The following is a 114,262-nucleotide window of genomic DNA, read 5'->3' as shown; positions in this document are numbered from 1 at the left end:
GAGTCCATATCGACGGGATGGTTTGGCACCTCGATGTCGGCTCGTCGCATCCTGGGGCTGGAGTAGGTCCCAAGGGTTGGGCTGTTCGCCCATTAAAGCGGCACGCGAGCTGGGTTTAGAACGTCGTGAGACAGTTCGGTCTCTATCCGCCGCGCGCGTTAGAAACTTGAGGAAGGCTGTCCCTAGTACGAGAGGACCGGGACGGACGAACCTCTGGTGTGCCAGTTGTTCCGCCAGGAGCACTGCTGGTTAGCTACGTTCGGAAGGGATAACCGCTGAAAGCATCTAAGCGGGAAGCCTGTTCCAAGATGAGGTTTCTCACCCCCTCGAGGGGGTAAGGCCCCCGGCAGACCACCGGGTTGATAGGCCAGAACTGGAAGTCCGGTAACGGATGGAGGTGACTGGTACTAATAGGCCGAGGACTTACCACAAAGAAGCTACGCGTCCACTGTGCGGTATCTGAAACAACACACAGATACCATTCACCCCCAACACCCCAGAGCCCTCGTGGCCGGCGGGTGGTTCGGGCGGGGGAATTGAATGTGTGACAGTTTCATAGAGTTACGGCGGCCATAGCGGAGGGGAAACGCCCGGTCCCATTCCGAACCCGGAAGCTAAGCCCTCCAGCGCCGATGGTACTGCACTCGACAGGGTGTGGGAGAGTAGGACACCGCCGAACATCCTTTCCCGAAGGCCCCCACCATTACTGGTGGGGGCCTTCGGCGTTTCCGCATATATACATGTATTCGGCTCCCTCCGGGCAGCCGGCGACCGGAAAGCCGGCCCTGAGCGACGATCTGTGCCGGGCCACTGAACGGTCAGAAGTCCCGCACCCCCGCGTTTACGACTGTTCATCATCCGGCTTGACCTGGCGATTTGGTGTTCTGCGCAAGGTTCGCGTAACTTATTCCAGGTCAGAGCGACACGGACACCGACCCGGCCGCGATCTTCACAGGTCAGCGAGGGAAAACGAGGTTGTACGGGGAGCGCCTGGCGAATCTGCTGAAACTCCTGCGGGGGCCGGATTTGCATCCGGTGCCGGTGCGGGTTAGGCTGGAACGGTTGCCCCGGAACGAGGAACTGCAAAGTTTCGAGTGATGGTGTGCGCGTGTTCTTTGAGAACTCAACAGTGTGTCGATGAATGTCAGTGCCAAATTTTGGTACTCCACCACTTTTGTGGTGGGTATTTGCTGATCGTCTCATTCTTCCGTCTGGGATGGTCAGCGCAAACAGCTAGTTTGAGTTTATTTTGCTAGTGATTTGACTCGATGTCTATGACTGATTAGTGGCTTCGGCTGCGAAATCTAGAGTCTTCAACGGAGAGTTTGATCCTGGCTCAGGACGAACGCTGGCGGCGTGCTTAACACATGCAAGTCGAGCGGTAAGGCCCTTTCGGGGGTACACGAGCGGCGAACGGGTGAGTAACACGTGGGTGATCTGCCCTGCACTCTGGGATAAGCCTGGGAAACTGGGTCTAATACCGGATATGAGCTCCTGTCGCATGGCGGGGGTTGGAAAGGTTTACTGGTGCAGGATGGGCCCGCGGCCTATCAGCTTGTTGGTGGGGTAATGGCCTACCAAGGCGACGACGGGTAGCCGGCCTGAGAGGGCGACCGGCCACACTGGGACTGAGACACGGCCCAGACTCCTACGGGAGGCAGCAGTGGGGAATATTGCACAATGGGCGAAAGCCTGATGCAGCGACGCCGCGTGAGGGATGACGGCCTTCGGGTTGTAAACCTCTTTCAGCAGGGACGAAGCGAAAGTGACGGTACCTGCAGAAGAAGCACCGGCCAACTACGTGCCAGCAGCCGCGGTAATACGTAGGGTGCGAGCGTTGTCCGGAATTACTGGGCGTAAAGAGCTCGTAGGCGGTTTGTCGCGTCGTCCGTGAAAACTTGGGGCTCAACCCCAAGCTTGCGGGCGATACGGGCAGACTTGAGTACTGCAGGGGAGACTGGAATTCCTGGTGTAGCGGTGAAATGCGCAGATATCAGGAGGAACACCGGTGGCGAAGGCGGGTCTCTGGGCAGTAACTGACGCTGAGGAGCGAAAGCGTGGGTAGCGAACAGGATTAGATACCCTGGTAGTCCACGCCGTAAACGGTGGGCGCTAGGTGTGGGTTTCCTTCCACGGGATCCGTGCCGTAGCTAACGCATTAAGCGCCCCGCCTGGGGAGTACGGCCGCAAGGCTAAAACTCAAAGGAATTGACGGGGGCCCGCACAAGCGGCGGAGCATGTGGATTAATTCGATGCAACGCGAAGAACCTTACCTGGGTTTGACATATACCGGAAACACCTAGAGATAGGTGCCCCCTTGTGGTCGGTATACAGGTGGTGCATGGCTGTCGTCAGCTCGTGTCGTGAGATGTTGGGTTAAGTCCCGCAACGAGCGCAACCCTTGTCCTGTGTTGCCAGCGCGTAATGGCGGGGACTCGCAGGAGACTGCCGGGGTCAACTCGGAGGAAGGTGGGGACGACGTCAAGTCATCATGCCCCTTATGTCCAGGGCTTCACACATGCTACAATGGCCGGTACAGAGGGCTGCGATACCGTGAGGTGGAGCGAATCCCTTAAAGCCGGTCTCAGTTCGGATCGGGGTCTGCAACTCGACCCCGTGAAGTCGGAGTCGCTAGTAATCGCAGATCAGCAACGCTGCGGTGAATACGTTCCCGGGCCTTGTACACACCGCCCGTCACGTCATGAAAGTCGGTAACACCCGAAGCCGGTGGCCTAACCCTTGTGGAGGGAGCCGTCGAAGGTGGGATCGGCGATTGGGACGAAGTCGTAACAAGGTAGCCGTACCGGAAGGTGCGGCTGGATCACCTCCTTTCTAAGGAGCATTCTCCAGTCGAGGGCCGACACAGGTTGTGTCCTCGCTGGCAGAGGCCGTTTAGTCCCCACATGTGGGACTGCGGTTGCTCATGGGTGGAACACTGACTACCTCATCCGCGTATCGGATGGTCACATGACCGCCGGCGGACGATATATCGGCGCACTGTTGGGTCCTGAGAGAACACGCAAGTGTTTCCTCGAAGGAAGAAACGACAACATCTGGGCGTGGTCATACCGCGGGGTTCTGCTCCGGCTGGTGCCACATTCGGTCTGGGTGTTGTGTGTTGTTTGAGAACTGCACAGTGGACGCGAGCATCTTTGTTGTAAGTAATTAAGAGCGTACGGTGGATGTCTTGGCACCAGGAGCCGATGAAGGACGTAGGAGGCTGCGATAAGCCTCGGGGAGCTGTCAACCGAGCTGAGATCCGAGGATGTCCGAATGGGGAAACCCAGCCACAGTGATGTGTGGTTACCCGCGCCTGAATATATAGGGCGTGTGGAGGGAACGTGGGGAAGTGAAACATCTCAGTACCCACAGGAAGAGAAAACAACATGTGATTCCGTGAGTAGTGGCGAGCGAAAGCGGATGAGGCTAAACCATGGGTGTGTGATAGCCGGCGGGCGTTGCATTCGTGGGGTTGTGGGATCCGTCTTGTCAATTCTGCCGGATTGGCCGACAGTAAGAAATCATCGTGTTAGTCGAAGTGGTCTGGAACGGCCCGTCGTAGAGGGTGAAAATCCCGTAGACGAAAACATGGTGACTGTCGTGACGGACACCCGAGTAGCAGCGGGCCCGTGAAATCTGCTGTGAATCTGTCGGGACCACCCGATAAGCCTGAATACTCCCTGGTGACCGATAGCGGACTAGTACCGTGAGGGAAAGATGAAAAGTACCCCGGGAGGGGAGTGAAATAGTACCTGAAACCGTGCGCTTACAATCCGTCAGAGCCTTCGCACCTTCGGGTGGGGGGTGATGGCGTGCCTTTTGAAGAATGAGCCTGCGAGTTAGCGGCATGTCGCGAGGTTAACCCGTGTGGGGTAGCCGTAGCGAAAGCGAGTCCGAATAGGGCGAGTCAGTGGCATGTTCTAGACCCGAAGCGGAGTGATCTACCCATGGCCAGGGTGAAGCGACGGTAAGACGTCGTGGAGGCCCGAACCCACTTAGGTTGAAAACTGAGGGGATGAGCTGTGGGTAGGGGTGAAAGGCCAATCAAACTCCGTGATAGCTGGTTCTCCCCGAAATGCATTTAGGTGCAGCGTCGCGTGTTTCACTCTGGAGGTAGAGCTACTGGATGGCCGATGGGCCCCACAAGGTTACTGACGTCAGCCAAACTCCGAATGCCAGAGTGTGAGAGCGCGGCAGTGAGACTGCGGGGGATAAGCTTCGTAGTCGAGAGGGAAACAGCCCAGATCGCCGGCTAAGGCCCCTAAGCGTGTACTAAGTGGAAAAGGATGTGGGGTCGCGAAGACAACCAGGAGGTTGGCTTAGAAGCAGCCACCCTTGAAAGAGTGCGTAATAGCTCACTGGTCAAGTGATCCTGCGCCGACAATGTAGCGGGGCTCAAGTACACCGCCGAAGCCGCGGCATTCACATAACACCCACTTCCTCCTGCGGGGGGTTGTGCAGTGGTGTGGATGGGTAGGGGAGCGTCGTGCAGCCATGGAAGCGCCGGAGTGATCCAGGTGTGGAGGCTGCACGAGTGAGAATGCAGGCATGAGTAGCGAAAGACGAGTGAGAAACTCGTCCGCCGAATGACCAAGGGTTCCTGGGCCAGGTTAATCCGCCCAGGGTGAGTCGGGACCTAAGGCGAGGCCGACAGGCGTAGTCGATGGACAACGGGTTGATATTCCCGTACCCGTGTGAACGCGCCCCTGGTGAATCAGTGATGCTAAGCGCCCTGAAGCCACTTTCGAACCTTCGGGTTCTCCGGTGTGTGGATGCGCGTGAACCGATCTGGTAGTAGCCAAGCGATGGGGTGACGCAGGAAGGTAGCTGAGCCAGTCAGTGGTAATACTGGTGTAAGCGTGTAGGGCGTGGCCTAGGCAAATCCGGGTCACATATAGCCTGAGACGTGATGCGTAGCCGATTGAGGCGAATTCAGTGATCCTATGCTGCCGAGAAAAGCCTCTAGCGAGCTTTCACACGGCCCGTACCCCAAACCGACACAGGTGGTCAGGTAGAGAATACTAAGGCGATCGAGATAACTGTGGTTAAGGAACTCGGCAAAATGCCCCCGTAACTTCGGGAGAAGGGGGGCCTCGTCTGGTGATCCAACTTGCTTGGTGAGCTGGGTGGGGCCGCAGAGACCAGAGAGAAGCGACTGTTTACTAAAAACACAGGTCCGTGCGAAGTCGTAAGACGATGTATACGGACTGACGCCTGCCCGGTGCTGGAAGGTTAAGAGGACCGGTTAGCCAGTAATGGCGAAGCTGAGAATTTAAGCCCCAGTAAACGGCGGTGGTAACTATAACCATCCTAAGGTAGCGAAATTCCTTGTCGGGTAAGTTCCGACCTGCACGAATGGCGTAACGACTTCTCTGCTGTCTCAACCACAGACTCGGCGAAATTGCATTACGAGTAAAGATGCTCGTTACGCGCGGCAGGACGAAAAGACCCCGGGACCTTCACTATAGCTTGGTATTGGTGTTCGGTTCGGTTTGTGTAGGATAGGTGGGAGACTGTGAAGCATGCACGCCAGTGTGTGTGGAGTCGTTGTTGAAATACCACTCTGATCGTATTGGACATCTAACCTCGGACCATGATCTGGTTCAGGGACAGTGCCTGGTGGGTAGTTTAACTGGGGCGGTTGCCTCCCAAAATGTAACGGAGGCGCCCAAAGGTTCCCTCAGCCTGGTTGGCAATCAGGTGTCGAGTGCAAGTGCACAAGGGAGCTTGACTGTGAGACTGACAGGTCGAGCAGGGACGAAAGTCGGGACTAGTGATCCGGCACCGGCAAGTGGAAGCGGTGTCGCTCAACGGATAAAAGGTACCCCGGGGATAACAGGCTGATCTTCCCCAAGAGTCCATATCGACGGGATGGTTTGGCACCTCGATGTCGGCTCGTCGCATCCTGGGGCTGGAGTAGGTCCCAAGGGTTGGGCTGTTCGCCCATTAAAGCGGCACGCGAGCTGGGTTTAGAACGTCGTGAGACAGTTCGGTCTCTATCCGCCGCGCGCGTTAGAAACTTGAGGAAGGCTGTCCCTAGTACGAGAGGACCGGGACGGACGAACCTCTGGTGTGCCAGTTGTTCCGCCAGGAGCACTGCTGGTTAGCTACGTTCGGAAGGGATAACCGCTGAAAGCATCTAAGCGGGAAGCCTGTTCCAAGATGAGGTTTCTCACCCCCTCGAGGGGGTAAGGCCCCCGGCAGACCACCGGGTTGATAGGCCAGAACTGGAAGTCCGGTAACGGATGGAGGTGACTGGTACTAATAGGCCGAGGACTTACCACAAAGAAGCTACGCGTCCACTGTGCGGTATCTGAAACAACACACAGATACCATTCACCCCCAACACCCCAGAGCCCTCGTGGCCGGCGGGTGGTTCGGGCGGGGGAATTGAATGTGTGACAGTTTCATAGAGTTACGGCGGCCATAGCGGAGGGGAAACGCCCGGTCCCATTCCGAACCCGGAAGCTAAGCCCTCCAGCGCCGATGGTACTGCACTCGACAGGGTGTGGGAGAGTAGGACACCGCCGAACATCCTTTCCCGAAGGCCCCCACCATTACTGGTGGGGGCCTTCGGCGTTTCCGCATATATGCAGCTATTTCGTCCACCTCCGGGCAGCCGGCGAGCTGTTTCCGGGGCGTCGGTCGCCGGCGGGGCCGATCGCGGTCGCGATCCGGGTCCCCGGCCGGCGGTCGACGGGGGACCGACGAAATATCTGCGGAGATCAGACCCGGTCGACGTCGTCGCTGTTTCGGGCGATCCGCCGCAGCAGCCGTGCCAGCAGGACGCGCTCGTCGGCGTCGAGGCCCTCCAGTAGCCTGCGATCTTGATCGACGCGCTGCGGGAACTCGCGATCCACGAGCGCCCGCCCCTCCTCGGTGACATGGAGGAGCACCACTCGTCCGTCGCGCTCGAAGCGCTGTCGTTCCACCAGGCCCAGCTTGACCAGGCGGTCGGCGTGCTTGGTGGTCGCCGCGCTGCTGACCATCGTCACCGCCGTGACCTCGCTGGCCCGAAGTGGCCGGTCGCATCGTGCCAACGCGCACAACACCTCGAACTCCGCGCGTGAGACGCCGCTGGGGCCGAGGACGCGGTCGAGCCGATGCAGCGTCTGCGAGCTGATTCGCGTGATCCGCCCGATGATCTCGATCGGCGACGTGTCCACCTCGGGGTAGGAGTGGGACCACTCCCGGCGAACCTTGTCGATGAAGTCGCGATCGGAGCTGTCGGTCGAATCCACTTCCTCATCCTAGCCAGGAAGGAGATTCTGTTCATTAGTACTTTACTAGTGAAGTAATGCGCGTACACTGAGTCGAGTGACTGCACTCGAGGCTCCCGCACCCACTCGGTTCGCCCAGGCGCGTGGCGCTCTCGCGCATGCCGTGGTGCCGAGGACCTGGCGTCGAGCATTCGAACTGCGCACCGCGGACGCGACCATCGCACCGGCGTTTCGTGTCGGGCTGGCCACGGCGGTGGTCCTCGTCGCGGGTGGCCTACTCGGCCACCGGGAACTGGCCGGGTTCGCGGCACTCGGTGCGTTGGCCGCCGCGTTCGGCCGCTACGAACCGTACCCACGCCTGGCGGGCAAGCTGGCGCTGGTCGGCGCCGGGCTCGTCGCCTTCGTCGCGCTCGGTGGCGCACTGGGTGCCGCGGCACTGCCGGCGTGGGCGCTGATCGGGGCGCTGTCGTTGGCCGCCGGTGTGGCCTCGGGCTACATGAACACCTTCCAGTTGCTCGGTCCCGGCCCGGTGATCCTCGTCTTCGCCGCGACCGGCGCCGCGGGCTATTCGACGTCGTGGTCCGATGTGGGCCAGGTGACGTCCGCGGCGGCGGTCGGCGTGCTCGTGGGCTGGATTGCCGCGATGCTTCCGGGGTTCGTCCTGCCGCTGGGACCGGCCCGTCTGGCCGCGGCCCGCGCGCTCGTGAGCGTCGGCTCACTCGAGGAGGCGGGGATGGACGGTGTTCCGGCCGCGCGTGCAGCTCTTCATCGCGCCCGGGAAGTCCTTGCGGCGAGTGGCCATTCGCGAGCACAGTACGGTCACGGTCGCGACCTCGCTAGGCTGCTGGACGCCGCCGACGAGGCGATCGACGTCTGGGTCGCCGACGGCGACGGCGGCCAGATCCGGGAGATCGCGCAGCACGAGCAGGAACTGCGAAAGGTGAAGCGGGCCAGCATCCTCGGCGGCGTGGGTGATCGCCCTTCGCCGCGGACCGAGCTCCCCGCCCCCAACCGGGTGCTGAAGATCGCCCGCGTCAACCTCACGTCGACGGCTCTGCGTCACACCGCGGTTCGGGTGACGATCGCGTCCGCAGCGGCGGGATGGATCGCCTTCGCATGCGGCCTCGAGCACCCGCTGTGGGCGTCGATGGGCGCGATCGCGGCACTGCAGGGCCTCAACTACACCCACACCGTCGAGCGGGGCATCCAGCGTCTGCTCGGCAACGTGGCGGGCGCGGCCATCGCCGCCGGGCTGATCGCGCTGTCGTTGGGCTTCTGGGAGTCCGTCGTCGCGGTCGTGGTCCTGCAGATCGCGGCGGAACTGATGGTGCTCGTGAACTACGCCCTCACGAGCCTGGCGGTGACGCCGATGGCGCTCGTGATGACCGGGTTCACGTCACCGATGACGCCCGAGGCCGGGATGACCCGGATCCTCGACACACTCGTCGGCGTCGTCATCGGCGTCGTCGTCGCGGCCGTGACGGTGAGCCGCACCGACCGGCACCATCTGGCGTGACTCAGCCGGCGCGCGTCACGATCACGAACGGTCCCGCCTCGTCGATCGTGAAGCGCGGGTCGTCGAACAGCTTCTTGGGGAACGTGACGCTGTAGCGGCGGACGTTCGGGTCGTTCGGATAGACGTCCTCGGCGAGCCGCAGGGTGTAGCCGTCCGAACTCTTGCGGAAGACGAACACATCCGGTGCGCGCCACGGCAGTCCGTCGAGCGCCGACACCAGCTGGTCCGGTGTCTCGAGCTCGGTCCAGCTCTCGATCGCCTCCCCGCGCTCCCGGAACTGCGCGAGGGGGTTCGCGTAGTGCGATGTCAGCGCCTGGAACCCGTAGTACGGGTAGAAGCTGAGGAAGCTCGTGTCCGAGGTGAGGACGACGGTGTCGTGGCGTTCGCCGGGCCGGCGTTCCATGATGATCCGGTCGACGTCGCCGTAGTACGCGGCCGCCCCGGGCGCGCGCTTGTCGGCGCGGACACCGTTGCCGTCGGTGTCGGTGTAGGCCACGGTGATGTCGCTCGCGAGCACCTGAGGGATGTTCTGCACGAACGCGATCAACCCGGCGAGCCCGATCGCGACGACCGACGCCTTGACGCGCGGGTTCTCACTGGTGGCGAGGACGAGCCAGCGGGAGAACTCGAAGAAGCCGAACACGCCCGCTGTGCCGAGCAGAACGATCAGCACCGGCTCGAGACGGAAGGACAGCAGGGTGCCGCCGAGAACGGTGAACGTCATCGACATCAGCGACCACAGGTAGATCGCGATCACGCCGATGCCGAGCGACTGCGCGCGCCGCGACGACGTCGCGCGGCTCACCAGCCAGATCGTGCCGAGCAGGCACAGCGCCCCAGCGAGGGAGAACTGGAACATCGGAAGCGGTAGGCGCGCACCGGCGTCGGGCAGGTAGTGGGTCGCGGTGCCGCTGTCGGCCGGCGATCCGCGCAGGGCCTCGAGCAGGTACGGCAGCCAGACGACGAGCGCGATCGCGATGGCGATCGCGGCGGTGACGGCCAGTCGCAGCAGCGGATCGAGCAGCGCGCGCCACGACCCCTGCGCGCGGACCGCGAGCGCCGCCGCGACGACCGCCATCAGCGTGACCGCGAACGCCGCCAGGCCCAGGTACAGCGTGTAGAACGCGGCCGCGATACCCAGGAACACGCCGGTGCCGACGACGGCTCCCCAGCCGCCGCCCCGCGTCTTCTCCGGACGGTGCAGGCCGCCCCACGCGAGCACCAGCACCGGCGGGATGAGGATCGCGATGACGGCGCCGTAGGGCTCCGCGGATCCGTAGGCGATCACCAGCGCCGCCGCCGCGAGCGCCACCACGACGGCCCAGTCGGCGCGAATCAGTTTGTTCCACAACACGAGCGCGATGACAGCGGCCACCGCGATCGACCCGATCGCGTACGGCTTGAAGACCTCCCAGCCGTCCATGCCGAGGAGGTTCGCGACGCGTCCGCCGATCCAGAACCAGCCCGCCGGATAGTAGGGAGGCAGGTCCGCGTACGTCATGTCGTGCAGTGCGGCGGAATCGGTCATCCGCGTGAGGTATTCGGTGCGGAACTCCTGATCCACCGAAATGCCGTGCAGGTACAGCTTGGTCGCGCTCAGTGGCATCCCGAGTGTCACCGTGACGAACCCGGACAGCCCCGCCCACGACAGTACGGTTGCCCCCCGGACCCACCGTCGGGCCCGGAAGAGGACGACGCACAACGCAAGCACCGCGATCGTGACGACCTGGCCCACGGTCGTGACGGCCTGCGTGACGTTCGACGAGGGGAACGCCGGCCACGACACCTGGCCGAAGGCGAACAGCCCCACCGCGGCGACGATCACGGCCACGATGCCCGCGAGGACCATCTCGACGACGGTTCCGCCTACCAGCCGGGCAGGGGCGACCCGCGGTTCAGCGAGGGAGTTTGCACCTGATTGCGACACGGCCCGAGCTTACTTGGGGGTCGTGTTCGGACCGGTCTTCAGTAGGTTCGAGGAATGAGCGACGAGCACCCGCAGACACCGCAGTGGTTTCGTGACGCGCTGGCGGCCCCGGTGGAGACGGGCAGCGTGGACGTCGACGGCGCCGACATCCGGTTCCGGGCGTGGGGTGAGCCGGGCCGACCGGGGCTCGTCCTGGTGCACGGAGGTGCCGCCCACTCGCGCTGGTGGGACCACGTCGGACCGCAGCTCGCCGGCGAGCGTCGGGTCGTCGCCCTCGATCTGAGCGGGCACGGCGACAGCGACACCCGCGAGCACTACTCGCTGGACCAGTGGGCCCGCGAGATCGTCGCGGTGGCGTCGGCGTCGGGCATTGCCGGCCCGCCGGTCGTGGTGGGGCACAGCATGGGCGGCATCGTCTCGTTCGTCGCAGCGCACCTGTACGGCGACCGGATGGCTGGCGTCCAGATCATCGACTCGCCGATCCGTCAGCGCACCCCCGAGGAGGAGGCGGCCCGGCGCAAAGCCGCGTTCGGTCCCAAGAAGGTCTACCCGACGCGGGAGGAGGCGCTCGCCCGCTTCCGATTCGTCCCGCCGCAGGAGAGCGCCGTGCCGTGTGTGCGCGAGCATGTCGCGGAGACGTCGCTGATGGCTGTCGAAGGTGGATGGTCGTGGAAGTTCGACCCGGCGATGTTCACCCGTTCCGGCGGCGACACCTTGGCCGTCGCGCAGGCGCGGTGCCCCGTCGCGTTCTTCCGCGCGCAGCACGGCATCATCTCCGACGAACTCATGGCACAGATGCGCGAGCGGTTCGGGCCGACGGCGATCGTCGCCGAGATCCCCGACGCCGGCCACCACGTGATGATCGATCACCCGCTCGCACTCGTCACCGGCATCCGCACTGTTCTCTCCGCCTGGGAGTCGGTGCGCTGAACCGAACCCGCGCTGGGCTTTCCGCGCGGACTGTCACCGGTCGGTCGTAGGGTCTGCACGACGGGCCGAGCGGCCCGCGGATCAGGAGGAGTGGGGCATGGGGACGTGGGGTTCGGGTCCGTTCGAGAACGATGGTGCGGGCGACCTGCTCGCGGCGCTTCGGGCCGGTGACTTCGACATCGAGGACTACTGCCGGCACGTCGACGAGGAGTACCTCGAGGCGGACGACGCACAGGCGGCCATCGCCCTCGCCGAGGTGGTCGCGGTGGCCCATGGGCTCCGGCCGGCGGCCGGGGAACTCGATGGCATCGACGCCGCCGCGTACGTCGGGGCCTTGACCCCGGAGCAGCGTGCGTGGATCCTCACGACGCTCGAGCGTGCGATCGCCGACAGCGACACCTCGGAACTTCACGAGTTGTGGGCCGAGAACGGCCCGGAGGACCTCGCGGAGTGGCGTGGACCGGTCGAGAGCCGTCTGGTGAGCCTCCGCACGCTGGGCTGAGCCGCGCGAACCGGGTCAGCCGGTCGGTTCGGACAGGGTGATCGCGCGCGTGAGTGCCGCCGCGGAGAACTGCGTGAACCCGGCCGGATCCAGGTGGGACGCCCAGTTGTTGACGATGGTGTCCGCCACGCCCTGCAACCCGGACAGCACGAACGCGAGGACGGCGGGGTCGTCGCGCAGCACCCTGCCCTCCTTCGCGGCGGCCTCGGTGAGGGCCTCCAGTAGCTGCGTGTTGTAGAGCTCCGCCGTCCGGTGCACCTCGCGCAGCGACTCGCGGTCCGAACGCGAATCCCCCTCGGCGTCACGCCAGATGGCTGTCACCCGGCCGACCCGGGCCCACTGTCGCGCCGACTCGGGAATGATCGCCGTGAGCAGCGCGACGACGCCACGATCTCGCGGGAGATCGGCGACGAATTCTGTTGACTCCAGCTGACTTTCGTTGAGCAGTGCGGTGAAGATGTCCTGCTTGTCCGCGAAGTACTGGTAGATGAGTCCGGTGCTCGTGCCCGAGCGTTTCGCGACGGACCGGATGGTCAGCGCCGCGTAGCCGCCCTCGTCCAACAGTGCCGCCGCAGCGTCGAGTGTCCGGCGTCGTCGCGCCTCCGCGTCGCCGTAGATCGACCCTCCGTTGGATTCGCTCATCGCATCACCGTATCCGGCCGTACCCGGTGGTCCAAGCCTCGCCCCCGACGCTCAGGGCGGGACGCGGAAAACTCTGAACAATGTTCGTTCTGGGATTGAACGATGTTCATTCTGTGGTTACAGTCACTCGCATGACGAAGCGAGTCGTGACCGAGATATCAGTCGAACCTGCGACCGGGCGGGCGGGAGACGGACGCGCGGCAGTCGAAATCGCAGCCGAGGCTGGACGATTGCTGCTCGGCCACCGCGAGAAGCTGGCGCGGACCGATGCCGACGCCGCGGAGATCCGCGCCGCAGCCGATCGGCTCAGCCACGACTACATCGTCGGCGCACTCGCCGACCGGTTCCCGGGCGATGCGGTGCTCTCCGAGGAGGGTGCCGACGACCTTGCGCGGATCGGCGCCGACCGGGTGTGGATTGTCGATCCGCTCGACGGCACCCGGGAGTTCGGTGAACTCGGCCGCACCGATTGGGCCGTGCACGTCGCGCTCGTCGAGCGCGGACAGCTGACGGTGGGTGCGGTTGCGATGCCGGCGCTGGGCGTCACCCACTCGACCTCGGACGCCACCGCGCCGGCCACGCCGGCGGGCGGTGCCCCGAGGGTGGTCGTCAGCCGCACTCGCCGTCCCGCTCCGGTGATGGCGATGGCCGAGGCGCTGGGTGCGGAACTGGTCGAGATGGGTTCGGCCGGCGCGAAGGCGATGGCGGTGGTGCGTGGCGACGTCGACATCTACGCCCACGCCGGCGGCCAGTACGAGTGGGACTCGGCGGCGCCGGTCGCGGTGGCTCGTGCTGCGGGACTGCATGTCTCGCGCATCGACGGTTCCGAACTCGTCTACAACCAGGAGAACCCCTGGTTGCCCGATCTGTTGATCTGCCGTCCCGAGCTGGCCGGCGACGTACTGGAGGTACTTGCACGATGACACGTGCGCTGACCCACCTCGAACGCCTCGAGGCCGAGAGCATCCACATCATGCGGGAAGCCGTCGCGGAGAGCGAGAACCCCGTGATGCTGTACTCGGTGGGCAAGGACAGCGCGGTGATGCTGCACCTCGCCCGGAAGGCGTTCTACCCGTCGAGGTTGCCGTTCCCGCTGCTGCACGTCGACACGACGTGGAAGTTCCGCGACATGTACGCACTTCGCGACAAGAGCGCGGAGGCAGGGGATTTCGATCTACTCGTCTACCGGAACCCCGAATGTGTCGAGAAGGGGATCAACCCGTTCACCCACGGATCGTCGACGCACACCGACATGTGGAAGACCGAGGGCCTCAAGCAGGCGCTCGACCTCTACAAGTTCGACGCCGCGTTCGGTGGCGCCCGCCGCGACGAGGAGAAGTCGCGCGCCAAGGAGCGCGTGTTCTCGGTTCGGTCCGCCGAGCACCGCTGGGACCCCAAGCGGCAGCGCCCCGAGCTGTGGCGGATGTACAACGTCCGCAAGTCGCCCGGCGAGACGCTGCGGGTGTTCCCGCTGTCGAACTGGACGGAACTCGACGTCTGGGAGTACATCCGGCAGGAGAACATCCCGATCGTGCCGCTCTACTTCGCGGCGAAGCGCCCTGTCGTGGAGCGCGACGGGACGCTCATCATGGTCGACGACGACCGGATGCCGTTGCGGCCCGGTGAAGTACCCGAACTCAAGAGCGTCCGGTTCCGGACGCTCGGGTGCTACCCGCTCACCGGTGCCATCGAGTCCACCGCCACGACTTTGACCGACGTCATCCAGGAGATGCTGCTCACCACCACGTCCGAGCGTCAGGGGCGCGTGATCGACCACGACAGCAGCGCCTCGATGGAGAAGAAGAAGCAGGAGGGGTACTTCTGATGGCCCACTCGTCCAACCTGATCGCCGACGACATCGAGCAGTACCTCGAGCGGCACGCGAACAAGAGCATGCTGCGCTTCATCACGTGCGGCAGCGTCGACGACGGCAAGAGCACGCTCATCGGCCGTCTGCTGTACGAGTCGAAGCTGGTCTTCGAGGACCAGTTGAGCGCCCTCGAAAGCGATTCCAAGAAGGTGGGCACGCAGGGCGAGGGGCTCGACTTCGCCCTGCTCGTGGACGGTTTGGCCGCCGAGCGCGAGCAGGGCATCACGATCGATGTCGCGTACCGCTACTTCACCACGGAACGGCGCAAGTTCGTCGTCGCCGACACCCCGGGACACGAGCAGTACACGCGCAACATGGTCACCGGTGCGTCGACGGCGGAGTTGGCGGTGATCCTGGTCGACGCCCGCAAGGGTGTTCTCACCCAGACCCGGCGCCACTCCTACCTGGTCTCGCTGCTCGGCATCCGGCACGTGGTGCTCGCGGTCAACAAGCTCGATCTCGTCGACTACTCGCAGGAGGTGTTCGAGCGCATCGCAGGCGAGTACGCGGCGTTCGCCGCCGAGATCGGCCTCGAGCACGTCGTACCGATCCCCATGTCCGCGTACGTCGGTGACAACCTCACCGAGCCGAGCCCGAACACACCCTGGTACCAGGGCCCGACGCTGATCGATCATCTCGAGACGGTCGAGATCGAGGACGAGCTGCGCGGCGCACCGTTCCGGATGCCGGTGCAGTGGGTGAACCGGCCCGACCTGGACTTCCGTGGGTTCTCGGGGCAGATCGTCGGCGGTGTCGTGCGACCCGGCGATCGGGTTCGGGTGCTGCCCGGCGGCAAGGAATCCACGGTCGATCGGATCGTCACGATGGACGGCGACCTCGACGAGGCGGTGGCCGGGCGGTCGGTCACCATCACCCTGACCGACGAGATCGACATCAGCCGGGGCGATGTCCTCGTCGCGACGGAAGCCCTTCCGGGCGTAGCGGATCAGTTCGAGGCCCAGCTGGTGTGGATGGGCGAACACGACATGCTGCCCGAGCGGCCCTATGTGTGCCAGATCGGGACGATGACCGTGCAGGCGCGCATCACCCGACCCAAATACAAGGTCAACGTCAACACTCTCGAGCGGACCGCGACGAACACGCTGGCGCTCAACGAGATAGGCGTCTGCAACATCAGTTTCGATCGCCCGGTTCCGTTCGACACCTACTCCGACAACCGCGACATGGGTGGCTTCATCCTGATCGACCGGCTGACGAACACCACGGTGGGCGCGGGTCTCATCCGGCACTCGTTGCGACGCTCCGACAACATCCACTGGCAGGCCGTGGACGTGAACGAGGAGTCCCGGGCGACGCTGAACGGACATCGGCCGCAGATCCTCTGGTTCACGGGGCTGTCGGGTTCGGGCAAGTCGACCATCGCCAACGAGCTCGAACGCCGCCTGTATGCGCTCGGCTGCCACACCTACCTCCTCGACGGCGACAACGTCCGGCACGGGTTGAACCGCGATCTGGGATTCACCGAGGCGGACCGCGTCGAGAACATCCGCCGGGTCACCGAGGTCGCGCGCCTGATGGCGGATGCCGGACTGATCGTGTTGGCGTCCTTCATCTCTCCGTTCCGCGCCGAACGGGAGGCCGCCCGCGAACTGATCGGGGAGGACCGATTCTGCGAGGTGTTCGTCGACACCCCGATCGACGTCGCCGAACAGCGAGACCCGAAGGGGCTCTACAAGAAGGCGCGGCGCGGCGAACTGGCCAACTTCACCGGCATCGATTCGCCCTACGAGTCGCCGGCCGACCCCGAGGTCCGCATCGACACCACGGCCACCTCGCCGGAGCAGGCGAGCGAGCTGATCATCGAGTTCCTCCGGGGCCGTGGAGTCATCGCCTGACCCGAGTTCTCCCAACCACACCGAAAGTTCCACTGACAGAAGAAGGAGCTGATCTTGCCGAGTCGAAGTGAAATCTGCGCAGCGGTGGAGTCGTACATCGAGCACCTGGGCAACCACGACGTCGAGAAACTGGTGGGGTTGTTCGCGGAGGGGGCGGTCCAGCATGAACCTCTAGGGGCGAGAACGTACCGGGGCCTCGACGAGATCCGGGCGTTCGACGAGGAGAATGCGAAGGTCCCGTTCTCGGTGTCGTTACTGTCGCCGATCACCGTGTCGGGCCGGTTCGCTGCGATGCAGGTGCGCGTCCACGTCGAGGGCGTTCCGGACTTCGCGTCCACGGACCTCTTCGAGTTCGACGAGAACTGCAAGATCGTGTCCCTCAGTGTCGTCCTGGATCCGGAGGCGTCGGTGTGACCGCGGAGACCGCCGTGGGTGCGACGCCCAAGTCGCTTCCCCTGCTGGAGGACAAGGTCGTCGTGGTGTCGGGGGTCGGTCCCGGACTGGGACGTTCGATCGCGGTGCGCAGTGCGTCGGCCGGCGCGAAAGTGGTCCTGGCGGCCCGGACGGAGTCGCGCCTGGTCGCGGTGGCGAACGAAGTGCGCGAACTCGGCGGTATCGCGCTCTGCGTGCCGACGGATCTGACGGACAGCGAGTCGGTGTCCGCGCTCGCGGACACTGCGCTCGTGGAGTTCGGCAGGGTGGACGCCCTCGTCAACAACGCGTTCGTCCAACCGCCCCACGAGCGGTTGCTGGATGCGGAGTTCGACTCGGTTCGCCGAGGTATGGACATCAACCTGTTGGCGGCACTCGACCTGACTCGGAAGCTGGCACCCGCGCTCGTCGAGTCCCAGGGCTCGGTGGTGCTGATCAACTCCATGGTGCTGCGGAACCAACTGCCGAACCTGGGCGCCTATCGGATCATGAAGGCGGGACTGCTGGCGCTCGCGCGCGGCCTGTCTGTCGAGCTCGGGCCGTCTGGGGTCCGTGTGAATTCTGTTGCTCCGGGGTACATCTGGGCGGAACCGGTCAAGAGGATGTTCGAGAGGCAGGCCGAGGAGCGCGGCGTTCCGTTCCAGCAGGTCTACGACGAGGTGGCCGCGGCCACCGATCTGCGTCGCCTCCCCGAACCCGACGACATCGCGAACACCGTGGTGTTCCTCGCCTCCGACTTCGCGCGCGCGATCGCCGGCCAGTGCGTGGACGTCAACTGCGGTCACACGCATCACTGACCCACCAACCGACAAGGAACCACCTATGACACAGCACCGCGACGGAGTGGGCTCGATCGAGGAACTGCACGCGGAGGCCTGCGCGATGAGCAGGTACGACGACTTCGGCGGCGACGAGTACCTCGAGGGGCTGCGGGTCCTGCTCGACTCGTTCGAGCGCGAGGCCGACCTGACACCGCACGGAAAGGTGATCGCGCGCAAGATGATCGTCGGCGCGCTCACCGGCCGTCTGATCAGTGAGGCCGCGTTCGCGCGCTACCCGGAGCACGTCGACGTTGCGGTCGAGCGGCCCATCTTCGTCTCCGGAATCACCCGCACCGGCAGCACCGCGCTCCAGCGGTTACTCAGCGCCGACCCGGGGCACCAAGGCGTCGAGATGTGGCTCGCGGAGGCCCCGCAGCCCCGTCCGGCGCGCGAGAAGTGGGCCGAGAACGCGGACTTCCGCCGAGCCGACGCGTTCTACCGGTCCCGCCAGCAGAACGAACCGGATCTCATGAAGGTGCACTTCATGGGCGCGGAAGAAGCCGAGGAGTGCTGGCGACTGCTGCAGCAGACGATGCTCTCCATTTCGTTCGAGTGCGTGTCGTACATCCCGACCTATTCGAAGTGGTTGGCGCAGCAGGACTGGACCGCGACGTATGCGCGATACAAGAAGAACCTGCAGCTGATCGGGCTGAACGACCCGGGACGGCGTTGGGTGCTCAAGAGCCCCAGCCATGTCTTCGCGATCGACGAGATCATGAAGGTCTTTCCCGACGCGCTCTTCATCCGCACCTTCCGGGACCCACGGACCTCGATGGCATCGACGTTCAGCCTCGCCGAGCAGGGCAAGCACGACATGTCGAACGCGTTCGACCGCCCCGCCATCGGGCGCACCCAGCTCGACCTGTGGGCCCGCGGCAGCGAGAACTTCACCCGGGCTCGCGCCCGCTACAACCCGGATCAGTTCGTGGACGTCGACTACCGGGACTTCGTCGCCGATCCGATCGGCACCGTCGAGTCGATCTACACCCGGTTCGCGCTGCCGTTCACCGACGCCGCCCGCAGCGCGGTGCAGGCGGCACACCAGGAGAGCCTGGGCAGCCATCGCGCGCCATCCCACCGGTACTCGCTCGACGACTTCGGCGTGACCGCCGAAGAGGTCGAAGCGAGGTTCGCCACCGCCTGAGCCGGATGCTCGGAAACGACCGCAAGACAGGGAGACCCACCATGAACCCCACTTGGGAGAAGTTCTGCGCCGACCTCCTCGAGACCGGCACCGTCCTGCAGGACGAGATCGTCCCGCAGGACCCGCTGACCCAGGCCGAGGGCGTCCGCTACCTCAGCCGGCTGCTGCGCTACGCGACGATCAACTGCGTCGAGTACACCGATCCGCGGTGGCCGCAGTTCACTTCTGCGCCGAACCCGAACATGATGACGAAGATCGGCGCCGACAACCCGGACAACATCTACATGCGAGCCAACATCTCCGGGAAGTACACCTACCGGATCACAGGCACACGCGGCACGATCCCGTTGGTCACCTTCGGGTCCCGGGTCAACCGCTACCACATCGACGGCACCATGCTGCAGACCGGCGACCTGCACATCCACGACCTCGAATGCGACGAGCACGGCCGCTTCGAGTTCATCGCGAGCGTCGAGAAGCCGGAGAACGGGGCCTGGCTGCCGCTCGCGCCGGACAGCAACCTCATCTCCGTCCGTCAGACCTACGCGGACCGCCGCGCCGAGGTCCCCGCCGAGCTGTCTATCGAATGCCTGGACCCCGACGGTGAATTCGTGCCGCTGAGCCCCGAGGAGATGGGCGGGCGGCTGGAGACGGCCGTCGGCATGGTCCGCGGCACCGCGAAGACCTTCCTCGAGTGGTCCCGCGAGTTCCAGCCACAGGCCAACGAGATCTTCGACCGCGGCCAGCAGCAGTTCCAGGATGCCGGCGGCGACCCGACGATCTTCTACCTGCACGGGTACTGGAGGCTCGCCGCGGACGAGGCGTGGGTCATCGAGACCGAGGTCCCGAACTGCGAGTACTACAACTTCGTGCTGCAGAACTTCTGGGTGGAGTCGCTCGACTACCACCGGACGAACATCTACATCAACAATCACACCGCCAAGCTGAACGACGATGGGACGCTGACCATCGTGGTGGCCGCCGAGGACCCCGGTTACGGCAACTGGATCGACACCGACGGCCACACCGAGGGCACGTGGGCGATGCGCTGGATCAAGGCGGATTCCCACCCGATTCCGACGTCGAAGGTCGTGAAGCTGTGAGCGCGCGTGCGATGAAGTGGTCGCTGGCGGCTGCGATGATCGACGCTCGGGACCTCTGTGAGCTGGCCCGGGTCGCCGAGGAGGCCGGGTTCGACTCCGTCGCGATGCCCGACTCGGTGTTCTACCCGGAGACGGTCTCGGCGGATTACCCGTACTCGCCCGACGGCAAACGGATGTGGGCGCCAGAGACGCCGATGCCGGACCCGTTCATCGCGATGACGGCGATGGCGGCGGTCACCGAGCGAATCCGGTTCTACACCAACGTACTCAAGCTGCCGCTGCGCGATCCGCTGCTCACCGCGAAGCAGATCGCGACGATGGCGGTGATGTCGGGCAACCGGATCGCGGTCGGCGTCGGACTGTCGTGGATCCCGGAGGAGTTCCGGTTCACCGGCACCGAGATGCGCACTCGCGGAGCCCGCACGGACGAGGCCATCGAGATCGTCAAGGCGGTGTGCGCGGGGCGGGGACCCGAGTGGGTCGAGTTCCACGGCAAGCACTACGACTTCGACCGGCTGATGATCAGCCCGGCACCGGCCCGGCCCGTCCCGATCTACGTCGGCGGACACAGCGAGCCGGGTCTGCGGCGCGCGGCCCGCCTCGCCGACGGGTGGATCTCCGTCAACACCGATGTCGGTCAGTTGAGGGATGCGATCGCGCGCCTGGGCGCGTTGCGGGTCGAATACGGCCGCGCCGGTGAACCTTTCGAGATCAATGTGTCCCCGACCCGGGTGCGGGACCTCGACGGCTACCGGGCGCTGGCGGACCTCGGCGTTACCGAGTGCCGGGTCTCGCCCTGGTACCTGTACGGCGCCGACTTCACGAGCAGGACAGCCCGGCTCGACGCGGTCCGGCGGTTCGCGGACGAGATCATCGCCCGCGAGCGCACCGCCGTCTGACACGACGAACGGGAGTTCACCGCACGCTTCGCGAACGAAGGCGTGCCGTGAACTCCCGTTCGGGGGTTCGGGGCGATTCCTAGATCGGCAGCTTGCGGAAGATCGCGCGCGGGACGTGGCGCAGGCCCATCATCACGAAACGCCACGGGCCCGGAGTCCAGACGATTTCCTTGCCCTTGTCGGACGCGGCCACCGCCAGCGTGGCGACGTCTTCCTTGTTCACCGTCAGCGGGGCTTCCTTCACGTGCGCGCTGAACTGGGTGCGCACCATGCCGGGCCGAACCACGGTGACCTTGGGTCCGAACGGGGCCAGCGCCTCGCCGAGACCCAGGTAGAAGCCGTCGAGGCCGGCCTTGGTGGACCCGTAGACGAAGTTGGCACGCTTGACGCGCTCACCGGCGACCGACGACATCGCGATGATGCGGCCGAAGCCCTGCGCCTTCATCTTCTCGCCGACGAGCACACCCACCGAGACGGCCGCGGTGTAGTTGACGTTCGCGACCAGCACGGCCTTGCGCTGGTTCTGCCACAGCTCCTCGGCGTCGCCGTCGAGGGCGAAGGCGACGATCGCCACGTCCACGTCGCCCTTGGACCACGCCTCGTCGATCACCTTGGGGTGGCTCTCGGTGTCGAGTGCGTCGAAGTCGATGACGTCGACCTGCGTGGCACCGGCGGCCTTCATCTGCGCGACGGCGGCGTCGCGGCCCGGATCGTTCGGCAGCGCAGCGAGAATCACGCGCAGCGGGGTCTTCTTCAGGTACTCCTCGCAGATCGCCAGGCCGATCTCGGACGTGCCACCGAGGAGCAGCAGGGTCTGGGGGTTGCCGACGGCGTTGATCACTGCAGTTCCAACCTTCTGGACATGTCGGAGGCGAAAACGCCTGTGGGGTCGACGGATCGGCGGACCTTGATCCACTCGCCGATCCGCGGGTACATGGCATGGAACGTCTCGGCCGTGGTCCGCGAGTCCTTCGCGGTGTACAGGCGGCCGCCGAACTCGAGCACGCGCTTGTCGAGTTCGGTCACGAACTCGTTCAGGCCCGGCTTGATCCGGAAGTCGACGCAGATGTTCCACCCGGCCATCGGGAAGCTCAGCGGCGCCTTGTTGCCCTCACCGAACAGCTTGAACACGTTGAGGAACGAGTGGTGCCCCGACGCCTGGATGTCGCGGATGATCTGCTTGAACTCGCCCACGGCCTCTGGCGGCACCACGAACTGGTACTGCAGGAATCCGTTGGAGCCGTACGCGCGGTTCCACTCACCGAACATGTCGAGCGGGTGGTAGAACTGCGTCAGATTCTGGACCTTGCCGCGGTAGTTGCCGGCCTTGCGGAACCACACCTCGCCGATCGCCGAGAAGTTGAACTTGTTCGCCAGGCCGTTCGGGAAGATGTCCGGGAACGTCAGCAGCGTCGGCGCGTCGAACTTGAGCGGATTCTTCTGCAGCTTCTTGGGCAGCTGATCCAGCTTGGCGAGGCTGCCTCGGGAGATCGCGGCGCGACCCAGCTTGGGCTCGGGGGCGATGGCGTCGAACCACGCGCTCGAGTAGTCGTAGTTGGCCTCGCTGCCGTCGCTGTGCAGCGCGATGGTCTCGTCGAGGGTGTGGGTGACGTCGCCGTCCGCGATGAAGTACGCGGTCTCCGTCGGCGTCATCTCGATCGTGGCCTTGAGGATGATGCCGGTCAGGCCCATGCCGCCGACCGTGGCCCAGAACAGCTTCGAGTTCCGGCCCGCCGGGGTGAGCGTGCGCACCTGGCCGTCCGCGGTGAGCAGATCCATCGAGCGCACGTGGTTGCCGAAGCTGCCGGCGCTGTGATGGTTCTTGCCGTGGATGTCGGACCCGATCGCGCCGCCGACCGTGACCTGGCGGGTGCCCGGCAGCACCGGGACCCACAGGCCGAACGGCAGGGCCGCGCGCATCAGCTGATCCAGGTTCACACCGGCGTCGACGGTCACCAGGCGGGTGTTCGCGTCGATGTTGTGGATCCGGTTGAGCGCGTTCATGTCGATGACGAGCCCGCCCGCGTTCTGCGCCGGGTCGCCGTACGAGCGGCCCAGGCCGCGCGCGATGACGCCGCGTCGCAGGTGCGACGGCTTCGACTCGTTCTGCTCCGCCACCTGGGCGACCGCCTTGGCGATCACGTCGACGTCGGGCGTGGACAGCACCTGTGCGGTGGTGGGCGCGGTGCGTCCCCATCCGGTGAGGGTGCGGGTCTGCGTGGGGAGCGGCTCGTGAGCCGTCTCTTCTGCTGTCTCGGACATCGGCTACGAGGCTACCTGGCGGTAGTACCGGTGATCCTGTGCGAGTGCGCCGATCCACAACTTCTTTACCCACGTTTTGCGCACTTGCCGGTCTTTCCCCGGTCCCGGAACACCGACAAGTGCGCAAAACGGGGGAGGTGGATCAGGCGGGGACGATGAGTCCGGCCGTCTGGGTGCGTGCCTTGGCGAAGCGGTCGGCGACGTCGGCCCAGTTGACGATGTTCCAGAAGGCGTTGACGTAGTCGCCCTTGACGTTCTGGTAGTCGAGGTAGAAGGCGTGTTCCCACATGTCGAGCATGAGCAGGGGGGTCAGGCCGATGGAGATGTTGCCCTGCTGGTCGTAGAGCTGGACGATGATCAGGCGCTGGCCGATGGAGTCCCAGGCGAGGATGGACCAGCCGGAGCCCTGGATGGCGTTGGCGTTGGCGGAGAAGTGGGCGCGGAAGGCGTCGAAGCTGCCGAAGAAGTCGTCGATCGCGGCGGCGAGCTCACCCTCGGGCTTGTCGCCGCCCTCGGGGGAGAGGTTGTTCCAGAACACCGAGTGGTTGGTGTGGCCGCCGAGGTGGAAGGCGAGGTTCTTCTCGTGGAGGTTGACCACGGGTGCGACGGCGTCGGCCTCGCGGAGCTCGGCGAGCTTGTCGAGGGCGGCGTTGGCGCCGGCGACGTACGCGGCGTGGTGCTTGTCGTGGTGGAGCTCCATGATCTTGCCGGAGATGTGGGGCTCGAGGGCGGCGTAGTCGTAGGGCAGATCGGGCAGCGTGTAAACGGTCATGACGTTGATCTTGCAACCTCGAGTGCGCTCGAGGTCCACCGGCTGTGCGGGATGTCACGGCGTTACGTCGGGTCGGCCGATCCGGATCGCCTAGTCTCGTTCCGTGTCCGGAACCCCCCACTCCCACGAACCGCACGTCCCGCTGCCGGTCGAGATCCCCGTCACCGACTCCGTTGCCGACGACGCACCGGACCTGAAGACGCAGATCGTGCGCTTCGTCGCGACGGGTGGACTCTCGGCCGTCGTCGACTACGGGCTGTATGTGCTGTTCATGGCGCTGGGCATCACCCGGGACGTGGCGAAGGCGTTGAGCTTCGTCGCCGGCACGACCACCGCCTACCTGATCAACCGGCGGTGGACGTTCAAGGCCGAACCGAGCCGCGCCCGCTTCGTCGCGGTCGTGATCCTCTACGCCCTGACGTTCGCGGTGCAGGTCGGCATCAACCGGGTGCTGTCGGAGAACCTGGCCGACACGTGGTGGCGGACACCGCTGGCCTTCGTGATCGCGCAGGGCACCGCGACGGTCATCAACTTCGTCGTCCAGCGTGCGGTGATCTTCAAGATCAGATAACTGTCCAGACACCTGTCTGGAGAATCTTCCAATCCGGAGTGGAACGCGTTACATTTTCTGGCACCGACCAACCCGGAGGAGTCAGATCGTGCGCTACGGCATCAGCCTGTTCACCAGTGACCGAGGGATCACCCCCGCGGCGGCCGCGCAGGCCGTCGAGAAGTGCGGGTTCGACGCGTTCTACGTGCCCGAGCACACGCACATCCCGGTCAACCGGGAATCGAACCACCCCGGCACCGGCAACGAGACCCTTCCTGACGACCGCTACATGCGCACGCTCGATCCGTGGGTCGCGCTCGGGACCGCCGCGTCGGTGACGTCGCGGATCCGGCTCGGCACGTCGGTGGCGCTGCCGCTCGAGCACGACCCGATCACCCTCGCCAAGACCATCGCGTCGCTCGACCACCTCTCCGGTGGACGGGTCACGTTCGGCGTCGGATTCGGCTGGAACGCCGAGGAACTCGCCGACCACGGCGTCGACCCGAAGAAGCGCCGCACCGCGCTGCGCGAATACCTCGAGGCGATGCAGGCGTTGTGGACGCAGGAGGAGGCGTCGTACGACGGGCAGTTCGTGAAGTTCGGTCCGAGTTGGGCGTGGCCCAAGCCGATTCAGCAGCCGCGTCCCCCGGTGCTCGTCGGTGCGGGTGCGTCGGAGAAGACGTTCGCGTGGATCGCGCGTTCGGCCGACGGCTGGATCACCACCCCGATAGAGCAGGACATCGAGAACAACGTCACGCTGCTGCGCAAGATCTGGGCCGACGCCGGTCGCACCGGTCAGCCCGAGATCATCGTTCTGGCCGGCAAGCCCGACGCCGACAAGCTCGCCCGCTGGCAGGACCTGGGCGTCAGCGAGGCGCTGTTCGGCATGCCAGACGGTTCCGAGGACGTGGTGGTCGCCTACCTGCAGCGGCTGGCGGGCAAGCTCGGCATCGGGTAGCGCGCGTCAGCGCGGCGGACCCTCCTGCAGTACCAGCGAACCCGATCGCTCCGCGCCGGCGGCGTCGATCCAGCGCAGGCGCACCTGGTCGCCGGGGTGCAGCGTGACCATCCGCAGGTTCAGGTCCGCGGACGAGTGGATGGGGACGCCGTCGAACTCGACGATCACGTCCCCGCGCGCGAGCCCGACGCCCTCGGCGGGGCTGCGGTAGCCGACGACGGTCACCTCCGCGCCGTCCCGGGTCCCGGTCTGTTGGCCGCGGTGATCGCGCACGCTCACCCCGAGCAGCGGTGTCGGCCCGATGTGCACGGTGTCGGAGGCGCGGCCCGACAGCACCTGCTCCACCAGGCTCATCGCGGCGTCGATGGGGATCGCGTACGCCTTGGGTGCGGGTTCGGGCGTGACGCCCGGTTCGACCGCGTTCCCGGCGCTGTTGACCCCCACGACGTCGCCGACCGCGTCGACGAGCGGGCCGCCGGAGTCGCCCGGTCGGACGTTCGCGTCCACCTCGATGAGGTTCGACAGTTCGTTGCGGGAGCCGTCGACGGAGTTGCGGGTCATGACCGTCACCCCGACCCGGGTGACCGCGCCGGGCGCGGAGACCGGCACCCCGCCGCCCTCGGCGTTCCCGACGGCGGTGACGGGCTCGCCGACCCGGACCGACTCCGACGATCCCAGCTGCGCCGCCGGCAGATTCGCGGCGCCGGGCAGTCGTAGCACCGCGAGGTCGCGCGAGCCGTCGTAGCCGAGGACCTCGACGGCGTACGCGGACCGGTCGCGCATGCTGGTCGCCGCGATCTCCATGCCGCCGTCGACGACGTGGTGGTTGGTGAGCACGATCGCGTCCGAACCGTGGGGGCTGCGCGGGCCCAGCACGATCCCGGTTCCCGCCGTCGTCCCGAGCGCGGAGCGGGTAGTGATTGTCACGATCGTCGGGACGACGCGGTTCGAGAGTTCCTCGGGCGCCAACGGAACGGGTGGCGCGGGTGGCGGGGGAGCCGGTGCGACGACGGCGGTCGTGGGCGCCGGGGTGCCCAGTGTGCCCCTTTGCAGAGGAACCGACAGGAGCGCGAGGCCCGCGGCCGCCAGCACTGCGATCGCAGCGCTCACGCGGCGCACCCCCGTCGCTCTCATCGGCTCAGTCGGTTCCCTCCCGGTACACCGGCAGCAGGCCGGCGTCGAGCGCCTGCCGCAGGGTCGGCGCCGCCAGGTCCTTGTCGGACAGCGCCCACTGCAGTGGGGTGCCGTCGCGTCCGACCACGGGCCAGTCGATACCGATCCCCGGGTCCAGCGGGCTCACCTCGTGCTCGCGTTCGGGGTTGTAGCCCGTCGAGCACAGGTACATCACCGTCGAGCCGTCCTCGAGCGAGAGGAATGCGTGCCCCAGGCCCTCGGAGACGAAGATCGCGCGGCGGTCGACGTCGTCGAGCAGCACCGAGTCCCACTGCCCGAACGTCGGCGACCCTGCCCGCAGGTCGACGACGACGTCGAGCACCGCGCCCTTGGCGCAGGTCACGTACTTGGCCTGCCCGGGCGGAACGTCGGCGAAGTGGATCCCGCGCAGCACGCCGGCCGCGGACACCGAACAGTTGGCCTGCTGCAGGTCGAGTGTGCGACCGACGGCGTCGGAGAAGCCGGGCTCCTTGAACCACTCCAGGAACACCCCGCGGTGATCGCCGAACTGGCGGGGCGTGATCTCCCACGCTCCCGGAACCTTCAACTCCCGATAGTCCATGGTCACCATTCTCTGCCGCGCTCGAGCAGCCCCAGCAGGTACGTGCCGTAGCCGGACTTGACCAGCGGTTCGGCCCGTTCCCGCAGTTCGTCGTCGGTGATGAACCCGCGCCGCCACGCGACCTCCTCCGGAACACCGATCTTGAGGCCCTGCCGCTGCTCGATGGTGCGGACGTAGTTCGACGCGTCCAGCAGCGAGTCGAACGTGCCGGTGTCGAGCCAGGCGGTGCCGCGTGGCAGCACCTCCACCTGCAGTCGACCGGCCTCGAGATACGTCCGGTTCACGTCGGTGATCTCGTACTCACCGCGCGCCGACGGCTTCAGGTCCCGCGCGATGGAGACGACGTCGTTGTCGTAGAAGTACAGACCCGGGACCGCGTAGTTCGATCGCGGCGCCGCTGGTTTCTCCTCGAGGGAGATCGCGGTGCCCGCGTCGTCGAACTCGATGACGCCGTACGCACCCGGGTCGGACACCCAGTAGCCGAACACCGCGCCGCCCTTGACGTCGTGGAATCGGGTGAGCGTGGTGCCCAGGCCCGGGCCGTAGAAGATGTTGTCGCCCAGCACGAGCGCCACGGAATCCGAGCGGATGTGATCGGCACCCAGCACGAACGCCTGTGCAAGACCGTTCGGTTCGCGCTGCACCTGGTAGCTCAGCGAGATGCCGAACCGGGAGCCGTCTCCCAGCAGATTCCGGAACTGGTCGGCGTCCCCCGGCGTCGTGATGATCAGGATGTCGCGGATCCCGGCGAGCATCAGCGTCGAGAGCGGGTAGTAGATCATCGGCTTGTCGTAGACCGGTACCAGCTGTTTGCTCACGCCCAGCGTGATCGGGTGCAGCCGGCTGCCCGTTCCACCGGCCAGAATGATTCCGCGCATGTAGTGCAGTGTTTCACGTGGAGCGGCCGAATCAGGGGGAGTCCGCCGACGTATGCGGCCTCGCCGCGGTGCTCGTCCCATGCAGAGTCGCGTATGTCCCGTTAGCGTCGGAAACGACCGATGACCACAGACCTGCCCTGGGCAGCTCCCGTCAGAAGGGGCCATACGAATGCAGGAATCGACGTACGGTCCCGATCGCGTGGCGGTGGACGACTCCACCGGGTCGGGCGAGGATGTGGACCGTTGCACGTTGCGCAAAGCCATCGCCGGTTCGGCGATGGGTAATGCGACCGAGTGGTTCGACTACGGCGTGTACGCCACGACGGCCACCTACCTGACCCAGAGCTTCTTCCCCGGACACCTCGGCTCGATCGGAACGATGCTCGGCTTCGCGATCTCGTTCGTCCTGCGCCCGTTGGGTGGCATCATCTGGGGCCCGCTGGGCGACCGGCTGGGCCGCAAGGCCGTGCTGGCGACCACGATTCTGCTGATGTCGGGTGCGACGGCGCTGATCGCCGCGATCCCGTCGTACGCGTCGATCGGCATCGCCGCACCGCTCCTGCTGATCCTGCTGCGTGTGGTGCAGGGCTTCTCCACCGGCGGCGAGTACGGCGGCGCAGCCACCTTCATGGCCGAGTACGCACCCGACGACAAGCGCGGCCGGTACGGCAGCTTCCTCGAGTTCGGCACCCTCGGCGGGTTCGCCGCCGGCACCGCCGTGGTGATGCTGTGCGAGTTGCTGCTGTCCGACGACGCCATGGCGTCGTGGGGCTGGCGGATCCCGTTCCTGATCGCGCTGCCCCTCGGCCTGGTCGGCTGGTTCCTGCGCAGCAGACTCGACGAGTCACCGGTGTTCGACGAGGTGGACGCGCAGGGCGACAGCCAGGACTCGATCCTGGGTGGGCTGTCCGATCTGCTGAAGAACTACTGGCGGCCGATTCTGATCCTGACGGGCATGGTCGTGGCGCTGAACGTGGTCAACTACACGCTGCTCACCTATCAGCCGACCTACCTCGAAACGACTCTGGGGCTGAGCACCCAGTCCACGACCATCGTCGTCCTCGCCGGCGAACTGGTGATGATGGCCTGCATCCCGTTCTTCGGCCGCTGGTCCGACTCCCTCGGACGCAAGCCGATGTGGTGGGCATCGCTGATCGGGCTGCTGATCGCCGCGGTGCCGATGTACTGGCTGATGGCGCAGGGCTTCGGTTGGGCGCTGTTCGCCTTCGCGGTCCTCGGTCTGCTCTACCTGCCGCAGCTGGCGACCATCTCCGCGACGTTCCCGGCCATGTTCCCGACGCAGGTCCGTTACGCCGGATTCGCGATCGGCTACAACGTCTCGACGGCGGTGTTCGGTGGCACGGCCCCGCTCGTGAACGACGCGGTCATCCACGCCACCGGGTGGAACCTCTTTCCCGCCGTCTACATGATGGGTGCCTGCATCATCGGGCTGGTGTCGGTTGCCTTCCTGCGGGAGACGGCCGGGGTGTCCCTCCGTGGCACCGCCGTTCCGGGTGAGGAGACGGAGCCGGAACCGGCGCCGGCGTGATCGGACGGCACTATCGGCGGGTCGATCGGACGCCCGTCGGTAGTCTCCCCGGTATGAGGCTGCTCGTCACCGGCGGCGCCGGGTTCATCGGCGCCAACTTCGTCCACCAGACCGTCGCGGAACGGCCCGACGTCCGGGTCACGGTCCTCGACGCGTTGACGTACGCCGGCAACAGGGCGTCGCTGGACGCCGTTGCCGACCGGATTGACTTCGTGCACGGCGACATCGCCGACGCCGACGTGGTGAATCGTCTGGTCGCCGACGCCGACGCCGTCGTGCACTTCGCGGCCGAGTCGCACAACGACAACTCGCTGGCCGACCCGTGGCCGTTCGTGCGCACCAACGTCGTGGGCACGTACACGCTGCTGCAGGCCGTCCGCGATCACGACGTGCGCTACCACCACATCTCCACCGACGAGGTGTACGGCGACCTCGAGCTGGACGACCCGGCCCGGTTCACCGAGTCCACCGCCTACAACCCGTCGAGCCCGTACTCGTCGACGAAGGCGTCGAGCGACATGCTGGTGCGGGCCTGGACGCGGTCGTTCGGGATCCGCGCGACGCTGTCGAACTGCTCCAACAACTACGGCCCCTTCCAGCACGTCGAGAAGTTCATTCCCCGCCAGATCACGAACCTGCTCGACGGGGTCCGGCCCAAGCTGTACGGGCAGGGCCGCAACGTGCGGGACTGGATCCACGTCGACGACCACAACCGCGCGGTCTGGACGGTTCTCGAGCGAGGCCGGACTGGGGAGACGTACCTGATCGGCGCGGACGGCGAGGTCGACAACCGCACGGTCATCGCGATGCTGCTCGAGATCTTCGGCAAGGACCCGGACGACTTCGACTTCGTCGCCGACCGGCCCGGGCACGATCTGCGTTACGCGATCGACTCGACGCGGCTGCGCACCGAACTGGGGTGGGAGCCGCGCTACCGCGATTTCCGCAGCGGGCTCGAGGCCACCGTCGAGTGGTACCGGGACAACGAGCAGTGGTGGCGTCCGGCGAAGTCGGGCACCGAGGCCGGGTACGCGCGCACCGGTCAGTAGACACAGTCGGGTCGAAGCCCGTAATCCGGCCACGTCGGTCTCGCATTCGCGGTAGCGTGACCGGCATTCGTGTCGGGATCTGTTGCTCGGGGACTCGCACCGGAGGAGGCGCTCGTATGGGCGGCGGACCGCAGAACAGCTCGCACCGCTTTCGCACCGCACGCCGGGCATTGGTCGTCGTGCCCGCGTTCACGGCACTGACCATCGGGTTCGTCGGAAATGCCGCCGCCGACCCCGCCGCGGGCGGCTCGCCCCAGCAGTCGTGTTCGCCGATCCGAGTCGAAGGGCTGCTCGCCAACGTCACCGACGCGGTGCTGCCGGGCGTCGTGCTGCCGCTGCCGTGTCAGGACGCGGTCGGTATCGGCTACGTCGGCTCCGCCGACCTGGGGGCCGGCGCGATCGGGGCCGCCGTCGTGGCCGGGCTGGGCAGTCTGGCCCTGGCCACCGCCGACTGGAGCAGCATCGACTTCAACAACAACGGCCCGAACAACACGGGCTCGTACAACACCGGATCGGCCAACACCGGCTCCGACAACATCGGGTGGGCCAACACCGGTTCGGCCAACGTCGGGTCGGCGAACACCGGTTCCGGCAACGTCGGGTCGGCGAACACCGGTTCCGGCAACGTCGGGTCGGCGAACACCGGCTCGACCAATCTGGGCTCGATGAACACCGGCTCGGCGACCTACGGCTCGATGAAGACGGGCATCGGATCGCTGGCAGCGGGTTCGCTAGGCATCGGAACGCTGAGCTGAGGTCGCGGTCACCCCGACGCTCCTCGACGCAGGAGGGGAAGGGTCCGGGTTGATACCCTTCCGACTCGGGTGGGCACTGCGTTCCGCCGCGAATGTCGGGATATGGCGAGGAGCACAATGAGCGAGTCGGCGTCGGTTGCGCCTGTGAACGGGAACGCAGCGACTGCTCGCGGCGCAGTCCACGAGCAGCGGTCCCCGGGACGACTCGTGGTGCAGCGAGGTGTCTTCTCCGGTCCCACGCCGCGAGTCAAGGACAGCATGTACGCCCGGATCACGTCGGGTTCCGGGCACCGCGAACGGTTCGCGCTGCACCTCGACAAGGGCGCGGTCGCGGACACCGACGCCTACTTCGGCCGTTTCGCGGCCGCCTACTACCAGCGCTGGACCACCGTCGACCAGGTCGAGGTCCGGTTCGACCACGCCGCGACCGGCCGCGGCCGCGCCCTGCTGTGCGCGTCCGATTCGGGCGGCAACGTGCGCGTCCTCGAGACCGTCGACGTCGACGGAGACGGCACCGCGACGATGTCCGCGACGCTCGACGCGTACCTCGACGGCGGCTCGCTCTGGCTGCAGTTCGCCGCGATCGACGGCCGGCTCGAGGTCCGCGATCTGGAGTGGACGGTCGCGGCCCCGTCGGTGATCCGCCCCGCCGCCATCGCCATCTGCACGTTCAACCGCGCCGACGACTGCGCGCAGACGGTCGCGGCCATCGCCGGCGACGAGCACATGACCGCCGGTATCGACGCGGTCTACGTCGTCGACCAGGGCACCGACCACGTCTCCGACCGTGAGCTGTTCGCCGAGGTCGCGAAGACGCTGGGCGACAAGCTCGTCTACATCCGCCAGCCCAATCTCGGTGGCGCGGGCGGTTTCACCCGCGGCATCTACGAGGTGTCGGCGGTCAACGAGCACGCCAATGTGATCCTGATGGACGACGACATCCTGTGCGAGCCGGAGACGGTGCTGCGGATGAACGCGTTCGCGAACGTCACCACGGAACCGATGCTCGTCGGCGCGCAGATGCTGTACCTGATGAACCCGCAGAACCTGCACGTCGGTGCGGAGGAAGCGGACCTGTCGAAGATCAAGGCCGGCGAGTGGGCGGCCAATTCCCTGCACGACGCCAACATGATCAAGCGGCGTCAGAACAAGCGCGTCGATGCCGGATACAACGCCTGGTGGTCCTGCCTGATCCCCGGCGAGGTGATCTCGCGGATCGGCCTTCCCCTCCCCGTGTTCTTCCAGTGGGACGACATCGAGTACGGAATTCGTGCTCGGGCAGCGGGATTCATCACGGTCACCCTTCCGAACGCCGGCGTGTGGCACGCGGACTTCCACTGGAAGGACCGCGACGACTGGGCCAAGTACTTCAGCGTGCGGAACTCGCTGATCGCGTCCGCGCTGCACAGCGACTTCGACACGAAGGCGCTCAGCGTGACCATGGGTCGCGAGATCTCCCAGTTCCTGGTGTCGATGCAGTACGGCCTCGCGCACACGATGCTCCGCGGCATCGAGGACTTCCTCTTCGGGCCCGAGGTGCTCGAGGACGGCGGCCAGGCGGTCCTCGGCGCGATCCGTCAGGAACGGTCCCGCTTCCCCGAGACGGTCAAGCATCCCGCCGACGCCATCCCCGACATCCGGTCCGCGGACCTGGTCACGCGGATCGCCGGCCCCGAGCCGGACAAGGACCGCGAGGACCTGGTCCTGGCCAAGCGTGCCGCGATGCAGTGGCTGGGCCGCACGCAGCACGGAATCGCGAGCATCCCTGCGTCGGAGTCGCATTGGTGGCACGTCTCGCTGTTCGACCACGCCGTCGTGACCGATGCGTCGCAGTCGGGCGTGCGGGTGCGCCGCCGCGACAAGGATGCCGCGAAGGAGATCACCGCCCGGATGGCGAAGGTGCTCAAGCAGTTCCGGGAACAGGGTTCGGACGTCCAGCGCCGGTACCGTGAGGCCGTGCCGCGTCTGACCAGCCGGGAGAACTGGGAACGCCTCTACGAGAAGTGATCCGTTGCAGGGTCATTCACGCAGGCGGACCACGACCTGTTCGTGGTTCGCGGTGTACGCGAGGTAGTCGAACTCGATTCCGGTGCGGGTGACGAACTCGGTCCACGCGCGGTGCTCGTGGTTCTGCCAGCCCGGGTAGTTGAAGTACTCGTCGAACACGAGCACCGAGCCGGGGACCAGGCGGTCGCCGATGAGATCGAGCACCGTGCGGGTCGAGGAGTACAGGTCGGCGTCGAGGTGTGCGAACGCCACCGGGCCGGGGTGGTCGGCGAGGAAGCCGGGCAGCGTGTCCTCGAACAGGCCCGACACGAGCTGCGTGCCGGGCACCGACGGCATCGACTGCTGCGCGAACTCGCCCGCCGGGAACCCGGTGCGCCACGCCTCCGGCAGGCCCGACCACACGTCGAACCCCCACACCTCGTGGCCGGTGGGACATAGTGATTCGGCGATGATCCGCAGCGTCGTGCCGGTCGCGACGCCGAACTCGAGGGCCAGGCCGTCGACCTTCACCAGCTCGAGCCCGTGCCGCAGTGTCTCGTGCGGGTGCCAGAACACCGGGGCCGTCGGCATGTGATCGACCGCGAACTGCGCGCTCTCGGCGCTGGCGCGGATGTCGAGCGCGTGCGAGATGTCGCGTCGGGTGCGCTGCTCGAGCTCGTCGAGACGTTCGCTGACAGCCGCCACCTGCCCCCGTGCCTGCGTCAGTTCGTCGAGCAGCCGCTTCATCTCGCCGTTGTTCGCGGCGAGCTCGGCCAGCAGCTGGTCGTGCCGGTTCTCCTGCTCGATCCGCGACTGGCGATCGGAGTCGCGGATCACCTCCGCGACCGCCCGCTGCACCTTGAGCCGCGCAGACTTCCGGAATCGATCGAACATGCGTGTGGTTCCCCTGTCGCGTGTGAACGTCGAGTCCGCTCCCATGCTGCCAGGCTTCGACGGTCGGTGCCGGGATGAAACCTGGGGTGAGTCGAGCCGGGCGGAAGAAGGGGAGGCGGCTCTCGCCTACGAGGGCCGCTCGAACCGCTCCCGCCGCCCGAGGCCACGCAAACGCATCCACTCGACGAAACCCTTGGGGTCGCGACGGCTGACGAGGAAGTACCAACCGAAGCGCGCGTACTCCTGCGGCAGCAGCTTCCGCATCCCCGGCTGCGACATCAGGTAGCCGCGGTTGCGGTAGGTGAAGAAGCGTTTGGTCTCGTTGTCCGGGTACTGCGTGTGCATCCGACCGCCGAGGATCGGCTTGAACTCGTCGGCGCCGTCGGGGTGCAGGTACGCGGTCTGCAGGCACGTGCCGAACGGCAGCCCGGAGCGGACCAGTCGCCGGTGCACCTCGACCTCGTCGCCGCGGACGAACAGGCGCAGGTCCGGCACGCCGACGGTGTCGATCGCCGCGGCCGAGAACAGCGCGCCGTTGAACAGCGACGCGATGCCGGGCAGCAGGTCGTCGTCGCCCAACTCGGAACGCCACCGCTTCCATTCGACGCCGCGGCGCAGCGGGAACGCGAGCCGGTCGGGCTGGTCGATGTCGCACACGACGGGGGAGACCTCGGCCAGGTTGTGCCGCTTCGCACACGCCAGCAGCGTCGCGAGCACGTCGGTGCCCTCGGGGCGGCCGTCGTCGTCGGCGCACCACACCCAGTCCGCGCCCAGCGACAGCGCGTAGAGGATGCCGAGCGCGAAACCGCCGGCGCCGCCGAGGTTGTGCTTGGAGCCCAGGTACGTGGTGGGGACGTCGGCTGTCTCGACGAGCGCGCGGACCTCGGGCTCGTCGGCGTTGTCGACGACGACGAGGTGGTCGAGCGGCCGGCTCTGCCCGGCGAGCACCTTCAGCGATTGGGCGAGCAGCTCGCGGCGCTTGTGGGTGACGACGACGCCGACGATGCGTTCGGTCACGAAGCCTTCTCCTCGCCGGCGCGCTCGCGCTCCATGTCCGCGATGGTCTGGCGGACGTGGTCGGCGGCGTCGTCGCCCTCGTAGGCGCGGACGACGTCCTCGATCTCGCCGTGCATCCGCACCTGACCGTGGTCGATCCACATCGCGCTGTCGCACAGCTGCGCCAGGAACTCGTTGGAGTGGCTGGCGAACACGAGGATGCCGGAGCGCTCCACCAGCTTCTGCAGGCGGATGCGGGCCTTCTTCATAAACTCGGCGTCGACGGCGCCGATGCCCTCGTCGAGCAGCAGGATCTCGGGGTCGATGCTGGTGACCACGCCCATCGCGACGCGCACCCGCATACCGGTCGAGTAGGTGCGCAGCGGCATGTTCAGATACTCGCCGAGCTCGGTGAAGTCGGCGATCTCATCCATCTTCGCGAGCATCTGCTTGCGGGTCTGCCCCAGGAACAGACCGCGAATGATGATGTTCTCGTACCCGGAGATCTCCGGGTCCATGCCGACACCCAGATCGAAGACCGGCGCGACGCGGCCGCGGACGCGCGCGCTGCCGCGGGTCGGCTCGTAGATGCCCGACAGCAGTCGCAGCAGCGTCGACTTGCCGGCGCCGTTGTGGCCGACCAGTCCGACGCGGTCGCCCTCCTTGAGCGACATCGTGATGTCGCGCAGCGCCTCGACCACGATGACGTCGGAGTCGGTGCGACCGATCGCGCCACCGGCTTTGCCCATGAAAGCCTTCTTCAGCGACCGCGACTTGGCGTCGAAGATGGGGAAGTCGACGCACGCACCGCGCGTCTCGATGCTCACGTTGCTCGTCATGTCGGTGTCCCCCTAGACCCAGTAGGCCACGCGGGCCCGGTACTTGCGAAGAGCGAAGATCGCGGCGGTCCAGCCGACGACGGTGAAGCCGAGCACGATGTACCAGTGGTAGGCCTGCTGGTCCGCGCCGGTCATGGGCGCGCGGATGATGTCGAGGAAGTGGTACAGCGGATTGAGCTCGGCGATCCTCGCGCGGTTGGCCACCTCGCCGCCCTGCGCCTTGAGCGCGTCGGTGGACCAGAAGATCGGGGTGAGCACGAACAGCAGCAGCGTCAGGCTGCCGAGGATCGGGGCGATGTCGCGGTATCGGGTGGCGAAGATGCCGAACACGATCGACACCCACAGCGCGTTGAGAACGATCAGGCCGAACGCCGGGATCGCCGCCAGCGACGTCCACGTCATGTGTCGCCACACCCCGAACGCGAACACCATGATCACGTAGATCAGCAGGTTGTGGGCGAAGAACAGGATCTGCCGCCACACCAGGCGGTAGATGTGCACGCTGAGCGCCGACGGCAACTGCTTGATCAGGCCCTCGTTGGCGATGAACACCTCGGAGCCCTCGAGGATCGACGCGCTGATCATGCTCCACACGATCAGGCCGACCGTGACGTACGGCAGGAACGTCTGAATCGACATGCCCAGCAGCGCCGAGTACAGGATGCCCATCGCGGTGGCCTGCACGCCGGTGGCGATCGTGATCCAGAACGGACCGATCACCGACCGGCGGTACCGCTGCTTGATGTCCTGCCAGCCGAGATTCAGCCACAGCTCACGCTGCGCGAAACCGTCCCGCAGGTCCTGGAACGCGCGACGGAACGTCTGCGAATCGGACACGACGTCGCCGGTGTCGGCGTCGGACGCCGGCTGGTGATCCAAGGCTGCTGCTGACACGAGTTCCGAGCCTACCGCTCGCGGTGGAGTCGTCCGCGGGACCGTGGTGTGCGGCTACAGGTACTGGCCGGTTCCCGGCGACGCGGAATCGTCGTCGGCCGCCTGCACGCGGTGCTGTGGTCCCATGCTCATCCCGGGTGGGAGGGCACCCTGGCGCATCTGCTCGAGCTGGGCGCGGGCCGCCATCTGCTGCGCGAACAGTGCCGTCTGGATGCCGTGGAACAGGCCCTCGAGCCACCCGACCAGCTGCGCCTGCGCGATCCGCAGCTCGGCGTCGCTGGGCACCGAGTCGTCGGTGAACGGGAGCGTGAGCCGCTCGAGTTCCTCCCGCAGCTCGGGCGCCAGGCCCTGCTCCAGCTCGCGCACCGACGACTTGTGGATCTCCCTGAGCCGCGTGCGGCTCGCGTCGTCGAGCGGCGCGGCGCGCACCTCCTCGAGCAGCTGCTTGATCATCGTGCCGATGCGCATGACCTTCGCCGGCTGCTCCACCATGTCGGTGAGCGCGTCCTGAGCGTCCTGCTCGGATTCGGTGCCGGCCGCAGCCTGGCCGCCGTCGGCGCGGTCGCCACCGTGGCCGATGGGGACAGGGTGGCCGTCGGGTCCGATCACGAGCACGCGTTCGTTCTCCGGTTGCGTCATGGCTCCATCTTGTACGTTTCGGCGCCGGATTGCCGAGGGTGGGCGACCGAGCCGGAAAACGGCGTGTGCTAGAGCACGTTCCGAAAAGTCGGATCTGAATCACACGGCGTTGACAGTGGCACCTAGAGTGTCCGTCATGGCTTACGACGTTGCCCGGGTACGGGGACTGATCCCGTCGCTGGGCGATGGATGGGTGCACCTCGACCCGCAAGCCGGAATGCAGATCCCCGACGCGGTGTCCCGCTCGGTCTCCACGGCTTTCCGCGGCTCCGCGTCGTCCTCGACAGGCCCGCACGTGTCGTCACGCCGCAGCGCCGCGATCGTCGACGCAGCGCGTGAAGCGGTCGCCGATCTCGTCGGCGGCGATCCGGCGGGCGTCGTGCTGGGCGCGGGCCGGGCGGTGCTGCTGGCATGGCTGGCGGAGTCGCTCAGTTCCCGGCTGGGTCTCGGCACCGGGATGGTGCTCTCCCGGCTCGACGAAGAGGCGAACGTCGCGCCGTGGCTGCGCGTCGCGAGCCGCTACGGTGCGCAGGTCCGGTGGGCCGAGGTGGAGATCGAGACGTGCGAGCTCCCCAGTTGGCAGTTCGCCGAACTGGTGCAGCCGACCACCCGCCTGATGGCGCTCACCGCGGCGTCGCCGGTCGTCGGTGCGGCGCCGGCGGTGCGGGTCGCGGCCGACCGCATGCACGAGGTCGGCGGCCTGATCGTGGTCGACGCCGTCGGCGCCGCCCCGTACGCGCACCTCGACATCCATGATCTCGGCGCCGACGTCATCGCCGTCAGCGCGCCGGCGTGGGGCGGCCCGCAGGTCGGTGCGCTCGTGTTCCGCGATCCGTCGCTGCTCGATCGGATTCCGGCGGTGTCGCTCAACCCGTACGCGCGCGGCGCCGAACGCATGGAGGTCGGCGGCCACCAGTTCGCGCTGCTCGCCGGCCTGACCACGTCGATCGACTACCTGGCCGGACTCGAGGAGACCGCCAGCGGCAGCCGCCGCCAGCGCCTCGAGACGTCCATCAGCTCGCTCCAGTCCTACCAGGACCAGCTGTTCGAGTACCTGATGCGCTCCCTCGACTCGCTGCCGCAGGTGACGGTCATCGGCCGGTCCCCGATCCGGGTGCCCACGCTGAGCTTCACCGTCACCGGGGTGCCGGCCGACAAGGTGGCCGCGCACCTCGCCGACAACCGCATCGCCACCGTCAGCGGCACCCAGTCCGGGAACCGCCTGCTCGACGCGCTGGGGGTCAACGACGAGGGTGGCGCGATCACCATCGGCCTCGCGCCCTACACCACCCGCTACGAGATCAACCAGCTCGTCCGGCACCTGTCGGCGCTGGGCTGAGCCGGTCTCCGGTCCCGATCAGTCCTCCCGGACGCTCAGGACCACCTTCCCGACGGTGTCGGGGGAGTCGAGCATCTCGTGGGCGGTGGGCGCCTCCACGATCGGCAGTTCCGCGTGCACGACCGGCTGGACGATGCCGTCGCGGACGAGCGGCCACAGCTTGTCCCGCACCGCCGCGATGACCGCGGCCTTGCTGGACGGCCCCGTCTCGGGGCGTCCGCGCAGCCCGGTCGCGAGCACCCGGCCGCGCTTGCCGAGCAGCTTGCCGATGTCCAGTTCGCCCTTGCGCCCGCCCTGCATGCCGATGATGACGAGCTGCCCGTCGGGGGCGAGGACGTCGACGTTGCGGTCCAGGTACGACCCGCCCATGTTGTCGAGGACGACGTCGGCGCCGCGACCGCGGGTGGCCTCGCGCAGCACCTGCACGAAGTCGGCCTCGCGGTAGTTGATCAGGATCTCGGCGCCCAACTCGGCGCAGCGCTCGAGCTTGTCCGCGGACCCGGCGGTGACCGCGACGCGGGCGCCGAGGGCCTTGCCGACCTGGATGGCGTGGGTGCCGATGCCCCCGCCGCCGCCGTGGACCAGCAGCACCTGGCCGGCGTGCAGGCCGCACTCCATCACCACGTTCGACCACACCGTGCACGCCACCTCCGGCAGCGACGCCGCCGCCCGCAGGTCCAGCTCCGCCGGCACCGGCAGCAGCTGCGTGGCCGGAACCGCGACCTTCTCGGCGTAGCCGCCGCCCGCCAACAGCGCGGCGACCCGGTCACCGACCTTCCAGCCGTGCACGTCGGGGCCGACCTCGGCGATCACACCGGAGCACTCGAGGCCGAGGATATCGCTCGCGCCGGGCGGCGGCGGGTACAGCCCGCGGCGCTGCAGCAGATCGGCGCGGTTGACGGCGGTGGCGGCGACGTCGAGCAGGACCTCGCCGCGGCGGGGCGTCGGATCGGGAACCTCGGTCCAGGACATCACTTCGGGTCCGCCGGGCTCGGAAATTGTGATCGCGTACATGCCTCCGACGCTAGTCTGATCGCGCTAGCGTCACCGCGTGACCTTCTTCGGCAACATGCAGAACGAGATCTACCTGACCGGCCTGTCGGGCGCGCGCCCCGAGCTGCCCATGACCGCCGCCGGCCTCGAGGCGCGGGCGCGGGCCGAGCTGGGTGCGGAGGCGTACGCGTACATCGCGGGCAGCGCGTCCACCGAACGCACCGCGGCCGCAAACCTCGACGCGTTCACCCGCCGCGCGCTGGTGCCGCGGATGCTGCGCGGCACCAGCGCCCCGGACGCGCGGGACCTGAGCGTCGACGTCCTCGGCACCCGGTTGGCCGCGCCGGTGCTCACCGCCCCGATCGGGGTACTCGGTCTGGTTCGGGAGCGCGGGGAGGCGATCGTCGGTGAGGTGACCGCCGAACTCGGTGTCGGGTCGGTGCTTTCGACCGCCGCGTCGTCGACGATCGAGGACGTCGGGGCGGTGTCGGGCGACAACTGGTGGTACCAGCTGTACTGGCCCGCCGACGACGAACTGGCGCAGTCGCTGGTGCAGCGTGCCGCGAAGGCCGGTGCGAAGGCGATCGTCGTCACCGTCGACACTCCGGGAATGGGATGGCGGCCAAGGGATCTCGAGCTCGGTCACCTGCCGTTCCTGCGTGCGCAGGGGATCGCGAACTACCTGTCGGACCCGGTCTTCCGGGCGCGACTGGCGGCGCCGCCCGAGGAGAGTGCCGAGGCGATGCAGATGGCGGTGCTCACGTGGGTGTCGCTGTTCGGCAACCACGTGCTGCGGGCTGCGGACATCGCGAAGATAACCGAGTGGACCGGTCTCCCCGTTTTAGTGAAAGGTATTGTCCACGAGGATGATGCACGCGCCGTTGTCGATGCGGGCGCGGACGGTGTGATCGTGAGCAACCACGGCGGCCGGCAGGTGGACGGCGCGATCGCCGCGCTCGACGCCCTCGGCCCCGTCGCGGCCGCGGTGGGGAACCGGGCCACGGTCCTCGTGGACTCCGGGATCCGTTGCGGTGCAGATGTATTGATCGCGCTCGCGCTAGGTGCCGACGCGGTGCTCTACGGGCGGCCGTGGGTCTACGGGCTGGGGCTCGCCGGAGCCGACGGCGTGCGGCACGCGCTGCGAATTCTGTTGGCGGATTTGGACGTCACAATGGGGTTGGCCGGTTTGTCCAGCGTGGCAGAGGTCGATTCGGGCATCCTTCGCACTGTCGGGCGATAGATAGCACTACTATGCGTTTGTGACAGCAGATGCTCGAGTAACCACGGGTGCCGGGGTGGCGTGGCTCGGTGCCGACGAAATGCGCGCGTGGCGCGGTTTCATCGACGGCAGTCAGCGGCTCATGGGGGTGCTCAATCGGGAGTTACAGTCCGCGCACGACATGTCCCTGGCTGAGTATCGGATCCTCGTGATGCTGTCGGAGTCGCCGGACGGTTCCGTGCGGATGAGCGACCTCGCCGACGGCGTGCTGTCGTCGCGTAGCCGGCTCACCCACCAGATCCGTCGGATGGAGTCCGAGGGCATGGTGGAGCGCAGCCAGTGCGTCGAGGACGGTCGGGGCGTCCTCGCCGTCCTCACAGACGAGGGGCGCCGACGGCTCGCCGAGGCTGCCCCCACGCACCTCGCCGGCGTCCGCAAATACCTCGTCGACCTGCTCAGCAAGCCGGAGCTGAAGGCCGTCGCCGACGTGTTCGAGAAGGTCGACGCCGCCATCGGTGACCGCGCGATCGGGTGAGTGGTTTCGCCCGACCCGACCGATGCGGCTAGGATTCGCCACGGAAGCGTGGCAGAGCGGCCGAATGCACTCGCCTTGAAAGCGAGCGTGGCGTTAAACCCACCGGGGGTTCAAATCCCTCCGCTTCCGCCAGGTCAGGGGCGGTTTTGAGAAACCGCCCCTGACGTCGGAAGATCCGGCAACGCCCCGATGTGACACAGACATGACACGTGATCGCTAGGATCGCGGGCGTGGCGTTGAGAAACGGCGTTGAGAAAGTCGAGCTGCCGAGCGGGGACATCCGGTACCAGGTCCGGGCGCAGGTGGCCGGACCGGACGGCGTGAGACGTCAGGTGCGCAGGAGGTTCGAGACCTCGAAGGCGGCGGGGGAGTTCCTCGACGAGTTGCAGGAGAAGCTCAAGGAGGAGGCCGCGCAGGTTGCGGCCGAGGAGGCCGGGGTCGTCACGGTGGCTCAGGCGGTCGAGCGCTGGCTCGCGGCGCAGCGGATCAACCCGACCACGCTCGCGGCCTACGCGGCGGCGCTGGCGCCAGTCGTCGACCGGTTCGACGGTCGCGATGTGCGGACGATCGGCGACAACGAGGTGGAGCAGCTCGTGCAGGACCTGGCCGCTGGTACTGGGCCAGGCGGGCGGAAGTGGAAGCGAACCTCGATCAATCCGATGCTCGCGCGCACCAAGGCCGTCTGGAAGGATCTGGAGCGGCGAAAGGTGCTTAGCGACAATCCAATCCAGTACATCAAGCCGCTACGCAAGAAAGACGACGCTGACGCATGCGAGGGCGCGCTGGACTTGTCCGACCGACTCGGTGAGGACGAGGTTGCGCGGTTGGTGAAAACGCATTCCGCGATGGATCTGCCCCTGGTCGGCGGGCCACGGTCGCCTCAGTACATGGCCGTGGTCCATGCGCCTATGGTGCAATTGGCGCTGATTGGGCTGCGGCGCGGTGAGCTGGCCGGGCTACGTTGGAGCGCAATTGATTTGGATTCAGGACGCATCACGGTGGCCGTGCGGACCAGGGTTCGCGTGACAGGCCGCACCATCGATCAGAGGAACGGCAAGAGCGCCCGCGCGCGGCGCTCACTCAAACTGCCGCCGTTGGTGCTGGACGTTCTGCGCGGTACGCGGGAACGGCAGGGGATCGCCAAGAAGCGCGCCGGTGAAGCATGGGTCGGGGCACGAGATCTCCACGTGCTTACCCACTGGGACGGGCGAGCAGTGGCACCGCGGACTCTGGACGACTGGTGGAAGGAGGCGCTGCGGTACGCGCAGGTGCCCCACCGCAGGCTCCACGCTGCTCGGCACACCGCGGCGTCACGGCTGATCGCCGCGGGAGCGACACCATCCGCGGTTGCGGCGTGGCTGGGCCACGCAGACGGCGGGACGCTCGTGCTCCGGACCTACGCCCACACCGACGCGTCGGAAGTGGATGCGCTGGCGGAGTTGCTGGGGTAGTCGAGGGCTATTGGTGGCGGGTCCACCACGCCGCAACGGTATGTGACCAATATCACACAACGGCCTGAGTTGGGCTGGGTGGCCGGAGTCGGAGCTTATTGCGGTTTCTTGCGCTAGTTATTCGGCGGTGGGGCCGACATGGGCCAACGGGCCGACTCGACATATTCGGGCGATTTCTCGTTGCTACTCGCCGTGAGTATCTCCGGCTCGGCGGCGGGATGTGGGCTGAGAAGTGTTGGTGGCGAGAGTATTCAAGGTGTGCCAGGTTGATCTCGAACCGGTCGATGCGGAAGGAGTCAACATGGCAATGGCAAGCAAGGGGCCCCGCACACTCGTCGCCTCACGCGTCCCCGACGACGTGTACCAGATCCTCGAGGAGCGGCGGCTCGCCACCGGAGTCGGTTCCGTGAGCCAGTTTGTCGCCGACCTGCTGGCGGGTTATGCCGGCCGTGCCGACCTGATGCGGGAGCTCGACCACGAGGCGCTGTTGAAGGGGGTAATGCCTGCGGCCTGACGGAACAGGCCCCCACAACCGGGCACCGCGTCTTGCGGGTGACCCGACCACATACATCCAGCAGCGCGAGCTTACCTCGACAAGCGAAAACCCCCGCTCCTGATCCGAACAGGAACGAGGGTTATCGACTGAATTCTGGATGAGAACCAAGCGCCAACTTGATTCTCTGCGTTGCTATTCCCCGAAGGGACTGTCTTGGACGACAGGTCTCACGGTACATCGTGCCCTCATGCCTCTTCAAGATTCGACGATGACGGCGGAGAGTCGACACCGGAAACCATGTGGCGAACACTCGCTCCACTGATGGCCGCGCGGCGATCCATGCGCCTGTGCGTGCCCGGCGACGGCGGCAAGTTCGGCACCTCGCGCGCCCTGACGGTGCGCCTGCCCTGCTCACCGGCCGCGGTCCCCCTCTACAACACACATGGTCGCACCGTGCTGCTCGTGCTCGATTTCGACGCGAAGCACCTCGGCACCGCGCAGGTCGACGCGGACGTCGAGCGTGTCTTGTCCTGGCTGCACGAGTGCGGCGGTCGCACCGTCACCGACCGATCCACCAGCGGCGGCCGGCACGTGCTCGTGCCACTACCCACCGACACGCCGCTGCGGGTCGACGATCTCCGCATCCTGCTGACCCTGCTCGAGGAGCGGCTGCCCACCTTCGACAAAAACCCGATGCTCGGCAGCTCGCACGGCTGCATCAGCGTCCCCGGGTCGCTGTGCCGGGAAGGCGGCCACCGGCAGCTCGACGGCACCCTCGCCGACGCGGTCAGCGCGTTCACGCTGCGATCCGAACGCGGTGTTGTCGGCTCGATGGTCGCCATGCTTGGCGGCGGGGGTGTACGGCAGTCTCGCCCCCGCACCGCGGTCGCGGTCGTGGAGACCTCGCTGGCCTGCGAAGAACGGCTCGTCGGCACCGGGGACAGCCGCCGCTTGCATCCTCGCTACTGCCGGACCACCGCCGTGCCGGCCGCGGTCGCGGCGTTCGCCCGTGCCGGCGAGATCGACTCGGCACGCTGGCCAACCCCCTCCGAGGCCCGGCAATCGGTGATCTGTCACGCCGTCCTGCGCGGCTCCAGCGCCGCCGACATTGAGGCTGCACTGCAGTCGGCCGACTACGCGGGCCTGCGCGAGGCCTACGACCGGTACGGATTCCAGAGTCGAATCGCCAAATCCCTGCGGAGCGACGTCGCCAAAGCATTGACCTGGGCCGCGAGCGTCGCCCCCCAATTCCGTGATCTCACGCACGAGAACAAGCACACAGGGGGGAACGGGGGAACCGATTCTTCGCGCAGCGATCCGATCCGACGCCGCTGGCTCTCTGCTGCACAAGCGTGGATCGATCAGGAGTTTTTGGGCTCTCGCCAGCGACCGATCCTGCTGGCTGTCGTCCAGTCACTCGCTTACACCTCCGCCCTGGCTGGCGAAACGGTCGAGGGCGTACCCGTGGTCGCGATCGGAGGCCGCAGTCTGTCGCATGCTGCTGGACTGATGTCGGAGTCCACGGTGTGGGCGGCGCTGCGCCTGCTTCGGGAAACCCCGGGCTCCCCGGTGCTGCGTGTGGCCCGCGGCGTAGGCCAGCTTCCCGACCGGTACGCCCTGACCACAGCTGCAGGCGTAGCCGCGCCCGACGAGGTTGCGCTTGAGCGAGCTCACGTCGAGCCCGTTCACCAGGCATGGAGCGTGCTCGGGCTGCGTGGCCGGACCGTCTACGACCTCATCCGCGGTGGTCGGGTGACCACCGCGGCGGACGCCTTCGCGGCCGCGAAGCTGGGCCAGTCGGCCGGGTACGCGATCTTGGCGGATCTGCGGGTCTCCGGGCTGATCACCCTGGAGAAGGGCGCCGTGGCTGCCACGGACCGGACCCTGGACGACGTCGCCGCCGACGCGGGACTCGACGTCGTCGCGGCCGAGCGGATCATCCGGCATCGCGCCGAGCGTCTGCTCTGGCATATGTGGCTCGAATGCCGGTTCGGGCCGCCGCCCGATCACGACACCGCAGATCAGCGAGACGCCACCCTGGCGGCCGCGCTCTCGAGCGCCCCCGTGCTCGACGCACAGGATTCCGAGCTGATCTGGGCCGCAACGATGGCCGCCGGCCCACCACCGGCTGACCCGGCAGACCAGGACCAGCGCCAGGACCTCGACGCGTTCGACCTGCTCAGCGACATACTCGGAGCTGTGCTCATCCCCGAGCCGAGCTGAGCGCTGCTGCTTCAGGGTGCGTGGAGAATCGCGCTGGACACCGGTCCACGCACCGCCAGTTAGGTGGGGCGACAGGGCTAGAGTGCTGCGATGGTCAACATCTTGAATCGCGAACTCGCGCTAGGGGTGTCGAAAGAAGTCGAAACCGAGTTCGCCGACGAGAAGGAGAGCATGCATGGACGGCGCGCCTGAAGAGGTTGCCAGCGAAGACGAAAGCGTCGACATGCGGCCTGATGAAGAGGGGCAGAACAGCTCTGATGCTCTGGAGGTCGCACCATCGATGACCCTCGTCGAGGTGACACCCGGTGTCGCAGTGGTGTTCGGTGAAGTCCCCGAAGGCCTTGAACTCATCAGCCTTGATCTGGTGCCATCGCTCGACCGAACACAGCTCTCGACCGTTCTGGGGTCGATCGGCAACGTGGGCACGATAGTTGGAAACGTGGCAGAGGCTGTAGCAAGCGCGCAGGGTCTCTACCGGGTCAATGATGCGACGCTGTCCCTGCTCAAGAGCGGCGGGCAGATGGCCGCAAAAGACGGCGCCCTACTCGGAGCGATCTTCAAAGATGGCCAGCTGGTCGCGCAGGCACGCTTCATTCCGGCGTCGATGACGGCCGCCGCAGCCGCCGCAGCGATCGGCCCGGCCGTGGCCATGATCGCGCTCCAGATGCAGCTCGGTGAGATTTCGGGTCTCGTCCGCACGAACATCGCGCTCACCACACAGGTACTCAAGACCATCCGCAACGAGCAGTGGGCCGAACTCGAAGGGCTCACGGAAGCCGTCGATGAGGCGATCAAGGAGGCCCGCGCACTCGACACCATCACGGACTCGGTCTGGGAGCCCATCGCTTCCAGCGGCCCCATGATTCACAAAGAGTTGAAGCTCTACCGAAAGAACGTGGCCGGACACATTCAGGAGATAGGAAAACTCGACGGGCGCGCGCGCCGCCAGTACCTCGAGTCCAGCGCCGAAGCAATCGTCTTCGACACCTATGCACTGCTCAGCTCGCTGAAGACACACGCCAAGTACCAGGCAATTCGCGCTTCGCTCGCCCGAACCCGAAGCGTCAACGACGAGAGCGAAGCGCAGCTCTTCGACCAGATCGCACAGAACCTACCCGCCAAGATCGAAGAGTCCCTCCACGAGATCAGGCTGCTCACGAAATCACTCGTGCGTGAGCTGCGGATCATCGCCGAGCTCCCCAACCGAGCTACGGTTCCGCTCACGAAGAAGCGCAAAGACGCCAAGGCAACCCTACTGACGTGCAAGCAGCTCCTCGAAGCCATCGAACCCCTGGCCAACACGCTCCATCCAGCAGTCGAGATGCCTGCTGTACCAGAAACTCTGTGCGCGCCCGACGGCCTTGATCTCGAGCCGTACCTTCATATCCTTCGGTGGTTCCTCGAGGACGGCGAGACGCTTCGCAGCGTCGCGTTCCCCTACGAGACTGGAGCTCACAACCTCACTGGAGTCATACCAGCGCTCCTCGCCAAACGAGTTGACGCCACCTGGGACGCACTCCGTCCAAACAAGGCCGGCGCAGTGGTCGAGAAGCTCACTTCGAGCACCTTCGTGGCCGTAACTGACCGCCGGATCGTCACCGCCACCCCGAGAACCCTTCTGCGGCACGGCGAACTCGGCTCGATCTATCCGCTGGACGAGGTCAGGTTTGTGCGCCCACGCCCGAAACACGATGCGGCCGTGCGCCCAACCATCGGCATAACCACGGACCGTCGCGACGTCCAGTGGATGTTCCCTGCCGACGCCGACCACGAGCACATCGACAACCTGGCTGCGGTGATCTCAGACGGCGCATCAGTCGCAAGCCAGGATCCAGCGGCGATCGACCAATCCATAGCGGCAGGCATCACCGTCGGTTCCTGAACTCGACGACACGGCGGCAGCGCCGTCGCCGTGAACGCGGCGGCCTGCTGGCCGAACGTGTCGATAGCGGCTCGGTCGATGGTGGACAACGCGGAGACCTGCGCCCGATCCGGGTGCTGTTGGCGGTTGCATCGATACAACCTCAGTGAAGGGCTGATCCCGAAAGAGCAGCGACCGGGACACGCTTCGCTGCTAGAGACGCCGTGCTCACGGTGCGGATGCTCTCCGGTCTGTGATCGTACGTCCGGACGGAGGGTGCGGTGATGCGGGGATTTCCTCGCCGTCGACGGTGACGCGGTCGATCTGCAGGTGCACGTTGGTCACGACACCCCGTCCCCGAAGTAGTCGCGGGTCAGCGGCGAGTCGAGTACCGCCGGGTCGTCGGTGGTGAGGGTGCACCCGACGCTAACGAGATGATCGAGGAGCGTGGTCACGCGGCCATTGGTGATCGCCCACGCAGTGCCAGTCCAGGCTCGGCCGGTGGCCGGTATGAGTTCCTTCATCTCCGCGAGGAGTTGCGGCGAGTAGGACCAGTTCACCCGCCAGTGGAACAACTCGACCTGGTCGCGGCGCTGCGCAGACCAGGCCCGATCACTGTCTGCGAACCTGGCTGCAGACCCGACGTAGACCCGGGTGCTGCCGTCGGGCATCGGCGAGATTCGGTTCGGCGGAGGCCCGGTCGGCTCCTCGACCACCGGCTCCAGCGGCCGGGGCGTCTCGGGCTCCAGCAGTGGCACCGGTTCAGTTCGAACCGGTGCGGAGGCCATACTCGCGGCAGGGTCGCCGCCAAGTGCCTCGACGAGGGCTTCGAGCGCGACGCGGCCGAGCGCGGCGGGCTGGTGGTTACCGTCGCGGTCGGCGAGGCGAAGGAGGACGGCCGCGCCGACCCTGTGACAGGCGTTGTCGGTGCCTCCGAGTTCGATGCGGGACAGCTCGGAGAGCAGGCCGACGAGCTGGGTCAGGTCCTCATCGACTGAGGGGGAGGCAGGGTGACTGTTCATTGCTTCATCCTTCCTGGTAGTTAGACAGCGATCGGTTCGGTGGCGAGCTGGGCGGTGGCGTGGGACTGCGATGCGGCGGGTGAGCCGCACCCTGAGCAAGTGCTGGCGACTGTTCATGTTCATCGCATGGGTATCGGCTCGAGGTCGGCGTCCAGGAGGTGGCGGCGGAACTCGTTCGCCGGGAACCTCGATGTGCGCCACGGGGGAAAGGTAGCGCTGAATAGACCTGAGCACGTCGGGAAACCGGTCAAAGTAGCCGTCCTGCCGAGCGATCTACTCATGTCGACCGATACCGTTCGTTTCTGCAGTGCAGATTGGCGGGCCTACCTTAGCGACTCCGGCGAATCAGACCAGGTCGGTGCCCTGGCCGCCTACTCAAGCTCGTCAAGTGGCCAGTTGGCCGGTCAATGTACCCGGCACTCGACGACATACGCGCTGAGGTGGCCTTTTGCCGGAGACGCTGCGGGAACTGAAATTCTCATCGGTAACCGCGCAGAAATCAGGAGTGAAGAGGGGGCGGAGCTGAAAACGGGGTCCCGGCGTGATTTCTTTCGGGGATGTCCGCTGGCCGACCACCGATCACTTGCAAGGAGCGCTGCCACCCATGCTCACCATCGCCGACCTTGCCGGCGCCGTCTACACCGCGGGAAAAGTGTTCGACGGCCTCGCCGCCGGTCGACGGGACACCGAGAACTTCCTGCGCTCAGGAAGCTTGGCCGGAATCTTCTCCCGCGCCGACCTTGCGCTGCTCGAGGACCTTCGGGACGTCGCGCAGTTCGTCATCGACCACCACGATCAGCCGATCGACGCCCTGTACGTCCGTGCGATCAACGCGCAGATCACCCGTCGTGGCGCACTGCACCCCGGGCAGCTTCGAACCGACGACCAGCAGATCGGCGTCCGGACCCGGTACGGCAGGCACACTCCACCCGCGCTGACCGAGCACGGTCTCCAGCAGCTGATCGACTCGCTGAACTGCGACGATGTCACAGAGAACGCACTGGACCTGTTCGTGGAGCTCGCCAAGGCGCAGCCGTTCGAGGACGGGAACAAGCGCACAGCGTTGTTTGTCGCGAACAGTCTGCTCATCGGCTGCGGCACGCTGTTAGTTGTTCCCGTCGACGAGCGCGATCCGCAGCTGACCGACACCTTCAACGACCTGCTCGCCAAGGCGTACATCCGCGACGAGCACTACGCGGTGAAGGCCCTGCTGCGAGACCACGGACTCACCGCACTCCCACGCTGAACTTGGGGACTGCAGGTCACAGCTGACAGATCCGCTACGACGCCGTGTTCACCGTCGCCGGTCCGCTGAGGTCGGCGCTGATCGTCTCACTGCCGACGCGTTGATCAACAACCACGTAAAATCGAGAATGCGATCGACCGGACCGCACAGAGAAGGGCGCCAGCATGACTCTCGCGCACGAGGTGCTGAAGCAGGCACCTGCCTGCAGCGTTGAAGAGGCGATCCAGTTCGCTACCGCGGGTATTCGTCTCGCCGGCGGCACCGTCACCGAAGCAAACAAGGCCGCCGCGCGACGCGTGTTGAACGGCACCAGCACGGCGGAGGAAGAGCTGGCAGCGTTCCGCCGGGAGCTACTGAGCTGACTCGATGCTCGCGCAGCAACACCAACAGCCAGCGCAACCAAGGTTTCGAGTTCGGCGACTGAACGATCCGAGCCCCGGAGCCCGCCGCCGATGCGGCTTCACTGTTGCTGGGCCGCTGAACGACGAGGCATCCTGGCGAGGGACTGATGAGAAAGGACCACCGCCGTGCCATCACTCAACATCACGTTCACCGACGAAGAGCACAGGGAACTGCGGGAGGCTGCCGAACGCGAAACCGTGTCGCTGAAAACGTTCGTGCACGATGCCGTCATCGCCGCTGCGAGCTCAAGGAAGCGGCAGGTCGCGGAGATATCGAAGAGGGTCGCCACGGTGTCCGCTGAACTGAACCGCAGGCTTGCGTGACAGACCCGTCTGCCGGGCCTGCACTGTCCGAACACGATGCCACGCTGCTGACCGAGGCCGGTTTCGTCACCGACCCTGCTGCCGCCACGGCGGCGCGCGCGGATCGGGACATCCGCATGCAGGACCTGGTCCACAGCTCCCTGTCGGTCGCCGACGCCGCGGAGCGCCTCGGTGTCACCGCCGCCCGCATCCGCCAGCGGCTGGCCGACGGCACCCTGTGGGCGTTCGACTCGGGCCAGGGCCGACTGCTGCCGGGCCAGTTCACCGCCGACGGCGCGGTCCCTCACCTCGACAAGGTCCTGCCGCTGCTGGACAAGGATCTGCACCCGCTCACCGTGCAGGCGCTACTCACCCAGCCGCAGCCGTCCCTGACCGTGGACGGCCGGCCGGTGTCGATCGTGGCGTGGCTGACCGGCAGCGAGGGCACCGATGCCGAGATCGAGCAGGCGGCCGACGTGATCGTTGCCGCCACCTGGGAGTCGACGGAGATGGGGGCTGTGACTCTGCTGCCTCAGGCAGACGCGGGTCCTGTGTTTTTCCAGGTAGTGTCGGCCCGTGAAGACGATGACGTATTCGCAGTCGCGGGCGAGGTATGCCGAGACGTTGAACGCCGTCACCGCCGACCGTGAGGAAGTGGTGATTACCCGGGCCGGCCATGAGCCGGTGGTGATGGTGGCTCTTGACGACTATGAGTCGTTGAAGGAGACGGCGTACCTGATCAGGAGCCCGGAGAACGCCCGCCGGCTGTTGGCCTCGATCAATCGGCTCGAGCGCGGCACCGGGACCACCCACGACCTGCTCGAATGACTGTCGCACGCAAGGTGACGAAGCAGGCACCTGTCCGCAGCGTTGAAGAGGCGATCCAGTTCGCCACCGCAGGCGTTCGTCTCGCTGGCGGCACCGTCACCGAAGCAACCAAGGCCGCCTCGCGGCGCGTGGCGAACGGCACCAGCACCGTAGAAGAAGAGCTGGCAGCGTTCCGTCGGGAGCTACTGAGCTAACTCATCTCACCGCCGACGAGCTGATCTCGTCACCCGCCGCCAGAACCCGCACGCTGCCCTCGCTGGCAGGTGCGGGTTCTCCTGTTTTCACCCAGCTCATCGGCGTCGCTGGATTCCTCCTCGCCGCCACCGCGCTCCAAGACCTCGGCTGGGTGTCGCGCTGACCGGCCGGTGACGCCGCGGACCGCCGGACCAGAGAACGACAGGCGCTCAGGCTCGCCCTAGTTACTGCGCCGGTGCTGAATTCTCGATCGCGCCACACGTACCAGAACCGTGCCACCGCACACCGCCGACGAGACGAATACGGAAGCAGCCATGGGCCATGACTGCTGCGCCGCTGAGGTGGCGGTCAGCACCGTTGTTAGTGCGAAGACAGAGGCAACGCGCTGTCGGGGTGCCGCCTGCCATGTTTCGCGGAGCCACGCTCTCACTCGTACCCGCCTCCCCATTTCGTCCGAGTGTGCCACCGAATTGCCCAGGCGCCTCGTCAGATCAACGGTCTTCGGGGCGCGGGACTTCGGTGGGCGGGATCTCGGTGACGCTCCACCCTGTGAAGAATCGACGGGCATTCAAGAAGTAGTACCGCAGGTTCCGTAAGAGCGCCGGTACCTCCCAAAACTGCATGCTCATGCCCGATGGTCTCAGTCCGGGGCATCGCGCGCGGTTGGGTGCGCGCCGACCCGTGGCGCGCGTCCCGCGCCCGTTATGGCGTTCGGTCGTGGTCTCCGAGCCTGCGACGGGACCACGACCGGGTTCCCCGTGGGTGGTGCGAGTGGTCAGACGACAGCAGGGCGTCGGTTCGGTAGAAAAGAGACGGATTCGACACGTGACCCCTTACCGTCTCTACGCATGAACATCACCGCACGTGCTGGGCTGGCAATTGTGGCCGCGGCTGCCCCACTGCTGCTCGTCGGCTGCTCGTCGGGCAGCTCGACCCCGGAACCCTTTGCGAGTGGGACGGAGCGGCTGACATTCGGCGGGACGCAAGCGGGGTCAGGGGACTGTGCCGCCACACAGGTGTACGGCGACGACGCGAGCCTGTTCGGGCGGGAGTGGCTCCTTGCGTACAAGCAGAACCCGTCCACCTCGGTGAGCCTTCTTCGCTGCCACTACGTGCACAACCCGAACGGGGATGGCGATCAGTCGGCACCGGATGCCCATCGCAAGGCTATGACCGGGGACCTCGTTCCGCCGCCGGTCATCATCCCCGGCGGCACTGAAGTCCAGAAGATCCTCCTGTCGCTACCTGATTCGCCCGACCTGGGTCACCGCTGCCCCGGACCGCAGCCAGTGGTGGACTTCGACGAGTTCACCGTGCTCGACCAATCAGGAACGCCGGTGGCGAAGTTCCAGACGAGCGAAGTCGGAAACGGTTGCGGGGTGCTCCGCGTGATCCCGTCCACCTGACGCCGTAGCGCTCTCTCCGGCGCCCGCTCTCGTCGTAGAGCGGGCGCCGGGCACCTTCCGGTGTCGGGCGATCGCCAGGCGTGCGCCGGCCCGTGACCGGGCCGGCGCGCACCCAGCGGTCACCCTCCGTCGTCTGCGCGGCCTTCAGCGCGTCACAGGGAGGCGATCCCCCATGGACCTCCTGTTCTCGGCGGATACTGCCCGTGAGAGGAGATGACCGATGATCGACATCATTCCGGTACCGGAGTGGTATTACGCCATCGTGTACCAGCTCTGGCTGTGGGGCATCCCGCCGCACTAACCCGAAACGACAGCGGGCCAGCGAGACGGGAGTGCTGGCCCGCTGTCGTGTGTTCAGTTTGTTTTCAGGGATCGGTCGCCGAGACCGCCGTCAGAACGGGCACGGGAGAGCGCCACGGCGCGCCGCCGAGCGGCACGCTTCGCCGGTCCGGTCACGGCCGGCGCGCACCCAGCGGCCACCCTCCGTCGTCTGCGCGGCCTTCGGCGCGTCACAGGGAGGCGATCCCCCATGGACCTCCTGTTCTCGGCGGATACTGCCCGTAGGAGGCGATGACGATGCTCGACAACACCCCCACGCCGCTCAGCGGCGTTTTCGTGCCGAAGTGGCTCTATGACGTGCTGTACCAGGCCTGGCTTGTGTGGGAGCCGCTGGTCGGGCCACCGGTAACCCATTGACGCCATGATCGATTTCGTTCGCCGATCGGTCGCCTGCGCGGCCATCGTGGCCGGTTCGGTTCTGGCGCCGACCGCCGCCGCCTCCGCCGCGGTCACCGTTCCGTTCCAGATCGACCCGTACGGCAGCTTCGATTTTCCCGCGGTCCGCTGCGTGGCCGTGGTCGGCGAACAGCCCGGGACGGTGACGATCACCGGTCCGGAGGAACGCAGACGGGAAGGCCGATCTGGGTGCCTACAACTGTCCGAAGTGCTCTGGCTGAACCTGTCGAGCGGAGTCGCCGGCTCCACCCCGATGTCGGGCGGCGTGGACGGATACCCGGAAGCGGTCCTGCCGACCGGGACCGGGCAGGTTGTTGTCGTCGTCGTACACACCGGCAGCTCGTTCGTCACACCGGGCGTCGCAACCGTCTACGTTCCGTAGTCCACTGCCCCATAGGAGGCGATGACCATGGACTTCGCACCCATCTGGTGGACGCTCTGGTTCCTGCCCGAATCGACTCGGATCTGGCTCATGCGGAACGTCCCATGTGAGCTTGGTGGGTACCGACACGCGCTCAGCTGAGCGGTGCCGGGAAATCGATTGCAGTGACTGACACCATGGAAGAGAGACGTCCCCGCCGCACCCCTTGCGGCGGGGACGTGTCATCTCTCCAAGACCCACTTGCCTGCTCCGGTGCAGCAGCGACGGCTCGAATGGAAGGAGTCTGTGGTGGTCGTGTCCCGCAAGGTGGTCCGGCAGAAGATGCTGCAGGTCGCGATCCTGACCAAGATCGACCGCGAGAGCCTGCGGATCGACACCGACCGGGTCCGCGAGAGCCTGCGAGTGATCCGGGCGAACGTCTCCCGCGACCCACTGATGCTCTCCTACCTCGCCTGGTGGGGGCGGATCGTCGACGGCAACGACATCGAGGAACTACGTGCCGTCGTCGCGCGGGACGACGAGACCGGCAACGACATGCGCAACCTGTCCCCGCTGTGGGTCTTGTTCACCGAGGACGAGCGCCTGCAGTTCCTCGAGAAGTTCTGGTCGCAGTGGTCGGCGCGACCATGACAGAGGTCATCGACCACAGAACCCGCACTCTTGCTTCAGGCAGAGTGCGGGTTCTCTTTTTCCGCCATCGCGCCGCAGTGTCGCCACGCCACAGTGTCACCGCACATCAGCCGCTGAACGGCTTCACTGCGGCTGCATAGCGGCGGATATGCAGTGACTGATGAGCCTTTGAGTGGCGGGGCAACATCCACACACAGGCCGCAATAAGTACCCAGCATTACAACGGATAGACGCCAGCCGTACAGTCGCCGCACACTGGCTCCCTTCCGGCTGTTGTGTGGCCTTTGGCGGATCTGCGGTGACACTGCAGCTCTAGTGCGGCGGCTATACGGCGATAGTGCGGACGCTGTACGTATAACCACCGCACCGTATCCGCGAAACATCCACACACTGTGCGGTTGAACGGATGCTGTGCGGTGGCACAGGCACCCGCGAGTATCCACACGGCATCCGCGCAGTGGCGTAATGGCCGCTCCGTCGCACTGACGCCACACGCCGGCCAGACCGCGTCCGCCCAGTGTCTGCACACCGGCTCTGCTGTGGCTGCTGCGTGGCGCTGCAACGGCTGCTCTACCCGCGGCCTGGCTGCAGTCGGGACACCGAGGCGCCACTGTGACGCCGCACAAGTGCCACAACGCTCTGACTTGGGCTTTTGCCGTCACCTGAGGCGGCCGGCGATGCCGGTCGCACCGCCACTGCGTTTCTCTACGGCCTCCCGTAAATGGCGGCGGTGCCGGGCGAACAATTCCTGAAACGGCGATCTCCATGCGTAATTCCCGCATACGTGAATTACGGGAATTCCGGCCATATAAAAGGCCCGTTCTGTACCCATTCCTCAGCCACACTCCCGCCACGAACCGGCGGCCGGCGCTGAATATCGAGCGCCGGAATCTTTTCCGCCTCCGTGATACTCCGGCACCGAGACGAAGCAGCTTCTCCGGCGCACGTGGAGCCAGGTGATCTATGCAGAGATGGGATGACCTGGCGGCACCGACGCTGCGCGCCGGAGCCGGTCGCAGAAGGGCGCTGCGACCTACCCACGTGCGCCGGAGAAGCCGCCCTGTTTCCTCCCGCCGGCAGCCGGATCCTGCGGTCGGGGACGGCGGCCGCCACCGCGGACCTCGTCGCCCCGGACCCCTGCGCCACGATCGCGGCCGCCCCTATCGGGGGCGCGCCTGCGAGCAGACCCTGCGGCCGCCCCCCGGGGCCGCTCACGTGTCCCGGCGCTGTGTCGCCACCGAGGCCCGCCCCCCCGGTCGCTCCGCTGGCCGCCAGGGGCCGCTGCAACCGCGGCTGAGGCCGCGGCTGTGACACCCACCGGCGGGCACCTACGGCGCCCGCCAAATCGTGACGTCACCCGCTCCCGCAGACCCCCTCGCACAGCCCGTCCAGACCGCTCCCGAGTACCGGTGACGAACCGGCTGTGACACCTGCTGCGGACCCCTCGCCCACATAGCGACGGCCGGCGACGAGAGCCGGTGGCGAGCCGGTGTCACAGCCCGCGGCCGCGGGCCTGCGACCCGCTGCCGGGCGCCGGCCGGTGTCACCGGCGCGACCCCGGACCCGTCCCACAGACCACCCTCACGGCAGCCGACTCGTACCGGCGGCACCGAGGACGAGACGACCCTGGGGACCGGCTCGCGCCATCGCGCGGGGCATCCCGCTCCTGCGGCCCGGGATGGTGACGCCTGCGGCGCTGCGAGCCGACACGGCCATCACCGGACCGCTGCGGCTGCGTGTTTTCGTGGGGCCCTCACCGGTGCCTGCTGCCCTTCTAAACGCGCTGACGCGCGGGCACCGGACCCACGAAACCACTCCGCCTCCGCTCAGGTTGTGGCCAGCGGCTGACGCCGCCCGCGAAGCACAACAGAGGACCCGCGGCTGACGCCACGGGAACGGTGACGCCTTGCTGGGCACGGGCCGCTGACGCGACCCGTGTGACCCTGACGCCACCTGGCGGTGCGGTAGCCCCACTCGCTGCGCTCGGAGGCCACCGATCTGCCCCAAACCCGCCTCCGGCGTCTTTGCGACAGCTGCGTCAGTGACTTGCCTCATACGACGCAAGCCGTCCCCGCCTTGAACTGGGGAAACCTCAAAGCGGAGCCATCCTTGCGCCCCCTCGATTCGAGGTTGTCTCACGTCCTTGCGAGGGGGCGCAAGGATGGCCAATCCGACCTGTTTCCCCAGTACGCCAACGACGCAAGCTCTCCTCGCTGACGCTCGGGGCCGCTTGCTATGGCTCGAATCAAAAAGGGCATAAGGAGTCGTGACGCACTTCGGGTTTCGTTCGCTTCGCTCACTACACCCTTCGTTTGCCCGGCAGAGCCGGGACGACCTCCTCGGCTGGCGCCTCGTCGCCCTCGCTGCGCGAGGGTCCTTATCGCCGTCAGGGCTCTCTCGGGCGGCCGCGGGCGGCCTTCTCGTTCACTCCTGTCGGCGACCCCTGCGGGGTGCCCGCTCCGCCGCGGCCGGTGTCCGGTGCGGTGCTCGGCGCTGGCGCGCCTGCGACCCTCCCCAGGGTGGTTGCTCGCTCGCTCCCAACCACTGCTGCCGCGGCGTCGTGCCGGCCTGGTTCGCGCCCCTGGCGCGCGCGTCTGCGACCGGTGGGGCCGGCCTGCCCGGTGGCCGCCCCGCTGCGCTCCGCTGGCACGGCGACGGGGTCACCTCCGGCGACCGGTCTTGTGTCTGGACCGGTGTCTCGGGACAGCTCGCTCGCTGTCTGGTTCGCCGCGACCCGGTCGCTTCCGATGGAGACAGGAGCTGCGGCGCGGTGGCCGCTCCTGCCCGGCGACCCGGTGGGGGCGGTGGGGCCGGGAACCGGCGGGTTCGCGGGCCGCCGCGAGACTGGAGCGCTCGCTCCGCTCGGGCTCGGTCCAGGCTCCTGTGGCGGGGGACGGTGACGGCGTCCGTGGGGCGATCGGCTGCCTCTGTGACGGGGTGCTCCGTCGCGAGTGAATTGGTGACGTCACTGCCCCTGTCGGGCGGTCTGATTCGGCCGCCTGGCGGTGCTCGCCGGCTGGGTGTCGGCCGGGCTGGCGAGGGGGGCCTGTGCGGCCCCGGGATCCGGGTCGGTTTGGGAGCGGTGGACACTCGCGGGGTGAGCACCCGGAGGGTGCTGCGGGCGCGAGCACGTCACCGGGGTGGGCCCGGGTGTGTTCACCCTCGTCGCGGGCCGGCCGTGTCGGATCGGCGGTGACGGCCTGACGAGTCTGTAGTGAGGGCTGCCGGTAGTGCGTCTATGCCAGGTATCCGGGCCTCGATCCGCCGGGCGATACGGCGGCGCTTTCTCCAGGGCCCTACGACCTCACGCGGTGTCGGCGGGATGTGGTGGAGGGAAACTCGATCTCGTTACTTCGGAACAAGTTTCGGGTCCTCTGTGAATATCCTTTGTGTCCCAGTGTTTTCGATTATCGGCCGCCGTTGCTTCGATTCTCTCCGCCGCTCTCATGCTCCGGCAACGGGATTGCCGCCAGGTGCAGGCCGCGGTCTCCGCTTCGGCCCCTCGGTGAATCCCCCACCGGCTATTCGTAATCGAGTTTCCTGGATAGTTACTCGGAAACTCTCACCCCGCGGATCGGGCGCGGGGCACGGCCAGGGCGAGGTGTGGCTCGGATCGGCGAAAACCCTTCCCTGGAAAGAAATTCCGCGCTTCCCTCTGTTGCGTATCGGTTGGGGGTGCTACACCAGAAGGAGGACTACGAGATCTGATTGAGGATCGAGGGAATCCGTCATGGCCGACATGACATGTTCACGCGCAGTGCTGCTTCACCTCGATGCGGCGGCACTGACCGACCGTCAGCAGCTGCTGCTCGAGCGGTCTGCCGGCACCTCTCGCGCGGTCTACAACTGGGGTCTGGCCGCTATCAATGCGTGGAATGGGCAGCGGTATGCATGGTTGCGTGAACGTGCCCGCGCGGTCACCCGTACCGAGGGCGAGGCGCAGACCCTGCTCGGCGATGTGGACTGGCGTAGGGGGTCGCTGCTTCAGGCGCCCCAGGACTTGCGTCGGCGTCCCAACAGGACCTCGCTGGGGCGTCGGTTCACCGAACTCACCTGCGACCCGCACAGCCGGTTCCACTGGTGGCATGCAGAGAACCACGGCGTCTCCCGATTCGTCGTGAGCACGGCGCTCCGCGACCTCGACACCGCGATCGTCCGCTACGGGGACGGTGCCAGGTCTCCAGACCGGCCACCGCGTAAGCCACGCAAGGACGGCCGTCCCTCCGGATGGCCACGGTTCAAGAAGAAGCACCGTTCGAAGGACTCGTTCGCGATCTTCAACCTCAGCGTCACCAGCCGCGGCGAGGATCCGTGGAAGGTGATCGACCAGGGGCACCGGATTCGTATCCCCAACCTTGGTTCGCTGCGGGTACACGAGAACACCCGTCGGCTGCGTCGCTGGATCCAGCGTGGTGCTATCCCCAAATCTGCTCGATTCGTCCGGCGCGCCACCGGATGGACGGTCAGTATCGTCCTCGAGATTCCCGCCGAGCTGATTCCGGCGCCGGTGACCACCCGGCGGCAGCGGGCCGCCGGAGCGGTCGGCGTCGATGTGGGAGTGCATTCGCTGGTCGCGCTGTCGCCCGATGAACTGATCGCCGGCTACCCATTTGCCGCCTTCTGGCGGCGTCTGCGCCGACTTCAACGGCACGCCGCCCGGCAGCGCGGCCCCACCCACGAGCAGGGCCCCTCGGCAGGATGGGTGGAGACCACCCGGAGGATCGCGCGGTTGCAGCATGTCGACGCGGTTCGACGTCGGGGACGTTTGCATGAGGTGACGAAACGGATCGCGACCGGCTTCGAGGCGATTGGAATCGAAGATCTGGCGGTGGCCGGGATGACAGCCGCCCCGCACCCCATACCCGACCCCGACCATCCGGGCAGGTTCCTGCCGAACGGTCGGCGTTCCAAGGCCGGCCTGAACCGGTCGATCCGCCGCGCCGCTTTCGGGGAGATCCGTCGACAACTTCATTACAAGACGTCGTGGTACGGCGCATGCCTGGTCATTGTCGACAGGTTCGAGCCGACTTCGAAGACCTGCTCGGGCTGTGGCGCAGTAAGAGCCACGCTGCGTCTGTCCGAGCGTGTGTATCGCTGCGAGCAGTGCGGCCTGGTCCTCGACCGTGATCTCAACGCTGCCCGCAACATCTGTTCACTCGCCCTCACCCCGTCGCCCGTGGATACGGCCGACGTTAAACGCTGCGACACCCCAACACCAAGCCGGTCACGGCCGGAACGGTGTTGGGGTCCGGCAGACCTGCCGAAAGGCAGGCCAACAGAGGCCAGCAATGGACCTCCCGTCCTCCGTGATACCGGGAGGAACTGATCGGGAATCGGTGCAGTCGAGTGCATCGCACCAGATCAGGGAGCATCTCACCCGCATGTACAGGGACGGCCCCAAGTTCATGGACACCCATCGGCATCGGCACGGCATCGGGCGGCATATCTCGCCCGCGCGTACGGGACGGTTCTGAATCCGGTATTCGACGATGTCGACTTGCAGCGAAGATTAGCGAAACGCGACGCTGGTTCAACTAGCGCGGTTCGACGCGATCCTGGGCTCTACCTGCGATGTCTACGGTCAACTGGCGTCCGATGTCCCGGGACCTACCCGTTAACCCATTAGCGGACATCTCGAGGAGGCATCGACTACCTCCAACCAGCTTATGCCGGCCGCCCGCGCGCCCGCTGTCGACTTGCAGCGAAGATTAGCGAAACGCGACGCTGGCCTAGATGGCCTCGTCCGGGCCTACATGTCCCGTACTTATTGGCGCCCAGCGCGAAGCAGGCGGCGATCCCGAGCACCACAACCGCCTAGATGTACCCGGCCATCAGGTTGGTTGCAGGCATTGCTCCTACGTATGCGCACTTCCGGCTCCGGTTGGGCCCCAGGGCTATGGCTCCTCGACCTACCCGGGGTCATCAGACGTGCACTCGTGCAACTTTGCCGTAGTCCTGGGGTAACCGGCACATCCGGGCAATCAAGGCGGCGATCAAACGCGAAATCACCAAATCTGCTGACCCTTGGTGCACAATATTGAGGAGTGCTCGGCCCTATACTCACCGGATCGCCACCGAAGTTCCACGAAGCTTGGATCAAGCTTAGTGGAAAAAGGGGACAAAGGGGATTTCGCATGGCCAATCAGCGCAGCCAGTTGATACTCAACTATCCCAAACTCGACGAGCGGGTAAATCTTCTCTTCGAAGATATGAGTTCTTCACGGGCGCTTCGGGAGTCTTTTCTGCGCGACCCCACTGGAGTTGTTTGGGCTTCAGTATTCGGCGGTGATCCCGCGACTGTCCGTACAAAGCTGTCAAATGCAAATAAGCTGCTCTACTGTTTTCTCGCCGATCCCGGGATGCGACAATGGGCCGACGAGTACAGTGCGCAACTTGCTCAGCAATTTCAGCATCTCCACGACATCCGAAATCCAATTGAACGAAAACGTGAATTCCTATTGCAAGTGGACCGCAGTCAGGTAGCACGGGATTTCGCGGCCGCGTTAGTGCGGGTGGGAGGCCCTGAGTTGCAGACAGCAGTCGTGGACAATGAGGGAAGCATTGATCCGGTTGGTCCCCTCGCCGCCGTAGCGGGACCGGTGGTGGCCGCAGTGCCGGTCCTTGTAGTTGCCTACGTTGGCCTATTCATCGCCGTCGAAACCGAGTTCGCGGTGCACCAGCACAACGCCATCTGGGGGCCTGAACCCGGGCCGCCCCCGCCACCGGAACCGGGGCCTGAACCCGGGCCGCCCCCGCCACCGGAACCGGGGCCTGAACCCGGGCCGCCCCCGCCACCGGAACCGGGGCCTGAACCCGGGCCGCCCCCGCCACCGGAACCGGGGCCTGAACCCGGGCCGCCCCCGCCACCGGAACCGGGGCCTGAACCCGGGCCGCCCCCGCCACCGGAACCGGGGCCTGAACCCGGGCCGCCCCCGCCACCGGAACCGGGGCCTGAACCCGGGCCGCCCCCACCACCGGAAGAAGGTCTCCGAGTCGAGGAGATTGAGCACTGGCTCGGACTGACGCGAACCAACCTCAAGCAGGTGGCGGGTGTGCTCGATGCCGCAATGACGCGTTCGGCGGAGCATCTTAAGCAGGAGGGCGTTCTCAGCGGAGGCGGTGACGAGGTGCAAACCGCGCTCAACCAACTCTCGATGAAAGGTCGTCTTTAGCCATGGTCCTCACACCGGAATCCCAGCCGAAGGTGCTGTCTATTATGCCGACCTTTCGGTGCACTGCTGCCTGCCAGAATTGCGGCACCTTCAGTAGCCCGGGGCCTGGGCACTCTTCGCTAGAGGGGCATACCGTTACACGATTGATAGCGCAAGCAGCGGATGCTGGATACAGGGGCGTGGTGTTCACTGGGGGCGAAGCGACACTTGCGCTCGATATCGTATTGTCAGGCGTGGCCCAGGCCAACTCGTTGGGTATGGGAACACGACTTGTGACGAATGGATGGTGGGCGGAGACCGAGGCCGGCGCCTACGACATTTTGGGGCGCCTGCGTTCGGCGGGTCTTGACGAGCTCAACCTCAGTACCGGTGACCAGCACGCGCGCTTCGTTCCTGTTTCTTCCGTAATCCGCGCGGCGGTAACATCTTTGGAGCTTGGATTCCGATCGCTATGCGTTATGATTGAGGTAATCGAGGGCTCCGTAATTCACAAAGATGACATTCTGGAGGACGGTGAATTTCGGATGGCTCTGGACAAAAACCCAGCGGCAAATGTGCAAGTGATCGAGAGCCCTTGGATGCCCGTACGCCCCGACCGCCGAAATTTCTATCCTGACGGATATCTGCTAAATCGCAACAACGTTGCGCTCAAGACCGGCTGTTCGAGTTGTTTGACGACGACCACCGTGCAGGCAGACGGAAGAATAGCCGCCTGCTGCGGTATCGGCATGCGTGCGGTCCCAGAACTACAGGTTGGGCGAGTGGAGTCGACATCATTGCGTGAGGCCGACCTGACAGCCGCTGATGACTTCCTCAAGCGTTGGATCCGACTGGAAGGCCCAGAGAAAATTCTGGCGTGGGCGGCCAACATCGATCCGGAGATCGAGTGGGAGAACATGTACGCACACAAGTGTCAGGCGTGTCTACGTTTATACAAGGACGATCGGGTCCGAGCAGTGATCCAGGAGCACCACCAGGAAAAGATCCCCGACGTACTGCTTGGCGAGTTTCTACTCACCCGATTCGAGCCGCCTGCTGCCAACGCCGAATTTCTCGAAGAGATTCCAATTGGCGAGACGGCACCATAGAAATGCGCGGAGATCAGTATAGCGATCTACGTTTGGTCTCCGACTCTCGCCACCGCCATACCACGGGGTCGCCTTCAACGGCGAAGTTATGAAATGATAGCGAGAGACTTGTCGAAAGCGACTCCACCGTGTGCCACCAGCCCACCGGAAGAAGCAGAAAGTCTCCCGGGCTGACTGTCGCGTCAAGAATGGAGACATCAGTGAATCTCGGGAATTTTGCTAGATCGGGCGAGTCAATGTCGACCGCACTGTAGCAAGACCGATCGTTGTAGACGTTACCGATCTCAAAAGGCGGTATCAGTCTAATTCGCTTAGACCCGAATACCTGAGCGAAGAATATGTTCGTTGAATCGTGATGCAGGGGTGTTTTCGTGCCGGCCGGCCCCAGCCACAGCCCGGGAGCGTTGCGTTCATCGGAGCGCAGGAATCCTTGAGGTGAAATGAAATCATCTAGTAGGTCAACGAATTCGGGCTGGTCTAATATTCTATTCTTCGAAACCAGGTAAAGATCGTTGCCCGAATTGCTGGACGTCGCGGTAATGAAGTCGCCCAGCGACATCTTCGTGCGGTGGCGATCAAAATGTTCCTCGAAATGCGGATCAGTGTCCCGGCGGGACGTGACCTCGACGGCAACGTTCCCGAAACTCTCCTTCAGCCATTCCGGCGTCCACTTGCCGAGGGCTGACCATTCATCCATCAGCCCTCGGACAATCACAGGACGATTGCCGTAGTAATAGCGGTCAAAGAACTCCACCGGATCAGGCCGACACATGACCGGCACAGCGTGCGCAGCTGCAGATTGCCGTAGCTGCTGCGCTAACGCGTCCATCAACAAAACCAGCTTATCGCGACTCCTTGCGAGATCAACAGCAGCTCCGAAGGCTGGGTTTGCAGCCAACTCAGCAATTTCCGACCTGCCGGAATGTTCCTCGTAACCGGCCTTCGAGAGACTGCGGCAAACGGCGTTCTCGCTATAGCCCTCCGCAAGCAATTTCGCGACCCATCGGCGAATATTCCAGGGAAGGCGCCTTTCGGAAGAAGAGTCCACCATGCGTATCGCCTTATTTCGACAGGAATGAGAGGAGTGTTATGGTTGCCCGTTGGGCAAATCGAATCAGGACTCGAGTAGAGTCCATTCGATTAAATTCCTGCAACGATCCCAACCGGCCACACCCATATCCCAGTGGTTGGAAGAAGGTTTTGCCCTAGCGCCTCGGCCTCAGTCTCAAAGGGAGGAACGCAATGAAGCCCATCCTGATCAGGAGATGAGACCCCCGATCCTCCCTCGCTGTGGGGTTTGCTCCTCCCGCCTCCTGAAGAATGTTTCAGCGATTCGGAAGGTTCATCAGGATCGTGTTTTGACATGCTGCCCCGCCTCAATCGTCCGGTTTGGCGCCGCCAATGTCAGTCTGTAGTGTGGTCGTACCATACCTCCGTGCGATGCTATCCCATTTTCCTCCCTGCGACCTCAATTTCGCGGATTGGGCGTGCTGGCCCGAGCCATCTGTTGGAGCTCGCGGTGATCGCGGCGTCCTTCCCCCACTGGCTGAACTGAATCAAGTGTCGTGGAAGTTCTTGAAAGTCGCAGGACGATCGGACAAGTAAGTCCTGTAGGTCCCAGATCTAGATGGCGTTTCCGGACCAATATGTCCCGCACTTGTCATAATTCCAGCCTATATGTCCATTCGGTCGAGTTTCGGCAACAGACGTAGGGCACTGAGTGCCACCCCAGCCTAGAACTCCAGCCGTATTCACGTACCAGGCTAGACCCGCGCCGCTTTCCCGGACCGCGGGTCCGTCGACTACGGAACGTAGACCGCTGCGACGCCCGGTGTGATGAGCGTGCTGCCAGCGATTACGACGGCGGGACAACCTTCCCGGTCCCGCTCGGCAGGATCGCTGCCGGGTATCCGTACATTCCGGTCGACATCTGGGCTGGAGCCGTATGCGCCGGTCGACAGGTTCAGCCAGTGCACTTCGGACGGAAGTAGGCATCTCCACCGGCGTTCCTTTCCGCTGGCGATCATCACCGTCCCAGTCTGTTCACCGACCACGGCCACGCAGCGGACCGAGGGAAGTCGAAGCTGCCGTTCGGGTTTCCAAACGGCGCCGGGTCGATCTGGAACGGAACGGTGACCGCTGCGGAGGCGACGGCAACCGGCGCCAGAACCGAACCGGCCACTGAGGCCGCGCAGGCGACTATCGGCAAAGGAAATCGAGCATGGCGACTCGTGCTAGGGCCGTGGAAATGGACATCGTCGCCCGGAATTTCGGGGACAAGTGTCGTGGAAGATCTTGGAAGTCTCAGGTCGATTGGACAAGTAGATCCGGAACCTACATCGACGGGACCCCAGACCGGCGTCGTCCTAAGTCCGGTTCGAGGTAGCCTCCCATCTATGGCCGCGTCACGGCAGTCGGACTTGGATATTGCCAGGAGGTTGATCCTCGACTCGTTCGTCGTGGTCGACTCGACGGAGCTCGCCCGGATTCTGGCACCGACCGCTGCCTCGATCTCCAGTGTCGCCCAGAAGCGCCGCGCGGCGGGCGATCTGATCGGCCTGCCCGTCGACACCCGCCCGAACTACCTGTACCCGGTCTTCCAGTTCGACACCTGCCGGCACAAGATCCACGACGTCGTCCGGCACGCCAACCGGCGCCTCTACGTCGACACAGACCCCTACGGCGCCGCGAGCTGGTGGCTGACCGCGGCCGACATGCTCGACGGGAACAGCCCGCTCGAGGACCTCGAAGCGGGGCAGCTCACCGAGATCGCGGTCGACAACGTGATCGACCACGCCCGGCAGGGGATGTGAGCTTGCGGACGTACCGTGTTGGACAGCCTTTCATAGGGAAACTGTTCCGCAGAAGCTGACCGGGTGTAGATCGTCGACGGCAACGACATGTGGTCCGCGTCGACCGCGCCGGGGCGGCGAGCAGGGCTGTGCGCCGACGGAATTCGGTCGATACGGGAGCGGGCGACCTCGTCAGTCTTGTTCGCTGCCGGGACGTCTGTCGGCCCACTGTTCTCCGGTCGGCCCGAGAGACCGGGCGACGTCGTTGAGGTCTATCACCGCCTGCTCGATGTCCGCGTGGTGAAGCCGGTGATCGAGTTCGGCGTAAAACGAGTCCTCGGAATCGAGAGCACGACGGTCGTATTCATGAAGCCGAAGGAGGTCATCGATGGGGATCAAGGCGGCTACCGGCTGATCGTTCGCACCGATGACCATCGGTTCTGGCAGACCTTCAGCGAAGCGGGCGATCATCCCCAGAACCAAACCGGGAGCCTGCTCCAAGGGAATGAGGTTGAAGGATCTGTCGGCGTTCTCGACGGACGGGTCGTGATTGTTGGTGTCGGGCATGGTGTGTTCTTTCGGCGTTGTCACAGCTTGGCGTATCGCGACGGACAGGCCGCCAGATGGTACGGCGCGGATGACCAGTGACCCGTCACCCAGCGCTCGCAGCTAATCGCCATTATCTGCTCGTGGGGTTGGCGTCGCACGCAGTGCCGGCGCTCGCTGATCCGGTTGTCGGGGGTGATGCGCAACCAGATCATGCTGAGGTCATCGAGATGGGGGGCCTCCTCCTGCCTGGTCGACGGTCGATAGCCGCACGTCGGGCACGCCAACCGGTCGCCGGCGGGGCGCGGACCCCCCGGCAACCTCCGGTATCGGAGTCGGACTTTGGGTCACAGCCTCGGCTGTCGGCGCGGGCGCAGCGACGGTGACTGGCTCGGGTGGCCGCGGAGGCAGGTGCCGGTACACGGTGGAACGGGTCAGGCCGGTCTTGGTGACGATCTCCGCGGCGGTGGCGCCGGCATCTCGGAGCTGGACGGCGTGAGCGATCTGGGATTCGGTCACCACCGACGGGCGGCCGGTGCGTCGGCCTTTCGCGGTCGCCACGGCACGGGCGTGAGCGGCGCGTTCGAGGGTGTAGGTGCGTTCCATCTGCGCGAACAACGCGAGCAGCACGACCGCGAGCTGCGCCATCGGGTCGTCCGGGTTGCTTGAGTCGATCCTGATCGGGTCGGCGAGGTTGCGGACCCCGACGCCGCGTTCACGCAGATCGTGGATCAGGTTGAGGGTGTCGCGGACGTTGCGTCCGAGGCGGTCGAGAGTGTGCACGACTATGACGTCGCCATCACGGGCGTAGTCGAGCAGTGCGGTCAGGCCGGGGCGGTCGGTGGTGGCTCCGGACTTGCAGTCGACGTAGATGCGGTCTTCGGCGATGCCGGCCGCGGTGAGGGCGTCGATCTGCCGCTCGAGGTCTTGTTTGGTCGTCGACACTCGCGCGTATCCCAGCTCCATGCCGCTGGGAGTATCGAAAGTTGTTCCCGTAGAAGAGTTTCGACACGAAGTTTCGGAAACAACTTATGGGACGTTGCGAGCTGGGGCTGTTCGGCCCGCCGTCGCCCAGTTGGCGACCGTCTCACTACCAAGGAAATGAGACGGTCCCTTGAGACTCTTGGATACTCATAGTGCGTGGCCCACGTTGTCGTGTTCTATCGCTTCGGCCAAAGATGCACGTATCTTTGATCTGCGGCTGGGATTGTCTTGACAACTTTCGACGATGAGCTCGCGGGCCTCCAGTAGCGACCGCTCGGATTCGCTGCCATCGAAACTCCTGCGAGTGAGTGCGTCGAGGAACTGCGGGTCAGTTCGATCGGCGTCAGCCAGCCCCGCTTCGACAAGCTTTGACAGAATAGCTGCGGTTATCGACACATCGTTAGTCCCGACTGCGGGGGCCGAGTGGGCAAACCGCGCCGAGTATTTCTCAAGAGTGCTGGCCGCACGAGTTGCTATCTCGTCGGAATCTGTCGCCGCAAGGCCAACCAGGAATGTTCGCGTCGATCCTGCGTTTTGGTCAGCCAGGAGGGCATCTAGTTCGCGCCACATCGTTTGCTTCAAAGCGGCGGAACGCTCCATGAATGGAACCAGGGCATCCGCGAGTCGCGTGATGTGACTCCCGATTGGGCCCGTCACGAGCCGGAGAGCGTTGACTACCAGTTCCTCTTCAAATCTCGGCGTGTTGGCAGCGAACCCGTCTTCAAGGGCATCGATTGCCAGCACTGCGCCCGGCATTACGAGACGGTTCACCGAGTTACTGTGGTCTGCAGCCACCAACCGGGACAGAACCGCGTCTCGAAGAGTGCGCCTCTCAGCGAAGATGTAACCAGCTGCAAGCAGCCAGGTGTGGCGCCAGTGGGCCGACGGTACGAGCAGCTGGAGTTTGTCGGCGGCATCTTCGCCCGCCATCAGACACCGAGCAGCAAAGAACTCGGCGAGGCTGCGGACTTCGAACGCAACGCCGTCCATCCTCGGGACCAAGAGCACCAATCGCTGTTGGGCGAGATGCAATATCTGCTGTATCAATTCGTCTCGGTCCGACGCGCGGTGCCCCTCAGACTCGAGGATTTCGCGGGCTATAGCCTCGAGCTCTTCCACCGGCAGAATGGATTCGGCTTCGCCGGCGCGCTCGGCACGGGCATGGATGGCAAGTCCGCACCGTTCGTGGAGTTGATCGAACTGAGGGCGGTAGGTCTCCAGAACATCACCAAGTCCCGCAGGTTTATTGCACTCGCGCGCGTAGATGACGTCGTAGTAGCTCTTGAAGAGCGAGTAGCGGCTTGCAGGAGCTTGACGTCGCTGCTCGAGCAGAAGGGCCAAGATCGTAACCTGCAACGGCGACGTCATCAATCGGGCAGTCTCGGTACGTCGTGAGGCCGCCTCCAGGCGGTCAAGCGTCTGTTCTTGCCGGTCAGGATCGTCCGCAAATCTAGTTCCTAACAGACGCGAGGCGTAATGTAGCGCATCGCTCGAAGCCAGAGGGGCGAGATGCAATTCTTGATAGTCAATGTCGGGGTCGCGTTCGAACCCGATCGGCCGCGACGTGCATACGGTGAAAACGTCCGCCTTCAGGGCGGCCATCTCGTTCAAGAAGTCCGCGATCAGAGTAGACACTTCGCGACGGTTGTCGGCGGATGCGACTTCGTCCATGCCATCGAGCACCAGGAGTAGAGGCCAGGCCGTCAGTAGCCGCTTTGCCTCCGCAACATTGATTGGGTCTGAGCCGCGGTGGTTGATCAGGTCAAGAACGTGTTGCAGTAAGGTCAGGCCCTTGGCGCGGCTCACTGCATCCGCGAAGGTGCTTAGTACGACCCGAACTGGTAATCGATGCAAAGTCGGGCTGGGCAGGCCAGCGACATCGAGCGCATCGCGGATCTGCCCCGCTCGCTCCGCTATCTGCTGTGTGACTCTGCCGGACGCCGCCTCCTGCACTAGCGCTACTCGATACATCTGACACAGCAGCCGTGACAACGTCGACTTGCCAGACCCAGGGCCCCCTAAGATCACCATTCGGTCTCGCACAGCGGGTTTGAGTGCGGGGGAAAGGATTTGATCGCTTCGATCGACGACGAGCCTCAACGCCGGTGACGGCGTCGCGTGCCGAGAATCAAGGGAAGACGGAAGGTCCACAGCAACTTCCGCCAGCGACATTGGTGAGTTGGTGCTGTCACCGGACTCGCCGAGTTCGACCTTGGCGTCGCTAGCGAGCGTACGGGTGACGTGACCGATCCATGCGTGAGCAAGCCGTTCGTCGGATTCGGTGACCTGCTCATAAAGCCGCGATAGCACATCGCCCGGAAGCACCAGATCCGCGTAGCTGCGGCGTACCTCTCCGTTGTTCTCCAACAGGCGGGCCAGATACTCGGCGTGCCAGACGGCGTAGTCCCGGAAGTCGGGCATTCCGATCTTGAGGACTCTCCCGTCTGGTGGTGGGAGCTTCTCGGTCAAGTCGCGATAGTGCGCAAACAGTCGTTCGAGGCGGTCCAACCCGCCTGAATATGCGACTGACGTGAGCGGGACGTTGGTTACAAGGACCAGGTAGTCAGGCTTCTTCAGATAACGCTTCTTCTTCCGGTCTATCCATGCATTAAGTTCAGCGGTTACCTGTTCGAAAAACCATGATTGATCCGCCGCTGTGGTAGTCAGCCGATCTCGGTACTTCGCTTGGATGACGCCGTAGCCGTTCCACTTTCCCTTACCCTCCATGTTGACCTCGCCGTGGAAGGTCGCCTCGCGGCCGCCGTCTGGGCCAGTGCCGAAGATGTCGACTCCGTGACCTAGATGGCCGAGTGCGAGTGCCTGTACAAGGTGCTCGAAGCGATTGCTGCCGAGCCGAGTGAGGTCGTAGGTCACGTCGTCGAGGCTATGTCACAGCGGCGGGGTCGTTGATCGAGGAACCGGTTTCTGGGATGAAACAGTGGACACCAGGTTTAGGCTTGTGATGCTGGCTTAATCAATCGCGGGTCGCCTGGATCGCCGCAATAGCGGCAGGACTGGGCCTCGCGGACGCCGGCAGCACCGCCCCGCTCGGCAGGTGCCGCGGCAGCATCGCCGCGGCACCGCGCCCAGCTCTATGTCCAGCCCCCAGCCCAGCAACTCGCGATCTGGTAAACCTGGCGACTCCGACGCCTGCCGCGCCGCCGCGAGTGAAAATCGCGGTCTATCAGCTGTAAGTGGCGGTCGAGGGCTGAACGCGGTAGGTGCGGATACCTTTGGGGTCGTCGATGTCAACGGTGAATCCGCCGTGCTGTGTGGGGAGCACAGTTCCGACTGTGTTGGTGAGGATGAGGTCGAAGGCTTGTGCGATCCGGCGGATGCTGTCACCGGCGGCATCCGTGGTTTTCGCTGTGAGGCCGTCGCTGACCTTGTGGCGGCGGCCGTAGCCTCCTACTGCGCGACCGGTGTGCTTCTTTTCCGCGTCGTGGATGTCTTGGGCGTTGCCTGAGTGGGCGTCGACTCCGGTCACGTACTCGTGTTCTTTGCGCCATCGGTGGAAGTTCTCTGCCCGGATATGCGCTGCTGCAACCCATTCTGGCGAGATAACCAGTTCGTGGAGTGCGTCGAGCGGGGCTGCGTGGAGTGAGTGATCGAGGGCTTTCTTGAGGCGTTTAACCGTCTCTGCGTTGAGAGAGAGCCATGCGTCACTGTCGTCAGTGGCGAACGGGAGGTATGTGGGACCGAGTTTCTGGCGGCTGGTGAGCTGGGCGAGGTTGGCTTGGGCGTCGGGAGAGGTTCGGGCCACACGGACGACGAAGTTGGCCAGCCGATGCCCGACGCCAACTGCGGCGTCGATGGCGCTGTCGGCGAGATATCGTTGGGCGAGTGCCATGCCCGCGGGTTCTGTCTTGGCCTGGATGGCCCGCTGGTGCCAGACGGCCTCGATGTAAGCGGCAGCGCTGAGCATGAGTGATTCGGCTATTGAACCTGCGAGTGCGCAGGTTTCGCGCCACTGGCTGCGTTTGAGCTCAACGGAGAAGTTGGGTTCGAAGTCTGCCCGGCTGTACTTCCATGCGCGGATGCAGACGCGATGTACCTCGTCGATGCCGAGGCTGGAGAGGTCTGGCCGGGTGCCGATATCGCCTTCGTGTGCGCCGATGTGCATCAGACGGGACCATGCTGCTACACCGCGTGCGTCGTCAGCATCGTCATAGTCGACGGTCATACTATTCCTCCGTCTAACTTGGTCGAACTCATTGCGACCCCAACGAGAGCGGCGGCGGGAGTCGGCGAGTGGGCCAGAGCCGTGCGCCGATGCGCATGGCCCCGGTCACTCAGTTGTGATCGTTTGCGATCGTCACCAGGATCTACGGGTACCGCTCAGTCGAATCGCTGAACCGGTTCTGGACGTCATTTGAGCCGGCCGCGCGGCTCTCTACGAGGGGACCATTCGCTCCAGCGTCTTGGCGATATCCGCGGTCAGCAGGTACAGGTCGAGGCTCGCGTCATCCGCTGGGTCCAGTGGCTCGAATCCGAACCGTTGCCACCAGGCGTAGGCGTCGACGTTGAGGGCGTTGACGATCACGGCTCGGCACGCTGCCGTGGCGTTGAGCTCGAGTGCGGTGGTGAGGATGTGCAGGACGAGCTGTGTCGCGAGGCCCATTCCCTCGAAACGCTCGTCGGTGGCCAGCCGCCCGACAAGCAGTGCTGGTACCTGGCGGGGGGTGCCCTTGGCGAGGGCCGGTGGACAATCGCTCTTGTCGACCGAGGTCATCGACAGGGTCGCGTACGCGACAACGCGGTACTCGTGATCGGCGATCACCCAGGTTGCAGCGGTGTTCCCGCGTCGGTTCTGCCCCGAGTACTTGCGAAGCCACTCATTCAGCGACTCGGTCTTGCTGGCGAACTCCGTGCGGTGATGCTTGTCGGCGAGCAAGCAGGGACGGTAGAACTCCACGTCAGTCGAGCCACGTGAACTTCATGGGCCGGGCGAGCGCCTGGGCCAGCTTGTCGTTCACCCTGGCAGGCCGGGTAAGCGCTTCCTCGAACGCAGCTGCAGCGTTCGGTGAGAGACGAATGACGTCCCGTTCGGCGAGCACGTCATCGGCCTTGTTCTGTGCGGCCTGGAGCACGAATGCGGACAGGCTCAAGTGCACTTCGCTGGCCGCCTCCTCGAGACGGCGCTTCGCAGTCGCGTCGACGCGAACCTGCAACCGATCATCACGCACTACTGTCATGTACTCACAATGGCAGTACAGCCCTCGTGGGTCAATGGGTAACTGCTCACACCCCGATAGTGCCGCCCAACCAGCAGGTTCGAAGCTGCACCGCCAATCGCCCCGAAGGCTCGCCGATCGTGTCTCTGAACGATGTCGGTGGTGCCCGCTAGCGTGATGTGGACCCGCGCTCCACCGTGGAGGAAGCATGTTCGATCACGAAATCGACTACCCGACTGCTATCGCCAGCTACGACGATGATGGTGTCGCGGCGGCGATCGAATGGTCAGTCAGACACATGGAGGACGGCGACACACTGTCGGTGTGGACCTCACTCAAGTCGAACCTCCGGAACTGCGCTGAACTGGAAAGACTCGTGCAACGCCACCGCAACGTCGAGCACATCACCGGTCGCGGCGGCGGTGTGCCGACGGGCACTGGCCCCGTCCTTATGGCTTGGGCGGACATGGACGACGTTGGCGAACTGGTGCGCTACAGCCGCGGCATCCGTGCGCTCTGCGTGATCACCTGGAACGAGGACCGGATCCGCCCGTGGGTCGCTGCGAAGAAACCCGAGATTCTCGGCGACGGCTCCGCGTGGGAGAGCCTCGGCCCGGATCTCGACCCGGTCGTGGTCGAGGCGCTCAAGGGCCTGACACGCACGGTGAACCACAACAACACGATCTCGGCGGGCTTCGAGAAGGACCAGGTCGTGGGCGTTCTTCTTGCTCTACGCGACGGTCGGGTGCCGATGGACGCCGATGCGATGCAGGGATGGGCGCTCGCCCACGGATGGCCGGGCAAGAACCCTGAACGGCTCGCGCAGTACGTCCACGACATCAACACGGGAAAGCGCCCGCGCACTCGTAGCGTGATTCGAACCGGATACATTGACGCTCTGCGCGAGCAAGCCGAGTCAGGGAACGACGACAGGAAGAGCTGAACTCGCGAGGTAGCGCGGGACTGGCCAGCAGACTGGACGCGGAAGCACCACGACCATGCCACTGATAGATGCCACGCAGGGCATCAAGCAGAACACCTGACATACGAGGCGGTTACCGGCCGGCGCGGCGTCGCGCTGGGGTGCCCGAGCCCGGAAGCCGGGGACCTGTCGGTACATCAGTCGGGTGTCCGACCAGCCGACGGGGACAGTTCACAAGCAACCCTTCGTACTGGATCGGGCAGTCCTTTCTGGGCTTGGGGTGTCGCGGTCGTAGGGTGCTGCCTGTGGACAGCACCGAGATCACGGTCGCGACCTGGAACACCGAATGGGCACCCACCGCCGGCCGACGGGGCCGCACGTTCGTGAGCGGCTGGCCCGACGCGGCCGCGGATATCCTCGTGGTGATGGAGGGCAGCCACGGGCTCCTGCCGGACGGCGGATACGTCGTCGTCGCCGGCAATGACTGGGGCTACGACGACAAGCCGCACCATCGCAAGGTGCTGCTCTGGTCCCGTTGGCCGCTCACCGACGTCGACCTGCTCACCACGGGCGGCGGAGCCGGGAGGGTCGTGACGGCGCTGACCGCCTCACCCGCCGATCCGGATCCTCGCCGTCTGCATCCCGTGGGCCCGCGCGCACGTGAGCACCGGGCGTGACGCCTCGGCGTGGTCCGAGCATCTCGACTGTCTTGAGCAGCTCGACGTGCTCGCCGCGCGCTTCGACCCGTCGACACCGACGGTGGTCGCCGGGGATTTCAACCAGCGCATCCCTAGCGCGTGCAGGGATTCGCACTTGTTGAGCTGGCGGGCGATCTTGCGCCGATGGTCCGGATCAGACAGATACCGGGCGGCGTAGGCGGTGCGCCGCATCGCCCCTTACTCCTTGAGCGCCGCCGCTTCCGCCGACAGCCCGTCAACGTAAAGAAGTCGGGGAGCTTCGCCGTGCTTAGGCTTCGCAACTCCGTGCGGAATCGGCAGGACACATAGGAAAGCCCCAGGTCAGCCAAAGGCCGAATACTGGGGCTCCCAAACCTGAGCCGAAGCGACGTGGCAGGCCAGCGGTCATCTACGGCTTACGATGCAGCGATTGTATCGGCGAAGGAGGATTCTTGGCAACCAGCGGCGACGCCTGGGTCGAACAGTGGCTCAGCAGCGACAGATTCGCACTCTACGTGCGCAAATCCGGTGGCGACCGCAAACGCGCGCTTGAGCTCTACGAATGGAACGCCAAACTCAGCGCCGCATTCCTCCACGACCTCAACCACCTCGAAATCGCCTTACGCAACGCCTACGACCAGCAACTCGCCGCCGCAACTCTTCCCAACGACACACACTGGACCAACAAGGACACAGCCCGACACCTCTTTCCCAAACACTTGCGCGCCAATCACAACGGGAAACAGGTCGACGTGAACCGAACCCCACGCGACTCGATCGGGAAAGCGCGAAGCGCAGCCGGCTCCCCGACCTCAGGGAAGATCGTCGCCGAGCTGATGTTCGGATTCTGGACCTACATGACATCGGACCTGCACGAAAAGACCCTCTGGGTGCCGCACCTCCACAAGGCATTCCCCCAGCACACAGACCGCCGCAAGCTCCATAACACCCTCACTGACCTCCGGAAATTTCGGAACCGAGTCGCCCACCACGAACCGATTCTCATTGCCCCAGAAGCGCGCCGCCGCCAGCTGGTCAGCGTCATGCGTCAGGTTCGTCCAGAAGCGCTGACCCATTTCAACACCCATAGCGAGGTCGCCGCGATCATCGCCAAACGCCCCTGACCCACGACCATGACGAATGTCGTAATCGGTGCTATCGGCCCGTCTGCAGACTTGGTGGTTCGCCCAAGTGCTTCGGCCAGGGTCGCAGTCCCTCTCGGACTTGCTGGTACTTGATCGGCTGGTCCGGCGTCAGGTTCACTAGGCGTGTCTTCCGTACCCACGATTCCGGAACCCAGCTACCGGCAGCGTTCCGCCGCGCGATCACCGCCGGGGCAGGGGAGTACCGGCCTGAATATGTCAATCCCATTCAGGTCCAGCAGGGCGGCTTGATCCGGACCCACCCTGATGCACGGATCAGGCAGATTGCTGAGCTCGGGTATGAGCGAGTCGGCAGGAGTCCGTGCCGGTTTCGATGATGTTGCCGCCGCGGTGGTCGAGGCAATCCGCTTGCTTGACCCTGAGATAGCGGGCAAGAGCGCGGACAGGGTTCCTGAGAAGCGCACAAAAGTTCGCCGCCGGCTCAGGGTGATGATCGATACCGAGATCGACCTCGCCAGCCCAGAGAACGTCTGTGGCTGGATTCTCCGCCGAGGGAGACCCTCGCGTGCAGATGATGACCGGCCTTCATACCGGACGCGGTCGAATTGCGGATCAGCCGCGGGCACGTTGACCGATGGCCGCTTGGTTGACGATATGGGCGATTCGACCTGCCCGTGTTGCGTCTCGAGCGGCACTGACGATCCACCACAGCATCTGTTTGCGGGCGCTGGGCGGAAAACTGTCCCAGTTGCTTCGAGCTTGCGGGTCCCGGTCCAGCGCCGCCTGCAAGTCAAGTGATTCCTCGAGGTCTTCGACTTGGTCGAGAATCGTCCACCAACCAGTGGATTTCGCGGCAGCAATGGCACGGCGACCAGCAGCGGTCATGAGGCCACGCGCCTCCATATCGGCTGCGCGTTCGCGGTTGAGTCGGGTCCAGGAACTCTTGCGTCTACGCGGCGTGAACAGCTGCAAATTGCGCTCTTCGTCGAGGATGGTGTTGGTGGAGTCGATCCAACCAAAGCAGATGGCTTCCTCGACGGCCTGAGGGTAGGGGCAGCGTGGTCGGCTGGTGGTGTTGCGCCAGGAGCACAACCACACACCTCGGGCTGACGTGTGATTGTCCGTCAACCAAGTTCGCCACTGTTCCCGAGTCTCGGCGTGGATGATCGGGTAGTCGAACTTCCACGTTGGGGGGTGGACGGAAGCCGGTGGCGATGATTTCGAATTGGTCACTTACTCTCCCAGCTCAGAGGGAAACGGATACGTGTCTCGATAGACGAGGGGCCGGCGCAGGGAACAAGTCCGCGAACTTGTCCCCGCGGCAACCTGGACATGAATGGTCTTGTCGCGCAATCCTCTTCTGACTGTCATGGTGGCGAGACCCTGAGGTGAAGGGCGAGCCGACTGACGGTGTCGGCGAGCTCGGTTGGTTCGATGACGACCACTGGGGCGGTGAGCGCAATGCGCGCAACCGTCATGGTGAGCCTGCCGAGATCTTCGCTGCGGATCTGGACAAGGCAGCGGTCCGCTGCCACCTCGATTGGTGTGTGGTCAATCCATCTGAGCACACCCTCGAGGTCGGCGAACGTGGCTTCGATGGCGAGTTTTGCATCGTGGTGACGGGGTGGCGAGCCGACTGATCTCGCGACGAAGCCTGCCGCGTCACCGCCCGGGATCTCGCGTGGCGTGAAATGACTGCCTGCCAGCCAGGACTCCGAGAGCCGGTCCAGTCGAAATGTTCGCCAGTCGGCACGATGGTGGTCCCATGCTACGAGATACCAACGACGTCCCGCCGTGACAAGGCGGTGCGGCTCGACGAGCCGTCTGCTGCTCTCGCCATCACCTCGCCGGTAGTCGAAACGCACGTGCTCGTGGTCGCGACATGCCGCAGCGAGCACACTGAGTGCTTCGGGGTCGACGATGTCGTCGTCGGCCCGCCGCATGGAACTGACGCTCGAATGCAGTGCCGACACACGTCGGCGTAGCCGATGGGGCAGGAGTGTTTCGATCTTCGTCAGCGCGCGCAGCGACGTTTCTTCGATGCCGCCGATGGCGGCCTCGGCGGCGTAGCGCAGTCCGACGGCTACCGCCACGGACTCGTCATCGTCGAGGATCAGGGGCGGCACGTGCGCCCCCGCTGCAAGTCGGTAGCCCCCGTATTTTCCGGACGTGGAATCGACCGGATAGCCAAGGTCGCGTAGGCGATCGATGTCGCGGCGCACCGTTCGCTGCGTGACATCGAGTCGTGCGGCAAGTTCGGCACAGTGCCAGAAACGATGGGTCTGAAGGAGCGAGAGCAGTTGCAGTGCTCGGCCTGTGGGATCGTTCCGCATTTCTTCAGATTGCCAGCGATCTAGGACTTCATGTGTCCACGATGCTCCCTATCGTCGGAGCAACCGGTCGATCCAGACACGAGATCGGTACTCAACCCAAAGGAGCATCCGTGAATCCATTCGACTTCCCCAGGCCCGTCCTTATCCCAGTCAACGGCGTGGAACTCGAAGTCTTTGAAGCAGGGCGACACAATGCCGGGAAACCCATCGTGCTGTGTCACGGATGGCCAGAGCACGCCTATTCTTGGCGATACCAGGTGCCCGCCCTTGTCGCGGCGGGCTACCACGTCATCGTCCCGAACCAGCGCGGCTACGGCAACTCATCACGTCCGACCGAAGTGACGGACTATGACATTGAACATTTGTCGGGTGATCTCATCGCACTTCTCGATCACTACGGCTACGAAGATGCCACCTTTGTCGGTCACGATTGGGGCGCCTTTGTCGTGTGGGGCCTGACCCTGTTGCACCCGGACCGGGTAAACAAAGTGATCAACCTGAGCCTGCCCTACCAGGATCGCGGAGAGCAGCCCTGGATTGAGTTCATGGAAGCCGTGCTTGGCAGTGACTTCTACTTCGTCCACTTCAATCGACAGCCGGGCGTCGCGGACGCCGTGTTCGAAGACAACACCTTCCGGTTCCTCCGCAACCTGTACCGGAAGAACGAACCCCTCAGGGAGCCTCAGCCGGGTATGGCGCTGATCGATCTCGCCAGAGCAGAGACGCCACTCGGTGAGCCTCTGATGAGCGATAGCGAATTGGCCGTTTTCGTCTCCGCCTTCGAATCGACAGGATTCACGGGCAGTGTGAACTGGTACAGGAACCTTGACCGCAACTGGCGTTTGCTGGCGGAGGTGGACCCGATCATCCAACAGCCCGCACTCATGATCTACGGCGACCGTGACGCGATCGCGAGGGCTGAGAACCTGACAGAGTTCGTGCCCAATGTGGAAGTAGTCAATCTCGACTGCGGTCATTGGATCCAGCAAGAAAGACCCGATGAGACCAACCAAGCGATCTTGAACTGGCTGGAAAGGCAGGATGCCACATAGTTTCAAGGCTAGGTGCGGTCTCGAATCAAGCTGTCATAAACAACCAGCCCTTGTTCCGGCCGATCGAGTCGAGTTCGCCGATCGAGTCGGATTCGTAGCGGGGCGGGTTATTCGAAACCATGAAGTGCTTGACCGACTGCCACAGCCCGTACGTCGCCATGCGCGGAATCGTACGTTCCGCGCCGGAGAGTTCGTGCCGTCCTGCCGTCACTGCCGTGAGGGCGTCAGAGTATGTGACTCGCCCGCTACTGAAGCGGGTGTGGATGCTCAGCAGCCCTGAGGGGTGATCTCCCAGATTTGGCAGGGTGCTGGCCTTCCCAGGATGGGGGGAGGCATTGGGCGCCCGTCTCCGCGCCGATCTGTGCGGCTACCAGCCGAGCGTGAACCAGTCGACTTCGCCGAGCGCTGCCTCGACGCGCGCAGCTTCCCGGGCGGGGTCGGAAAGAGTATTCCGAGGTGACGTCAGGAGGCTCCGATGTGACACACACCTGACACACCGTGGGGGAGTCATGAGTAGGTGCGGGTCGGTCAATCTCAGGGAAGCTTCCTGACCGGGAGAAATTCTGCCTGGATTTTGTGTTTTTGCCAGCTCACTTCTTGAAAGCGAGCGTGGCGTTAAACCCACCGGGGGTTCAAATCCCTCCGCTTCCGCCAGGGCCCCTCACCTGTTGCTACAGGTGAGGGGCTTTCTCGTTCGAGGGCGGGCCTCACAGTTGTCGTTTGTGCGACTGCCGGTCGCAACGGCTTCTGATTCGAGCCCCGGTGGACCAAGCGTATGGCGGATGCAACTCGATAGCACGACGCGCGAGGCGGCACGTCGGATGCACACCGGACGATCGCCCGCGACCACCTCAGAGGCGAGATATGCACAGGTCAGTCAGAATGGATTGGATGGGCGATCATTGCGGTGACTGTCCCCCCATAGAGGCACGGGCACCCTCCCTCGTGAGCGCCCCTGCGCGTCGAGTAGACGGCCCGCACGTTTGTAGTGGCGCACTGTGGCCTGTCGTGAAGTCACGGTGCAGTTCGGTGCACGTCGAGCTAGCTCCAACTCCAGTTCTTTGACTTCGCCGAAATCGTGCACCCACAAGGTCGCCAGGATATTCGCCGCCCCGAGAATCTGGGCACTGACCCGGCAATTGGGCAGGCTGGCCAGATAGCCGCCGATCGTATCCACCTCCGACGCGGGGGCTGAGAGCAGCAGAGTTATTTCGCGTTGCCCTGCAACGACTTCCGTCGCTGTGTCGCAGCGCAATGTCAGATAGCCCGAGTTGAGGAGTCGCTCGACCCGACGCTTTGCCGTCTGGGCGGCTACACCACAGGTGGCGCCGAGTTGCGCCCACGGAGCCCTGCCATCTACCGAGAGTTCCTCGATGAGCCTGGTGTCCACAGCGTCAGGCACTGGGCGCGGGTGGGCAAGTCCGGCCGATGCGTCCAGTCGGCGCATCTGCGCTGGTTCCAAAGTCCCGCTGCGCCATTCGACCGCGGTGCGGAAGTACTCCGTGGTGAAAACCACTTCCCTGCGGGCCAACCCTGGGAGGTTGGCGAAAGACTCGGTCAGGATCTTCAGCATTGCTGCATAGGAGGACACATAGCAATCAACCAGTACATCGTAAGGTCCGGACACCAGGGAAACCGTCGCAAAGGCCGGGTTCTGGCATAGGTGGTCCAGGAGCTCCTCCTGCTGGTCTGGCTTCGAGGAGAGGTAGAGGAACGCCGACCAACCAGCGTCGTGGTAGCGAGGCCCAGGAAAGGGAGTCACCCACGCGATCCCGGCTTCGGTCATCGCGTCCCAGTGTCTCGCCAGAGTAGGCGCGGAGACATCCAGCACACCGGAAAGCTTCCCCCAATCTACTCGGGGGAAGATCTGTAGAGCATGGATGATTTTGAGATCCAGTTCCGAAACCATGACCGTTTCCTTCACAACACAGGGGAAATGTTGAGATTTTGAGAGATTTTTCTCCAGAAGTCTCCGGATCCCTACTTTGGTGGTCTAACACACATCGGCCGCCACCACGTGGCGCGACTCACTCCACTCGACCAAGGACTCCTCCTATGAGAAGAAAAACCTCGGACAGCGCACCTGTGGTCCAACGGACCATCACCGGGATGATCGTGGTCATGTCGCTGATCGAAGCTCTCAGCGGCGTCACCCAGGGATACCTGAACCCGATCCTGCCAGCGCTGGGCCCGGTCCTGGACATCGATGCGCCCACTATCAGCGGAATCTTCCTGATCTCCATGGTCAGCTTCGCCGTCCTGACGCCGATCATCTCGCGTCTGGGCGACAGGTTCGGCTACCGTCTGGTGCTGCGCATTTCGACTGTCGTTGTCGTAGCGGGCGTGCTGCTCATGGCCCTGGTACCGACTCTGCTCACGATCAGTATCGGCGTCGTCATGCTGACCTGCGTCGTCGGATTCATGCCGATGATGATGGGCATCCTCCGCGTGACCAGTCCGTCGGACACACGGCGCGGTGTCAGCGCCATGATCGGCACGCTGATGATCATGCTCGGCTTGGGCGGGCTGCTCGCCGGCGTTGCCGGCGCGAATGACCCGCTCAAGGGTTTCTGGATCGGAGTTCCCTTCGCGCTGCTGGCCTTGGTCATGACATTCTTCCTGCCCGACGCGGGTGTTCCCAATCGAACACCGGTCGCGGTGCTGCCGATGATCTGCTGCTCGCTGGGCTTGGTCGGCCTGCTGACCGCGCTGTCCATGGGCCCTGATTGGGGTTGGCTGGATGCGAAGACATTGCTCGTCGGGATGCTGGGTCTAGCACTGTTGGCCTGTTGGACTCGGATCGATTCGCGGGCGGAGAAGCAGTTCATCAACCTGCGGTTGCTGGCCATACCGCGCGTCCGCCAGATCTCTGTGTCTACGTTCCTCTTCGCCTTCAGTGCCAGCTACTTCGGCATCAACGGGATTTTCCTGCATTCCGATCCCGCTGTCACCGGGTATGGCTTCGGGCTCAGCCCGCTGGCCATGTCGGCAATACTGGCGTTGGCCTCAGTTCTCTCTCTGGCCTCCGCACTGGTGACCACACGCGCGATGGCCCGGTTCGGTGAGAGCAAGACGCTCATGCTGGCCGGTCTCGTCCTCGCTGCGGGTTTTGCGACGATGGCGCTTGGCCACCAGTCCATGACCGGGTACTGCATCGGCTTTGCCCTGGTCTGCGCGGGAATCGGTACAGTCCAAGCGGCAACCCGGGCGCTCTCCGTCGAAGGCGTCCCGCTGGAGGAAACGGCCAGTGCCGCAGGTCTGAACGAACTGGCGCTTTCGGTCGGCATCGCCGTAGGAGCCGCCCTCAGCAAGATGCTCGCCTCCACCTTCGCCAGCGGCGGGTACATCTCGATGACCGGGATCATGAGCATTTGGGCCGTGATGGCCGCGTCCGCCGTGGCGGCCGCACTGCTTTCCCGCAGCTACACCTCCGTGACCAATTCCCAACTCGCATCAGAGGTAAAGGCATGAACGCACCCGAAACGCCGCGCGACACCGGGCAACTCGCCCACGTCGGTCCCGATCTTCCCGGCCGCATCGCCGCTGCCGTCGATCGCGACGCCGGGGCGGTCATCGAACTCAGTCACGCACTGCACGCCGATCCGGAACTCAGCGGGCAGGAGTACCGCTCCGCCCAGCGCGTCCGCGCGCTCCTGATCGACCGGGGTTTCGACTTCCCAGTGAAACAGCCCGAGGCACCAACTGCTTTCTGCGCCAACGCCGGTGACGGCGCTCTCACCGTAGCTCTATGTGTCGAGTACGACGCCCTGCCTGATATCGGGCACGCTTGCGGCCACAACGTCAACGGCGCGGCAGCCGTCGCTGCGGCTCTGGCTCTGGCAGATGTCGCCAGTGAGCTGGGAATCACGGTTCGCGTACTGGGCACCCCGGCTGAGGAGACGACCGGCGGCAAGGTCGACCTGATCCGAGAGGGGTTCTTCGACGACGTCTCCGTCGCCCTTATGGCCCACGCTGCGGCATACGACTCCATTGGGTCCACGTCACTGGCATTGTCGACTTGGAACGTCGAATACGCGGGGGTATCCGCGCATGCGGCCGTGGCACCACATGACGGCGTCAACGCTCTCGACGGACTGGTGGTGGCGCAAATAGCCATTGGCATGGCGCGGCAACAGCTGCCGCCCGGCGCAATCGTCTCGCTGATAGTGCTCGAGGGCGGGAACGCCGCCAACATTATTCCGGCGAGCGCTCGCGCCCGGTTGGAGATGCGAGCCCCGACCTCCGCGATGCTGACCGTCATCCAGGACAAGATCCGCAATTGTCTCGCTGCAGGCGCGTTGGCAAGCGGGGCGGAACTCACGGTCACACCGATCGGCAACGATTTCGCCGACCTTCGCCAGGATGACTACCTATCGAACGCGTACAGGCAGGCGATGCTGGACCGCGGACGGGACGTCGTGCCGGAGTCATCGCCCGTCGGATCAACCGACATGGGAAATGTCTCTCATGTGGCAGCGGCAATCCACCCGAGCCTGGGCTACGAGCTGCACGGAGCTACACCACACACCAGCGGCTTCGCCAGCCACGGCGCCTCTCCCTCCGCCGACACAGCCATTCTCGACGGCGCCTACGGGCTGGCCATGGCAGCTGCGTCCGCCGCCCTGAATCCGTCCGAACGAAGCCGGTTGATCGGCAAGTAGTTCCCGGCTGCCTTCCTCATCCGCGCCGCATGGCGTCCCTGCTCTGCGTCGCCCAACCCCGCGGCGAACCCGAGGCTGGCGCGAGAGCTGGCGAAAGATCTGTACCCGGCATTCCAATTCGACACCCAGCGACACAAGATCCACGACGTCGTCCGCCACGCGAACCGCCGCCTCTACGTCGACAGGGACGCCTACGGCGCCGCGAGTTGGTGGCTGACCCCGGTCGAGGTCCTCGACGGAACAGTCCACTCGAGGACCTCGAAGCAGGAGACCTCACCGTGATCGCCGTCGACAACGTGATCGACCATGCCCGGCAAGGCATGTGAGCTGGTGCCGCAGTGCAACGGAGCCCGGTAGATCGTCATGGCAGCAGCCGGGTAACAGTGCGGACCGTTAGCCGGACGGCCGGGAGACGGCGGGACTACAGTCGGCCGGACTCGTCCTTCGACCGCGAGGTGGGGATCGCGATGAACCTGATCAAAAAGGTGGCAGCATCGGCGCTGGTCGCCGGAGCGGTATTCGTCGGAGCTGGGACCGCGCACGCGGACCCGCCACCGACCACCCAGCAGCCACTGACCAAACAGCAGGCACTCGACAACATGTTGAACGAGTTGGGCATCGCCTGGGAGCAAGGCGGCGCCGAGGGGGCCGCGACGGGCTCCGCCATAGGCCTCGGCATCGGCTGCATATCGATGTTCCCCGGCAGCCTCGCCGGCTGCATCATCGGCGGCCCGACCGGCGCCGTAATCGGAGGCCTTATCGGCATCGGCAACGGCAACCCGAAGGCCCAGCAGGCTATCGAAACGTACCTGAACACTCCCTAGGCCGAAACGTCCCTCACCTGTTGCTGCAGGTGAGGGGCCTTCTCGTTCGAGGGCGGGGCCTCACAGGTGTCGTGTGTGCGGCTTCCGGCCGCAGCAGCTCCTGATCCGAGCCCCGGCGGACCACCAGCGGGATACGGCTTCGTGGCGTCGGTCGTGCGGAGCGGTTCGCGGGACGCCTGACCGTGCGACGCCCGGGTACTGACAACCGTTCGTCGCGCTGTTTAGACTCCCGACATGTGGGGTGGGGAGGAAACCCTCGGGAACTGGGAGGAATTGGGCATGGGGGCAGCATCTTTCGTCAAAGACAAGGAGTCGGTGCGGAAGTTCCTCACCGTCGCGGCCACGATCGTGGTGCCGTATGCACTCTGGCCGCTGGTCATGGTCTGGGCAGTTCTGCACTTCAGTGCGCTCGGGGTGAAACGTCTCATCGCGTGAACCTGATGTGCGGCAATCATATTCGATGATTGTGAACGCGCGGCCGGCGTGAGCCGATAGGTCGGGACGGGTGCGCATGGCAGCATTGTCATGATCAAGTAGCACCGCAGGAAGGCACTCATGCGTCACAGAGCCGCGCGCATGCTCGGCATCGGCCTCACGGCCGCCGCGCTCGTTCTCACCCCGGCCGTCGGGGTGCCATCGGCCGCCGCGGCGCCGGAAACGGGTCCGCTGGGTCTCACGTCGATGGGCGTGGTCCCCGCGTCCGAGTCGGCGATCCAGCAGCAGTTCGGCGCTCCCGGTCCCCATCCCGTCGCGCAGGCCCGTACCCCGCAGGACTGCGCGGGTCTGACGGACCTGTACGTCCGCGTCGTCCAGCTCGGTTTCGACGTGCAGGACGAGATGAAGTGCTTCGGCACCTTCCCCGACGCCGGTCTGCGCAGCCCCGTCGGGGTGGAGTTCTACTATCCCGACGACATCGCAGGACTCGGCGTGCTGCCGCTCGTGCTGTGGACGCCCGGCATCCTGGTCGAACCAGGCATCTACGACTCCACCGCTCGACACCTGGCGAGCCACGGCTACGTCGTCGCGGTCAACTACTCGCTCGTCAACTGGTTCGGCCTCACCCACGAGATGGGCGCGCAGGCGGCCGCGGCCGCGAATGCCGACGCGACCAGCCCGCTGCACGGCCACATCGACCTGACGCGGACGGTGGTCGCGGGCCATTCCGCCGGCGGCGGCTCCGCGCTGATCTCCGGTGGTCGCCTGCAGGGAGTCGGTGCGCAGTTCGCCCCGGAGTTCCGTGTGGTCGGCGCGCTCGCGATCGAACCCGGTCCCGCGACCCTCGGTATCGGGGTGCCGCCGTCAACGGTGCCGACCTTGATCGTCACCGGCAGTGCGGATTTCATCGTTCACCCGGCAGGCTGGCCGACGCTCGTCCAGTACCCGCAGGTGCAGGCCCCCGCGTGGTTGACGACGGTCCGCGGCGCGAGCCACGGCAAGCCCATGGACGGCCCCGCCAACTCGGTGTTCCCGGCCCTCGAGGTCGCCTTCCTCGACTACGTGACGAAGGGTTCGGCCGAGGCGGCGAAGGTCTTCGTCGGCGCCGACTACGCGCTCGCCACCGACGGTGCGCTCATGAACACCCAACGCAACGACCGGGCCGACGCGCTGGGGTAGGCCCGGTCAGCGTGCGCGGTGACATCATGCGCGCCTCAGATCGGGGTCAGCCCCCACCGCGCGGCGGTCGCCGCCGCGGCGGTCCTGTTGGGCGCGTCGATCTTGCGCAGGATGCGCTCCAGGTGTGTCGCGACGGTGGCGGGGCCGATCCGTAGGCGCGCTGCAATCGCGCTGTTGGAGGCACCGGTCGGCAGCAGTGCGAGCACCTCCGCCTCGCGCGCGGTCAACTCCATCGGCGGATCGTCCGGGCGGATCGCCACCAGGGTGCCGCCGGACCGGGCCGGATCCATCCAGACCCGCAGCACCGAGCCCGCGCCGACGAAGACGAAATCCGCGTACTGGTCCGCTGCGGCGACCTCGTGGGCGAGCCGACCTCCCGGCGTGCCCGCTCCGAACAAATCGACCGGTGCGTCGGCGGTCATCGCGCGAACCGAACCGTCGGCGGCGACGACCAGCGCCGCGTCGGAGGGGCCCACCCGAGGGGTGGAAGGCACCCGCCGCGCCAGCGGATCCAGCGCCTCGGCCAGCACGTTGCTGAGCAAGGTGACGGTGACGACCGACAACTCGTCGAATCGGTGCTCGCCTGTGGTGCTCATGTTGAGCATTCCGATGTAGCGACCGTCGCGTGCGTGCAGACACTGGCTGAGCCCGTCGCTGTACTTGTGGAAGAAGATCGACTCGAAGACGGGCCCGGTTCGCATCGGTTCAGGAACGTCGAAGAGCCGCATGGGAAGTCGCTGTTGCCGCAGCTGCGCGAACAACGGATGCAGCGGCATGCACTTGTTCACCACGTCGATCAAGTCCGCGCGGTAGCCCAGGCTGGCGCTCGTGCGGTGTGTGCCCGCGACGGGATCCCACCACGACAGTGCCGCGTTCTGGTACGGCACCGCGTCGGCGAGTTCGAACAGGATTCGGGCGACGGAGATGTCGGTCGAGCCGGCCTCGGCTGAGACAGATTCGACGGCGCTCCGCAGCCGCAGGGCTGCCTGCAATCGGTCTGACGCGACATCCATGACGAGAGTATGCCCTACGTCACACGTCGGCCCCGGGCCGTGGTCTCGTGACGGCGCGCGGGATTGTCACGGCGGCTCGAACCTTCCGCATCCGTAGATCGACGGATGCCGTGGCGTTCCGCCGAACCTACGTTCACAGCGCCAGCGATGAACGAACCACGGAGGATGCCATGGAAATCGCCGACTACGCCTCACGGGACGCGACTGAACTCGCCGCGCTGATCGCCGCCGGCGACGTCGCCGCCGCGGAAGTGCAGGCGGCCGCCGCCGCCGCGATCGACCAGGTGGATCCGCAGCTGGGGGCGGTCGCCGGGGAGCGCTTCGAGCAGCCACTCGACCACGACGCGTCCGGGCCCTTCCGCGGCGTGCCGTTCGCGATCAAGGATCTGATCACCCATGCCGCCGGCGTGCCGCAGCGCAACGGCAGCCGCCTGTTCGGTGCCGGGATCGAGCATTCGTACGACAACGCGCTGATGACCCGCTTCCGCCGCGCCGGCCTCGCGACGATGGCCGTCACCACCTCTCCCGAGCTCGGGTTCAACGCGACCACCGAGGCACTCGCCTACGGTCGGCCCACGCGGAATCCGTGGGACCCCACCCGCAGCCCGGGCGGTTCGAGTGGCGGCTCCGCCGCGCTCGTCGCGGCCGGCGCCCTACCGTTCGCTCACGCCAACGACGGCGGCGGCTCGATCCGCATTCCCTCCGCGGCGTGTGGCCTCGTCGGGTTGAAGCCGAGCCGTGGCCGCATCACCGCCGGCCCCGATTACGGCGACCCGCTCCTGGGGCTGGGCATCGAATTCGCGGTCACCCGGACCGTGCGAGACTGCGCGGCGCTGTTCGACGCGGTGCACGGGTCGGAACCGGGCGACAAGTACCTCTTCCCCGCGGAGGACGCGTCGTTCAGCGAGCTGATCACCCGGGGTTCACGCCCGCTGCGGATCGCCTTCAGCACCGTCCCGTACGACGCGAGTCGCGCGGTCGATCCGGAATGTGTTCGGGCCGTGGTCGATACGGCGGCTCGGCTGGCCGAGATGGGCCACCACGTGGAGGAGGCGGCGCCGCACATCGACGCGGAGGCCTTCGACAAGGCCAGCCTCGACGCCTGGTGCAGCTTCCTCGGCGACACCGTGGCAACGACCGCCGAGATGGGAGGATTCACTCCCGGCCGGGAGCACCTCGAAGCGACGACGCTGGTGTGCGCCGAGTATGGCGCCACCCTCACCGCCCGCGACATCTTCGCCGCCGAGCACCAGTTCAACGTCGCCCGACGCGAGGTCGCCCGCTTCCTCACCGGCTACGACGTGTTCCTGACACCGACCTCCGCGCGGCCGAATCTTCCTCTCGGGCACCTGAACTCCGACGACGACTCGCTCGACGCCGCCGGTTGGTACAACCGGATCTTCGAGTACGGACCCTTCACCGGCCTCTTCAACGCGACCGGTAATCCCGGGATCTCACTCCCTCTCGCCGAATCGAGCCTGGGCTGGCCGATCGGCCTGCAATTCGTCGGCCGATACGGCGACGAGGCCACGCTGCTGGCCCTCGCCGCCGACCTGGAGCGGGCGATGCCGTGGTCGGCCCGGCGGCCGGGCATCTACGCACACTGACCTGGTCTGCTACTCGGCGGCCGGCCGGTAGGTGCACACGAGCACGCCGGTGCCCGTGGTGACCGACGAGACCAGTTCCATCGGTCGCTGGGCACCGTCATCCGGGAAGATCGTCTTGCCGCCGCCGAGTAGCACCGGCTCGATCATCAGCAGGAGTTCGTCGACCAGGCCCTCGCGCAACAGGGCACGCACCAGCGTCGTGCTGCCCATCACCGACAGGTCCCCTCCCTCGGTGTCCCGCAGCTTCCGGATCTCCGCGACGGCGTCGCGGCCGGCGATGCGCGTGGTGTTCGACCACGTCAGCTGATCGTCGGTGAGGGTGTCGGTGACCACGTACTTGCGGATGTTGTTCATGTGGTCGGCGAACGGGTCACCGGCGCGTTCGGGCCACGCGGCCGCCATCGTCTGCCACGTGCGTCGACCGAACAGCAGCGCCTCCGTCTTCTCTGCGGCGGCGCCGATCGCGCCGCCCATCACCTCCACGTCGAAGTACGGATGGGACCAGCCGCCGTGGGCGAAGCCGCCGTCGGTGTCCTCTTCGGGGCCGCCGGGGGCCTGCACGACGCCGTCCAGGCTCATGAACTCACTGACCACGATGCGCACGGGCTTCTCCTTCGTCTCGACGAACTTCTCGGTGATGCAGACCGCCGAACCCTCCGAAACTCATCGGTGTCGACGAGGACGCCCGGCGTTCGTTCCAGTGTCCCTCCCAAACCGCGTGTCGTTCACCTCGACGCGCTGCAATGGCGGACGGGCATTTCGCCCCTTCATCACGGATCGTCGGGCACGTTCCTGCCCGTGAAAGGACACCCTCATGGCCACCGTCACCTTCGACGGCATCACCCGCCGCTACCCGGGAGCCGACCGGCCCGCCGTCGACACACTCGACCTCGACATTGCGGACGGCGAATTCCTCGTTCTCGTAGGGCCTTCCGGCTGCGGCAAGACGACATCGCTGCGCATGCTCGCCGGACTCGAGGACGTCGACGACGGGCGCCTGCTGATCGGCGACCGCGATGTCACCGATGTGGACGCCAAGGACCGGGACATCGCGATGGTGTTCCAGAACTACGCGCTGTACCCGCACATGTCGGTCGCGGAGAACATGGGCTTCGCGCTGAAGATCGCCAAGACACCCAAGGACGAGATCAAGCGCCGCGTGCAGGAGGCGGCGAAGATGCTCGACCTCGAGCCGTACCTGGACCGCAAGCCGAAGGCGCTGTCCGGTGGCCAGCGGCAGCGCGTGGCGATGGGGCGGGCGATCGTGCGGCAGCCGCAGGTGTTTCTGATGGACGAGCCGCTGTCGAACCTCGACGCGAAGCTGCGCGTGCAGACCCGCAACCAGATCGCCCGGCTCACCCGGCGACTCGGTGTCACCACGCTCTACGTCACGCACGACCAGGTGGAGGCGATGACGATGGGCGACCGGGTCGCGGTGCTCGAGGGTGGCGTCCTGCAGCAGGTGGACACCCCACGAAACCTGTACCTGCGCCCGGCAAACCGCTTCGTAGCCGGGTTCATCGGTTCGCCCGCAATGAGTTTGATCGACCTCCCTGTCGTCGATGGCGGTGCCCGCCTCGCCGATGTCACCGTCCCGATCGCCCGGGACGTCGTCGACGCGGTGGACGGAGGAGCCGTCACGGTCGGCGTGCGGCCCGAGGCTCTGCGGCTGTGCGGTGCCGGCGAAGGCGTCGAGATGCGGGTGGACGTGGTGGAGGAACTCGGTGCGGACGCGTACCTGTACGGCCACGTAGCCGTCGACGGTGCCCGCCACGCCCTGACCGTCCGGACCGAGGGACACCGGTCGGTGCCGATCGGCACCTGTGTCCGGGTGAGTTTCGACCCGGACACCCTGCACGTCTTCGACCACGCCACCGGGCTGCGGCTGAGCGCCTGACCCGGCGGCGGGGCCGGCCTGAGCGCCCATTCCTGGTCGGGTGCGGCGGAAAACCGCATTTCACGGCGGGTAGTGGGCGCTCAGGCCGGCACGCGCTAGCGTCCGCGCACCAGCTCGTGCAGGTGTGCGGCCGTCCGCCCCTCCAGCGTGGGCCACAGCGTGTGACCCGGATTGTCGGGTAGCGCAACGATGTTCGGCACACCGAGCGCGACGACACCGGACGCGCGGGCCGAGGCCAGACCGGGCAGCGAATCCTCGATCGCGACCACACGGTCGTGCACGAGCGAATCCCGTGTCTCACGGAGTTTCTCGACCGCAAGCAGATACGGCTCCGGGTGCGGCTTGCCGCGGCTGACCATGTCGCCGGTCACCAGGAACTCGAACGTCCCCTCGGGCAGCCGCCGCGCGATCTCGGTGGCCAGTGGGCGCTCGCTCATCGTCACCATCGCGCAGGGGATTCCGGCGTTGCGGAGGTCGGCGAGAAGCTCGCGGGCCCCCGGTCGCCACGGGACCTCGGCACGCACCTGGGCGATCACCGACTCGAGCAGCGTGTCGATGATCTCCCGGATCCCCAGGTCCACCCCGGCGCCCCGGATCACCGCCGCTGAGTCCGGCAGCGCGTTCCCGACCAGCGCGGCGGCCTGCTCGTGATTCCACGGCACCCCGTGCGCCGCGAGCAGGTCGGTTTCGGCTCGGAACCAGTACGGTTCGGTGTCCACGAGTGTGCCGTCCATGTCCCACAGCACCGCCTGCACGGCGGTATCGAGCTCGATCACTACTTCTCCTCGTCCGATGAATGCGGTTGGTGGACGGTCTCGTCCGGGTCGACCACCGTGACGGCCACGCCTCGGGACCGTAGCGTGTCGAGCAGCTCGGCAGGTGCGGCGGTATCGGTGATCAGGTCGTCGATCGCGGACCAGTCCGACACCAGGTGCAGCGACGTCCCGCCCAGCTTGCTCGAGTCCATCAGCAGCACCCGTCGGCGGGCCGAGCGGATCATCTCGGTCTTGACCGCGACGATCGACTCCTCCTGGTGGTAGGTGCCGGCGATGTCGGCACTCGACGTCGAGAAGAACACCGTGTCCACTCTCATGCCGCGGATTGCGGACGCGGCGGCGACCCCGAGGAAGGATTCGTGACCGATGTCGTACGTGCCGCCGATCGCCGTGAGCGCGATGCGTCCGTCGGTGGCGATACGGGACATCGCCGGCAGGTAGTTCGTCACGATGTGCAGGCCCTCGACCTTCAGCAGATGGTCCAACGCAGTCGCCGCGGTCGTCGAATCGTCCAGCAGCACAGACTGTCCGGGCTCCACCAGGCGGTACGCCGCCGCGGCGATGGCGCGCTTCTGTGGAACCGCCACCAGCCGCCGTAGTGTTGCGGCGATCTCGTAGGTACTCGTGCGCTGGACGCTCACTCCGCCGCGGAACTTCCGCACGATGCCGCGACGTTGGAGTTCGTCGAGGTCCCGGTGCGCGGTCATGAGTGAAACTCCGAACCGGCCGGCGAGGCTCTGCGCCGACGCATCCCCTTCCGCAAGAAGGTATTCGAGGATCGCATCCAGCCGCTCCTGGCGGGAGTCGCTGATAGATCGCTGCACCATGAACCGTCCTCACTCCTGCTGTCGGGGACCACCCGTATATATATCAACGTGAGTGTGATTAACGGGTAGTGAACTCGGCACGAAGCTTTGCCCGACTGTCGTCGAACCAGGAGCGATCTTCGCTCGACTCGCAGGTCGGTGCGTGATCGAAACATGCTGGAAGAAAGCTATTTCGGACGCTTCCGTTCGGCCGTAGAGCGACCGAATCGGGTGCGGGAGGTGCTTTTGACCGTCCCATCATCGAGTGCGAACATCACCCCTGGCCGAGCTCGTTGATAACACCCGAGTGATATCCAGGAAAGGTCCGTGGCCGTGTCCCTGACAGTCCAGCGCCCCGCGCCGACGATGACATCGCCGTCCGGGCCTCGCCCCGAGCGGGATCCCGCGCCGTCCGCGCGTCGGCGCGGCGGCCGCGCCCGTCGGCGCCGGCGCGAGTACCTGCTCTTCGCATTGTTCGCGCTCCCGAATCTGGCGCTCATTGCAGTGTTCGCCTACTGGCCCGTGATCGGCAACGCCTACCTCAGCCTCACGAGGTGGGACATGATTGCCCCGCAACCGACGTTCGTCGGCCTCGACAACTACGCGACGCTGTTCACCGATCCGTCGTTCCTGCGGGTGCTGCGGATCACCGCGGTGTGGGTCGTCGCGGTGGTCGGCATCAGCCTGGTCGGCGGGCTCGCATTGGCCTTGCTGTTCGCTGCGAAAGTACCCGGCCGCAGGGCTGTCTCGGCGTTGGCGTTCTCCCCGCACATCCTTTCCGGTGCGGCCGTCGCTGCGGTGTGGCTGTTCCTGTTCGACCCGAACTACGGACTGTCGCGGGTGGTGTTCTCCGCGCTGGGAATGGACTCCCCGCACTGGACGACGTCGAGCCGGTGGGCCCTGCCCGCGTTGATCATCGTCGCGGTGTGGAAGGGAGTCGGCTTCGTTGCGATCGTGTATCTCGCTGCGCTGCAGTCGCTTCCCGGTGACGTTCTCGAGGCTGCACGGCTGGACGGGGCGGGGAGGTGGAAGACGTTCCGACACATCGTCTTCCCGCTGCTCTCGCCGACCACGTTCTTCCTGGCGGTCACCCAGGTCATCGGTGCGTTCCAGTCGTTCGACCTGATCGCGATGATGACGAGCGGTGGACCCGCCGAGGCCACGACGACGCTCAGCTGGTTCGTCTACTCGCAGGGATTCATGCAGTTCAAGGCCGGCACCGCCGCGGCCGGCGCCATGATCATGTTCGTGCTGCTGCTGATCGTCACGGCGGTCCAGATGCGGTACGTCGAGAAGAAGGTGCACTACTGATGGCCGCCTCGACCACCGCCGTACGGCGCAATGACACCGTCACCAAGCGTCGGATCCGTAAACTCCCGGCGCTGCTGGTGCTGATCGTCGTCGGCCTGCTGTTCCTGGTCCCGTTCTACTGGATGCTCAGTTCCGCGTTCAAACCCGAGGACGAGATCTACCGGTGGCCGCTGCAGTGGATTCCGTCCGAACTAGTGCTCGACCACTTCCGGCGGGCGTGGGAAACCGTTCCGTTCGGGCAGTTCTTTCTCAACTCGGTGATCGTCACCGCGGTCGGTGCGACCCTCAAGGTGGTCCTCGCGGTGTTCAGCGCCTACGCATTCGCGTTCCTGCGTTTCCCGTTCAAACGCGTGATCTTCCTGGCGGTGCTCGGTGCGCTCATGGTGCCCGGGCACGTCACACTGCTCATCAACTACATCACCATCGGTAATCTCGGGCTGATCAACACGTACGCCGGCATCTTCCTGCCGGGGCTGGCGAGTGCCTTCGGAACGTTCTTGCTGCGGCAACACTTCCTGGCCCTGCCCAAGGAGGTGCTCGAGGCCGCGCAACTCGACGGCTGCGGACACCTGCGCCGGCTGACGCGGTTCGTGCTTCCGATGGCCAAGCCTGCCGTCGTCACTGTCGCGCTCATCGCGGTGATCGACGAGTGGAACGACTTCATCTGGCCGCTGCTCGTCACCAACTCGCTTCAGATGCGCACGCTCCCCATCGGATTGATGTTCCTCAAGGAGACCGAGGGCATCGACCAGTGGGGCCCGATCATGGCCGGCACCGTGCTGGTGGTCCTGCCGATGCTCCTGCTCTTCCTGTTCGCCCAGCGGTACATCATCGCCGGCCTCGCCGGCGCCGCCACCAAGAACTGAATCCGCTCCCCGCAACCACTTTCACGAACCGAGGAGATCCCTCATGTCCGCATTCTCGCGTGCCGGAGCCCCGACTCCGGCACTCAACCGCCGTCGCTTCCTCGCGTTGGCCGGGATGACCGCAGCGGCGGTGCCGATCCTGTCGGCCTGCGGCTCGCCGAGCGGCGCCACGTCCGGCGGCTACTCCCAGCCCGACGTCGCACCCCCGGCCCAGTTCAAGGGCCGCACCAACGTCGTCGTGTGGAGTCCGTGGTCGGGCACCAACCACGACGCCTTCACCGGACTGGTCACGCGCTTCAACGAGTCGCAGTCCGACATCTACGCCGAGGTGCAGCAGTTCAAGGGCTACGACGGTGTCACCGAGAAACTGGCGGCCGCACTGCAGGCCCGTCAGATCCCCGAGATCGCGGTCTTCTCCGACGTGTCGTGGAACAAGTTCTTCCTCTCCAGCATGATCGAACCGCTCGACGGATACTTCACCGACAGCTGGAACGCGGACACCTACCACCGGCGTCTGTTCGCAGAGGGCGTCGTCCGCGGGTCGTCGTACTGGGTGCCGTTCGGGCGCTCGACGCCGCTGTTCTACTACAACAAGCAGATCTTCGCCGACGCCGGCCTGCCCGACCGGGCGCCGCAGACGTGGGACGAGTTCCGCGACTGGGGTCGGAAGGTCACCGGCAGGACCTACCGCGGCAACAAGGTCGCGATGCGCGCGTACACGGGCGCCGACGACTGGTACTTCCAGGGCCTGCTGTGGAACTACGGCGGCGCGATGTCGCAGGGGCTGGACGTGACGCTCGACGCGCCGGAGGCGATCGCGGCCGCCGCGTTCGACCGCGCGGTGATCAACGACGACAAGAGTGGTTATCTGGCACAGGATTTCGTGACCGACTTCAGCAATGGCCTGGTCGCGACCATCACCAACTCCACCGGCGTGCTCACCGGCCTGACGAAGGGCTCCGACTTCGAGGTCGGTGCCGGCTTCCTGCCCACCGCGAAGGACACCGGCGTCCCGACCGGTGGCGCCGGGCTGTCGATCATGAAGAACGCCGATCCCGAACGAAAGGCGGCGGCCGCCAAGCTGATCGAGTTCCTGGCGCAGGACCGACAGGCCGGTGACTGGGCCGTCGACACCGGCTACCTGCCGGCGACACCCGGTGCGACGGCATCGGCGGCGGTCACCGCGCGGATCGCGGAGAACCCCAGCTACGGCCTGGCGGTGAAGCAGCTCGACATCGCGCGCCAGCCCGACGCCGTCCGCCGCTACGTGTCCTCGACCATCATCGAGGTCCGTGGCGCGATGCAGAAGCTCTACACCGAGAACGCCGACCCGGCCGCCGTGCTGTCGGCGGCCGCGAAGGTGATCCGCAAGGACACCGACGCCATCCGTGCCCAGTACGAGGAGCTGGTGGCCTGATGAGCCCGTTGCCTGTCACGTATGCCGTCGTCGGGCACCGCGGCGCGATGGCCGAGTCGCCCGAGAACACACTCGCCTCGTTCCGGCTCGCGGAGGCTATCGGCGTGCACGAGCTCGAGTTCGACGTCCGCCTCTCCGCGGACGGGGTCGCGATCGTCCTGCACGACGCGACGCTGGACCGTCGGGCCGCCGCCGACTCGGGTCGTGGGCTCGGGCCCGTCGCGGACCTGTCGTACGATCGGATCAGCGGCGTGGACGTCGGTGCGGGAGAGCGTGTTCCGACGTTCGAGGAGGCGCTCGACGTCACGTGCGTCGCCCTTCAGGTGGAGATCAAGGCCGTCGAGGCCGTCCCCGAGGTGGCCCGGATCGTCGCGGGTCGCCCCGACGACGCGCGGCGCATCCGATTCACCAGTTTCCTGCCGGAGGCGCTGCGCCGGCTGCAGGAACTCGCCCCGGACGTGCGCCGCGGGCTCATCACGCTCGGCTACCCCGACACCGGGCGACACCCGGATGGGATCGAGGCCGTACTCGCCTCGACCGGAGCGTCCGCGTTCTACAGCGGCTGGGAGGGACTGAGCGTCGACATTGTCCGGCGGCTGCAGGATTCGGGCTACGAGGTGGGGGCGTGGCCGGTCCGCAGCCTCGACGACGTGCGGCGCGGACTCGAGTGGGGCCTGGTGAGCGGAACCGTCGACGACCCGCGTGCCGGATGCGAGTGGCTGGTGGAGGCGCGTCGGCTCGCACGACAGGTCTGAATCTCTCGGTACTTCGGTATCGACGCCGTCGGTGGCGCACCACGAGCTGTGGGGCTGCACACCATGTGTGCAGCCCCACAGCCGGTTCCGAACGGTGTCTCGTGAACCTGAATGTCCGGTTGGGTGCGTCTGGCAGGTTTCTGGCAATGCGCGACGGCTGCGCGGCCCCGAAACGTGCCGACCAGTGACGGCCTCACCGCCGAGACCCTGCAGAACAGCGTCGACCAGATGCGCACGTGGATCGAGCAGCGGACCCACTGGCGTCGGCCTGACCGAATCGCGTCAGTTCGATCCCGCGATCGTGATGCGGTCCGCCGCGGGCGGCGCGACGGGGGAGCGGGCCTGCAGATACGACGTGAGCGCATCGAGATCGTTTCCGGCGGAAGCATGTTCGGTGCCGTCGCGCAGGACGGTGAAACCGTCGCCGCCGTCGGCGAGGAACTTGTTCACCGCCACCCGGTAGTCGTCGTCCGGTGCGACGGGCCGGCCGTCGACGTGGATGTCGGCGATGCGGGACCCGACCGGTGCGCCTCGGTCGATGCGATACGTCAGCGAGGCCGACGGCGCCAGGATCAGTTCTGCGGTGGAGCCGTCGTCTCTGGACTGGAACTGTTGTTCCAGAACATCTTTCAGCTGCGCCCCGGTGAGGGTGCGCACCTCGAGCGAGTTGAGGAACGGCTGGACCTGGTAGGCGTTGCCGTAGGTGATCGTGCCGTCGGCGTCGTACAGCAGATCCGCGCGGATGCCGCCGGGATTGGTGAGCGCGACCTGCGCGCCGCGTCCGCGGGCCGCCTCGAGCTGCGCGTCGGCGATCAGGTCGCCGAGCGGGCTCTCGCCCCCCGGCGTCGGCTCGCGGGTGATGTCGTCGGTGACGGCGCCCACCGGGCGCTGGGCGATCTCGTCGGACTGCCGGCTGGCCCGGGCGACCAGGTCGGCGACCACCGGATCCGGTGAGATGTCGTGGGTGACGATCTGGTTGAACGCCTGGGTGCGTTCGCGATTCACCTCGCCGGTCGTGCGGTCGAGGGTCATGTCCACGACCGAGACGATCCGCCCGTGCGAGGCGGCCTGCATCACCGGCCGAGGATTGCCGGCGGGATCGTCGACGGTGCAGTTGAACTGCGTGTGGGTGTCGGCGGTGAAGATCGCGTCCACCTTGGGCGTTGCCCGCGTCGCGATCGTGCGGGCGGGGCCGTCGCCGAGGTCGCACGAATTGGGGCCGCCGGCGGCCTGCGTGTCGCCGCGGTGGAGCAGGACCACGATCGCGTGGACGCCGAGGAAGTCGAGTGTGTCCGCCGTGCGGTCGATCGCCTCGAGCTCGTCGCCGAACTGCAGACCGGTGACCGAATCGACGGCGATCTTGGCCGGCGCGTCGGACGGCATCACGCCGATCACCCCGACGGGGATCCCGTCGACGTAGTCCACCGCGTACGGCAGGGCGGCCGGGGTGCCGTCGGGAAAGGTCATGTTCGCGGCGAGCAGCGGGAACTGGGCGCCGTCGAACACCGACTCGAACTGGCAGCCGTCCACGGGGTGGCAGCCGCCGGTCTGCATGCGGCGCAGCTCGCCGAACCCGTTGTCGAGCTCGTGGGTGCCGATCGACGCGGCGTCGACGCCCATCAGATTGAGCAGGTCCACGGTCGGTTCGTCGTGAAACAACGCGGACTCGATCGACGAGGAGCCCCAGCTGTCGCCCGCCGAGTACAGCAGCGAGTGCGGCGCCTGGGCGCGCAGCTGCTGCACGTACGCGGCGAGATACGCGGCACCGCCCGCGTCGGTCGCCGGCCCGTCCGGCCGCGAGATCTGCGCACGGGCGCCCCGGGGCGGTTGGAGGCTGCCGTGCAGATCGTTGATCGTCAGGAGCCGCACGGAGACGGTCTCGAGGTCGTCGGCCGGCCGCGCCTCGGCGGGGTGGGCGCCGACGGTCAGCGACGCCCCGAGTGCCGATGCGAGAGCCGCCGCCCTACGGCGCCATCGGCGTCCGGACAAATCGTTCGCGGGTCGGCACACCGCAGAGAGTCTGCCAACGATCCGGCAAAGATGTGCCCGTCGACAGGTAACGGTTCAGTTACGGGGTGGGGTATCCGGCGGGGACCCCGGCCAGCTCGAGCCCTGCGGCCGACGTCGCGAACGCGAGGAACGCGTCGTTCTCGTGCGGGTCGCCGATCGTGATCCGGACGCCGTCCACGCCGTAGGGGCGGATCAGCACGCCGGCCTCGGCGCTGGCCTCGCCGTACGCGGCCGAGCGGTCCGCCAGCGGCAGCCACACGAAGTTGGCCTCGGTGACCGGCACGTCGTAGCCGGCGGCGAGGAGGGCGTCGCGGACGCGGTCGCGCTCGGCGACGACGGCGTGCGTGCGATGCAGCAGCTCGTCCCGGGCCTCCAGGCACGCGATCGCGGCGGCCTGCGCCACCGCGTTCACGCTGAACGTGATGTGCACCTTCGCCAGCGCCGCGATGATCACCGGATCGGCGACCGCGTAGCCGACGCGGATGCCCGCCAGCCCGTACGCCTTCGAGAACGTCCGCAGCACCACGACGTTGCGTCGGGTGCGGGCCAGCTCGATGCCGTCGACGCCGGAGCGGTTGTACTCGAAGTACGCCTCGTCGAGCCCGACGACGACGTGCGCCGGGACCGCGTCCAGGAACCGCTCGAGCTCAGCGCGGCCCAGCGCGGTGCCGGTGGGGTTGTTGGGGTTGCACACGAAGATCAGCCGCGTGCGGTCGGTGATCGCGGCCAGCATCGCGTCCAGGTCGTGGCCGTCCTCCGGGGTGAGCGGCACCGGGACCGGAACCGCACCGGCCACCTTCGTCACGACCGGGTACGCCTCGAACGAGCGCCACGCGTAGACGACCTCGTCACCCTCGTTGCACGTGGCCTGCACCAGTTCCTGGCACAGCGCCACCGACCCGCAGCCGGTCGCGATGTTCTCGGTCGGCACGCCGAGCGACTCGGACAGCGCGCGGATCAGCGCCGCCGACGTGTTGTCGGGGTAGCGGTTCGCGGTCGCGGCGGCGCCCGCGATGGCCTGCGCGACACCCGGCAGCGGACCCTGCGTCGTCTCGTTGCTCGCCAGCTTGATCGCCCCGGGATAACTGCGGCCCGGCACGTAAGTCGGGATGGAAGCGAGGTCTGCGCGGGTCACGGGGGTCACGATGCGATTATGCGCCCTACGATCACGTGCACTGGCGGCGTGGTCGTGCCAAGGTTGATTTATGCCGGGAATCCTCCGGGACAGCGTGCCGCTGCGCGCTGACGACGATTCCGACTCGCAGGCGCGGGGACGGGTGCCACTCACCGCGGTCGAGCCCGAGCGACACGCACGCGGCGGCATCGTCGTGCTCCACGAGTCCCGCGATTTCACCGACGCGCTCATCGAGATGATGCGCTCGCTCGCCGCAGAGGGATGGCTGGTGGTGGCGCCGCACCTGTTCCACCGCGAACCCGCCCACAGCGACACCGAGGTGTTCGGGGAGAGCCTCTTCGACGACTTCGACGCCACCTTCGACTGGCTCGTCGCCCGCGGCATCTACCCCGACTGCGTCGGCGTCATCGGCTTCGACGACGCCGGCACCGCCGCGATGCTCGTCGCCACCAGCCGCCCGGTCGGCGCGGCCGTGAGCGTGTCCGCGCACGGCATCGTCAACCCCCTCGCCCCCGAGACCCCCACCCTCGTCGAGGCGGCCCCGTCGTTGAAGGCCCCGTGGCTAGGCCTGTACGGCGCCGACGACCCACGTACCCCGCCCGAGCACGTCGAGCTGCTCAGGGACGCCGTCGCGCGCGCTGAGGTCGCTACCAACATCGTCAGCTACGACGGGCTCGCCCACCGCGCCGACGAGCCGCCCGTGCCGGAGCCGACCGCCTCCGACGACGACCCGCTGGTCGTCGCGATCCTCGACGCGCAGCGGCGGATCTTCAACTGGTTCGACGCCAATCTCAGGTAGGTGAAGGCGTCTGACCAGCTGTTTTGCGTTTCCTGGCGATCCCTGTGTAATGTTTCGCCCGGCGGTTCGAAAGGGCCGGCCCCCAAGGAGGCGTGCCAGAGCGGCCGAATGGGACTCACTGCTAATGAGTTGTCCCCTTTAAAGGGGACCGGAGGTTCAAATCCTCTCGCCTCCGCCACGCTGGTCCTTCATTGGTCCAGTAACAACTGAACATTGTGAACATGCGCCCGTAGCTCAACGGATAGAGCATCTGACTACGGATCAGAAGGTTAGGGGTTCGAATCCCTTCGGGCGCACATCAGAAAGCCCCCACCGGCAGCAATGCCGGTGGGGGCTTTCTCGTTCCCAATCGGCGACTCCGGCTCAGCTCAACGGCCGCGTGACGAGCGCCACGCCGACGCTCGGCCCGCCGTCGGGCAGCTGAACCAGCGGGCTGTCGGCGAACTTCCGGGGCGTCGGTTCGAACTCGACCATCGGGAACCCGACGTAAGTATGGGCCGCGATCAACGAACGCGGCGCCGGCTGCGGCGGCCGTGACGGGGGCGGGGATCGGGGGTGTTACAGCCAGGCAGGGACTGTCAGCGATCTACGCAGTCCCTGCACTGCCGCGACACCGGGCGGTTCACGGCGGCCCCGGCGTTGGTTTCGAGCGTTTCGCCGTTGCCGAGTCGCACCCAGGCATTGGGGATACCGCGGATCTCACCCCATCCGGTGAGCTCCGACTCGTCGTTGTGGCTGCAGCCGGGCAGGTGTGCCGTGCGGCCCGGACTCACCAGGACCAGGCCCTGCTCGCCGGTGAGCGTCGGGCGAGTTGCACGGCGCGTGTGCGTGCACTGGCCGACGATCAGGTCGCATTTCGGGCATCGTTCAGACGTCACGTCGACTATGTCGGTATTCGAGGGCGACACGTTTCCCTCGCTCCTCGCAGCGCCGCCGGGCAGTTGCACCGTGCGTCCGGAGGGGACTTCGATCAAATGAGAGTCACAGCACACTTGCCCCGAAAAGTGGCGCCGGTGGCTATGGTCAGCTGCGCGGTGCCCGAGCCTACCCCCGACGGGGCTCGGGCACCGCTTCGCGAAAGGTCATCCCACCCCCGACGAGCGGGACACCTTCCAACGACCGTCCCATGGCTACCGTTGCATCACCGTTGCATCGCCCTTCCCCGGCGCCGATATCCTCGCCGCGTGATCGGAGAAGCCCCTGCCGGCGCCGAGACGAGGATGCGCGGCGCACTCGCGTTGCTGCGTGATTCCTTCCCGCAGCGCGCGGCGTAGGTTCGCAGACTTCTGGCGGACGACGGCTTCACTCCGCAGGAGGCCGAGGACGCCGTCCGGTTCCGTTCGGGACGCCCCGCCGGCATCCCGGACACCTATCCGACGTTCGGCGGCACACGCCGTCCGCTCTCCCCGCTGCCGTGCGCCCGGTATCGACTGGCGGGAACGCTGAACGACATCGGGTGGAGCTTCCCGTCGGTCAAACGCCTGGAGTCGGTGCATCGATCGCGCGCTGTCCGGGCTGCGTATCGGGCGCACGCTCGTTGTCGGGCTGAGTCTCCGGCGGCCCCTATCCTCCTAGTCGTCACCAACTCGAGTTCCCCGGTGCACAGAGGAGAGCGTGAGATGACCACTACTGCAGTAGCCCTCGGGCCGGAGCCGGACGCATTACTGGCCGACGCCATCGTCCGTGGCGGTGGAATCCCGACGCCGCTCGCCGAGGCGCAGGGACTGGTGTGGGCCGGGGACGACCCCACGAGCTTCCCTGCGGCCCTTCCCGCGTCGATCCGCTGGGTGCAACTGCCGTCGGCCGGGGTCGAGCACTGGTTCGCCGCGAGGGTCGTCCAGCGACACCCGCAGGTCGTGTGGACGTCGGCGGCCGGCGCGTTCGCCGCGACCGTCGCCGAACACGCCTTCACTCTGCTGCTCGCGGGCGTTCGCGCGCTGCCCGGGCATCTGGCCGCCACCACGTGGCGGCAGCGGGAGTTCTTCGACAGGGTGGGGACCCTGCGGGGCTCCCGTGTCGCGATCATCGGCGCCGGCGGCATCGGACGGGCGCTCATCCCGATGCTCGCATCGGTCGGCGCCACCGTCGTCGCGGTGAACCGGTCGGGTCGGCCCGTGGAGGGCGCCGCGGAGACGCTGCCGGCCGACCTGGTCGACGAGGTCTTCTCGCGCGTCGACCACGTGGTGGTCGCCGCCCCGGCCACTAGCGAGACCCGCCACCTCGTCGGGCGTGCGCAACTGGCGCAGCTCGGTTCGCGGTCGTGGGTGGTCAATGTCGCACGCGGGCCGCTCGTCGACACCGATGCCCTCGTCGACGCTTTGCGGGACAACGCCATCGGCGGCGCCGGGCTCGACGTCACCGACCCCGAGCCGCTGCCCGACGGCCACCCGCTGTGGACCCTGCCGAACGCGATCGTCACACCTCACGACTCGAATCCGCCGTCGGTGCGCGCGACCGCGTTCGCCGAGCACGTCGCGGAGAACGTGCGCCGATTCGTCGCCGGCGAGGTCCTCACGGCGCGAATCGATCCGGCCGCGGGCTACTGAACCAGACCCCCGAAAGTGCTCACCCAGGGTGAGTTTCGAGGCGAACATTAGACCAGGGGTTTACGTGGAATGCCGGAATGCTTACCCTTGCGGGCGAACCACCCAATTCGACAGAGGATTTCCGGTGCAACACCTTGGACCGCACACAGACGGAATGACCACGGGCACGAGCGATGCGGCCCGCATCCGTCGTCTTGCTGAGCGCATCGCCGACACGAGCGAGAAGGCTGCCAACATAGCGGCGGCCGGCGAGATCATGCGCCTCGCCGCGACACTCGAGAAGGAACTCGCGCGCGTGTAGAACAACCGTTTCGTCGACCGCCCGAAACCGATGCGGTCGAACCGGAACTCGAGTAGCTGACGGTCGCCGTCGACTTCGATGTCGCGGCGGCCGTCGGTCGGCTGTCGCCGTTCGGCGAGCAACAGCAGCTCGGTGGGCGGCGCGCGCCCGGTGCCGGTGCCCCCGCGGCCCGGTGGAGTCTAGGCGGAGGCCATGCCGGTGGCCCAGCGGTAGTCGGCCTTCCCTGCTGGGGTGCGCTTGACCTCGTCGACCAGCACGATCGCGCGCGGGATCTTGTAGCCGGCCAACGTCTTGCGGCAGTGCTCCTGCACCTCGTCGAGGGTCAGCTCGGGTGCGTCCGGGTACGTCGCGATGACGGCCGCGACCTGCTGGCCCATCCGCTCGTCGGGCCTGGGCACGACGAGGGCGTCGGCGATCGACGGGTGCGCGTGCAGCGCCGCCTCGACCTCCTCGGCGAACACCTTCTCGCCGCCGGTGTTGATGCACTGCGAGCCGCGGCCGAGGAAGACGATGGTGCCGTCGGCCTCCACCCGGCCCATGTCGCCGAGGACCGAGATGCGGGTGCCGTCGGCGCGGACGGGGAAGGTGCGGGCCGTCTTCTCCTCGTCCTTGTAGTAGCCGAGGGGGACATTCCCGATGCGGGCGATGTACCCGATCTCGTCGGTGCCCGGCGCGATCTCGTCGAGCCGCTCGTCGACGAGAATCATGTTGGGCGAGGGCGCCATGCGGAGGTTGCCGTCCTCGTCGACGGTGAAGGCGCCGTCGTTCCCGGATTCCGAGGCGCCGAAGTTGTCCCGCAGCAACAACTCCGGCTTGACCGCGAGCATGCGCTCGCGGACGCCGATCGACCAGATCGCTCCGCCCGAGGTGATCGAGAAGAGCGAACCGAAGTCGATCTCGCCTTTGCGTCGCTCCATCTCGTCGACCAGCGGCAGGCCCATGCCGTCGCCGACGATCAGGATCACCTGAAGCCGTTCCTTCTCGATGGCCTCGACGACCTTCTTCGGGTCGAAGTCGCGCATGAGCACCACGCGGGCGCCGAGCGTGAAGAAGGTGAACAGCGAGTACAGCGCGGCACCGTGCATCAACGGTGCCGCGATGAGGAATGCCATGTCGGGGAATTCCTTTGCGGCAGCGGCGACCTCCGCGAGGTCCTGCCGGGCGTTCTCGCCGTAGGGGTTGCCGCCGGAGAGCGGCTTGCGGAAGAAGTCGTCGTGGCGCCACATGACGCCCTTCGGGTATCCGGTGGTTCCGCCCGTGTACAGCACGTACACGTCGTCGCCCGAGCGGGCGGGGAACTCCCCGGTGGTCGGCAGCTCGCGGGCGTCCGCGAACGTGACCACCGTGATCGAGCGCGCCGCGGCGGCGGTGAGCAACTCCTCGACCGGATCGCCGATGACGAGGACCGTCCGGATCAGCGGGCAGCCGTCGAGCAGGTCGGCCAGCGTGCGCTGATGCTCGGGCAGCTCGACGACCACCGCCGACGAGTCCGAGTTGGTGAAGATGTACTCGAGTTCGGACGGCGTGTACCGGTAGTTGACGTTGATCGGCACCGCACGGATCTTGATCAGTCCGAGGATGGACGTGACGTGCTCGATGCTGTTCTTCAGGAAGAGCGCCACATGATCGCCCTGCCGGACACCGGCGCTCGTCAGCAGGTTGGCGGTCCGGTTCGCCTCCGCGTTCAGGGTCGCGTAAGTGAGGTGCTGGTCCTCGTACGTCAACGCGACACGGTCGGGCACCGCCGCGGTGACCGATTCGAAGACATCGGCGAGGTTGAACTGCATCGGCATTCCTTTCGGAAGAGCGCCGCCCTCGGCGCACACCACCCGCATGTGTCGATGGAGGGTAGCGCGGGAAACGTCACTCACGCGGCGAATTCGGACATCTCGCGGATGCCCGGCCGGCTCACGCCGCGCGCAGCGATGCGTCGAGGGTCCGCACGGCGTCGACGACGAGCGGCGCCACGCGCTCGAGCCTGACGGTGTGCCTGTCGCCCGCGAGCGAGATCGCGGCGAGCGGGAAGTCCGGGCCCGGCACGGCCGCGCCGACGCACGCGACTCCGCGCGCGAACTCGCCGCGTTCGAAGGCCACGCCGCGGCGTTCGCGGACGGCAGCGAGTTCGCGGTGCAGCGCCGTGGTGTCGGTGATCGTCCGCTCCGTGCACCGGCCGAGGTGTGCTCCGAACAGGCGGTCGACGCGTTCCCGGGCCAGCCACGCGAGCAACGCCTTCCCGCTCGCGGTCGCGTGGGCGGGCGATCGGCCCCCGACACGGGTCGGCACGGACGTCGCCAGGCGTCCGCCGAGCTTGTCGAGATGAACGACATGTGTGCGGTCCAGTACCGACAGGTGGACGACGAGGCCGGTCTGCAACTGCAACTCGTGCAGCAGTGGTGCGGCCGCTGCGCGCAGTTCGGCATGCCCGTTCTGGTGCGCGGAGAGCGCCAGTGCGCGGCGGCCGAACCGGTACCCGGACGACAGGTGCTCGAGCCACTCCACCTGCACCAGCTTGTCGAGGATCCGGTGCACCGTCGAGCGCGGCAGCCCGGTCCGCCGGGTCACCTCTTCGAGGGTCAGGCGTTCGGTCCGGCTGTCGAAGGACTCGAGGATGAGCGTCGTGCGCGCGATCATCGACACGGGTGGCCCGGTGAGCGGGCCTCGGGCATCGCCCACGATCGCCACACCTCCACCATCGCCGTCGGTCAGCCGTTTGTTCGAAACGATCGTGGACATCATTGCCGACGCCACGGCCGAACGCACACGCCGCCCGGATCGCGGCGACACGGCGCGCTCAGGCGTCGGCCAGTTCCCGCAGGATGCCGGCGAGTTCCTCGGCGGCGGCGGGGGAGTCTGCCGTGGCCCGCCGGAACAGCCCCACGGGTTCGGCGGTGCCCGGTGTCGGCTGCGGCAGGCGGACGAGGGTGCCGTCGTCGAGATCTGTCTGCGGCACCCGCTCCGGGGTGAACCAGACCGCGTCACCGTGCCGGGTGAGGGTGCGGGCGACGGTGACGTCCAGGGTCTCGACGCAGCCGGCCGGCAGGTGGAGGCCGTGCCGCTGCAGCAGCACCTCCGTGTGGTGCCGGGGGACGGTGCCCGCGGTCGCGACGACGAGCGGGTAGTCGAGGACGGCCGGCATCGGGACGGGCCCGGTGGGTGCGGTCAGCGGATGTCCCGATCGGACGATCAACGCGAGCGATTCGGTGTAGAGCAGTTCGAACGTCACGTCCTGCAGCGCGCCGGGTTCGGCCATCCGGCCCAGCGCGAGATCGAGTTCGCCGGCGCGCACCGCGGCGAGCAGGACGTCGTTCGGGCCGGTTACGATCCGCACGCCCACGTCCGGGTGGGTGGCCTGCAGCCGCGAGATCGCCGTGGGCAGCAGCACGCTCGCGACGGTGGGGAGCGCGCCGACGCGGATCGGTGCGCTGGGGGCACCGACCCCGGCGAGCGCCGCCGCCGCGGACTCCATCGCGTCCGTGACGGCGACCGCGTGCCGCAGGAAACGTTCCCCGGCCGCGGTGAGATTGGCGCCGTGGCGGCCGCGGTCGACCAGTCGAACCCCGGCGAGGGCCTCGAGTTCGTTGAGCGTCTTCGTGACCGCGGGCTGGGTCAGGTGCAGGCGCTGCGCCGCGCGCCCGAGGTTGCGTTCCTGCGCCACCGCGATGAGGCACGTCAGGTGCCGAAGCCGGATCCGGTGCAGGACACGGGCGGTCGTGCCGTCGTCCGCGGGGGGAGGGGGAACGAAGCCGTCGGACATTCCCTCAGGTTATGGAAATGGCGAGAAAGCGTCAATTTACATGACTTGAACGCGCGCATAGCGTGGCGGGAGATCCGCTCGACAGGAGAATCCCATGACCATCGGCGAATTCGTCGAACGCGATGCCACGGTGCATCCGCCGGCGCTGACCCCGTCCTACAAGACCAGCGTGCTGCGCTCGCCGCGCAACGCCCTCATCTCGCCGCGGAACACGCTCTCCGAGATCACCGGGCCGGTGTTCGGGGCGAACGAACTGGGGGAGAAGGACAACGACCTGATCCTCAACTTCGCCAAGGACGGGCTGCCGATCGGCGAGCGCATCATCGTTCACGGCTACGTGCGCGACGAGTTCGGCAACCCGGTCTCCGGCGCGCTGGTGGAGGTGTGGCAGGCCAACGCGGGCGGACGCTACCGGCACAAGACGGACCGGTACCTCGCCCCGATCGACCCCAACTTCGGCGGCTGCGGCCGGATGCTCACCGACCGCAACGGCTACTACGTCTTCCGCACCATCAAGCCCGGCCCGTACCCGTGGGGCAACAACGCCAACGCCTGGCGCCCCTCGCACATCCACATGTCCCTCAGCGCCGACGGCTGGGCGCAGCGGCTGATCACGCAGCTGTACTTCGAGGGGGACCCGCTGATCGAGCGGTGCCCCATCGCCCGGACCATCCCCACGATCGAGCAGGTGCGCAGCCTGATCGCGCAGGAGGACCCGGCCAACAACGTGCCGTTCGACGCCCGCACCTTCCGCTTCGACGTCACCCTGCGCGGACGTCGGGCCACCTTCTTCGAGAACACCGTCCCGGGATCCTCGCGATGACCCGAATCGACCAGCACCCCAACGCCTCCACGCCGCACCCGATGGTGACGCGGTTCCCCGAGACGCCGTCGCAGACCGGCGGACCCTACGTCCACATCGGGCTCGCGCCGCAGCAGGCCGGCTTCGACGTCTTCGACAACAACTTCGGCAACGACCTGGTCGCCGACGCCACCGTCGGCGAGCGGATCACGATCGAGGGCCGGGTGTTCGACGGCAGCGGCACCCTGGTGCGCGACGCGCTGCTCGAGATCTGGCAGGCCAACGCCGCCGGCAAGTACGCGCACCGACTCGATCCGCAGGACAAGCAGATCGATCCCGCGTTCCGCGGCTGGGGCCGGACCGGCGCCGACTTCGACTCGGGCGTCTTCGAGTTCCGCACCGTCAAGCCGGGCCCGGTCGACGCGGACGGTGGTCGCGTCCAGGCCCCGCACGTCTGCGTCGCGGTCTTCGCGCGCGGCATCAACGTGGGACTGCACACCCGCATCTACTTCGACGACGAGGCCGAGCGCAACGCCGCCGATCCGATCCTGTCGGGCATCGAGTGGGAGACCCGGCGCGAGACGCTGATCGCGAAGCGGTCGGAGCGCGACGGAAAGGTGTTCTACACCTTCGATATCCGCCTCCAGGACACGCCCGATGGCGGCGCCGAAACGGTGTTCTTCGACATCTGATCAGGGGGCGGCGACGGGCAGGACGGTGCCCTGCGCGACGGCACACAGCCGGGTGCTGCCGTCGTCGGCGACCATCTCCAACTCGCACCGGCACACCGCGCGGCGTCGTCCCGAATGGACGACCCGCGCGGTGGCGCGCAGCGTGCGACCCTGCGCCGGCCGCACGTACTCGATGGTCATGCCGCCGGTCAGCACGCCCGGCCCGAGCACGGTGCCGGCCGCGTAGGTGAGGCAGTTGTCGGCGGCGTAGGCCAGCACGCCGCCGTGGAGGAAGCCGTTCTGCTGCAGCAGGTCCGGTCGGGCGTCGACCTCGAGGACTGCGCCGTCCGCGTCGAACGAGACCAGTCGGGCGCCCAGCAGGACACTGAAGGGCTGGGACGTCAGGTGCGCACGGGCGTCCTCGGTGGTGAGCGGAATGACGTTGCTGCTCAAGACGACTCCTCGCTGGATCCGGGTGACCAGTGGTCGAGCATAGCGGCGAACGTCTCGCACGCGGCACCCGAGACGCCGTAGGGCGCCTCGAGGTGCACGCTCAACGGGAACCCGAGATCGTGGACACCGTCGAGAATGCGCCGGTACAGGTCGACGAGGGTGTCGCGCCGCTGGCGCAACGAGCCGCCCGCGACCCGCGCGACGAACTCCTGCTCCTGGCGGACGAGGTCGTTCCCCTGGTCGTGGATCAGCCAATCGATCAGGTGCACACGCTGTTCCATGCCGGGGACGAATCCGAACGACAGCAGGATCTCGGGGCGGTGCTCGGTGCGGGCGGCGAACTCGCGCAGAAAGCCCACGATCCGGTCGGAGTACAGCAACTGGGTCAGCGCGAACGTCGCGCCGTTCCCGCACTTGGCGTCGAATCGGTCGATTTCGCCGCGACGCGTGGGGATCAGCACCACGCCGCGGTGGGGGAGCACCTCTCGGAAGCGTGACACCGCCTCCTGCGGTGTCACGCCGGCGGCGTCGCCTCTGGGCATGCCGTGCGGCTTACCCACGAACGTGATGCCGTCCATGCCGGCCTTGCACAACCGGAGCACCCGATCGGACAGTTGTTCCTCGTCATGGAAGACGGTCACCTGCGCGCACAGGCCCTTGATCGTGCCGATCGACGGGCGGATCGCTTCCCAGAAGTCGAGCACGTCCATCCGCGGTGTCAGTGCCACGGGCCGATCCGAGTCCTCGGCGATGATCCCGGGGATCATCACGTGGCGCACGTGCTCGGCCAGCCCGTGGCGGCGGCACAGGTCGACGGCCGCGCAGCCCTCGTCGAGGGCCCTGCCGGCACCCCCGTCCACTTCCGGTGGCACCAGCTCGAGTGCCACCGTATTCATGGTGGCGCTCAACGGCGTTCGGCAGTAACTAGCCAGACCGGCGCGAGGAGGCGGTCGTGGGAGTCGTAGCCGAGTTCCGCGACCGCGGCAGCGATCGGCGCGAAGTCTTCGCGTTGCATGTCGCTGCGGGTCATGGCGGTGGTGTAGTGGGTCCGCTCCAGCCGCCGGATGGCCCAACCCCCGCCGGTGAGGGTGTCGCGGAGGTTGTCTTCGCTGATGCGGTACGGACCGGGGAACTCGTCGGGGACCTGGTCCGAGAAGCACACGAGGTGGAGCTTGCCGTCCGGGCGGCAGGCCCGGTGCAGTTCGGCGACGTAGCCGGGGCGTCGGTCCTCGGGGAAGCAGTGGTAGAGGGCGCTGTCGATGATGGTCGTGAACCGGTCGGCGTAACCGCTCAGGTCGGTGGCATCGGCCGTTTCGAACGTGACGGCCTGGTCCAGTCCTCGCTTCCGGGCACGCTCACGCGCGATCTCGATCGCGGCGGGTGCCGCGTCGAGTCCGCACACCCGATAGCCGCGGTCTGCGAGGAATATCGCGTTTTCTCCCAGCCCGCAACCGATGTCGAGCACTTCGCTGGTGATCTCGCCGTCGGCTTCGAGCGTCCGCAACAGGGGCTGGGACTCGCCGATGTCCCACGGAACCTTGTCGAAGTGGACGGGACGTTGCGCACCGGTGGGCTGCTGCACGCGGCTCAGTGCTTCGAAGTCGCCGCGGTAGAGCGCATCGAAGTCGGATGGACCCGGTGCGTTGGGCGGTTGGGTGGGATTCGCGTTCATTGGGTGTTCCTTCCCGACGGGGCGGATTTCGTTTCTCGTGCCGGCTTCGGGGTGCGGGCTCGTGCGGTGAGCATGTTCAACTGCTGGTAGCTGTGGAGGCGCTCGCATCCCAACTGCTCGAGCAGGATCGACAGGTCGTCCGGTGTGAACATCCGTGCTCCGCCGAATCGGCCGATCCGATCCATCACCGGTCCTGTGACGACCGACATCGGTCCGGTGGGACGACACGGGACCATCACCAGCAGCCATCCGCCCGGCTTCACGATCCGGATCATCTCCGCGAGGGCGTCGACCGGTTCGGGAACGAGCATGATCACAGCGGTGGCGCAGACGGCGTCGGCGCAGTGGTTGCGCAGCGGTAGGCGGGTGGCATCACCTCGGACGAGTCCCATGTTCGCGCGGGCCTGCTGGGCTGCGCGTGCCAGCATCGGGCTGGACAGATCGACACCGACAGCGAGTCCGTGCGGACCGACCGCATCGGCCAGGCCGGTGGTCACGTTGCCGGGCCCGCACCCGACATCGACCACGGTCTGCCCGGGCCGCAGCTGCAACTGGTCGGCGACCCTCGAATACCCGAGGGCCAGCACGGACGCCATGAACCGTTGCATCCGTTGGTAGATCCCCGCACCGAGCGACGACTGCCAGGCTGCCTGCGCTCGACCCGGCGGCGGAACCGTCTCACCGGGCAGCGTGTCCAGATACCCGTCGGACGAGGGGACCCATGTCACGTCCGGCCGCAGCAGTTTCTCCAGTCGCGGCACGGTCGCGCGTGTCGAGATCCGTTCCGGCTCCGATGATCGGTCCACGGTGACCATCTCCCTGGACGAGAGTTGCTCTTTCCGATGGTACCGAGAAACGCGGAGGCCCCGCCGGTCCAATCCGGCGGGGCCTGCGCGTCGGAAGGGTTACTTCTTGGTCGCGGGTGCGGGCAGTTCCATGCCGCGCTCGGTGAGGACGGTGCGCAGGCGGTCGGGGCGGTCGGTGATGATGCCGTCGACGCCGAGGTCCATCAATGCGTGCATGGTCTCGGGATCGTTGACGGTCCACGGGATCACTTTGATGTCACGGGCGTGGGCCGAGTCGACCATGTCGGCGGTGACGTACAGCTCGAAGTTGGGGTCCGACACCTTGCCGCCCTGCGGGGTGCCCTGCACCGGTGAGAAGGCCGACGCGCCGAACGTCGAGATTGCCGCGATCGCGTCGCCACCGAAGTCGTCGATGTCGAGGCCGCCGAGCCACGGCGACGCGCCCGGCTTGCCGATCTGCAGGAAGTCGCCGTTGGTGAGCGCGACGGTGGGCACCGACGGCTCGAGTTCGCGGGTGAGCATCAGGGAGCCCCAGTCGAAGCTCTGGATCGTGACGCGGTCGAGCATGCCGGCGTCACGGATGGTGCCGAGGACGGTGCGGACGAACTGGTCCCGCGGCGCGGTCTCGGACGGTGCCCCGGCCTCGACCTTGGTCTCGATGTTCATCTTCACGTCGGGGGCGTTGTACGACTTCACGAGGTCGAGCACCTCGGTCAGCGTCTGCATCTTCGCGCCCGGAACGGTCTGCTGCTCGGGATGATCCGCGACCCGCAGCGAACCGCAGTCCATCGTCTTGATCTGCTCGAGTGTCAGCGTGTTGATGTACTTGCCGACGTACGGGTACTCCGGATCACCCGGGGTCGCCGGGGCGGTGTCCAGGCACTTGTTGTTCGACACCTTGCGGTCGTGCGTGACGACCGCGACGCCGTCCTCGGTGATCTGGGTGTCGAGTTCCAGTGTGGTGACACCCATTTCGAGGGCATTGGCGAACGCTGCGAGGCTGCTCTCGGTGTACAGGCCCAGCCCGCCGCGATGTGCCTGGACGTCGAAGGCGGGTGCGGTCTGCGGCCCGGTGCTGCCCACCGAACCGGACCAGTCGAGGCTGCCGGTGGCGGACGCGGTGGCCGGGGCGAGGGCCGCGAACGGCAGCGCGGCCAGTGAAGTGACGGCGAGTGTGGACAGTGCCCGACGGAAATTCATGTCCGAGACGGTAGGAAGCGGCGGTATCCGGGCAGCAATCAACAGGTAAATGAAGGGTAATGCCTGAGACTATTCTCAGGGCGCCGTCGTCCCGGCATCATGGGCCCATGATCATCGAGAGGGAGTCGGTCGTCGACGCGCCGGCGGAACGTGTGTGGGCGCGGGTGGTCACCCCGGAGGGCATCAACGACGAGATGCGGCCCTGGATGACGATGAGCATCCCGCGCGGGCTGGGAGTGGTGAGCATCGACACCGTTCCCGTCGGAGTGCCGCTGGGCCGGGCGTGGTTGCGCCTCTTCGGTGTCGTTCCGCTCGACTACGACGCTCTGACGATCGCGGAACTCGAACCGGGGCAAAGTTTTCACGAGAAGTCGACGATGCTGAGCATGCGACGCTGGGAGCACGAACGAACCCTCGCACCCGTCGGCGCCGACCGCACCGCCGTCCATGACCGGATCACGTTCGAGCCGCGGCTTCCGTTCCTGGCTCCGGTGCTCGCGCCGGTCCTGCGCGGGTTCTTCGCGCACCGGCACCGGCAGTTGCAGCGACACTTTGCGTCCTAGGCGGCGTGCACGCCACCCCGTGGACGCCGTCGGCTGCATGGACTACCTTCCCCACGCGGATGACGAGTGTCCGGGGTGATCCCGAACCCGAGCGCGTCGCCAATCCACTCTCGCACGCACGCTGGGACGAACTATCGAGGCTGACATCGAAATGAACGAAAACGGCAACTTCACACTGGAAGCCGCGGATGTCCGCGTCGGGATCTCGCCGCGGCAAGGCGGCACGATCACCAGCCTCGTCATCGCCGAGACCGAGCTGCTCAGGCAAGGCGACTCCTACGGATGCTTCCCCATGGCGCCGTGGTGCGGACGAATCGGCAACGGGCAGTTGTCCGTCGACTCGGTGACGCATCACTTCCCGCTCAATGCGGCTCCACACGCCATTCACGGCACGGTGCGGGACGGCGCGTGGGAGGTCGCCGACGCATCGGGCACACACGCGACGCTGCTGCAGGCGCTGGCCCCGCCGTGGCCGTTCGCCGGTCGAGTGGCCCAGAGATTCACCCTGACCGAGAGCTTTCTCGATCTGTCCATCGAGGTGACGTCCGACGCGGATCCCTTTCCCGCCCAGGTCGGGTGGCACCCGTGGTTCAAACGCCTCCTGCGTGGCGACACCGAGCCCGTGCGGATCGATTTCGCACCTGACTGGCAGGAGCTGCGCGGGTCGGACTACCTCCCGTCGGGCGTGCGGATCGCCCCTCGAACGGGACCCTGGGACGATTGCTTCGGGATGGTCGACGGCGTGCGTGTGGTGCTGACGTGGCCGAGTTTGCTCCGGTTGGAAGTTCGGAGCCCCGAGCAGTGGGTGGTGGTCTACGACATGGAAGCCGACGCCGTCTGCGTCGAGCCGCAATCGGGACCACCCAATGGGGTCAACACGATGCCGCGACTCGTGACGGCGGAATCCCCGCTCGTCGCCAACTGTCGATGGACGTGGGAGCGTCTCTAGCGGCAGTCCAGTCGAGCACCGGCGGCCGGCACGTCACTTCGCGCCGTAGGTAGCGTGCACGCCACCCCGAGACGGTCGCGTGGGCTACAGCCGTTCCGCGCTCGTCGACGTGAAGTGGAGGCATGACAACTGCACCACCCGTTCCGTCACCGGCAACCGTCCGCGACGATTCCGTGCGCACGCGCGGAGTCGGCTGGTTCCTCGTTCTCGCGTTCGCGGTGTCCTGGATCCCATGGGCAATCGTGTGGGCCGCCGGCTACTCGCTCGACAATCTGGTCGTCCAACTCCTCACCGCGGCGTTCGTGCCCGCCCTCGCCGCGATCGTCAC

Annotated in this window: 102 protein-coding genes, 3 tRNA genes, 5 rRNA genes and 1 pseudogene (2 of these 111 running past the window's edge); 68 read left to right on the top strand and 43 right to left on the bottom strand. The window is 66.2% G+C overall.

Going from position 1 to position 114,262, the window contains the following annotated elements; genetic code table 11:
* The 5 genes from ABI214_RS12900 to rrf (ABI214_RS12880) all read left to right on the top strand — a co-directional run.
* A 23S ribosomal RNA gene (locus ABI214_RS12900) occupies window positions 1–431 on the top strand (it extends 2,699 nt beyond the left edge of the window).
* A 131-nt stretch (window positions 432–562) separates the two neighbouring features.
* Window positions 563–679 (top strand): 5S ribosomal RNA (gene rrf / locus ABI214_RS12895).
* Window positions 680–1,313: 634 nt separating this feature from the next.
* A 16S ribosomal RNA gene (locus ABI214_RS12890) occupies window positions 1,314–2,832 on the top strand.
* A gap of 323 nt (window positions 2,833–3,155) precedes the next feature.
* A 23S ribosomal RNA gene (locus ABI214_RS12885) occupies window positions 3,156–6,285 on the top strand.
* 131 nt (window positions 6,286–6,416) lie between these two features.
* Window positions 6,417–6,533 (top strand): 5S ribosomal RNA (gene rrf, locus ABI214_RS12880).
* Together the 16S, 23S and 5S rRNA genes form the textbook arrangement of a ribosomal RNA operon.
* A gap of 192 nt (window positions 6,534–6,725) precedes the next feature.
* Here rrf (ABI214_RS12880) and ABI214_RS12875 read toward each other — a convergent pair.
* Window positions 6,726–7,241 (bottom strand): MarR family winged helix-turn-helix transcriptional regulator, encoded by a 516-nt coding sequence (locus tag ABI214_RS12875; RefSeq protein WP_348611085.1) that lies wholly within the window; start codon window positions 7,239–7,241, stop codon window positions 6,726–6,728.
* Between the two features lie 76 nt (window positions 7,242–7,317).
* Between ABI214_RS12875 and ABI214_RS12870 the strand changes: the two genes are divergently transcribed.
* On the top strand, window positions 7,318–8,736 hold the full coding sequence (locus ABI214_RS12870) for an FUSC family protein (protein ID WP_348611082.1): 1,419 nt from the start codon (window positions 7,318–7,320) through the stop codon (window positions 8,734–8,736).
* Window position 8,737: 1 nt separating this feature from the next.
* Here ABI214_RS12870 and ABI214_RS12865 read toward each other — a convergent pair whose 3' ends face one another.
* On the bottom strand, window positions 8,738–10,585 hold the full coding sequence (locus tag ABI214_RS12865) for a galactan 5-O-arabinofuranosyltransferase (protein WP_348611590.1): 1,848 nt from the start codon (window positions 10,583–10,585) through the stop codon (window positions 8,738–8,740).
* Between the two features lie 132 nt (window positions 10,586–10,717).
* Here ABI214_RS12865 and ABI214_RS12860 point away from each other — a divergent pair, with 132 nt between their 5' ends.
* Both ABI214_RS12860 and ABI214_RS12855 read left to right on the top strand, forming a co-directional pair.
* Complete coding sequence (locus ABI214_RS12860) at window positions 10,718–11,593, top strand: alpha/beta fold hydrolase (RefSeq protein WP_348611079.1); 876 nt, start codon at window positions 10,718–10,720, stop codon at window positions 11,591–11,593.
* 97 nt (window positions 11,594–11,690) lie between these two features.
* Window positions 11,691–12,095, top strand: coding sequence for a DUF4259 domain-containing protein (locus ABI214_RS12855; protein ID WP_348611076.1), 405 nt, complete (start codon window positions 11,691–11,693; stop codon window positions 12,093–12,095).
* Between the two features lie 15 nt (window positions 12,096–12,110).
* Here the strand turns inward: ABI214_RS12855 and ABI214_RS12850 are convergent, their stop codons facing one another.
* Window positions 12,111–12,737: a TetR/AcrR family transcriptional regulator gene (locus ABI214_RS12850; protein ID WP_348611073.1), complete on the bottom strand. Its 627-nt coding sequence runs from the start codon at window positions 12,735–12,737 to the stop codon at window positions 12,111–12,113.
* A gap of 131 nt (window positions 12,738–12,868) precedes the next feature.
* On the opposite strand from ABI214_RS12850, the gene ABI214_RS12845 reads away from it, so the two are divergent.
* From ABI214_RS12845 to ABI214_RS12810, 8 genes are read left to right on the top strand one after another with little or no spacing between them, the layout of a single operon-like run.
* A complete protein-coding gene (locus ABI214_RS12845) occupies window positions 12,869–13,660 on the top strand; it encodes a 3'(2'),5'-bisphosphate nucleotidase CysQ (RefSeq protein ID WP_348611070.1) in 792 nt (263 codons plus the stop codon).
* Window positions 13,657–14,562, top strand: a complete 906-nt coding sequence (cysD, locus tag ABI214_RS12840) for a sulfate adenylyltransferase subunit CysD (protein WP_348611067.1) — start codon at window positions 13,657–13,659, stop codon at window positions 14,560–14,562. The genes ABI214_RS12845 and cysD overlap by 4 nt, the downstream gene beginning before the upstream one ends.
* A complete protein-coding gene (gene cysN, locus ABI214_RS12835) occupies window positions 14,562–16,463 on the top strand; it encodes a sulfate adenylyltransferase subunit CysN (RefSeq protein ID WP_348611064.1) in 1,902 nt (633 codons plus the stop codon). Before cysD ends, cysN begins: the two co-directional genes overlap by 1 nt.
* Window positions 16,464–16,517: 54 nt before the next feature.
* Complete coding sequence (locus ABI214_RS12830; RefSeq protein WP_348611061.1) at window positions 16,518–16,877, top strand: nuclear transport factor 2 family protein; 360 nt, start codon at window positions 16,518–16,520, stop codon at window positions 16,875–16,877.
* Window positions 16,874–17,692 (top strand): SDR family oxidoreductase, encoded by an 819-nt coding sequence (locus tag ABI214_RS12825; protein WP_348611058.1) that lies wholly within the window; start codon window positions 16,874–16,876, stop codon window positions 17,690–17,692. Before ABI214_RS12830 ends, ABI214_RS12825 begins: the two co-directional genes overlap by 4 nt.
* 25 nt (window positions 17,693–17,717) lie before the next feature.
* Window positions 17,718–18,860 carry a sulfotransferase family protein gene (locus ABI214_RS12820; RefSeq protein WP_348611055.1) on the top strand — a complete coding sequence of 381 codons (1,143 nt, stop codon included), beginning with the start codon at window positions 17,718–17,720 and terminating at the stop codon, window positions 18,858–18,860.
* Window positions 18,861–18,901: 41 nt separating this feature from the next.
* Window positions 18,902–19,963, top strand: coding sequence for a DUF1214 domain-containing protein (locus tag ABI214_RS12815; protein ID WP_348611052.1), 1,062 nt, complete (start codon window positions 18,902–18,904; stop codon window positions 19,961–19,963).
* 11 nt (window positions 19,964–19,974) lie between these two features.
* Complete coding sequence (locus ABI214_RS12810) at window positions 19,975–20,862, top strand: TIGR03619 family F420-dependent LLM class oxidoreductase (protein ID WP_348611587.1); 888 nt, start codon at window positions 19,975–19,977, stop codon at window positions 20,860–20,862.
* Between the two features lie 79 nt (window positions 20,863–20,941).
* On the opposite strand, the gene ABI214_RS12805 is transcribed toward ABI214_RS12810, so the two are convergent.
* The 3 genes from ABI214_RS12805 to ABI214_RS12795 form a co-directional block, all read right to left on the bottom strand.
* The gene (locus ABI214_RS12805; RefSeq protein WP_348611049.1) at window positions 20,942–21,703 is read right to left on the bottom strand and encodes a decaprenylphospho-beta-D-erythro-pentofuranosid-2-ulose 2-reductase; all 762 of its coding nucleotides are present in this window, start codon (window positions 21,701–21,703) and stop codon (window positions 20,942–20,944) included.
* Window positions 21,700–23,124: an FAD-binding oxidoreductase gene (locus ABI214_RS12800; RefSeq protein WP_348611045.1), complete on the bottom strand. Its 1,425-nt coding sequence runs from the start codon at window positions 23,122–23,124 to the stop codon at window positions 21,700–21,702. Before ABI214_RS12800 ends, ABI214_RS12805 begins: the two co-directional genes overlap by 4 nt.
* A gap of 142 nt (window positions 23,125–23,266) precedes the next feature.
* A complete protein-coding gene (locus ABI214_RS12795; RefSeq protein ID WP_280761910.1) occupies window positions 23,267–23,896 on the bottom strand; it encodes a superoxide dismutase in 630 nt (209 codons plus the stop codon).
* Window positions 23,897–23,999: 103 nt separating this feature from the next.
* Between ABI214_RS12795 and ABI214_RS12790 the strand changes: the two genes are divergently transcribed.
* Both ABI214_RS12790 and ABI214_RS12785 read left to right on the top strand, forming a co-directional pair.
* On the top strand, window positions 24,000–24,467 hold the full coding sequence (locus ABI214_RS12790) for a GtrA family protein (RefSeq protein WP_348611042.1): 468 nt from the start codon (window positions 24,000–24,002) through the stop codon (window positions 24,465–24,467).
* Window positions 24,468–24,555: 88 nt separating this feature from the next.
* Window positions 24,556–25,404 (top strand): LLM class F420-dependent oxidoreductase, encoded by an 849-nt coding sequence (locus ABI214_RS12785; protein ID WP_348611039.1) that lies wholly within the window; start codon window positions 24,556–24,558, stop codon window positions 25,402–25,404.
* A 6-nt stretch (window positions 25,405–25,410) separates the two neighbouring features.
* Here the strand turns inward: ABI214_RS12785 and ABI214_RS12780 are convergent, their stop codons facing one another.
* From ABI214_RS12780 to rfbA, 3 genes are read right to left on the bottom strand one after another with little or no spacing between them, the layout of a single operon-like run.
* Window positions 25,411–26,538: a S1C family serine protease gene (locus ABI214_RS12780; protein ID WP_408587373.1), complete on the bottom strand. Its 1,128-nt coding sequence runs from the start codon at window positions 26,536–26,538 to the stop codon at window positions 25,411–25,413.
* Window positions 26,539–26,542: 4 nt separating this feature from the next.
* Window positions 26,543–27,139, bottom strand: a complete 597-nt coding sequence (locus tag ABI214_RS12775) for a dTDP-4-dehydrorhamnose 3,5-epimerase family protein (RefSeq protein ID WP_348611034.1) — start codon at window positions 27,137–27,139, stop codon at window positions 26,543–26,545.
* Window positions 27,140–27,141: 2 nt separating this feature from the next.
* Entirely contained in the window at window positions 27,142–28,017 is an 876-nt protein-coding gene (gene rfbA / locus ABI214_RS12770) for a glucose-1-phosphate thymidylyltransferase RfbA (RefSeq protein WP_348611031.1), read from the bottom strand.
* A 169-nt stretch (window positions 28,018–28,186) separates the two neighbouring features.
* Here rfbA and ABI214_RS12765 point away from each other — a divergent pair, with 169 nt between their 5' ends.
* The 4 genes from ABI214_RS12765 (at window position 28,187) to ABI214_RS12750 (ending at window position 33,377) form a co-directional block, all read left to right on the top strand.
* Entirely contained in the window at window positions 28,187–29,566 is a 1,380-nt protein-coding gene (locus ABI214_RS12765; protein ID WP_348611028.1) for an MFS transporter, read from the top strand.
* A gap of 53 nt (window positions 29,567–29,619) precedes the next feature.
* Entirely contained in the window at window positions 29,620–30,615 is a 996-nt protein-coding gene (gene rfbB / locus ABI214_RS12760) for a dTDP-glucose 4,6-dehydratase (protein ID WP_348611025.1), read from the top strand.
* A gap of 116 nt (window positions 30,616–30,731) precedes the next feature.
* Window positions 30,732–31,370: a pentapeptide repeat-containing protein gene (locus ABI214_RS12755; RefSeq protein WP_348611022.1), complete on the top strand. Its 639-nt coding sequence runs from the start codon at window positions 30,732–30,734 to the stop codon at window positions 31,368–31,370.
* Between the two features lie 117 nt (window positions 31,371–31,487).
* Window positions 31,488–33,377: a glycosyltransferase gene (locus ABI214_RS12750; protein WP_348611019.1), complete on the top strand. Its 1,890-nt coding sequence runs from the start codon at window positions 31,488–31,490 to the stop codon at window positions 33,375–33,377.
* A 12-nt stretch (window positions 33,378–33,389) separates the two neighbouring features.
* On the opposite strand, the gene ABI214_RS12745 is transcribed toward ABI214_RS12750, so the two are convergent.
* The 5 genes from ABI214_RS12745 to ABI214_RS12725 all read right to left on the bottom strand — a co-directional run bounded on the left by ABI214_RS12745 (window position 33,390) and on the right by ABI214_RS12725 (window position 37,618).
* A complete protein-coding gene (locus ABI214_RS12745; RefSeq protein WP_348611017.1) occupies window positions 33,390–34,250 on the bottom strand; it encodes a class I SAM-dependent methyltransferase in 861 nt (286 codons plus the stop codon).
* 126 nt (window positions 34,251–34,376) lie between these two features.
* Entirely contained in the window at window positions 34,377–35,267 is an 891-nt protein-coding gene (gene glfT1, locus ABI214_RS12740; RefSeq protein ID WP_348611014.1) for a galactofuranosyltransferase GlfT1, read from the bottom strand.
* Window positions 35,264–36,085 (bottom strand): galactan export ABC transporter ATP-binding subunit Wzt/RfbE, encoded by an 822-nt coding sequence (gene wzt, locus ABI214_RS12735; RefSeq protein WP_348611011.1) that lies wholly within the window; start codon window positions 36,083–36,085, stop codon window positions 35,264–35,266. The genes glfT1 and wzt overlap by 4 nt, the downstream gene beginning before the upstream one ends.
* 12 nt (window positions 36,086–36,097) lie before the next feature.
* The gene (gene wzm, locus ABI214_RS12730; RefSeq protein ID WP_348611008.1) at window positions 36,098–36,979 is read right to left on the bottom strand and encodes a galactan export ABC transporter permease subunit Wzm/RfbD; all 882 of its coding nucleotides are present in this window, start codon (window positions 36,977–36,979) and stop codon (window positions 36,098–36,100) included.
* A gap of 54 nt (window positions 36,980–37,033) precedes the next feature.
* Window positions 37,034–37,618, bottom strand: coding sequence for a bacterial proteasome activator family protein (locus ABI214_RS12725; RefSeq protein WP_348611005.1), 585 nt, complete (start codon window positions 37,616–37,618; stop codon window positions 37,034–37,036).
* Window positions 37,619–37,754: 136 nt separating this feature from the next.
* Here ABI214_RS12725 and ABI214_RS12720 point away from each other — a divergent pair, with 136 nt between their 5' ends.
* On the top strand, window positions 37,755–38,957 hold the full coding sequence (locus ABI214_RS12720; RefSeq protein WP_348611002.1) for a cysteine desulfurase-like protein: 1,203 nt from the start codon (window positions 37,755–37,757) through the stop codon (window positions 38,955–38,957).
* 18 nt (window positions 38,958–38,975) lie between these two features.
* Here the strand turns inward: ABI214_RS12720 and ABI214_RS12715 are convergent, their stop codons facing one another.
* Window positions 38,976–39,971 carry an NAD(P)H-quinone oxidoreductase gene (locus ABI214_RS12715; protein ID WP_348610999.1) on the bottom strand — a complete coding sequence of 332 codons (996 nt, stop codon included), beginning with the start codon at window positions 39,969–39,971 and terminating at the stop codon, window positions 38,976–38,978.
* A gap of 55 nt (window positions 39,972–40,026) precedes the next feature.
* On the opposite strand from ABI214_RS12715, the gene ABI214_RS12710 reads away from it, so the two are divergent.
* The 7 genes from ABI214_RS12710 (at window position 40,027) to ABI214_RS12680 (ending at window position 47,756) form a co-directional block, all read left to right on the top strand.
* Window positions 40,027–41,190 carry an alpha-hydroxy-acid oxidizing protein gene (locus tag ABI214_RS12710; protein WP_348611584.1) on the top strand — a complete coding sequence of 388 codons (1,164 nt, stop codon included), beginning with the start codon at window positions 40,027–40,029 and terminating at the stop codon, window positions 41,188–41,190.
* 79 nt (window positions 41,191–41,269) lie between these two features.
* Window positions 41,270–41,704 carry a MarR family winged helix-turn-helix transcriptional regulator gene (locus ABI214_RS12705; protein WP_348611581.1) on the top strand — a complete coding sequence of 145 codons (435 nt, stop codon included), beginning with the start codon at window positions 41,270–41,272 and terminating at the stop codon, window positions 41,702–41,704.
* Window positions 41,705–41,746: 42 nt separating this feature from the next.
* Window positions 41,747–41,836, top strand: a tRNA-Ser gene (locus ABI214_RS12700).
* A 98-nt stretch (window positions 41,837–41,934) separates the two neighbouring features.
* Window positions 41,935–43,155, top strand: a complete 1,221-nt coding sequence (locus tag ABI214_RS12695; protein WP_348610996.1) for a tyrosine-type recombinase/integrase — start codon at window positions 41,935–41,937, stop codon at window positions 43,153–43,155.
* Window positions 43,156–43,456: 301 nt separating this feature from the next.
* On the top strand, window positions 43,457–43,669 hold the full coding sequence (locus tag ABI214_RS12690) for a toxin-antitoxin system (RefSeq protein WP_348610993.1): 213 nt from the start codon (window positions 43,457–43,459) through the stop codon (window positions 43,667–43,669).
* A 303-nt stretch (window positions 43,670–43,972) separates the two neighbouring features.
* Window positions 43,973–45,874: a hypothetical protein gene (locus tag ABI214_RS12685; protein ID WP_348610990.1), complete on the top strand. Its 1,902-nt coding sequence runs from the start codon at window positions 43,973–43,975 to the stop codon at window positions 45,872–45,874.
* A gap of 175 nt (window positions 45,875–46,049) precedes the next feature.
* Window positions 46,050–47,756, top strand: coding sequence for a hypothetical protein (locus tag ABI214_RS12680; RefSeq protein WP_348610988.1), 1,707 nt, complete (start codon window positions 46,050–46,052; stop codon window positions 47,754–47,756).
* Window positions 47,757–48,076: 320 nt separating this feature from the next.
* Here ABI214_RS12680 and ABI214_RS12675 read toward each other — a convergent pair whose 3' ends face one another.
* On the bottom strand, window positions 48,077–48,757 hold the full coding sequence (locus ABI214_RS12675) for a hypothetical protein (protein ID WP_348610986.1): 681 nt from the start codon (window positions 48,755–48,757) through the stop codon (window positions 48,077–48,079).
* A gap of 604 nt (window positions 48,758–49,361) precedes the next feature.
* Here ABI214_RS12675 and ABI214_RS12670 point away from each other — a divergent pair.
* From ABI214_RS12670 to ABI214_RS12615, 12 genes are all read left to right on the top strand, one after another.
* Window positions 49,362–50,003, top strand: coding sequence for a Fic family protein (locus ABI214_RS12670; protein WP_348610983.1), 642 nt, complete (start codon window positions 49,362–49,364; stop codon window positions 50,001–50,003).
* 164 nt (window positions 50,004–50,167) lie between these two features.
* Window positions 50,168–50,365: a hypothetical protein gene (locus ABI214_RS12665; RefSeq protein WP_348610981.1), complete on the top strand. Its 198-nt coding sequence runs from the start codon at window positions 50,168–50,170 to the stop codon at window positions 50,363–50,365.
* A 165-nt stretch (window positions 50,366–50,530) separates the two neighbouring features.
* Window positions 50,531–50,728 carry an antitoxin Phd gene (locus ABI214_RS12660; protein ID WP_348610978.1) on the top strand — a complete coding sequence of 66 codons (198 nt, stop codon included), beginning with the start codon at window positions 50,531–50,533 and terminating at the stop codon, window positions 50,726–50,728.
* The gene (locus ABI214_RS12655; protein WP_348610975.1) at window positions 50,725–51,357 is read left to right on the top strand and encodes a hypothetical protein; all 633 of its coding nucleotides are present in this window, start codon (window positions 50,725–50,727) and stop codon (window positions 51,355–51,357) included. Before ABI214_RS12660 ends, ABI214_RS12655 begins: the two co-directional genes overlap by 4 nt.
* Window positions 51,284–51,535 (top strand): type II toxin-antitoxin system Phd/YefM family antitoxin, encoded by a 252-nt coding sequence (locus ABI214_RS12650; protein ID WP_348610973.1) that lies wholly within the window; start codon window positions 51,284–51,286, stop codon window positions 51,533–51,535. The genes ABI214_RS12655 and ABI214_RS12650 overlap by 74 nt, the downstream gene beginning before the upstream one ends.
* Window positions 51,532–51,729: a hypothetical protein gene (locus ABI214_RS12645; RefSeq protein ID WP_348610970.1), complete on the top strand. Its 198-nt coding sequence runs from the start codon at window positions 51,532–51,534 to the stop codon at window positions 51,727–51,729. Before ABI214_RS12650 ends, ABI214_RS12645 begins: the two co-directional genes overlap by 4 nt.
* A gap of 849 nt (window positions 51,730–52,578) precedes the next feature.
* Window positions 52,579–53,136, top strand: coding sequence for a hypothetical protein (locus tag ABI214_RS12640; RefSeq protein ID WP_348610968.1), 558 nt, complete (start codon window positions 52,579–52,581; stop codon window positions 53,134–53,136).
* Window positions 53,137–53,706: 570 nt separating this feature from the next.
* Window positions 53,707–53,832 carry a hypothetical protein gene (locus ABI214_RS12635; RefSeq protein ID WP_348610965.1) on the top strand — a complete coding sequence of 42 codons (126 nt, stop codon included), beginning with the start codon at window positions 53,707–53,709 and terminating at the stop codon, window positions 53,830–53,832.
* A 4-nt stretch (window positions 53,833–53,836) separates the two neighbouring features.
* Complete coding sequence (locus ABI214_RS12630; protein WP_348610962.1) at window positions 53,837–54,253, top strand: hypothetical protein; 417 nt, start codon at window positions 53,837–53,839, stop codon at window positions 54,251–54,253.
* Window positions 54,254–54,541: 288 nt separating this feature from the next.
* Window positions 54,542–54,883 (top strand): hypothetical protein, encoded by a 342-nt coding sequence (locus ABI214_RS12625; protein ID WP_348610959.1) that lies wholly within the window; start codon window positions 54,542–54,544, stop codon window positions 54,881–54,883.
* 3,730 nt (window positions 54,884–58,613) lie between these two features.
* Window positions 58,614–60,209 (top strand): RNA-guided endonuclease InsQ/TnpB family protein, encoded by a 1,596-nt coding sequence (locus tag ABI214_RS12620; RefSeq protein WP_348610956.1) that lies wholly within the window; start codon window positions 58,614–58,616, stop codon window positions 60,207–60,209.
* A 1,848-nt stretch (window positions 60,210–62,057) separates the two neighbouring features.
* Window positions 62,058–63,143 carry a radical SAM protein gene (locus tag ABI214_RS12615; RefSeq protein WP_348610953.1) on the top strand — a complete coding sequence of 362 codons (1,086 nt, stop codon included), beginning with the start codon at window positions 62,058–62,060 and terminating at the stop codon, window positions 63,141–63,143.
* A gap of 13 nt (window positions 63,144–63,156) precedes the next feature.
* Here ABI214_RS12615 and ABI214_RS12610 read toward each other — a convergent pair whose 3' ends face one another.
* Window positions 63,157–64,194, bottom strand: coding sequence for a cupin-like domain-containing protein (locus ABI214_RS12610; RefSeq protein ID WP_348610950.1), 1,038 nt, complete (start codon window positions 64,192–64,194; stop codon window positions 63,157–63,159).
* A gap of 1,345 nt (window positions 64,195–65,539) precedes the next feature.
* Here ABI214_RS12610 and ABI214_RS12605 point away from each other — a divergent pair.
* On the top strand, window positions 65,540–65,956 hold the full coding sequence (locus ABI214_RS12605; RefSeq protein ID WP_348610947.1) for a hypothetical protein: 417 nt from the start codon (window positions 65,540–65,542) through the stop codon (window positions 65,954–65,956).
* A 171-nt stretch (window positions 65,957–66,127) separates the two neighbouring features.
* Here the strand turns inward: ABI214_RS12605 and ABI214_RS12600 are convergent, their stop codons facing one another.
* The 6 genes from ABI214_RS12600 to ABI214_RS12575 all read right to left on the bottom strand — a co-directional run bounded on the left by ABI214_RS12600 (window position 66,128) and on the right by ABI214_RS12575 (window position 72,660).
* Window positions 66,128–66,502, bottom strand: coding sequence for a hypothetical protein (locus tag ABI214_RS12600; protein WP_348610944.1), 375 nt, complete (start codon window positions 66,500–66,502; stop codon window positions 66,128–66,130).
* Window positions 66,503–66,703: 201 nt separating this feature from the next.
* Window positions 66,704–67,447, bottom strand: a complete 744-nt coding sequence (locus tag ABI214_RS12595; protein WP_348610941.1) for a recombinase family protein — start codon at window positions 67,445–67,447, stop codon at window positions 66,704–66,706.
* A gap of 165 nt (window positions 67,448–67,612) precedes the next feature.
* Window positions 67,613–70,339: an NACHT domain-containing protein gene (locus ABI214_RS12590; RefSeq protein ID WP_348610938.1), complete on the bottom strand. Its 2,727-nt coding sequence runs from the start codon at window positions 70,337–70,339 to the stop codon at window positions 67,613–67,615.
* Between the two features lie 310 nt (window positions 70,340–70,649).
* Entirely contained in the window at window positions 70,650–71,648 is a 999-nt protein-coding gene (locus ABI214_RS12585) for a hypothetical protein (RefSeq protein WP_348610935.1), read from the bottom strand.
* A 210-nt stretch (window positions 71,649–71,858) separates the two neighbouring features.
* Complete coding sequence (locus ABI214_RS12580; RefSeq protein WP_348610932.1) at window positions 71,859–72,359, bottom strand: GNAT family N-acetyltransferase; 501 nt, start codon at window positions 72,357–72,359, stop codon at window positions 71,859–71,861.
* Between the two features lie 22 nt (window positions 72,360–72,381).
* Window positions 72,382–72,660, bottom strand: coding sequence for a DUF1778 domain-containing protein (locus tag ABI214_RS12575; protein WP_348610929.1), 279 nt, complete (start codon window positions 72,658–72,660; stop codon window positions 72,382–72,384).
* A gap of 187 nt (window positions 72,661–72,847) precedes the next feature.
* On the opposite strand from ABI214_RS12575, the gene ABI214_RS12570 reads away from it, so the two are divergent.
* Both ABI214_RS12570 and ABI214_RS12565 read left to right on the top strand, forming a co-directional pair.
* Window positions 72,848–73,582 carry a hypothetical protein gene (locus ABI214_RS12570; RefSeq protein ID WP_348610926.1) on the top strand — a complete coding sequence of 245 codons (735 nt, stop codon included), beginning with the start codon at window positions 72,848–72,850 and terminating at the stop codon, window positions 73,580–73,582.
* A 284-nt stretch (window positions 73,583–73,866) separates the two neighbouring features.
* Entirely contained in the window at window positions 73,867–74,238 is a 372-nt protein-coding gene (locus ABI214_RS12565) for a hypothetical protein (protein ID WP_348610924.1), read from the top strand.
* A gap of 114 nt (window positions 74,239–74,352) precedes the next feature.
* Here ABI214_RS12565 and ABI214_RS12560 read toward each other — a convergent pair.
* Window positions 74,353–74,529, bottom strand: a pseudogene (locus ABI214_RS12560) (Tn3 family transposase); the annotation flags it as partial.
* A 161-nt stretch (window positions 74,530–74,690) separates the two neighbouring features.
* On the opposite strand from ABI214_RS12560, the gene ABI214_RS12555 reads away from it, so the two are divergent.
* Window positions 74,691–75,362, top strand: coding sequence for an Abi family protein (locus tag ABI214_RS12555; RefSeq protein WP_348610922.1), 672 nt, complete (start codon window positions 74,691–74,693; stop codon window positions 75,360–75,362).
* A 591-nt stretch (window positions 75,363–75,953) separates the two neighbouring features.
* Here ABI214_RS12555 and ABI214_RS12550 read toward each other — a convergent pair.
* Entirely contained in the window at window positions 75,954–76,574 is a 621-nt protein-coding gene (locus ABI214_RS12550; protein ID WP_348610919.1) for a YdeI/OmpD-associated family protein, read from the bottom strand.
* A gap of 134 nt (window positions 76,575–76,708) precedes the next feature.
* Entirely contained in the window at window positions 76,709–77,674 is a 966-nt protein-coding gene (locus tag ABI214_RS12545; RefSeq protein WP_348610916.1) for a helix-turn-helix transcriptional regulator, read from the bottom strand.
* A 110-nt stretch (window positions 77,675–77,784) separates the two neighbouring features.
* Between ABI214_RS12545 and ABI214_RS12540 the strand changes: the two genes are divergently transcribed.
* Window positions 77,785–78,726: an alpha/beta fold hydrolase gene (locus ABI214_RS12540; protein WP_348610913.1), complete on the top strand. Its 942-nt coding sequence runs from the start codon at window positions 77,785–77,787 to the stop codon at window positions 78,724–78,726.
* A 25-nt stretch (window positions 78,727–78,751) separates the two neighbouring features.
* On the opposite strand, the gene ABI214_RS12535 is transcribed toward ABI214_RS12540, so the two are convergent.
* Together ABI214_RS12535 and ABI214_RS12530 are read right to left on the bottom strand one after the other, a co-directional pair.
* Complete coding sequence (locus ABI214_RS12535; RefSeq protein ID WP_348610910.1) at window positions 78,752–78,886, bottom strand: hypothetical protein; 135 nt, start codon at window positions 78,884–78,886, stop codon at window positions 78,752–78,754.
* 717 nt (window positions 78,887–79,603) lie between these two features.
* Entirely contained in the window at window positions 79,604–80,635 is a 1,032-nt protein-coding gene (locus ABI214_RS12530; protein WP_348610907.1) for an Lrp/AsnC family transcriptional regulator, read from the bottom strand.
* Between the two features lie 200 nt (window positions 80,636–80,835).
* On the opposite strand from ABI214_RS12530, the gene ABI214_RS12525 reads away from it, so the two are divergent.
* The 5 genes from ABI214_RS12525 (at window position 80,836) to ABI214_RS12505 (ending at window position 85,825) form a co-directional block, all read left to right on the top strand.
* Window positions 80,836–82,197: an MFS transporter gene (locus tag ABI214_RS12525; protein ID WP_348610904.1), complete on the top strand. Its 1,362-nt coding sequence runs from the start codon at window positions 80,836–80,838 to the stop codon at window positions 82,195–82,197.
* Window positions 82,194–83,387: an amidohydrolase gene (locus ABI214_RS12520; protein WP_348610901.1), complete on the top strand. Its 1,194-nt coding sequence runs from the start codon at window positions 82,194–82,196 to the stop codon at window positions 83,385–83,387. The genes ABI214_RS12525 and ABI214_RS12520 overlap by 4 nt, the downstream gene beginning before the upstream one ends.
* Window positions 83,388–83,854: 467 nt before the next feature.
* Complete coding sequence (locus ABI214_RS12515) at window positions 83,855–84,211, top strand: hypothetical protein (protein ID WP_348610898.1); 357 nt, start codon at window positions 83,855–83,857, stop codon at window positions 84,209–84,211.
* A gap of 279 nt (window positions 84,212–84,490) precedes the next feature.
* Window positions 84,491–84,646, top strand: a complete 156-nt coding sequence (locus tag ABI214_RS12510; RefSeq protein WP_348610895.1) for a hypothetical protein — start codon at window positions 84,491–84,493, stop codon at window positions 84,644–84,646.
* Window positions 84,647–84,766: 120 nt separating this feature from the next.
* Entirely contained in the window at window positions 84,767–85,825 is a 1,059-nt protein-coding gene (locus ABI214_RS12505; RefSeq protein ID WP_348610892.1) for a hypothetical protein, read from the top strand.
* Window positions 85,826–85,860: 35 nt separating this feature from the next.
* On the opposite strand, the gene ABI214_RS12500 is transcribed toward ABI214_RS12505, so the two are convergent.
* A complete protein-coding gene (locus ABI214_RS12500) occupies window positions 85,861–86,838 on the bottom strand; it encodes a helix-turn-helix transcriptional regulator (RefSeq protein WP_348610889.1) in 978 nt (325 codons plus the stop codon).
* A 170-nt stretch (window positions 86,839–87,008) separates the two neighbouring features.
* Between ABI214_RS12500 and ABI214_RS12495 the strand changes: the two genes are divergently transcribed.
* On the top strand, window positions 87,009–88,445 hold the full coding sequence (locus tag ABI214_RS12495) for an amidase (protein WP_348610887.1): 1,437 nt from the start codon (window positions 87,009–87,011) through the stop codon (window positions 88,443–88,445).
* A 9-nt stretch (window positions 88,446–88,454) separates the two neighbouring features.
* On the opposite strand, the gene ABI214_RS12490 is transcribed toward ABI214_RS12495, so the two are convergent.
* On the bottom strand, window positions 88,455–89,048 hold the full coding sequence (locus ABI214_RS12490; RefSeq protein ID WP_348610885.1) for a dihydrofolate reductase family protein: 594 nt from the start codon (window positions 89,046–89,048) through the stop codon (window positions 88,455–88,457).
* Between the two features lie 211 nt (window positions 89,049–89,259).
* Between ABI214_RS12490 and ABI214_RS12485 the strand changes: the two genes are divergently transcribed.
* Window positions 89,260–90,342: an ABC transporter ATP-binding protein gene (locus tag ABI214_RS12485; protein WP_348610883.1), complete on the top strand. Its 1,083-nt coding sequence runs from the start codon at window positions 89,260–89,262 to the stop codon at window positions 90,340–90,342.
* Window positions 90,343–90,437: 95 nt separating this feature from the next.
* On the opposite strand, the gene ABI214_RS12480 is transcribed toward ABI214_RS12485, so the two are convergent.
* Together ABI214_RS12480 and ABI214_RS12475 are read right to left on the bottom strand one after the other, a co-directional pair.
* Window positions 90,438–91,118 carry an HAD family hydrolase gene (locus ABI214_RS12480; protein WP_348610881.1) on the bottom strand — a complete coding sequence of 227 codons (681 nt, stop codon included), beginning with the start codon at window positions 91,116–91,118 and terminating at the stop codon, window positions 90,438–90,440.
* On the bottom strand, window positions 91,118–91,945 hold the full coding sequence (locus ABI214_RS12475; RefSeq protein ID WP_348610878.1) for a DeoR/GlpR family DNA-binding transcription regulator: 828 nt from the start codon (window positions 91,943–91,945) through the stop codon (window positions 91,118–91,120). Before ABI214_RS12475 ends, ABI214_RS12480 begins: the two co-directional genes overlap by 1 nt.
* A 312-nt stretch (window positions 91,946–92,257) precedes the next feature.
* Between ABI214_RS12475 and ABI214_RS12470 the strand changes: the two genes are divergently transcribed.
* Genes ABI214_RS12470 through ABI214_RS12455 form a run of 4 tightly spaced genes read left to right on the top strand, consistent with a single transcriptional unit; the run spans window position 92,258 to window position 96,273 of the window.
* Window positions 92,258–93,235: a carbohydrate ABC transporter permease gene (locus tag ABI214_RS12470; protein ID WP_348610875.1), complete on the top strand. Its 978-nt coding sequence runs from the start codon at window positions 92,258–92,260 to the stop codon at window positions 93,233–93,235.
* Window positions 93,235–94,101: a carbohydrate ABC transporter permease gene (locus ABI214_RS12465; protein WP_348610872.1), complete on the top strand. Its 867-nt coding sequence runs from the start codon at window positions 93,235–93,237 to the stop codon at window positions 94,099–94,101. Before ABI214_RS12470 ends, ABI214_RS12465 begins: the two co-directional genes overlap by 1 nt.
* Window positions 94,102–94,144: 43 nt before the next feature.
* Window positions 94,145–95,518 (top strand): ABC transporter substrate-binding protein, encoded by a 1,374-nt coding sequence (locus ABI214_RS12460; protein ID WP_348610869.1) that lies wholly within the window; start codon window positions 94,145–94,147, stop codon window positions 95,516–95,518.
* Entirely contained in the window at window positions 95,518–96,273 is a 756-nt protein-coding gene (locus ABI214_RS12455) for a glycerophosphodiester phosphodiesterase (protein ID WP_348610866.1), read from the top strand. Before ABI214_RS12460 ends, ABI214_RS12455 begins: the two co-directional genes overlap by 1 nt.
* A 282-nt stretch (window positions 96,274–96,555) precedes the next feature.
* Here the strand turns inward: ABI214_RS12455 and ABI214_RS12450 are convergent, their stop codons facing one another.
* Both ABI214_RS12450 and hisC read right to left on the bottom strand, forming a co-directional pair.
* Window positions 96,556–98,262: a bifunctional metallophosphatase/5'-nucleotidase gene (locus tag ABI214_RS12450; RefSeq protein ID WP_348611578.1), complete on the bottom strand. Its 1,707-nt coding sequence runs from the start codon at window positions 98,260–98,262 to the stop codon at window positions 96,556–96,558.
* 79 nt (window positions 98,263–98,341) lie between these two features.
* Window positions 98,342–99,427, bottom strand: coding sequence for a histidinol-phosphate transaminase (gene hisC, locus ABI214_RS12445; protein WP_348610863.1), 1,086 nt, complete (start codon window positions 99,425–99,427; stop codon window positions 98,342–98,344).
* A gap of 61 nt (window positions 99,428–99,488) precedes the next feature.
* On the opposite strand from hisC, the gene ABI214_RS12440 reads away from it, so the two are divergent.
* From ABI214_RS12440 to ABI214_RS12430, 3 genes are all read left to right on the top strand, one after another.
* A complete protein-coding gene (locus ABI214_RS12440; RefSeq protein ID WP_348610860.1) occupies window positions 99,489–100,217 on the top strand; it encodes a dienelactone hydrolase family protein in 729 nt (242 codons plus the stop codon).
* Window positions 100,218–100,303: 86 nt separating this feature from the next.
* Window positions 100,304–100,395 (top strand) — tRNA-Ser (locus ABI214_RS12435).
* 45 nt (window positions 100,396–100,440) lie between these two features.
* Window positions 100,441–100,513, top strand: a tRNA-Arg gene (locus tag ABI214_RS12430).
* A 282-nt stretch (window positions 100,514–100,795) separates the two neighbouring features.
* On the opposite strand, the gene ABI214_RS12425 is transcribed toward ABI214_RS12430, so the two are convergent.
* Entirely contained in the window at window positions 100,796–101,095 is a 300-nt protein-coding gene (locus tag ABI214_RS12425; RefSeq protein ID WP_348610857.1) for a hypothetical protein, read from the bottom strand.
* A gap of 741 nt (window positions 101,096–101,836) precedes the next feature.
* Between ABI214_RS12425 and ABI214_RS12420 the strand changes: the two genes are divergently transcribed.
* Both ABI214_RS12420 and ABI214_RS12415 read left to right on the top strand, forming a co-directional pair.
* Window positions 101,837–102,763, top strand: a complete 927-nt coding sequence (locus ABI214_RS12420) for a D-isomer specific 2-hydroxyacid dehydrogenase family protein (protein ID WP_348610854.1) — start codon at window positions 101,837–101,839, stop codon at window positions 102,761–102,763.
* 154 nt (window positions 102,764–102,917) lie between these two features.
* Window positions 102,918–103,064: a hypothetical protein gene (locus ABI214_RS12415; protein WP_348610851.1), complete on the top strand. Its 147-nt coding sequence runs from the start codon at window positions 102,918–102,920 to the stop codon at window positions 103,062–103,064.
* Window positions 103,065–103,243: 179 nt separating this feature from the next.
* Here the strand turns inward: ABI214_RS12415 and ABI214_RS12410 are convergent, their stop codons facing one another.
* From ABI214_RS12410 to ABI214_RS12400, 3 genes are all read right to left on the bottom strand, one after another.
* Window positions 103,244–104,851 carry an AMP-binding protein gene (locus ABI214_RS12410; RefSeq protein WP_348610848.1) on the bottom strand — a complete coding sequence of 536 codons (1,608 nt, stop codon included), beginning with the start codon at window positions 104,849–104,851 and terminating at the stop codon, window positions 103,244–103,246.
* Between the two features lie 121 nt (window positions 104,852–104,972).
* Window positions 104,973–105,695 (bottom strand): IclR family transcriptional regulator, encoded by a 723-nt coding sequence (locus tag ABI214_RS12405; protein ID WP_348611575.1) that lies wholly within the window; start codon window positions 105,693–105,695, stop codon window positions 104,973–104,975.
* A 160-nt stretch (window positions 105,696–105,855) separates the two neighbouring features.
* A complete protein-coding gene (locus tag ABI214_RS12400; protein WP_348610846.1) occupies window positions 105,856–106,818 on the bottom strand; it encodes a LysR substrate-binding domain-containing protein in 963 nt (320 codons plus the stop codon).
* A 94-nt stretch (window positions 106,819–106,912) separates the two neighbouring features.
* Between ABI214_RS12400 and pcaH the strand changes: the two genes are divergently transcribed.
* Window positions 106,913–107,641, top strand: a complete 729-nt coding sequence (pcaH, locus tag ABI214_RS12395; RefSeq protein WP_348610844.1) for a protocatechuate 3,4-dioxygenase subunit beta — start codon at window positions 106,913–106,915, stop codon at window positions 107,639–107,641.
* Window positions 107,638–108,312 carry a protocatechuate 3,4-dioxygenase subunit alpha gene (gene pcaG / locus ABI214_RS12390; protein WP_348610841.1) on the top strand — a complete coding sequence of 225 codons (675 nt, stop codon included), beginning with the start codon at window positions 107,638–107,640 and terminating at the stop codon, window positions 108,310–108,312. The genes pcaH and pcaG overlap by 4 nt, the downstream gene beginning before the upstream one ends.
* Here pcaG and ABI214_RS12385 read toward each other — a convergent pair whose 3' ends face one another.
* From ABI214_RS12385 to ABI214_RS12365, 5 genes are all read right to left on the bottom strand, one after another.
* On the bottom strand, window positions 108,313–108,744 hold the full coding sequence (locus ABI214_RS12385) for a PaaI family thioesterase (protein ID WP_348610838.1): 432 nt from the start codon (window positions 108,742–108,744) through the stop codon (window positions 108,313–108,315).
* Window positions 108,741–109,640: a mycobacterial-type methylenetetrahydrofolate reductase gene (locus ABI214_RS12380; protein ID WP_348610835.1), complete on the bottom strand. Its 900-nt coding sequence runs from the start codon at window positions 109,638–109,640 to the stop codon at window positions 108,741–108,743. The genes ABI214_RS12385 and ABI214_RS12380 overlap by 4 nt, the downstream gene beginning before the upstream one ends.
* Window positions 109,641–109,648: 8 nt before the next feature.
* Complete coding sequence (locus tag ABI214_RS12375; RefSeq protein WP_348610832.1) at window positions 109,649–110,416, bottom strand: class I SAM-dependent methyltransferase; 768 nt, start codon at window positions 110,414–110,416, stop codon at window positions 109,649–109,651.
* The gene (locus ABI214_RS12370) at window positions 110,413–111,222 is read right to left on the bottom strand and encodes a class I SAM-dependent methyltransferase (protein WP_348610829.1); all 810 of its coding nucleotides are present in this window, start codon (window positions 111,220–111,222) and stop codon (window positions 110,413–110,415) included. The genes ABI214_RS12375 and ABI214_RS12370 overlap by 4 nt, the downstream gene beginning before the upstream one ends.
* Window positions 111,223–111,321: 99 nt before the next feature.
* Entirely contained in the window at window positions 111,322–112,422 is a 1,101-nt protein-coding gene (locus tag ABI214_RS12365) for a glycerophosphodiester phosphodiesterase family protein (protein WP_348610826.1), read from the bottom strand.
* Window positions 112,423–112,529: 107 nt separating this feature from the next.
* Here ABI214_RS12365 and ABI214_RS12360 point away from each other — a divergent pair, with 107 nt between their 5' ends.
* The 3 genes from ABI214_RS12360 to ABI214_RS12350 all read left to right on the top strand — a co-directional run.
* Window positions 112,530–112,985 carry a hypothetical protein gene (locus ABI214_RS12360; RefSeq protein WP_348610823.1) on the top strand — a complete coding sequence of 152 codons (456 nt, stop codon included), beginning with the start codon at window positions 112,530–112,532 and terminating at the stop codon, window positions 112,983–112,985.
* 151 nt (window positions 112,986–113,136) lie between these two features.
* Window positions 113,137–113,934 carry an aldose 1-epimerase gene (locus ABI214_RS12355; protein ID WP_348610820.1) on the top strand — a complete coding sequence of 266 codons (798 nt, stop codon included), beginning with the start codon at window positions 113,137–113,139 and terminating at the stop codon, window positions 113,932–113,934.
* A 122-nt stretch (window positions 113,935–114,056) separates the two neighbouring features.
* Window positions 114,057–114,262, top strand: partial view of a CPBP family intramembrane glutamic endopeptidase gene (locus ABI214_RS12350; RefSeq protein ID WP_348610817.1) — the beginning only. It continues 667 nt past the right edge of the window; the window shows 206 of its 873 coding nt (coding positions 1–206); it begins with the start codon at window positions 114,057–114,059; the stop codon falls past the right edge of the window.

The organism is Prescottella soli, assembly GCF_040024445.1.
GTDB lineage: Bacteria > Actinomycetota > Actinomycetes > Mycobacteriales > Mycobacteriaceae > Prescottella > Prescottella soli.
This window is presented reverse-complemented; position numbering and strand designations above follow the sequence as displayed.

What these genes read in the sequence shown, in the direction of transcription:
- ABI214_RS12865 (WP_348611590.1), bottom strand. Translation starts at nt 10,585, where the DNA reads ATGGTCCTCGCGGGCATCGTGGCCGTGATCGTCGCCGCGGTGGGGCTG.
- ABI214_RS12860 (WP_348611079.1), top strand. Translation starts at nt 10,718, where the DNA reads ATGAGCGACGAGCACCCGCAGACACCGCAGTGGTTTCGTGACGCGCTG.
- ABI214_RS12855 (WP_348611076.1), top strand. Translation starts at nt 11,691, where the DNA reads ATGGGGACGTGGGGTTCGGGTCCGTTCGAGAACGATGGTGCGGGCGAC.
- ABI214_RS12850 (WP_348611073.1), bottom strand. Translation starts at nt 12,737, where the DNA reads ATGAGCGAATCCAACGGAGGGTCGATCTACGGCGACGCGGAGGCGCGA.
- ABI214_RS12845 (WP_348611070.1), top strand. Translation starts at nt 12,869, where the DNA reads ATGACGAAGCGAGTCGTGACCGAGATATCAGTCGAACCTGCGACCGGG.
- cysD (WP_348611067.1), top strand. Translation starts at nt 13,657, where the DNA reads ATGACACGTGCGCTGACCCACCTCGAACGCCTCGAGGCCGAGAGCATC.
- cysN (WP_348611064.1), top strand. Translation starts at nt 14,562, where the DNA reads ATGGCCCACTCGTCCAACCTGATCGCCGACGACATCGAGCAGTACCTC.
- ABI214_RS12820 (WP_348611055.1), top strand. Translation starts at nt 17,718, where the DNA reads ATGACACAGCACCGCGACGGAGTGGGCTCGATCGAGGAACTGCACGCG.
- ABI214_RS12815 (WP_348611052.1), top strand. Translation starts at nt 18,902, where the DNA reads ATGAACCCCACTTGGGAGAAGTTCTGCGCCGACCTCCTCGAGACCGGC.
- ABI214_RS12810 (WP_348611587.1), top strand. Translation starts at nt 19,975, where the DNA reads ATGAAGTGGTCGCTGGCGGCTGCGATGATCGACGCTCGGGACCTCTGT.
- ABI214_RS12800 (WP_348611045.1), bottom strand. Translation starts at nt 23,124, where the DNA reads ATGTCCGAGACAGCAGAAGAGACGGCTCACGAGCCGCTCCCCACGCAG.
- ABI214_RS12795 (WP_280761910.1), bottom strand. Translation starts at nt 23,896, where the DNA reads ATGACCGTTTACACGCTGCCCGATCTGCCCTACGACTACGCCGCCCTC.
- ABI214_RS12780 (WP_408587373.1), bottom strand. Translation starts at nt 26,538, where the DNA reads ATGAGAGCGACGGGGGTGCGCCGCGTGAGCGCTGCGATCGCAGTGCTG.
- ABI214_RS12775 (WP_348611034.1), bottom strand. Translation starts at nt 27,139, where the DNA reads ATGGACTATCGGGAGTTGAAGGTTCCGGGAGCGTGGGAGATCACGCCC.
- rfbA (WP_348611031.1), bottom strand. Translation starts at nt 28,017, where the DNA reads ATGCGCGGAATCATTCTGGCCGGTGGAACGGGCAGCCGGCTGCACCCG.
- ABI214_RS12765 (WP_348611028.1), top strand. Translation starts at nt 28,187, where the DNA reads ATGCAGGAATCGACGTACGGTCCCGATCGCGTGGCGGTGGACGACTCC.
- rfbB (WP_348611025.1), top strand. Translation starts at nt 29,620, where the DNA reads ATGAGGCTGCTCGTCACCGGCGGCGCCGGGTTCATCGGCGCCAACTTC.
- ABI214_RS12755 (WP_348611022.1), top strand. Translation starts at nt 30,732, where the DNA reads ATGGGCGGCGGACCGCAGAACAGCTCGCACCGCTTTCGCACCGCACGC.
- ABI214_RS12750 (WP_348611019.1), top strand. Translation starts at nt 31,488, where the DNA reads ATGAGCGAGTCGGCGTCGGTTGCGCCTGTGAACGGGAACGCAGCGACT.
- ABI214_RS12745 (WP_348611017.1), bottom strand. Translation starts at nt 34,250, where the DNA reads ATGTTCGATCGATTCCGGAAGTCTGCGCGGCTCAAGGTGCAGCGGGCG.
- wzt (WP_348611011.1), bottom strand. Translation starts at nt 36,085, where the DNA reads ATGACGAGCAACGTGAGCATCGAGACGCGCGGTGCGTGCGTCGACTTC.
- ABI214_RS12725 (WP_348611005.1), bottom strand. Translation starts at nt 37,618, where the DNA reads ATGACGCAACCGGAGAACGAACGCGTGCTCGTGATCGGACCCGACGGC.
- ABI214_RS12720 (WP_348611002.1), top strand. Translation starts at nt 37,755, where the DNA reads ATGGCTTACGACGTTGCCCGGGTACGGGGACTGATCCCGTCGCTGGGC.
- ABI214_RS12715 (WP_348610999.1), bottom strand. Translation starts at nt 39,971, where the DNA reads ATGTACGCGATCACAATTTCCGAGCCCGGCGGACCCGAAGTGATGTCC.
- ABI214_RS12710 (WP_348611584.1), top strand. Translation starts at nt 40,027, where the DNA reads ATGCAGAACGAGATCTACCTGACCGGCCTGTCGGGCGCGCGCCCCGAG.
- ABI214_RS12705 (WP_348611581.1), top strand. Translation starts at nt 41,270, where the DNA reads ATGCGCGCGTGGCGCGGTTTCATCGACGGCAGTCAGCGGCTCATGGGG.
- ABI214_RS12690 (WP_348610993.1), top strand. Translation starts at nt 43,457, where the DNA reads ATGGCAATGGCAAGCAAGGGGCCCCGCACACTCGTCGCCTCACGCGTC.
- ABI214_RS12685 (WP_348610990.1), top strand. Translation starts at nt 43,973, where the DNA reads ATGGCCGCGCGGCGATCCATGCGCCTGTGCGTGCCCGGCGACGGCGGC.
- ABI214_RS12680 (WP_348610988.1), top strand. Translation starts at nt 46,050, where the DNA reads ATGGACGGCGCGCCTGAAGAGGTTGCCAGCGAAGACGAAAGCGTCGAC.
- ABI214_RS12675 (WP_348610986.1), bottom strand. Translation starts at nt 48,757, where the DNA reads ATGAACAGTCACCCTGCCTCCCCCTCAGTCGATGAGGACCTGACCCAG.
- ABI214_RS12670 (WP_348610983.1), top strand. Translation starts at nt 49,362, where the DNA reads ATGCTCACCATCGCCGACCTTGCCGGCGCCGTCTACACCGCGGGAAAA.
- ABI214_RS12665 (WP_348610981.1), top strand. Translation starts at nt 50,168, where the DNA reads ATGACTCTCGCGCACGAGGTGCTGAAGCAGGCACCTGCCTGCAGCGTT.
- ABI214_RS12645 (WP_348610970.1), top strand. Translation starts at nt 51,532, where the DNA reads ATGACTGTCGCACGCAAGGTGACGAAGCAGGCACCTGTCCGCAGCGTT.
- ABI214_RS12640 (WP_348610968.1), top strand. Translation starts at nt 52,579, where the DNA reads ATGAACATCACCGCACGTGCTGGGCTGGCAATTGTGGCCGCGGCTGCC.
- ABI214_RS12635 (WP_348610965.1), top strand. Translation starts at nt 53,707, where the DNA reads ATGACGATGCTCGACAACACCCCCACGCCGCTCAGCGGCGTTTTCGTG.
- ABI214_RS12630 (WP_348610962.1), top strand. Translation starts at nt 53,837, where the DNA reads ATGATCGATTTCGTTCGCCGATCGGTCGCCTGCGCGGCCATCGTGGCC.
- ABI214_RS12620 (WP_348610956.1), top strand. Translation starts at nt 58,614, where the DNA reads ATGGCCGACATGACATGTTCACGCGCAGTGCTGCTTCACCTCGATGCG.
- ABI214_RS12615 (WP_348610953.1), top strand. Translation starts at nt 62,058, where the DNA reads ATGGTCCTCACACCGGAATCCCAGCCGAAGGTGCTGTCTATTATGCCG.
- ABI214_RS12610 (WP_348610950.1), bottom strand. Translation starts at nt 64,194, where the DNA reads ATGGTGGACTCTTCTTCCGAAAGGCGCCTTCCCTGGAATATTCGCCGA.
- ABI214_RS12605 (WP_348610947.1), top strand. Translation starts at nt 65,540, where the DNA reads ATGGCCGCGTCACGGCAGTCGGACTTGGATATTGCCAGGAGGTTGATC.
- ABI214_RS12600 (WP_348610944.1), bottom strand. Translation starts at nt 66,502, where the DNA reads ATGCCCGACACCAACAATCACGACCCGTCCGTCGAGAACGCCGACAGA.
- ABI214_RS12595 (WP_348610941.1), bottom strand. Translation starts at nt 67,447, where the DNA reads ATGGAGCTGGGATACGCGCGAGTGTCGACGACCAAACAAGACCTCGAG.
- ABI214_RS12585 (WP_348610935.1), bottom strand. Translation starts at nt 71,648, where the DNA reads ATGACCGTCGACTATGACGATGCTGACGACGCACGCGGTGTAGCAGCA.
- ABI214_RS12575 (WP_348610929.1), bottom strand. Translation starts at nt 72,660, where the DNA reads ATGACAGTAGTGCGTGATGATCGGTTGCAGGTTCGCGTCGACGCGACT.
- ABI214_RS12570 (WP_348610926.1), top strand. Translation starts at nt 72,848, where the DNA reads ATGTTCGATCACGAAATCGACTACCCGACTGCTATCGCCAGCTACGAC.
- ABI214_RS12545 (WP_348610916.1), bottom strand. Translation starts at nt 77,674, where the DNA reads ATGCGGAACGATCCCACAGGCCGAGCACTGCAACTGCTCTCGCTCCTT.
- ABI214_RS12535 (WP_348610910.1), bottom strand. Translation starts at nt 78,886, where the DNA reads ATGGCGACGTACGGGCTGTGGCAGTCGGTCAAGCACTTCATGGTTTCG.
- ABI214_RS12530 (WP_348610907.1), bottom strand. Translation starts at nt 80,635, where the DNA reads ATGGTTTCGGAACTGGATCTCAAAATCATCCATGCTCTACAGATCTTC.
- ABI214_RS12525 (WP_348610904.1), top strand. Translation starts at nt 80,836, where the DNA reads ATGATCGTGGTCATGTCGCTGATCGAAGCTCTCAGCGGCGTCACCCAG.
- ABI214_RS12520 (WP_348610901.1), top strand. Translation starts at nt 82,194, where the DNA reads ATGAACGCACCCGAAACGCCGCGCGACACCGGGCAACTCGCCCACGTC.
- ABI214_RS12515 (WP_348610898.1), top strand. Translation starts at nt 83,855, where the DNA reads ATGAACCTGATCAAAAAGGTGGCAGCATCGGCGCTGGTCGCCGGAGCG.
- ABI214_RS12510 (WP_348610895.1), top strand. Translation starts at nt 84,491, where the DNA reads ATGGGGGCAGCATCTTTCGTCAAAGACAAGGAGTCGGTGCGGAAGTTC.
- ABI214_RS12505 (WP_348610892.1), top strand. Translation starts at nt 84,767, where the DNA reads ATGCGTCACAGAGCCGCGCGCATGCTCGGCATCGGCCTCACGGCCGCC.
- ABI214_RS12500 (WP_348610889.1), bottom strand. Translation starts at nt 86,838, where the DNA reads ATGGATGTCGCGTCAGACCGATTGCAGGCAGCCCTGCGGCTGCGGAGC.
- ABI214_RS12495 (WP_348610887.1), top strand. Translation starts at nt 87,009, where the DNA reads ATGGAAATCGCCGACTACGCCTCACGGGACGCGACTGAACTCGCCGCG.
- ABI214_RS12485 (WP_348610883.1), top strand. Translation starts at nt 89,260, where the DNA reads ATGGCCACCGTCACCTTCGACGGCATCACCCGCCGCTACCCGGGAGCC.
- ABI214_RS12475 (WP_348610878.1), bottom strand. Translation starts at nt 91,945, where the DNA reads ATGGTGCAGCGATCTATCAGCGACTCCCGCCAGGAGCGGCTGGATGCG.
- ABI214_RS12465 (WP_348610872.1), top strand. Translation starts at nt 93,235, where the DNA reads ATGGCCGCCTCGACCACCGCCGTACGGCGCAATGACACCGTCACCAAG.
- ABI214_RS12460 (WP_348610869.1), top strand. Translation starts at nt 94,145, where the DNA reads ATGTCCGCATTCTCGCGTGCCGGAGCCCCGACTCCGGCACTCAACCGC.
- ABI214_RS12455 (WP_348610866.1), top strand. Translation starts at nt 95,518, where the DNA reads ATGAGCCCGTTGCCTGTCACGTATGCCGTCGTCGGGCACCGCGGCGCG.
- ABI214_RS12440 (WP_348610860.1), top strand. Translation starts at nt 99,489, where the DNA reads ATGCCGGGAATCCTCCGGGACAGCGTGCCGCTGCGCGCTGACGACGAT.
- ABI214_RS12420 (WP_348610854.1), top strand. Translation starts at nt 101,837, where the DNA reads ATGACCACTACTGCAGTAGCCCTCGGGCCGGAGCCGGACGCATTACTG.
- ABI214_RS12415 (WP_348610851.1), top strand. Translation starts at nt 102,918, where the DNA reads ATGACCACGGGCACGAGCGATGCGGCCCGCATCCGTCGTCTTGCTGAG.
- ABI214_RS12410 (WP_348610848.1), bottom strand. Translation starts at nt 104,851, where the DNA reads ATGCAGTTCAACCTCGCCGATGTCTTCGAATCGGTCACCGCGGCGGTG.
- ABI214_RS12405 (WP_348611575.1), bottom strand. Translation starts at nt 105,695, where the DNA reads ATGATCGCGCGCACGACGCTCATCCTCGAGTCCTTCGACAGCCGGACC.
- ABI214_RS12400 (WP_348610846.1), bottom strand. Translation starts at nt 106,818, where the DNA reads ATGTCCGACGGCTTCGTTCCCCCTCCCCCCGCGGACGACGGCACGACC.
- pcaH (WP_348610844.1), top strand. Translation starts at nt 106,913, where the DNA reads ATGACCATCGGCGAATTCGTCGAACGCGATGCCACGGTGCATCCGCCG.
- pcaG (WP_348610841.1), top strand. Translation starts at nt 107,638, where the DNA reads ATGACCCGAATCGACCAGCACCCCAACGCCTCCACGCCGCACCCGATG.
- ABI214_RS12380 (WP_348610835.1), bottom strand. Translation starts at nt 109,640, where the DNA reads ATGAATACGGTGGCACTCGAGCTGGTGCCACCGGAAGTGGACGGGGGT.
- ABI214_RS12375 (WP_348610832.1), bottom strand. Translation starts at nt 110,416, where the DNA reads ATGAACGCGAATCCCACCCAACCGCCCAACGCACCGGGTCCATCCGAC.
- ABI214_RS12365 (WP_348610826.1), bottom strand. Translation starts at nt 112,422, where the DNA reads ATGAATTTCCGTCGGGCACTGTCCACACTCGCCGTCACTTCACTGGCC.
- ABI214_RS12360 (WP_348610823.1), top strand. Translation starts at nt 112,530, where the DNA reads ATGATCATCGAGAGGGAGTCGGTCGTCGACGCGCCGGCGGAACGTGTG.
- ABI214_RS12355 (WP_348610820.1), top strand. Translation starts at nt 113,137, where the DNA reads ATGAACGAAAACGGCAACTTCACACTGGAAGCCGCGGATGTCCGCGTC.